This window comes from [Clostridium] citroniae WAL-17108, assembly GCF_000233455.1.
GTDB classification, from domain to species: Bacteria; Bacillota; Clostridia; order Lachnospirales; family Lachnospiraceae; genus Enterocloster; species Enterocloster citroniae.
Window position 1 is genome coordinate 58,329 of sequence record NZ_JH376422.1, and the last position, 115,343, is coordinate 173,671.

Annotated in this window: 102 protein-coding genes and 2 pseudogenes (2 of these 104 cut by a window edge); 17 read left to right on the forward strand and 87 right to left on the reverse strand. The window is 51.2% G+C overall.

Annotation, left to right across the window (positions count from 1 at the left end):
- The 9 genes from guaA to ftsH all read right to left on the reverse strand — a co-directional run.
- Window positions 1-974 carry the 5' portion of a glutamine-hydrolyzing GMP synthase gene (guaA, locus tag HMPREF9469_RS13425; RefSeq protein ID WP_007862771.1) on the reverse strand. 568 nt of this gene lie to the left of the window's left edge, so 974 of the gene's 1,542 nt are visible here — the first part of the coding sequence; the start codon lies at window positions 972-974; its stop codon lies beyond the left edge, outside the window.
- A gap of 219 nt (window positions 975-1,193) precedes the next feature.
- Window positions 1,194-4,043: an excinuclease ABC subunit UvrA gene (gene uvrA, locus HMPREF9469_RS13430; protein WP_007862772.1), complete on the reverse strand. Its 2,850-nt coding sequence runs from the start codon at window positions 4,041-4,043 to the stop codon at window positions 1,194-1,196.
- A gap of 113 nt (window positions 4,044-4,156) precedes the next feature.
- Window positions 4,157-5,935, reverse strand: a complete 1,779-nt coding sequence (locus HMPREF9469_RS13435; protein ID WP_265583657.1) for a M20/M25/M40 family metallo-hydrolase — start codon at window positions 5,933-5,935, stop codon at window positions 4,157-4,159.
- A 271-nt stretch (window positions 5,936-6,206) separates the two neighbouring features.
- Window positions 6,207-7,187: an ABC transporter permease gene (locus HMPREF9469_RS13440; protein WP_007862775.1), complete on the reverse strand. Its 981-nt coding sequence runs from the start codon at window positions 7,185-7,187 to the stop codon at window positions 6,207-6,209.
- A gap of 16 nt (window positions 7,188-7,203) precedes the next feature.
- Complete coding sequence (locus tag HMPREF9469_RS13445) at window positions 7,204-8,322, reverse strand: ABC transporter permease (RefSeq protein ID WP_007862777.1); 1,119 nt, start codon at window positions 8,320-8,322, stop codon at window positions 7,204-7,206.
- Window positions 8,315-9,847 (reverse strand): ABC transporter ATP-binding protein, encoded by a 1,533-nt coding sequence (locus HMPREF9469_RS13450; RefSeq protein ID WP_007862782.1) that lies wholly within the window; start codon window positions 9,845-9,847, stop codon window positions 8,315-8,317. The genes HMPREF9469_RS13445 and HMPREF9469_RS13450 overlap by 8 nt, the downstream gene beginning before the upstream one ends.
- A 192-nt stretch (window positions 9,848-10,039) precedes the next feature.
- Window positions 10,040-11,320: a BMP family ABC transporter substrate-binding protein gene (locus tag HMPREF9469_RS13455; protein WP_007862784.1), complete on the reverse strand. Its 1,281-nt coding sequence runs from the start codon at window positions 11,318-11,320 to the stop codon at window positions 10,040-10,042.
- A 471-nt stretch (window positions 11,321-11,791) separates the two neighbouring features.
- Window positions 11,792-12,076 carry a DUF6809 family protein gene (locus HMPREF9469_RS13460; RefSeq protein WP_007862786.1) on the reverse strand — a complete coding sequence of 95 codons (285 nt, stop codon included), beginning with the start codon at window positions 12,074-12,076 and terminating at the stop codon, window positions 11,792-11,794.
- 313 nt (window positions 12,077-12,389) lie between these two features.
- Entirely contained in the window at window positions 12,390-14,258 is a 1,869-nt protein-coding gene (gene ftsH, locus HMPREF9469_RS13465; protein ID WP_007862788.1) for an ATP-dependent zinc metalloprotease FtsH, read from the reverse strand.
- A 211-nt stretch (window positions 14,259-14,469) separates the two neighbouring features.
- Here ftsH and HMPREF9469_RS13470 point away from each other — a divergent pair, with 211 nt between their 5' ends.
- Window positions 14,470-14,970, forward strand: coding sequence for a MarR family transcriptional regulator (locus tag HMPREF9469_RS13470; RefSeq protein WP_007862790.1), 501 nt, complete (start codon window positions 14,470-14,472; stop codon window positions 14,968-14,970).
- A 109-nt stretch (window positions 14,971-15,079) separates the two neighbouring features.
- On the opposite strand, the gene HMPREF9469_RS13475 is transcribed toward HMPREF9469_RS13470, so the two are convergent.
- The 10 genes and pseudogenes from HMPREF9469_RS13475 to HMPREF9469_RS13525 form a co-directional block, all read right to left on the reverse strand.
- Complete coding sequence (locus tag HMPREF9469_RS13475) at window positions 15,080-15,829, reverse strand: amino acid ABC transporter ATP-binding protein (protein WP_007862791.1); 750 nt, start codon at window positions 15,827-15,829, stop codon at window positions 15,080-15,082.
- The gene (locus tag HMPREF9469_RS13480; protein ID WP_007862792.1) at window positions 15,819-16,511 is read right to left on the reverse strand and encodes an amino acid ABC transporter permease; all 693 of its coding nucleotides are present in this window, start codon (window positions 16,509-16,511) and stop codon (window positions 15,819-15,821) included. The genes HMPREF9469_RS13475 and HMPREF9469_RS13480 overlap by 11 nt, the downstream gene beginning before the upstream one ends.
- A gap of 133 nt (window positions 16,512-16,644) precedes the next feature.
- A complete protein-coding gene (locus tag HMPREF9469_RS13485; RefSeq protein ID WP_007862793.1) occupies window positions 16,645-17,499 on the reverse strand; it encodes a basic amino acid ABC transporter substrate-binding protein in 855 nt (284 codons plus the stop codon).
- A gap of 126 nt (window positions 17,500-17,625) precedes the next feature.
- The gene (locus tag HMPREF9469_RS13490; protein ID WP_007862794.1) at window positions 17,626-18,477 is read right to left on the reverse strand and encodes a bifunctional 5,10-methylenetetrahydrofolate dehydrogenase/5,10-methenyltetrahydrofolate cyclohydrolase; all 852 of its coding nucleotides are present in this window, start codon (window positions 18,475-18,477) and stop codon (window positions 17,626-17,628) included.
- A gap of 60 nt (window positions 18,478-18,537) precedes the next feature.
- On the reverse strand, window positions 18,538-19,164 hold the full coding sequence (locus HMPREF9469_RS13495) for a cyclodeaminase/cyclohydrolase family protein (protein ID WP_007862795.1): 627 nt from the start codon (window positions 19,162-19,164) through the stop codon (window positions 18,538-18,540).
- A gap of 72 nt (window positions 19,165-19,236) precedes the next feature.
- A complete protein-coding gene (locus HMPREF9469_RS13500) occupies window positions 19,237-19,839 on the reverse strand; it encodes a pentapeptide repeat-containing protein (RefSeq protein WP_007862796.1) in 603 nt (200 codons plus the stop codon).
- Between the two features lie 16 nt (window positions 19,840-19,855).
- Complete coding sequence (locus tag HMPREF9469_RS13505; RefSeq protein ID WP_040416444.1) at window positions 19,856-20,320, reverse strand: pyridoxamine 5'-phosphate oxidase family protein; 465 nt, start codon at window positions 20,318-20,320, stop codon at window positions 19,856-19,858.
- A gap of 8 nt (window positions 20,321-20,328) precedes the next feature.
- Window positions 20,329-20,562: a hypothetical protein gene (locus HMPREF9469_RS32965; protein ID WP_040416325.1), complete on the reverse strand. Its 234-nt coding sequence runs from the start codon at window positions 20,560-20,562 to the stop codon at window positions 20,329-20,331.
- A pseudogene (locus HMPREF9469_RS13520) lies at window positions 20,534-23,465 on the reverse strand (AAA family ATPase). The gene HMPREF9469_RS32965 and the pseudogene HMPREF9469_RS13520 overlap by 29 nt, the downstream one beginning before the upstream one ends.
- The gene (locus HMPREF9469_RS13525) at window positions 23,462-24,604 is read right to left on the reverse strand and encodes an exonuclease SbcCD subunit D (protein ID WP_040416445.1); all 1,143 of its coding nucleotides are present in this window, start codon (window positions 24,602-24,604) and stop codon (window positions 23,462-23,464) included. Before HMPREF9469_RS13525 ends, HMPREF9469_RS13520 begins: the two are co-directional and overlap by 4 nt.
- A 153-nt stretch (window positions 24,605-24,757) precedes the next feature.
- Here HMPREF9469_RS13525 and HMPREF9469_RS13530 point away from each other — a divergent pair, with 153 nt between their 5' ends.
- The gene (locus tag HMPREF9469_RS13530) at window positions 24,758-24,994 is read left to right on the forward strand and encodes a hypothetical protein (protein WP_007862807.1); all 237 of its coding nucleotides are present in this window, start codon (window positions 24,758-24,760) and stop codon (window positions 24,992-24,994) included.
- 33 nt (window positions 24,995-25,027) lie between these two features.
- Here the strand turns inward: HMPREF9469_RS13530 and HMPREF9469_RS13535 are convergent, their stop codons facing one another.
- The 28 genes from HMPREF9469_RS13535 to HMPREF9469_RS13670 form a co-directional block, all read right to left on the reverse strand.
- Window positions 25,028-25,285, reverse strand: a complete 258-nt coding sequence (locus HMPREF9469_RS13535; RefSeq protein WP_007862809.1) for an HPr family phosphocarrier protein — start codon at window positions 25,283-25,285, stop codon at window positions 25,028-25,030.
- A complete protein-coding gene (locus HMPREF9469_RS13540; protein WP_007862810.1) occupies window positions 25,272-27,206 on the reverse strand; it encodes a BglG family transcription antiterminator in 1,935 nt (644 codons plus the stop codon). Before HMPREF9469_RS13540 ends, HMPREF9469_RS13535 begins: the two co-directional genes overlap by 14 nt.
- Before the next feature lie 16 nt (window positions 27,207-27,222).
- Entirely contained in the window at window positions 27,223-28,095 is an 873-nt protein-coding gene (locus tag HMPREF9469_RS13545) for a DMT family transporter (protein ID WP_007862812.1), read from the reverse strand.
- A 73-nt stretch (window positions 28,096-28,168) separates the two neighbouring features.
- On the reverse strand, window positions 28,169-29,605 hold the full coding sequence (locus tag HMPREF9469_RS13550) for a glycoside hydrolase family 1 protein (protein WP_007862813.1): 1,437 nt from the start codon (window positions 29,603-29,605) through the stop codon (window positions 28,169-28,171).
- 3 nt (window positions 29,606-29,608) lie between these two features.
- Complete coding sequence (locus HMPREF9469_RS13555; protein ID WP_007862815.1) at window positions 29,609-29,986, reverse strand: PTS lactose/cellobiose transporter subunit IIA; 378 nt, start codon at window positions 29,984-29,986, stop codon at window positions 29,609-29,611.
- A 15-nt stretch (window positions 29,987-30,001) separates the two neighbouring features.
- Window positions 30,002-31,231 carry a PTS sugar transporter subunit IIC gene (locus tag HMPREF9469_RS13560; RefSeq protein WP_007862817.1) on the reverse strand — a complete coding sequence of 410 codons (1,230 nt, stop codon included), beginning with the start codon at window positions 31,229-31,231 and terminating at the stop codon, window positions 30,002-30,004.
- Between the two features lie 14 nt (window positions 31,232-31,245).
- Window positions 31,246-31,551 carry a PTS sugar transporter subunit IIB gene (locus tag HMPREF9469_RS13565; RefSeq protein ID WP_007862819.1) on the reverse strand — a complete coding sequence of 102 codons (306 nt, stop codon included), beginning with the start codon at window positions 31,549-31,551 and terminating at the stop codon, window positions 31,246-31,248.
- 375 nt (window positions 31,552-31,926) lie between these two features.
- A complete protein-coding gene (locus HMPREF9469_RS13570; protein ID WP_007862820.1) occupies window positions 31,927-33,165 on the reverse strand; it encodes an MFS transporter in 1,239 nt (412 codons plus the stop codon).
- A gap of 1 nt (window position 33,166) precedes the next feature.
- The gene (locus HMPREF9469_RS13575) at window positions 33,167-34,024 is read right to left on the reverse strand and encodes a PRD domain-containing protein (RefSeq protein ID WP_007862821.1); all 858 of its coding nucleotides are present in this window, start codon (window positions 34,022-34,024) and stop codon (window positions 33,167-33,169) included.
- A gap of 22 nt (window positions 34,025-34,046) precedes the next feature.
- Complete coding sequence (locus HMPREF9469_RS13580) at window positions 34,047-35,462, reverse strand: glycoside hydrolase family 1 protein (protein ID WP_007862822.1); 1,416 nt, start codon at window positions 35,460-35,462, stop codon at window positions 34,047-34,049.
- 19 nt (window positions 35,463-35,481) lie between these two features.
- On the reverse strand, window positions 35,482-37,446 hold the full coding sequence (locus HMPREF9469_RS13585; protein ID WP_040416326.1) for a beta-glucoside-specific PTS transporter subunit IIABC: 1,965 nt from the start codon (window positions 37,444-37,446) through the stop codon (window positions 35,482-35,484).
- 424 nt (window positions 37,447-37,870) lie between these two features.
- The gene (locus HMPREF9469_RS13590; protein WP_007862824.1) at window positions 37,871-38,293 is read right to left on the reverse strand and encodes a DUF1893 domain-containing protein; all 423 of its coding nucleotides are present in this window, start codon (window positions 38,291-38,293) and stop codon (window positions 37,871-37,873) included.
- A gap of 19 nt (window positions 38,294-38,312) precedes the next feature.
- A complete protein-coding gene (locus HMPREF9469_RS31310; RefSeq protein WP_007862825.1) occupies window positions 38,313-39,494 on the reverse strand; it encodes a MalY/PatB family protein in 1,182 nt (393 codons plus the stop codon).
- Window positions 39,495-39,541: 47 nt separating this feature from the next.
- A complete protein-coding gene (dcuC, locus tag HMPREF9469_RS13600; protein WP_007862830.1) occupies window positions 39,542-40,903 on the reverse strand; it encodes a C4-dicarboxylate transporter DcuC in 1,362 nt (453 codons plus the stop codon).
- A gap of 455 nt (window positions 40,904-41,358) precedes the next feature.
- Window positions 41,359-41,862 (reverse strand): MarR family winged helix-turn-helix transcriptional regulator, encoded by a 504-nt coding sequence (locus HMPREF9469_RS13605; protein ID WP_007862832.1) that lies wholly within the window; start codon window positions 41,860-41,862, stop codon window positions 41,359-41,361.
- Between the two features lie 118 nt (window positions 41,863-41,980).
- A complete protein-coding gene (locus HMPREF9469_RS13610) occupies window positions 41,981-43,192 on the reverse strand; it encodes a phosphopentomutase (protein WP_007862834.1) in 1,212 nt (403 codons plus the stop codon).
- Entirely contained in the window at window positions 43,189-44,355 is a 1,167-nt protein-coding gene (locus HMPREF9469_RS13615) for a YhfX family PLP-dependent enzyme (protein ID WP_007862838.1), read from the reverse strand. The genes HMPREF9469_RS13610 and HMPREF9469_RS13615 overlap by 4 nt, the downstream gene beginning before the upstream one ends.
- Window positions 44,356-45,450 (reverse strand): aminotransferase class V-fold PLP-dependent enzyme, encoded by a 1,095-nt coding sequence (locus HMPREF9469_RS13620; RefSeq protein WP_007862839.1) that lies wholly within the window; start codon window positions 45,448-45,450, stop codon window positions 44,356-44,358.
- Window positions 45,451-45,476: 26 nt separating this feature from the next.
- Entirely contained in the window at window positions 45,477-46,388 is a 912-nt protein-coding gene (locus tag HMPREF9469_RS13625; RefSeq protein WP_007862841.1) for a phosphotriesterase family protein, read from the reverse strand.
- 71 nt (window positions 46,389-46,459) lie between these two features.
- Window positions 46,460-48,766, reverse strand: coding sequence for a YhfT family protein (locus tag HMPREF9469_RS32045; protein ID WP_007862842.1), 2,307 nt, complete (start codon window positions 48,764-48,766; stop codon window positions 46,460-46,462).
- On the reverse strand, window positions 48,763-49,143 hold the full coding sequence (locus tag HMPREF9469_RS13635) for a DUF2620 domain-containing protein (protein ID WP_242827920.1): 381 nt from the start codon (window positions 49,141-49,143) through the stop codon (window positions 48,763-48,765). Before HMPREF9469_RS13635 ends, HMPREF9469_RS32045 begins: the two co-directional genes overlap by 4 nt.
- 45 nt (window positions 49,144-49,188) lie before the next feature.
- On the reverse strand, window positions 49,189-49,551 hold the full coding sequence (locus tag HMPREF9469_RS13640) for a PRD domain-containing protein (RefSeq protein ID WP_007862846.1): 363 nt from the start codon (window positions 49,549-49,551) through the stop codon (window positions 49,189-49,191).
- Window positions 49,552-49,654: 103 nt separating this feature from the next.
- A complete protein-coding gene (gene yhfZ, locus HMPREF9469_RS13645; RefSeq protein WP_007862848.1) occupies window positions 49,655-50,587 on the reverse strand; it encodes a GntR family transcriptional regulator YhfZ in 933 nt (310 codons plus the stop codon).
- Window positions 50,588-50,807: 220 nt separating this feature from the next.
- A complete protein-coding gene (locus tag HMPREF9469_RS13650) occupies window positions 50,808-51,524 on the reverse strand; it encodes a PHP domain-containing protein (protein WP_007862850.1) in 717 nt (238 codons plus the stop codon).
- A complete protein-coding gene (locus HMPREF9469_RS13655) occupies window positions 51,521-51,856 on the reverse strand; it encodes a hypothetical protein (protein WP_007862852.1) in 336 nt (111 codons plus the stop codon). Before HMPREF9469_RS13655 ends, HMPREF9469_RS13650 begins: the two co-directional genes overlap by 4 nt.
- A complete protein-coding gene (locus tag HMPREF9469_RS13660) occupies window positions 51,853-53,253 on the reverse strand; it encodes a [Fe-Fe] hydrogenase large subunit C-terminal domain-containing protein (protein WP_007862856.1) in 1,401 nt (466 codons plus the stop codon). Before HMPREF9469_RS13660 ends, HMPREF9469_RS13655 begins: the two co-directional genes overlap by 4 nt.
- A 42-nt stretch (window positions 53,254-53,295) precedes the next feature.
- A complete protein-coding gene (locus HMPREF9469_RS13665) occupies window positions 53,296-53,718 on the reverse strand; it encodes an ATP-binding protein (RefSeq protein WP_007862858.1) in 423 nt (140 codons plus the stop codon).
- A gap of 26 nt (window positions 53,719-53,744) precedes the next feature.
- Window positions 53,745-54,092 (reverse strand): DRTGG domain-containing protein, encoded by a 348-nt coding sequence (locus HMPREF9469_RS13670; RefSeq protein WP_007862860.1) that lies wholly within the window; start codon window positions 54,090-54,092, stop codon window positions 53,745-53,747.
- 319 nt (window positions 54,093-54,411) lie between these two features.
- Here HMPREF9469_RS13670 and HMPREF9469_RS13675 point away from each other — a divergent pair, with 319 nt between their 5' ends.
- The 5 genes from HMPREF9469_RS13675 to HMPREF9469_RS13695 are packed head-to-tail and all read left to right on the forward strand — an operon-like array spanning window position 54,412 to window position 59,517.
- Window positions 54,412-54,906: an NADH-quinone oxidoreductase subunit NuoE family protein gene (locus HMPREF9469_RS13675; protein WP_007862861.1), complete on the forward strand. Its 495-nt coding sequence runs from the start codon at window positions 54,412-54,414 to the stop codon at window positions 54,904-54,906.
- A 4-nt stretch (window positions 54,907-54,910) separates the two neighbouring features.
- A complete protein-coding gene (locus tag HMPREF9469_RS13680) occupies window positions 54,911-55,468 on the forward strand; it encodes an ATP-binding protein (protein ID WP_007862864.1) in 558 nt (185 codons plus the stop codon).
- A gap of 54 nt (window positions 55,469-55,522) precedes the next feature.
- Entirely contained in the window at window positions 55,523-55,900 is a 378-nt protein-coding gene (locus HMPREF9469_RS13685) for a (2Fe-2S) ferredoxin domain-containing protein (RefSeq protein ID WP_007862865.1), read from the forward strand.
- A gap of 17 nt (window positions 55,901-55,917) precedes the next feature.
- The gene (gene nuoF / locus HMPREF9469_RS13690; RefSeq protein ID WP_007862867.1) at window positions 55,918-57,708 is read left to right on the forward strand and encodes an NADH-quinone oxidoreductase subunit NuoF; all 1,791 of its coding nucleotides are present in this window, start codon (window positions 55,918-55,920) and stop codon (window positions 57,706-57,708) included.
- Between the two features lie 18 nt (window positions 57,709-57,726).
- A complete protein-coding gene (locus HMPREF9469_RS13695; protein WP_007862869.1) occupies window positions 57,727-59,517 on the forward strand; it encodes an NADH-dependent [FeFe] hydrogenase, group A6 in 1,791 nt (596 codons plus the stop codon).
- 107 nt (window positions 59,518-59,624) lie between these two features.
- On the opposite strand, the gene HMPREF9469_RS13700 is transcribed toward HMPREF9469_RS13695, so the two are convergent.
- From HMPREF9469_RS13700 to HMPREF9469_RS13710, 3 genes are read right to left on the reverse strand one after another with little or no spacing between them, the layout of a single operon-like run.
- Complete coding sequence (locus tag HMPREF9469_RS13700) at window positions 59,625-61,421, reverse strand: NADH-dependent [FeFe] hydrogenase, group A6 (protein WP_007862872.1); 1,797 nt, start codon at window positions 61,419-61,421, stop codon at window positions 59,625-59,627.
- A 40-nt stretch (window positions 61,422-61,461) separates the two neighbouring features.
- Window positions 61,462-64,557 carry an NADH-ubiquinone oxidoreductase-F iron-sulfur binding region domain-containing protein gene (locus HMPREF9469_RS13705; protein WP_007862873.1) on the reverse strand — a complete coding sequence of 1,032 codons (3,096 nt, stop codon included), beginning with the start codon at window positions 64,555-64,557 and terminating at the stop codon, window positions 61,462-61,464.
- Window positions 64,557-65,072: an NADH-quinone oxidoreductase subunit NuoE family protein gene (locus HMPREF9469_RS13710; RefSeq protein WP_007862874.1), complete on the reverse strand. Its 516-nt coding sequence runs from the start codon at window positions 65,070-65,072 to the stop codon at window positions 64,557-64,559. The genes HMPREF9469_RS13705 and HMPREF9469_RS13710 overlap by 1 nt, the downstream gene beginning before the upstream one ends.
- A 743-nt stretch (window positions 65,073-65,815) precedes the next feature.
- Between HMPREF9469_RS13710 and HMPREF9469_RS13715 the strand changes: the two genes are divergently transcribed.
- A complete protein-coding gene (locus tag HMPREF9469_RS13715; RefSeq protein WP_007862875.1) occupies window positions 65,816-67,393 on the forward strand; it encodes an SPFH domain-containing protein in 1,578 nt (525 codons plus the stop codon).
- Window positions 67,394-67,507: 114 nt separating this feature from the next.
- Here HMPREF9469_RS13715 and HMPREF9469_RS13720 read toward each other — a convergent pair whose 3' ends face one another.
- Together HMPREF9469_RS13720 and HMPREF9469_RS13725 are read right to left on the reverse strand one after the other, a co-directional pair.
- Window positions 67,508-70,282: a sensor histidine kinase gene (locus tag HMPREF9469_RS13720; RefSeq protein ID WP_007862876.1), complete on the reverse strand. Its 2,775-nt coding sequence runs from the start codon at window positions 70,280-70,282 to the stop codon at window positions 67,508-67,510.
- Window positions 70,254-70,964: a response regulator transcription factor gene (locus HMPREF9469_RS13725; RefSeq protein ID WP_007862877.1), complete on the reverse strand. Its 711-nt coding sequence runs from the start codon at window positions 70,962-70,964 to the stop codon at window positions 70,254-70,256. The genes HMPREF9469_RS13720 and HMPREF9469_RS13725 overlap by 29 nt, the downstream gene beginning before the upstream one ends.
- Window positions 70,965-71,278: 314 nt before the next feature.
- Between HMPREF9469_RS13725 and HMPREF9469_RS13730 the strand changes: the two genes are divergently transcribed.
- Both HMPREF9469_RS13730 and HMPREF9469_RS13735 read left to right on the forward strand, forming a co-directional pair.
- Window positions 71,279-72,052 (forward strand): SDR family oxidoreductase, encoded by a 774-nt coding sequence (locus HMPREF9469_RS13730; RefSeq protein ID WP_007862878.1) that lies wholly within the window; start codon window positions 71,279-71,281, stop codon window positions 72,050-72,052.
- Window positions 72,053-72,075: 23 nt separating this feature from the next.
- Window positions 72,076-72,414 (forward strand): nuclear transport factor 2-like protein, encoded by a 339-nt coding sequence (locus HMPREF9469_RS13735; RefSeq protein ID WP_007862880.1) that lies wholly within the window; start codon window positions 72,076-72,078, stop codon window positions 72,412-72,414.
- Window positions 72,415-72,453: 39 nt separating this feature from the next.
- Here the strand turns inward: HMPREF9469_RS13735 and HMPREF9469_RS13740 are convergent, their stop codons facing one another.
- From HMPREF9469_RS13740 to HMPREF9469_RS13820, 17 genes are all read right to left on the reverse strand, one after another.
- Complete coding sequence (locus HMPREF9469_RS13740; protein ID WP_007862881.1) at window positions 72,454-72,945, reverse strand: chemotaxis protein CheW; 492 nt, start codon at window positions 72,943-72,945, stop codon at window positions 72,454-72,456.
- The gene (locus HMPREF9469_RS13745; protein ID WP_007862882.1) at window positions 72,935-75,097 is read right to left on the reverse strand and encodes an ATP-binding protein; all 2,163 of its coding nucleotides are present in this window, start codon (window positions 75,095-75,097) and stop codon (window positions 72,935-72,937) included. The genes HMPREF9469_RS13740 and HMPREF9469_RS13745 overlap by 11 nt, the downstream gene beginning before the upstream one ends.
- 15 nt (window positions 75,098-75,112) lie before the next feature.
- Window positions 75,113-76,057: a GGDEF domain-containing response regulator gene (locus tag HMPREF9469_RS13750; RefSeq protein WP_007862883.1), complete on the reverse strand. Its 945-nt coding sequence runs from the start codon at window positions 76,055-76,057 to the stop codon at window positions 75,113-75,115.
- A gap of 17 nt (window positions 76,058-76,074) precedes the next feature.
- Window positions 76,075-76,551, reverse strand: coding sequence for a chemotaxis protein CheD (locus tag HMPREF9469_RS13755; RefSeq protein ID WP_007862884.1), 477 nt, complete (start codon window positions 76,549-76,551; stop codon window positions 76,075-76,077).
- Between the two features lie 4 nt (window positions 76,552-76,555).
- Window positions 76,556-77,167: a chemotaxis protein CheC gene (locus tag HMPREF9469_RS13760; protein ID WP_007862885.1), complete on the reverse strand. Its 612-nt coding sequence runs from the start codon at window positions 77,165-77,167 to the stop codon at window positions 76,556-76,558.
- 23 nt (window positions 77,168-77,190) lie between these two features.
- Window positions 77,191-78,867: a methyl-accepting chemotaxis protein gene (locus HMPREF9469_RS13765; protein WP_040416329.1), complete on the reverse strand. Its 1,677-nt coding sequence runs from the start codon at window positions 78,865-78,867 to the stop codon at window positions 77,191-77,193.
- A 20-nt stretch (window positions 78,868-78,887) separates the two neighbouring features.
- Entirely contained in the window at window positions 78,888-79,253 is a 366-nt protein-coding gene (locus HMPREF9469_RS13770) for a response regulator (protein WP_007862887.1), read from the reverse strand.
- A 52-nt stretch (window positions 79,254-79,305) separates the two neighbouring features.
- Complete coding sequence (locus HMPREF9469_RS13775) at window positions 79,306-80,121, reverse strand: CheR family methyltransferase (protein WP_007862888.1); 816 nt, start codon at window positions 80,119-80,121, stop codon at window positions 79,306-79,308.
- The gene (locus HMPREF9469_RS13780) at window positions 80,118-80,432 is read right to left on the reverse strand and encodes a chemotaxis protein CheW (RefSeq protein WP_007862889.1); all 315 of its coding nucleotides are present in this window, start codon (window positions 80,430-80,432) and stop codon (window positions 80,118-80,120) included. The genes HMPREF9469_RS13775 and HMPREF9469_RS13780 overlap by 4 nt, the downstream gene beginning before the upstream one ends.
- Before the next feature lie 16 nt (window positions 80,433-80,448).
- Window positions 80,449-80,835 (reverse strand): hypothetical protein, encoded by a 387-nt coding sequence (locus HMPREF9469_RS13785; protein ID WP_007862891.1) that lies wholly within the window; start codon window positions 80,833-80,835, stop codon window positions 80,449-80,451.
- A 147-nt stretch (window positions 80,836-80,982) separates the two neighbouring features.
- Window positions 80,983-81,894 carry a polysaccharide deacetylase family protein gene (locus HMPREF9469_RS31315; RefSeq protein WP_007862893.1) on the reverse strand — a complete coding sequence of 304 codons (912 nt, stop codon included), beginning with the start codon at window positions 81,892-81,894 and terminating at the stop codon, window positions 80,983-80,985.
- Window positions 81,895-82,022: 128 nt separating this feature from the next.
- The gene (locus HMPREF9469_RS13795) at window positions 82,023-82,841 is read right to left on the reverse strand and encodes a hypothetical protein (RefSeq protein WP_007862895.1); all 819 of its coding nucleotides are present in this window, start codon (window positions 82,839-82,841) and stop codon (window positions 82,023-82,025) included.
- On the reverse strand, window positions 82,838-84,253 hold the full coding sequence (locus tag HMPREF9469_RS13800) for a sensor histidine kinase (RefSeq protein WP_007862897.1): 1,416 nt from the start codon (window positions 84,251-84,253) through the stop codon (window positions 82,838-82,840). Before HMPREF9469_RS13800 ends, HMPREF9469_RS13795 begins: the two co-directional genes overlap by 4 nt.
- Window positions 84,250-84,909, reverse strand: coding sequence for a response regulator transcription factor (locus HMPREF9469_RS13805; RefSeq protein WP_007862899.1), 660 nt, complete (start codon window positions 84,907-84,909; stop codon window positions 84,250-84,252). The genes HMPREF9469_RS13800 and HMPREF9469_RS13805 overlap by 4 nt, the downstream gene beginning before the upstream one ends.
- Window positions 84,906-85,739, reverse strand: a complete 834-nt coding sequence (locus tag HMPREF9469_RS13810) for a hypothetical protein (protein ID WP_007862900.1) — start codon at window positions 85,737-85,739, stop codon at window positions 84,906-84,908. Before HMPREF9469_RS13810 ends, HMPREF9469_RS13805 begins: the two co-directional genes overlap by 4 nt.
- Window positions 85,708-86,037, reverse strand: a complete 330-nt coding sequence (locus HMPREF9469_RS13815; RefSeq protein ID WP_157140296.1) for a hypothetical protein — start codon at window positions 86,035-86,037, stop codon at window positions 85,708-85,710. Before HMPREF9469_RS13815 ends, HMPREF9469_RS13810 begins: the two co-directional genes overlap by 32 nt.
- A 122-nt stretch (window positions 86,038-86,159) precedes the next feature.
- Window positions 86,160-86,711 (reverse strand): helix-turn-helix domain-containing protein, encoded by a 552-nt coding sequence (locus HMPREF9469_RS13820; protein WP_007862904.1) that lies wholly within the window; start codon window positions 86,709-86,711, stop codon window positions 86,160-86,162.
- Between the two features lie 138 nt (window positions 86,712-86,849).
- Between HMPREF9469_RS13820 and HMPREF9469_RS13825 the strand changes: the two are divergent.
- Window positions 86,850-87,515, forward strand: a pseudogene (locus HMPREF9469_RS13825) (SLC5/6 family protein); the annotation flags it as partial.
- A gap of 64 nt (window positions 87,516-87,579) precedes the next feature.
- Window positions 87,580-88,161, forward strand: a complete 582-nt coding sequence (locus HMPREF9469_RS13830; protein WP_007862914.1) for a LysE family transporter — start codon at window positions 87,580-87,582, stop codon at window positions 88,159-88,161.
- Window positions 88,162-88,168: 7 nt separating this feature from the next.
- On the opposite strand, the gene HMPREF9469_RS13835 is transcribed toward HMPREF9469_RS13830, so the two are convergent.
- A complete protein-coding gene (locus tag HMPREF9469_RS13835; protein WP_007862916.1) occupies window positions 88,169-89,482 on the reverse strand; it encodes an MATE family efflux transporter in 1,314 nt (437 codons plus the stop codon).
- Between the two features lie 173 nt (window positions 89,483-89,655).
- Between HMPREF9469_RS13835 and HMPREF9469_RS13840 the strand changes: the two genes are divergently transcribed.
- Window positions 89,656-90,462 carry a MerR family transcriptional regulator gene (locus HMPREF9469_RS13840; protein WP_040416460.1) on the forward strand — a complete coding sequence of 269 codons (807 nt, stop codon included), beginning with the start codon at window positions 89,656-89,658 and terminating at the stop codon, window positions 90,460-90,462.
- Window positions 90,463-90,477: 15 nt separating this feature from the next.
- On the opposite strand, the gene HMPREF9469_RS13845 is transcribed toward HMPREF9469_RS13840, so the two are convergent.
- Genes HMPREF9469_RS13845 through HMPREF9469_RS13855 form a run of 3 tightly spaced genes read right to left on the reverse strand, consistent with a single transcriptional unit; the run spans window position 90,478 to window position 94,486 of the window.
- Complete coding sequence (locus HMPREF9469_RS13845) at window positions 90,478-92,448, reverse strand: ABC transporter ATP-binding protein (RefSeq protein ID WP_007862919.1); 1,971 nt, start codon at window positions 92,446-92,448, stop codon at window positions 90,478-90,480.
- Window positions 92,448-94,238, reverse strand: coding sequence for an ABC transporter ATP-binding protein (locus HMPREF9469_RS13850; RefSeq protein WP_007862922.1), 1,791 nt, complete (start codon window positions 94,236-94,238; stop codon window positions 92,448-92,450). Before HMPREF9469_RS13850 ends, HMPREF9469_RS13845 begins: the two co-directional genes overlap by 1 nt.
- A gap of 17 nt (window positions 94,239-94,255) precedes the next feature.
- A complete protein-coding gene (locus tag HMPREF9469_RS13855) occupies window positions 94,256-94,486 on the reverse strand; it encodes a MarR family transcriptional regulator (protein ID WP_007862924.1) in 231 nt (76 codons plus the stop codon).
- A 179-nt stretch (window positions 94,487-94,665) separates the two neighbouring features.
- On the opposite strand from HMPREF9469_RS13855, the gene HMPREF9469_RS13860 reads away from it, so the two are divergent.
- A complete protein-coding gene (locus HMPREF9469_RS13860) occupies window positions 94,666-95,544 on the forward strand; it encodes a LysR family transcriptional regulator (protein WP_007862926.1) in 879 nt (292 codons plus the stop codon).
- On the opposite strand, the gene HMPREF9469_RS13865 is transcribed toward HMPREF9469_RS13860, so the two are convergent.
- From HMPREF9469_RS13865 to HMPREF9469_RS13875, 3 genes are all read right to left on the reverse strand, one after another.
- Window positions 95,531-95,983: a hypothetical protein gene (locus HMPREF9469_RS13865; RefSeq protein WP_007862928.1), complete on the reverse strand. Its 453-nt coding sequence runs from the start codon at window positions 95,981-95,983 to the stop codon at window positions 95,531-95,533. The genes HMPREF9469_RS13860 and HMPREF9469_RS13865 overlap by 14 nt on opposite strands.
- A gap of 139 nt (window positions 95,984-96,122) precedes the next feature.
- Window positions 96,123-96,821, reverse strand: coding sequence for a metallophosphoesterase (locus HMPREF9469_RS13870; protein WP_007862929.1), 699 nt, complete (start codon window positions 96,819-96,821; stop codon window positions 96,123-96,125).
- 25 nt (window positions 96,822-96,846) lie between these two features.
- Window positions 96,847-97,731, reverse strand: a complete 885-nt coding sequence (locus HMPREF9469_RS13875; protein WP_007862930.1) for a PhzF family phenazine biosynthesis protein — start codon at window positions 97,729-97,731, stop codon at window positions 96,847-96,849.
- Window positions 97,732-98,003: 272 nt separating this feature from the next.
- On the opposite strand from HMPREF9469_RS13875, the gene HMPREF9469_RS13880 reads away from it, so the two are divergent.
- Window positions 98,004-99,125, forward strand: a complete 1,122-nt coding sequence (locus tag HMPREF9469_RS13880) for a cell wall hydrolase (RefSeq protein ID WP_007862931.1) — start codon at window positions 98,004-98,006, stop codon at window positions 99,123-99,125.
- A gap of 45 nt (window positions 99,126-99,170) precedes the next feature.
- On the opposite strand, the gene HMPREF9469_RS13885 is transcribed toward HMPREF9469_RS13880, so the two are convergent.
- The 4 genes from HMPREF9469_RS13885 to HMPREF9469_RS13900 are packed head-to-tail and all read right to left on the reverse strand — an operon-like array spanning window position 99,171 to window position 104,418.
- Complete coding sequence (locus HMPREF9469_RS13885; RefSeq protein ID WP_007862932.1) at window positions 99,171-101,360, reverse strand: alpha-galactosidase; 2,190 nt, start codon at window positions 101,358-101,360, stop codon at window positions 99,171-99,173.
- Window positions 101,361-101,390: 30 nt separating this feature from the next.
- The gene (locus HMPREF9469_RS13890; RefSeq protein WP_007862933.1) at window positions 101,391-102,212 is read right to left on the reverse strand and encodes a carbohydrate ABC transporter permease; all 822 of its coding nucleotides are present in this window, start codon (window positions 102,210-102,212) and stop codon (window positions 101,391-101,393) included.
- Complete coding sequence (locus HMPREF9469_RS13895) at window positions 102,212-103,084, reverse strand: carbohydrate ABC transporter permease (protein ID WP_007862934.1); 873 nt, start codon at window positions 103,082-103,084, stop codon at window positions 102,212-102,214. Before HMPREF9469_RS13895 ends, HMPREF9469_RS13890 begins: the two co-directional genes overlap by 1 nt.
- 2 nt (window positions 103,085-103,086) lie before the next feature.
- Entirely contained in the window at window positions 103,087-104,418 is a 1,332-nt protein-coding gene (locus HMPREF9469_RS13900; protein WP_007862935.1) for an ABC transporter substrate-binding protein, read from the reverse strand.
- A gap of 198 nt (window positions 104,419-104,616) precedes the next feature.
- On the opposite strand from HMPREF9469_RS13900, the gene HMPREF9469_RS13905 reads away from it, so the two are divergent.
- Together HMPREF9469_RS13905 and HMPREF9469_RS13910 are read left to right on the forward strand one after the other, a co-directional pair.
- Entirely contained in the window at window positions 104,617-106,401 is a 1,785-nt protein-coding gene (locus HMPREF9469_RS13905) for a sensor histidine kinase (protein WP_007862944.1), read from the forward strand.
- On the forward strand, window positions 106,382-107,794 hold the full coding sequence (locus tag HMPREF9469_RS13910; protein ID WP_007862952.1) for a response regulator: 1,413 nt from the start codon (window positions 106,382-106,384) through the stop codon (window positions 107,792-107,794). Before HMPREF9469_RS13905 ends, HMPREF9469_RS13910 begins: the two co-directional genes overlap by 20 nt.
- A 76-nt stretch (window positions 107,795-107,870) precedes the next feature.
- On the opposite strand, the gene HMPREF9469_RS13915 is transcribed toward HMPREF9469_RS13910, so the two are convergent.
- The 7 genes from HMPREF9469_RS13915 to HMPREF9469_RS13945 form a co-directional block, all read right to left on the reverse strand.
- A complete protein-coding gene (locus HMPREF9469_RS13915) occupies window positions 107,871-108,716 on the reverse strand; it encodes a sugar phosphate isomerase/epimerase family protein (protein WP_007862964.1) in 846 nt (281 codons plus the stop codon).
- Window positions 108,717-108,773: 57 nt separating this feature from the next.
- Window positions 108,774-109,796: a Gfo/Idh/MocA family protein gene (locus tag HMPREF9469_RS13920; RefSeq protein ID WP_007862966.1), complete on the reverse strand. Its 1,023-nt coding sequence runs from the start codon at window positions 109,794-109,796 to the stop codon at window positions 108,774-108,776.
- An 11-nt stretch (window positions 109,797-109,807) separates the two neighbouring features.
- Window positions 109,808-110,752, reverse strand: coding sequence for an ABC transporter permease (locus tag HMPREF9469_RS13925; RefSeq protein WP_007862968.1), 945 nt, complete (start codon window positions 110,750-110,752; stop codon window positions 109,808-109,810).
- Entirely contained in the window at window positions 110,742-112,265 is a 1,524-nt protein-coding gene (locus tag HMPREF9469_RS13930; protein ID WP_007862969.1) for a sugar ABC transporter ATP-binding protein, read from the reverse strand. Before HMPREF9469_RS13930 ends, HMPREF9469_RS13925 begins: the two co-directional genes overlap by 11 nt.
- A 108-nt stretch (window positions 112,266-112,373) precedes the next feature.
- Window positions 112,374-113,477 (reverse strand): sugar ABC transporter substrate-binding protein, encoded by a 1,104-nt coding sequence (locus HMPREF9469_RS13935; RefSeq protein WP_007862970.1) that lies wholly within the window; start codon window positions 113,475-113,477, stop codon window positions 112,374-112,376.
- A gap of 92 nt (window positions 113,478-113,569) precedes the next feature.
- Complete coding sequence (locus HMPREF9469_RS13940) at window positions 113,570-114,382, reverse strand: sugar phosphate isomerase/epimerase family protein (RefSeq protein WP_007862971.1); 813 nt, start codon at window positions 114,380-114,382, stop codon at window positions 113,570-113,572.
- A 12-nt stretch (window positions 114,383-114,394) separates the two neighbouring features.
- Window positions 114,395-115,343, reverse strand: the 3' portion of a protein-coding gene (locus HMPREF9469_RS13945) for an ROK family transcriptional regulator (protein ID WP_007862972.1). It continues 245 nt past the right edge of the window; only the last 949 of its 1,194 coding nucleotides appear in the window; the start codon falls outside the window, past its right edge; its stop codon occupies window positions 114,395-114,397.

The following is a 115,343-nucleotide window of genomic DNA, read 5'->3' on the forward strand; positions in this document are numbered from 1 at the left end:
CCCTGCACCAGGTAATCCACTGCGCCGATCTTTCTGGCCTCCTCCTCAAATACACGGATGAATTCTTCGCCAATGATCTTTCTCTTTGCCTCAGGTTCTTCCACGCCCTTCAGCCTTGCGTAGAAACGCTCCTGGGCATTGACACGGATAAAGTTAAGATCATACTGGCCCTTGGGACCGAATACGGCTTCCACCTCATCCCCTTCGTTCTTGCGCAGCAGGCCATGGTCCACGAATACACAGGTCAGCTGCTTGCCGATGGCCTTGGACAGCATAACCGCTGCAACAGAAGAATCCACACCGCCGGAAAGGGCACACAGCACCTTGCCGTCACCGATCTTCTCCCTCAGCGCTTTGATGGTAGTATCCACAAAAGAATCCATCTTCCAGTCTCCGGAGCAGCCGCAGACATTGTATACAAAGTTGGACAGCATTTTTGTCCCCTCTTTGGTATGAACCACCTCAGGATGGAACTGAACCGCGTAGAAATCCTTTCCCGCGCACTCCATACCTGCAACCGGGCATGACTCTGTGTGGGCAGTGATCCTGAACCCGGCAGGTACTTCTGCAATATATACTCCATGGCTCATCCAGCACACGGTCCTGGGTGAAACACCCTCAAACAGCTTGGAAGACGTGTCCACATCCACCTCTGTATGTCCATACTCGCTGACAACCGCCTTTTTCACAACGCCGTCCAGCAGATAACTCATAAGCTGCGCTCCATAACAGATTCCCAGAACCGGAATACCCAGTTCAAATATCTCCTTGGAACAGCGCGGCGCACCGTCCTCAAACACCACGTCCGGGCCGCCTGTGAAAATGATCCCCTTGGGATTCATCTCCTTTATCTTGTCCAGGCTCATATTGTACGGATGTACTTCGCAGTACACATTGCACTCACGGACACGGCGTGCAATCAGCTGGTTATACTGACCGCCGAAGTCCAAAACGATAATCATCTCTCTATCCATGAGATCTATTCCTCCATATTTTTCTGGATATCCCCGCCAAAACGGTTAAACCGAAATGTCCTCTCCCTATACCATGACCCAATTTACCAGAAAATATTTATCTCCGTATAAATTGAAAGAGATTGTACAAAATAGTACAATCTCTTCTTTATCTTTCGTATATGTCTATTATATGCCACCTAACTACAAATAGCAAGCAATTTCGACAAATTTTTTAATTTATTTTATTCCCTTTTTATTTCCCGCCTCAAGATATTTCTTAATGTACATGCCGGTGTAGGAAACCGGGTTCTCAGCCACTTCCTCAGGCGTTCCCCTGGCAATGACCGTTCCGCCCTTATCCCCGCCTTCCGGTCCGATATCAATAATATAGTCGGCAGTCTTGATCACATCCAGGTTATGCTCGATCACCACAACGGTATTGCCTCCGTCCGACAGCCTGCGCAGAATGTCGATCAGCTTGTGCACATCTGCAAAATGCAGCCCTGTTGTGGGCTCATCCAGAATATAGATGGTTTTTCCCGTCCCGCGCTTGGACAGCTCGGTAGCCAGCTTGATACGCTGTGCCTCACCGCCCGACAGCTCAGTGGACGGCTGTCCCAGCCGGATATATCCCAGGCCCACATCGTACAGGGTCTGTATCTTCCTGGTGACTGAGGGCACATTTTCAAAGAACTTCAGCGCGTCCTCCACTGTCATATCCAGGACATCGTATATACTCTTTCCCTTATACTTTACATCCAGGGTCTCGCGGTTGTACCGCTTTCCGCCGCAGACTTCGCAGGGAACATAGACATCGGGAAGGAAATGCATCTCTATCTTGATAATGCCGTCACCGCTGCATGATTCACACCGTCCGCCCTTCACATTAAAACTAAAGCGGCCTTTTGTATAGCCCTTGGCCTTTGCATCCACGGTAGAGGCAAACAGATCACGGATCAGGTCAAACACGCCTGTATACGTGGCCGGGTTTGACCGTGGAGTACGCCCGATCGGCGACTGGTCAATGGCAATGATCTTATCCAGCTGCTCTGTCCCGTCAATTCCCTTATGCTTACCGGGAATGGTCCTGGCACGGTTCAATTTTTTGGCCAGGGCTTTGTAAAGTATTTCATTGACAAGGGAACTCTTGCCGGAGCCGGACACTCCTGTGACGCAAGTCATGACACCCAGCGGGAAGTCCACGTTCAGGTTCTTCAGGTTGTTCTCAGCAGCGCCCCGAACCGTGATCCATCCGCTTGGTTTCCTGCGCTCAGACGGCACGGGAATGGCCATCCTTCCACTGAGATATGCGCCTGTGATGGAATCCTTATTGGCCATGATCTGTTTGGCGGTTCCCATAGCGATCACCTGTCCGCCGTGTTCGCCTGCACCTGGTCCGATATCCACGATACAGTCCGCTGCCAGCATGGTATCCTCATCATGTTCCACCACCAGCACGCTGTTCCCCAGGTCACGCAGATGGATCAGGGTCTTTAACAGCTTGTCATTGTCCCGCTGGTGAAGTCCAATACTTGGCTCATCCAGGATATATGCAACCCCCACCAGACCGGAGCCGATCTGTGTTGCCAGACGGATCCTCTGCGCCTCCCCGCCTGACAGGGTGCCTGTGGCCCGTGAAAGGGACAAATAATCCAATCCCACGTCAATGAGGAAGCAGATCCTTGCCCTGATCTCCTTTAAGATGGACGCGCCAATGGTCTGCTGCATGGAAGTCAGCTTCAGGCCGTCCATAAAGTCCTTGAATTTTACAATGGACATATTGGTTGCCTGATAGATATTCATATCCCCCACCGTAACTGCCAGAGACTCCTTTTTAAGCCTCTGCCCTTTACACACAGGACATGGCGTGATCCGCATATAGGACTCATATTCCGCCTTGGAGGCCTCGGAAAATGTCTCCTTATAGCGCCTGTTCACATTCTCAATCAATCCCTCAAAGGCCACATCATATACGCCCTCGCCCCTTTGGCTCTTATAGCGTACCTTGACTTCCTTGCCTCCCGTACCGTGCAGGATCACATCCTGTATTTCCTTGGGGTAATCCTGAAAAGGAGTGGAAAGGCTGAATTTATACTCCTTGGCCAGAGCGTCCAGTATGGCCCTGGTAAAGCTTCCCTTGTCCGTGCAGGACTGCCAGCCCAACACCACAATGGCGCCATCGTCAATGGATATGGATTTGTCCGGAATCATCAGGTCCTCATCAAACTCCATCTTATACCCAAGTCCGAAACACTCGGGACATGCGCCGAAGGGGTTGTTAAAGGAAAAGCTTCTGGGCTCCACCTCATCGATGCTGATGCCGCAGTCCGGGCAGGAAAAGCTCTGGCTGAAATTCACCGGCTCCCCCTCCGTCACATCCACGGTCATAAGGCCGCCGCTCAGCGCCATCACCGTCTCGATGGAATCCGTAAGGCGCTTCTCGATCCCTTCCTTTACGATCAGACGGTCCACCACGATCTCAATATTATGCTTTATATTCTTGTCCAGCTTAATATCCTCGGAAAGCTCATAAAGATTCCCGTCAATGCGCACACGCACATAGCCGCTCTTGCGCGCCTGGTCCAGCACCTTTGCATGCTCTCCCTTCCTGCCCCGCACCACAGGTGCCAGAAGCTGGATCTTAGTCCGCTCAGGCATGGCCATGATATGGTCCACCATCTGGTCAATGGATTGTTTGTGGATCTCTTTGCCGCACTTGGGACAGTGGGGAATGCCCACCCTGGCATAGAGAAGCCTCATATAATCATAGATCTCCGTCACCGTCCCCACAGTGGAACGCGGGTTCCGGTTGGTCGACTTCTGATCTATGGAAATAGCCGGTGACAGCCCTTCAATGCTTTCCACATCCGGCTTCTCCATCTGCCCCAAAAACTGGCGTGCGTAAGAAGACAGAGACTCCATATAGCGCCTCTGCCCTTCTGCATAGATAGTATCAAAAGCCAGTGAAGATTTGCCGGACCCGGACAGTCCTGTAAGTACCACCAGCTCGTTCCTCGGTATATCCACGGATATATTCTTCAGATTATGTTCATTGGCCCCGCGGATTTTAATGTACTGCTTTGCCATCTAAAAATGCTCCTTGTCTCTTGCATAGAACGCCAGGCACCTGTCCTTTTGGCGCCCGGGTATGAATCGTATCAATGTTACAATATCCAGTTACAATATCTTGCGTAAGTATATCACATTTGCGTTCCATTTGCAAACACTTGTTCGATAAAATATTGTAAAATTCCTGGAACTTCTTCCAGCAGGCTCCTGGCATTGACGCGCTCCGACATCTGGTGGGCATCCTTGCCAACTGGGCCAAAAAGAAGGGCCGGAACCTGGAATCCCGCCATGGCATCCAGGTCCATATGATACATACCTCCCCACAGCGGCGTATTAGCCGCATAGGACTGAAGTTCCGCCCGGTCCGGACCTGCGCAGTAGCTTAAATCCGATATCCCGCAGCAGTAATTGCGCCTGCCCAGCGGTATGCCGCACACTGTCTCTGCCGATGCTGCCAGTATCTCATACAGCGCGCTTCCTCTTCCAGTGCTTCCTCCCCCTGTACTTTCTCCTCCCGCACCTTCTCTCCCAATGCTTACTCCCCCTGTACTTTCTCCTCCCCCTGTACTTTCTCCTCCCCCTGTTCTTACTCCCCCTGCACTGCCCTCCGCGCTATCCCTACCCGCGCCATCCGGAATGCGGTCGCTGTGATAAGCCGGGTAATAAGGCGGTGCAAAGGAGATCACCATCAAAGGGGCTGTAATCTCCGAGTAGGTCAGTACCGCGTCCATGATCTCCAGCGTGGCCTTGGGATAATTCCATTCCCCTGACCGGATACGGGCTTGTGCTGTCTCATAGAGGTCACGGAACCACTTTCCCGCTTCCTCCCCGTGGCGCTTGTGGCAGACATCCACCAGCTGGCCATACTCCATCACGCACCGGTCCATATCCACCTGCGGAAGGATATCCCCGGATTTCACACATGCCTCCTGGGCCTCCATGCGTTTCAGGTATGAGGAAAATGATTCCCTCCCGATTTCCTTCAGCCTGGCCGTAACCGAATCCGCTGTCTTGTTGAATCCCAGCATACTCATGTATCCCGCTGCTCTCAGGGGAACGGAGACATCATATCCCTCCTTGCGGTCCCTCAGATTAAACCAGGTGGGCGGAGGGCATGGTTCCCCCTCATACTGTTCAGAGAACTCAGGCGCCAGCTCGGTGCGCATAAACATCTCAGCCAGTACGCCCACTGCGTTTAGTCCATGGAAACAGTTCACCACATGGGCTTTGGCCCCCTGTACCAGCACCGCGGGCATGGTCTTTCCCACGGAACCGATATACACCTGCTGCTTCCCCTCCTCATTAAAGCTGGGCTCCAGATCCAGCAGGCATGCATATTCCAGTCCATACTCTTGCAAAAGACCTGTAAACAGTGGAATGGAGCCCCGCATCCCGGCGGAATATGCCTCCTCATCCGCCACCGCTGCAAAAAGCAGGCACCCGGGCAGCTGCGGATGCTCCAGCATCAGCCGGCCATACCAATCCATAAGTGCCATGGCAATGGCCAGTCCCCCCTTCATATCGTTCACGCCTCTTCCAAACAGCCATTCACCGGACTCCAGATCCTCCCTGGCTTCCCTGGGAAGCATTGCCGCCAATGCTTCCAACTGGCTTTTGCCGGCGCGTTTCCACGCCTCCACATCATAGGCAAAAGATTCAAAACTGCCGTACTCCCGGGTATCTACTACATCATAGTGGCCTGTGAGTATAATGGTCCTCCCCGTGCTCCCCTTGATCAGCCCATAGGGTGTGGTCCGTTTCAGGTGATCCCCCTTAAGCGCATAGCTTCCCGCCATCTGGGGATGGGCTGCAAAATAGGGCTGGGCATTCAGTTCCGCCTCTATGTAATCCGCTGCCGCCCCCTCATATTCCGTATCAGACACGCTGGGAATCGCCACCAGTTCTTTCATATACCGGTAAATTCTGTCCTTTATTTCCACCACATCCGCCTCCATGTCACCTAAACCAAAACAACTGTTTTACACCGGATCTTCACATCCGGTCATCCTCTTTCCAATAAACGCTCCTCTAATCATAGCAGTTTACTGGGTATTGTCAAGATGTAAGAGGGGGATTAAAAGAGCGGATAGAGATTCATTGCCGCCAAAAAAGGAAGAGACTGGAACCGCTGCCCAAAATACAGTCCCTGCCTCTTCTCTGTTTTTATCTCTCTTTCCTGTTTTATCTCTCTTCTCTGAAATACGCCAGTCCCAGGCTCTGGGGCGGCTGGTACTCCCTCTTCTTTCTAAGGCTGGTGATCACCAGCACCACAATGGTGACAACGTAGGGAAGGGCTTTAAAAATTTCCTGCGCCCCTCTGTCCAGTCCCGGAATATACAGGTACAGGATGTACAGGCCTCCAAACAGGATGGAACCCCAGATGGCATTCACCGGCTTCCACAGTGCAAATATAACAAGGGCAATGGCCAGCCATCCCCTGTCGCCGAATCCGTTGTTGGTCCAGGTTCCCCCTGAATACTCCATTACAAAATACAATCCGCCCAGACCGCTGATCCCGCCCCCGATGCAGGTTGCCAGATACTTGTAGGCAGTGACATTGATACCGGCCGCATCAGCTGTTGCCGGGCTTTCGCCCACGGCCCTGAGGTTAAGTCCCTTCCTTGTCTTGCTAAGGAAAAATGCAAGTGCAATGGCCAGAAGGATTGCCAGATATGTGAGAAATCCGTAGGAGAACAGCACCTGCCCCACCACTCCCAGTTTGGAAAGCCCGGGAATGGGCGTCTTGTAGGCCGCGCCAGTGACAGCCACGGAAATCTGTCCCACGCCTCCTGCCAGCTTTGCCAGGGAACCGCCGAAAAAGTTGCCGAATCCCACGCCAAATGTGGTCAGGGCCAGGCCGGTTACGTTCTGGTTTGCCCGCAGCGTGATGGTCAGTACGCTGTACACCAGGCCTCCCAGGGCCGCGCAGGCAAATGCGCAGAAAAAGGAGATCAAAAGCCCCACAAACCCATTGGGCGTCTCCACTGAATTTTCATATAAAAATGCGCCGATCAGGCCGGCAATACCGCCCATGTACATCATTCCCGGAATACCCAGATTCAGGTTTCCCGATTTTTCCGTCATGATCTCCCCCAGGGCGCCGTACAGGATCCCGATCCCCTGCCCAATGGCCTTTTGTATAAATATAACTAAAAATCCCATATTCTCATCCTCCCTTCTAAACCGTCCGGTCTTTATGCCTGCCGCGCACAGCTACCCTGTAATTGATAAAGAACTCACAGCCCAGAATAAAGAACAGGATGATACCTGTTATGACATCAGAAGCATTTTCATTCAGATTAAACTGGGAAGCGATCTGCCCCGCTCCCTTTTGCATGAACACCAGGAAAAATGAAACCAGGATCATGGCAAACGCATTAAACTTGCTGAGCCAGGAAACAATGATGGCCGTAAAGCCCCGTCCCCCCGCCGTGCTGGTGGAAATGGTGTGGCTTGCGCCGCTGACAATGATAAATCCGGCAATTCCGCAGATGGCGCCGGATAAGGCCATGGTCCGCAGGATCACCTTTTTTACATTGATCCCCGCGTACCGGGCCGTATTCTCGCTCTCGCCCACAACAGCGATCTCATACCCCTGCTTGCTGTATTTCAGGTAAATGAACATGGCCAGGGTCAATGCCAGCACAATGACCAGGTTCCAGCCGTAATCCAGCCCGAACAGCTTTGGAAGCCAGCCGCCCTGGGTGGAGGAATTGATGGTACCCACTGAATTGGAGCCCTTGGGGTTCTCCCAGAAAATGATACAGTAGGTGATCACCTGCATGGCCACGTAGTTCATCATCAGGGTAAATAATGTCTCATTGGTATTCCAGTAAGCCTTAAAAAATGCCGGGATCGCTGCCCACACCATGGCGGACAGGGCGCTGCCCAAAAGCATCAGCGGAAACAGCACAATGGCGGGAAGGGAGTTTCCCAAGTAGATCATCATGGCAGCGGATGTAACGCCCCCGATCAGTACCTGCCCCTCGGCGCCAATGTTCCAGAACCGCATCTTAAATGCGGGCGTGATACCGATCGCAATGCACAAAAGCACCAGGGTATCCCTGATGGTCATCCAGATACGCCTTTTGGTGCCCACTGCACCGTCAAAAATCCCTTTATATACCTCAATGGGATTCAGCCCGGTAAGAGCAAATATGACACCGGCACAGACCACCAGCGCCAGAATAACGGCAGCCAGCCTGATCAGCCATGCCTTCCATGGCTCAATCCCATCGCGCTTGGATATATGCATCAGAGGTTCCCTTGTGGATACTGCGGTTATCTCCTTACTCATCTAAGCCACCTCCTACCTTTGTCATCATCAGGCCCACTTCTTCCTTAGTTGCCGTCCGGCCGTCCACAATGCCGCTGATCCGGCCGCCGCACAGCACCAGGATCCTGTCGCACAGCTCCAGCAGAACGTCCAGGTCCTCGCCCACACAGATCACAGCAGCCCCCTGCTGCTTCTGCTCATTGAGAAGATGGTAGATTGTATAGGAAGAATTGATATCCAGTCCCCGGACCGGATATGCCACCATCAGCACCTTGGGGTTGGAGGAAATCTCACGCCCCACCAAAACCTTCTGCACATTGCCTCCTGACAGCTTGCGCACAGGCGTGGAAACCCCCGGCGTCACCACCTCCAGTTCCTCTATAATATGTTCAGCCAGGGTCTTGGGCGTTTTCCTGTCGGCAAAAAACAAACGCCCCTTCCTGTATCCCCTGAGCATCATGTTGTCCGTCATGTCCATGGAGCCCACCAGCCCCATGCCCAGCCGGTCCTCAGGCACAAAGGAAAGCTTTACTCCCAGCTTGCTGATAGCCGCAGCGCTCATGCCTGCCAGGTTCTTTTCCCCTCCCTCGGGAGGGTAGTAGGTGATGGCGCCCGATTCCATGTGCATAAGCCCTGCAATGGACTCCAGCAGTTCCTTTTGCCCGCTTCCCGCGATCCCCGCTACTCCCAGTATTTCCCCGCTGTATGCAGTAAAAGAAGCCTGGTCCAGGGTCTTAATCCCTTCCTTGTCCACGCAGGTGACACCCGATACCTCCAGACGTTTCTGCGGGTTCACCGGCATTGGCCGGTCAATGTTAAGGCTTACCTTTTTCCCAACCATCATCTCGGTAAGGGATTCCTCCGTAGCTTCACTGGTCTGTACGGTCCCTATGTACTGTCCCTTGCGCAGGACGGAAACACGGTCGGACAGCGCCAGCACCTCGTGAAGCTTATGGGTGATGATGATAATGGAATGGCCTGCCTGGCGCATATTTCGCAAAACCGCAAAGAGCTTGTCCGTTTCCTGGGGCGTCAGCACAGCGGTGGGCTCGTCCAGGATCAGGATATCCACTCCCCGGTACAGAAGCTTGACGATTTCCACGGTCTGTTTCTGGGACACGGACATGGTATAGATCTTCTGGCCGGGATCCAGGTCAAAGCCGTATCTGGCTGTGAGCTCATTGATCCTGGCAGTCACGCCTTTCATATCCAGGACCTCTTTGCCTGCCAGACCAAGGATGATGTTCTCCGCCGCTGTCAGGACATCCACCAGTTTGAAATGCTGATGGATCATGCCGATCCCCAGTGTAAAGGAATCCTTGGGGGAACGGATGGTCACCTCGTTTCCATTTACAAATATCTGTCCCTCATCCGGATAATAGATCCCTGAGATCATGTTCATGAGAGTGGTCTTCCCACTTCCGTTCTCGCCCAGAATGGACAGTATCTCTCCCCGCTTAACGGAAAGACATACCTTGTGGTTTGCAGTAACCTTGCCGAATCGTTTTGTGATGTTTTTCAGTTCAATTGCATATGTTTCGCTCACCCGGCAGACCTCCATTTTCTTCTATTTTCTTGCGTATCCTCTTCCATCTGAAATAAAACCAAAAGAAACTTTCTTACTATACAGGAGAAAATCTCTTTTCACTTTATTTTCCATGGTTCATTGCTTCGTGGAAAAAAGCGGAGCCAGTGGCGTGGCTCCGCTTTTACAGCCCAATTGATCCCCAGCGGGAATTTAGTTGTCAATTGTCTTGATTCCATCGATCAGGATATCGAAGGCAGGAGCAGACGCAAACTCTGACTCATGGAAATATCCATCGGAAATGTATTCGATATCACTGCCATCCTTCTTGTAGGTATCCAGTGTCTTGCCATCCTGGGTCCAGGTTGAGGTATCAAATACGTGAAGCTCGCCGGATGCCAGCTTAAGTTCCACTTCCTCTACCTTTTCCTTGGTTCCCGGGGCAACAGCAGCTTCATTCAGTTCAGTGATAAGAACAGCGCCGTCAGAGAAGCCCTTGCACCAGTCTACCGGGATCTCGGTTCCATCCAGGACATGCTTTACAGCCTCGGTCACATATGCGCCCCAGTTGTTGGAAGCGGATGTGAGAGCCTGCTTGGGAGCGGTTGCGATCATGGAAATGTTGTAGCCTACACAGGGAACGCCGGCTGCCTCACAGGCAGTAGGTGCGCCGGTGGTATCCGCATGCTGGCTGATCAGCACACATCCATCGGAAATCAAAGCATCTGCGGCCTCTTTCTCCAGATCAAAGCTGGCCCAGCTGTTGGTATACTTAACTTCCATGGTGGCATCCGGGCATACGGAACGCACGCCCAGGAAGAAGGATGTATATCCGCTGATAACCTCAGCATATGGATAAGCGCCCACATATCCGATCTTGCAGGCATCCTTGGCCACTGTGCCGTCCTCGATCATCTGGTTCAGTTTAAGGCCTGCAACCACGCCTGACACGTAACGAGCTTCATAAATAGATGTAAAATAGTTATGCATATTGCTCAGACCGCTGGAAGCCGCCTGGAAACCGGTAGCATGGCAGAACTGAACCTCAGGATACTCCTTGGCTGCCTCGATCACATAGGACTCATGTCCAAAACTGTTGGCAAATACGATCTGGCATCCCTGGTCTGCCAGGTCCATGGCTGCATCCTTGGCTGTCTCATCCTCTGGAATGTTCCACTTAACAATGATCTGATCGTCAGACAGGCCCAGTGCCTCCTTCATCTCCATGGCGCCGGCATAGTGGGCAGCTGTATATCCCTCATTCTCATCGCCTATGTAGACAAAACCAACCTTCAGATCTTCCTTGGCCACACCGCCCGCAGGCGCTGGTTCCGTGGCCTCTGTCTCAGCCCCGCCTGCTGCCGCAGATGACTCCACTGCTGCTGTGGTGTCCGGTGCCGCTGTGGTCTCCGCTGTCTTGGATCCGCCGCAGGCTGCTAATGACAGTGTCATCACACCGGCCAGGGCCACGCTGACAAACTTACGTAATTTCATAGTACTCTCCTCCATGAAGTGTCGCGTACGATCGGAGGTTCCGAAAGTACACTGTAATTTTAGGGTCAGACCCTGTTTGAACATCCATCTCCGCCGTCTGTCCATCCTGCTTTGCGGTATATTCAGCCAAAATTCAGGCTGCATCCCTTGCTATGCGTCCTTTATTTGGTTCAAATCTCCCACAAACAGAAAACATATCTGACGGAAAACAATGATCAAACACGCTCCGGGACCGAAAATACGTCAGGTTCTGACAGTGCCGCAATACTATACAAAGCCGTACCATCTTCTTCCTGACGCTCCATCGCTGTCCTACCCTGTTAAAAGTAACACAAATACGTAGTTAAGTATATCACTTTTTCCATCATTGTCAATATTAACCAGTAATTTCAACCTATTTTTACACAATAAAGTACATCCACTTTGATTTATCAGCAATCCCCACTCATATTCTTAAGCTACACTTATATTTCAGGCTTGGTCCCGCCCGTTTTCGCAAAATACCTCGCACATAATTCCGGCTCCCAAACGGAACCCATGGCTGAATGTATGGGATTTCTCCATGAAAGTCAGCTCCAGGTAATGCTCCATCAGAGTGTCAAACTCAGCCCTCATATCCTCATCCAGCCGTTCCGTGAAACGTTCCATCTCCTTCAATGATTCCCTGCACATTTCATCATATTCCTCACAGCCCTGTATCACACTGTCCGCGGGGTGCAGCTCTCCTGCATAAAGCATGTCCAAAATTTTACCCATTCCTTATTCCTGCCTTTCATCTGTCAGTATACGGCAGGGCCTGGCCCATCCTGTACTTGATCCCGTCTCTCTGCTGCCTCTCTCCTCATCCAAAATCCATCTTATCCATCATCTATTCCTACCCTCAATGGACAAAGGTAAATATATCCCCTGCCTGCTGAGGGTACCATCTGCTTATCTCAAGGCACAGATACGGAGCACATTCCAAACGCCCCCACCCTGTCTATGATTTAAGAATAACACAGCCCCGGGGCAAATGCAAATTTAAATTGCATCTGTCCCGGGGCTGCAATACAAGAATCCGTATTCAGGATCACGCTTCCTGCACCCTGTTAAAGATCTCCATAAATTCCTCGCCGGTAATAGTCTCCTTCTCCAGCAGATGGGCAGCTATCTCATGGAGCCTGGTTTTATTGTTCCGAAGGATATCCAAAGCCTTGGCATGCTGTTCTTTCACGATCTTAACAACCTGTTCATCTATGAGCCTGGCAGTCTCCGGCGCACAGGCCAGGGAGGTGTCACCGCCCAGATACTGGTTGTTTACAGTCTCCATGGCAACCATATCAAATTCATCCGTCATGCCGTACCGGGTGACCATGGAGCGGGCAATCCTTGTGGCCTGTTCAATATCATTGGATGCGCCTGTGGTGATGGAATGGAAAATGAGTTCTTCAGCCGCCCGTCCCCCTGTAAAGGTGGCGATCTTGTTCAGCGCCTCCTCCTTGCTCATGAGATACCGCTCTCCCTGTTCCACCTGCATGGTATATCCCAATGCACCGGATGTCCTTGGTATGATGGTGATCTTCTGCACCGGTGCGGAGTGTGTCTGGCAGGCCGCCACCAGGGCATGGCCAACCTCATGGTATGCCACGATCTTGCGCTCCTCCTGGGAGATCACGGCGTTCTTTTTCTGGTATCCCGCAATGACGGTCTCTACGCTTTCCTCCAGGTCCGCCTGCACCACGGCTCCCCTGCCCATTCTCACCGCTCTCAGGGCTGCCTCGTTAATGATATTGGCCAGCTCCGCTCCGCTGGCTCCTGCCGTTGCCCTGGCAATGGCATTGTAATCCACATCATCAGACATCTTCACATTTTGTCCGTGTACCTTTAAGATGGCTTCCCTCCCTTTCAGGTCAGGCAGCTCCACGGGCACTCTCCGGTCAAACCGGCCCGGACGCAGAAGGGCCTTGTCCAGGGATTCCGGACGGTTGGTGGCAGCCAGGATCACAACCCCCTTCTTGCCGTCAAATCCGTCCATCTCGGTCAGAAGCTGGTTCAGGGTCTGCTCCCTCTCATCATTTCCGCCCATCCCGCCGCCGTCACGTTTCTTTCCAATGGTATCGATCTCATCAATGAATACAATACAGGGCGCCTTGTCATTGGCCTGCTTAAACAGGTCCCTGACCTTGGCCGCGCCCATGCCCACAAACATTTCCACAAATTCAGAACCTGATATGGAGAAAAAGGGCACATGGGCTTCACCTGCAACAGCCCTTGCCAGCAGCGTCTTACCTGTTCCGGGAGGTCCCACCAGAAGGGCGCCCTTGGGAAGGTTTGCGCCAATGTCCGCATACTTCTGGGGATTGTGCAGGAAATCCACGATCTCCTTCAGCGCATCCTTGGCCTCCTCCTCGCCCGCCACATCTGCAAATGTGATCCCTGTTTCATTTTCAGCATAAATCTTTGCATTGGACTTTCCAAAAGTCATGGCATTGTTGCCGCCCATGCGCTTGCTCATCATGCGTCCCATGATCTGTCCGATGATCACAAACATCAGGATGGGCGCCACCCATGACATCAGGAAACTCAGCAGCGGGGAAGCCTTTGTGGGAATCTCCCTTGTATAGTTTTCCACCTTTCCTTCCGACTTAGCTGTGTCCAGACGCTGGGCCAGATTATCACCCGGCACAGGGCCTGTCTTGTAAGTCACATTCCACTGCTGGTCCTTGGTGGAAAACTGGACCTGTGTCTCATCGCTGCTCATGTACACGTCTTTCACATTACCGGAATCCAGCTGTGTGATAAATTCACTGTAGGGAACCTCAATTGAGCGCTCCATCATGGGAAATACCAAGGCATTTAACACCATGACGATCAATATGACTAAAAAATAATAGTAGATAAACGGCTTTTTATTACCTGGGCCGCCGGCTGTTCTCTTGCCGTCTTCACTTGTACCCATATATGTTCTCCTTTTCTCTTCTCATACTCTGTGATGCGTCTTCCTACGCATCCCCGTATTTTTTGTTTCCGTTCACATGTAAGATAATACGAAATGCAAATTTTGTCAATGATTTATAGTAAATTTTTATTTACTTTTAATATTTATTGACATTTCTCCCGTTATGTGATAAAACGTGAAAAGAGGACTCACAGAGGAGGTAGTTACATTAATGACTGATCATACACCTGATTCCAGAACTGTGGGGGAACATTTCCTGGAATTTATCATCTCATTTTTTAACCTGGCAAAGGGCAGGTACCAGCAGCAGAACCAGATCAAGGCCAACTCCGTGGCCTTTCATGCCCTGGTGGTATTAAACCAGCCGGGCCGTCCGGCTCCCACCATGTCGGAGCTGGCCTCGGAACTGGAGATCACCAAACAGCAGCTGACCAAACTGGTCAATGACCTGGAGGAAAAGCAGCTGGTGGAAAGACAGCATGACCACAGGAACCGGCGCCAGGTCTATCTGACCATCACTCCCACCGGCGTCAGGATCGTGCAGCAGTTAAAGGAAGCCATGCTCAGCTGCACCATGGCTGGGCTTTCCGGCTTTACCAGGGAGGAGCTGTCTGAGATGGATGACTGCCTGGTAAGGCTTTCCGCCCTTTTAGACAAGTTCGACCCCCAGAAGCCCCAGGATATGGACTGCGGGGATTTCCCTCAGATATAGGATTTGCGAAATCTGACACAATATACAAAAAGGCCGCTGCCCTTGACCGGAAACATTTCTGCTTCCGGCCAAGGGCAGCGGCCCTGCTATATATGAAGTACCTGTTATGTTACAGCACCTTGCTGAGGAATGATTTCAGTCTCTCATTCTTAGGATTGCCGAAAAACTCTTCCGGCGCAGCTTCCTCCATGAAATACCCTTCATCCATAAACATTACGCGGTTGGCCACCTCCCTGGCAAATCCCATCTCGTGGGTAACCACCACCATGGTCATCTTTTCCTTGGCCAGATCACGCATAACGCTTAATACCTCGCCTACCATTTCCGGATCCAGGGCGGACGTGGGCTCGTCAAACAGCATCACATCCGGTTTCATGCACAATGCCCTGACAATGGCAATACGCTGCTTCTGACCGCCGGACAGCTGGCTTGGATACGCATGAGCCCTGTCGGCCAGGCCCACACGCTCCAAAAGCGTCATGGCCTCCGCCTCCGCCTCCTGGGCGCTTTTTCCCTGGAGCTTCATGGGAGCAATGGTCAGGTTCTTCATGATATCCATATGGGGGAACAGGTTAAATTGCTGAAACACCATGCCCATCTTCTGGCGGTGCTTGTCAATGTCTGTCTTGGGATCCGTTATATCGGTCCCCTCAAAATAGATCTGGCCCTGTGTGGGTTCCTCCAGAAGGTTCAGACATCTCAGGAACGTACTTTTGCCCGAACCGGAAGGGCCTACCACAAACACCACATCACCTTTGTATATATTTACATTGATTCCCTTTAATACATGGATGTCGCCAAAGCTTTTACCCAGATTCTGTACCTGGATCAATGGCTCTCTGTTCAAATTACCGCTCATTCTGCCTTAACCTCCCTTCCAGGATCTGGATCAGTTTTGTAAATATCATGACAATGACCAGATACACAAGGGCTACCGCGATCAAAGGCATGAAAGCGCTGTATGTCCTGCTTCGGATAATATCGCCGCCCTTTGTCAGATCCTGGATGGCAATATAACCGGATACGGAGGTTTCCTTTAACAGGGAAATGAACTCGTTGCACAGGGTCGGGAGCACGGTCTTAAATGCCTGGGGCATGATGATGTACCACATGGTCTGTACATAGTTAAAGCCCAGACTGCGTCCTGCCTCCATCTGTCCCGCGTCAATGGACATGATACCGCTTCGGAATATCTCAGCCACATAAGCGCCTGAGTTGATGCCAAATGCCATAATGGCCACCAGCACCTTGTCGATCCTGGCACTGCCAAACACCACAAAGTAGATGATCAGCAGCTGTACCACCACGGGCGTGCCGCGGATTACGGTCAGATACACTTTGCAGATGGCATTTAACAGTTTCAGTTTGTGGGTCTTTTCATAGGTGGAGCGGATCATGCCCACAATGAAGCCCAGCACAATGCCCATAAGACAGGCAAACAGTGTGATAATCAATGTTGTCTTCAAACCGTCCGTGAGATATTTCCACCGGTTCTCAGAAACAAAGTTCAGGTAAAATGCATCTGTAAACGTATTCCACATGCTAATCGTCCTCTGCTCTTTCTTCTATAATAAATCGTAAAAACTGCCGCAGACTGCCGAAGACAGTACTGCGGCAGTCCGATACCGGCCAATCATGCCACTGCCGGCACCCTCATGTCGTTATATCAGTCAATTATTCTGCCTTGATATACTTAGCAACGATCTCATCCAGAGTACCGTTTTCCTTCAGGGTCTTTAATGCGCCGTTGATCTTGTCTAACAGCTCTGTATTGCCCTTCTTTACAGCAATCGCATATTCCTCATCTGTAAAGGACTCCTCAAGGATCTTTAAGCCTTCGGTCTGTGCAACAAACGTCTTGGCAGGCTCGCCATCGATCACAACCGCATCGATTTTGCCCTGGCTTAATGCCTGAACAGCCTCAAAGCCCTTGTTGTAACGCTCTACCGTGGTGCCGTCTGCTTCCAGGTCAGATACATAGATGTCGCCGGTGGTTCCAAGCTGAACGCCTACAATCTTGCCTGCCAGGTCATCCGGGGAAGCAATCTCGCTGTCCTCTTTTACAATTACCTTCTGGGACGCCTTTGCATAGGTATCGGAGAAGTCTACGGACTGCTTGCGGTCCTCTGTAACAGTCATGCCTGCCAGGCCCATATCAGCCTTGCCGGAAGTGATCTCAGGAATAATGGAATCAAATGCAATATCTTCAATCTCCAGTTCCATGCCCAGTTCGCCTGCAATTGCCTTTGCGATCTCCGCATCAATACCAACGATCTCGCCGCCGTCATGGTACTCATATGGCGGGAACTCTGCATTAGTAGCCATAACCAGAACACCGCCGGCTGCCTCTGTATCTGCTGCCTCAGCTGATGTCTCTGCGTTTTCAGCTGCCGTTGTATCTGCTGTATCTGCTGCCGTTGTGTCTGCTGCTGTAGTTGCTGCAGTGGTTTCTTTTGCACCGCCGCCGCATGCGGTCAGGGAAGCTGCCATAAGCGCTGCCATGGTCAGAGCTATCATTTTCTTCTTCATAATTACTCTCCTCTTTTCTTTTATGCATGAAAATGCATAACTATAAAAATATTTAACATTTTATATTATAATGCATTTTTTAAGTTTAGCAAGAGGAAAATGCGGGAATTAGCAAAGAATTTCCTTTCAGCCTTCCAGGCCGGCTCTGCGAAGAGCTGCACAGAGCAGATGCTTGGCCAGCACCGCGGTAGTCACCGCACCCACGCCGCCAGGTACGGGTGTAGCCATGGAAGCCGTCTCTGAAATGGAATCAAAATCCACATCCCCGCACAGCTTACCGTTCTCATCCACATTGATCCCCACATCGATCACAACCGCGTCACGGCCCACATACCGGCTGTCCAGCATTTTGGCACGGCCTGCGGCGGCTACAAGGATCTCTCCGTCACGGCAGGTTGCTTCCAGTTCCCTTGTCCTGGTGTGGCAAATGGTAACGGTTGCATTTTCTTTCAGCATCAGCATGGACAAGGGGCGGCCAACCACCATACTGCGGCCCACGATCGTCACACGCTTTCCTGTAATAGGGATATTGTTTGCTTTCAGCACCTCAATAACCGCCTCCGCGGTACAGGGGGCAAATCCCGTGCTGTCTCCTGCAAACACCTTTGCGATGTTGGACGGGGAGATGCCGTCCAGGTCTTTTGAAGGATCGATCATCTTCTCAATGTCGGCTTCCACAATCTGTTTTGGCAGGGGGCGCAGCAGCAGGATCCCTGTCACATCCTCATCACGGTTGATCTTATGAAATTCCTGTTTAAACTCCTGGTCCGACACATCTTCCGGGAACACATAGGACTGTACCCTGAGTCCGAAGCTCTCCATCTTTTTTGTGGCGCCCCGCTCATATGACATGTCGTCCGGCCGCTCTCCCACCCTGACAATTGCAAGTTTCGGCACATGCTCTCCCAGCCGGGAAAGCATCTGTGCACCCTGCTCCCTAATCTTGGCAGAAACCTCCGCCCCCTTTAGTATCTCCATTGTTGTCTCCTTCCTGTTGCCAACTGTTCACTCCAAAACGTGTCTGCATTTTACCGTTTCTCACTTCAGCTGTTCCAAAACCCCGGCATAGATCCGGTCCGCCCTGGCTGTTCCCTCTTCGATCAACCGCTCTGCCCTGGCATTCAGGTCCTCTGCCTTATCCCTGTTCTTCATGGACTTCGTATTGATATACACATTCATCACGGCTCCCAGGACCGCGGTGCGGATAAACTGCACACCCACTCCCACGTCACTGATTGCCAGCCGGCTTCCCTTTTCCCCCAGGACTTCCAGGATATCCAGCATTTCCACTGCCCGTTCCATGATCTCCAGCGGAACACAGCTTGCGTCCAGCAGGCGTTCTTCCATCACCTTTTCCTTATAAGCCTTTTCCTCCGGCGTGGCGGAAGGAAGGCTGTAGCACTGGGCCAGTGGGGCAAACACCTCTGCATCCCTGTCTGCCAGGGCCACAAACTGGGCCTGCATCTTTTCCATCCTGGATAGAAGCCCCTGTATCTCTTCCTCCACATCCGCATACTTTTTCTTTCCAATGGTCAGGTTTCCCACCATCCGGCCAAGGGCATTGCCCAGGGCCCCTGCCAGGGCCGATGCCCCGCCGCCGCCCGGCACAGGCTGTTTAGAGGACAGTACCTCCAGAAATGCTTCTATTGTCTTTTGTTCTACCATACTGACGACCTCCTGCGTTTTATCAATGTTATTCCGTACTGCTCCATGCACTACTTCCCGGGGCGTGCCGCCCTATACGATTTTGACCCCCATCAGCTTTGCCAGCTCCGCTGCCTGAAAAAGGTTCACCTTGACACCTGAAAGTTCCGTGTACTGGTCTGATACCATTATATTGTCAATGGTGCAGTCTGACAAGTCCATTCCTTTTAAGGGTGTTCTGAAAAAATCCGTCTGAGTCAGATCTGTTTTGGAACACGTTGTTTTCTTGAATTTTACCTCGGACAAAAAGGACTCCCTAAGGCAGCAGCAGGTGATCTCACAGAATTCCCAGTATGCCGTGGAAAAATTGGCATAGCGGAACTGGCATTCCTGAAACGTCACCCACTTGAAGCTGGAATTGGTAAACCGGCTTCCGTCCCCTTTACAGCCCTTTGCCTTTGTGTTTTTCCAATAGCTGTCCCCAAAGGTACAGTTGGAAAAATCGCAATTGTCAAATAAGACATTGCAGAAGGATGCCCCTGTAAAATCACAGTCCGTGAACCGGCATCTTACAAAGGTGACCGTGTCAAATTCCACCCGCTGTCCCTTTGCCTCCTCTGCAACCTCATCCGTGTATTTCTGATTCTCCACAGGACATTCCTCAAGGACTGCCTGCACAATGTCATTTAAAAGCATATGTTTCCTTTCATTATTATTCATTCGCCTTGGCGCACAGCTTCTCCACATCCAGGCGTATGACCGCAGTGCGCCGAAGCATTGCGTCAGGATATTCCCAGGTTCCGGTTCCGGACATATGCTTCATGATACAGTCCAGTCCGTGCCGTTTCTCCTCCGGATCCTCCACCACAGCGATCCTTCCCTCCCCCACAATACTCCGGTAGCGGAATGAGAAACCGCAGGCCGCATCCGCCCTCACCAGTTCATGTGCCGTGTCCATCTCAAAACCGGCACATCCGTTTTTGCGGATCAAGTCCATTTTCCTTCCCTCCGCCGCGCCATGAAAGTATAATACATTGCCGGCACTGTCATATCCAAAATTTACAGGCACGATATATGGGCACCTTCCGTCAGCCAGCGCGATCCTGCAGCATTGACACTCCCGTATGATCTTAAGGATGCTGTCCCTGTCCGCTATCTCCCGTTCTTTTCTTCTCATTTCCATCTTTATTCCTCCAATATTTCCTCAAAGGTATTCTGCATCAGGGAAAGAAAGCTTTCTCCGTGGGACTGCTCGTGAAGGGACCTGCCCCCGTATCGTTCATAATACAGTTCACTGTCCCAGTCAATCCGTATGCCTTTAATAAACCGGTCCGTATGATCCATATCAAACTGCTCCTTATTCCGGCGCCCTTCAGCACGCATCCGGCCTTCAAACCTGGACCCATGCCTTGCTGCCACCGCTCTTTTCCTTAACCACCACGATCTGGCGCTCGATCCGTTCCTTTAACTCGGACACATGGGAAATGATCCCCACCAGGCGCCTTCCCTCCGCCAGATCCCCCAGGGCTTTCATGGCAAGGTTCAGGGTATCCTCATCCAGGGATCCAAAACCTTCATCCACAAACATGGTATCCAGACGGATCCCCCCTGCCGCTGACTGGATCTCGTCTGAGAGCCCCAGGGCAAGAGACAGGGATGCCTGGAAGGATTCCCCGCCGGACAAGGTCTTGACGCTCCGCTCCGTGCCATTGTAATGGTCTATTACATTCAGCCCCAGGCCGCTCTTTCCCCGGTTGTCCTCCTCAACACAGCGTTTCAGCTCATATTGGCCGCCGCTCATGACCATGAACCTGGTGTTGGCCCTGGCTATGATCCTCTCAAAATATGCCATCTGGACATAGGTTTCAAAGGTGATCTTTTCTTTGCCTCCCACTTCCCCTGAAGCGGTATCGGACAGGGATTTCACCCAGTTCCATTGCTGCTGTATCTCCTCCATGGCATCCTTCTGCCTCATGATCCGGCTGAATGCCATGCGGTTGGTCTCCAGGCGGTGGTGGACCCGGCTTCGTTTTTGTTCCAATGCCTCCAGCTCTGACTTGGCGGCGTTCTGAGCCTGGGATAACCGGGCCATCCGGTTCTGCAGATCCGTGACCGCATCTCCTGCCGATTCCGCGCCCTCCGGTTGTTTTGTCTCCCCCGGCTGTTTTATATCCTTGCCCGCGTCTGCTCCCCCGGTGTTTTATATCTTCCAGCTGTGCCCGCAGGGCCTCTGTCTTGGCCTGGGCATCCATGGCTGTGCGGCTTCGTTCATTGTACTGCATTTCCGCCTCTTTGTATGCCTGCTCCATCTGCGCCAGGACGCCGCGCTTGTGGGCCAGCTCTGCCTGCGCCTGGTCCCTGTCCCCAAATGGGAGAGTTTCCGCCAGTTCCTTCAGCTGGCGGTCCAGGCCCTTTTGGAATTCCTGGGCTTCTATGAGAAGCTTTTGGGCATTCTGCCTTTTCTCCCCGGCATCCTCCATGGATTTTCTGCGTCCTGCCTTGCCCTGTTCCAGTTCTTCCTTTCTGCGGACCCGGACTTTGGTGTCAGCCACCCGCCTTCGGCCGGCATCCTCCTGCCGTATTAGCTGTCCTTTCAGCTCACCTAACATTTCCTCCCATGTTCTCAGAAAATGCTGCCCCAGTCCTCCCTGCCGCTCCCCTGACTCCGCCTGTGACAGACGTTCCCTCCACGAATCCTTCCATGAACTCACTTCAAGGTCTATCTGCTGACGCATCCTGGTATAGCGGGTCTGAAGGCCTCCTGCCAATTTCCCTGCTTCCAGGCTCATGGCCGATGCGGTCCTGTTCTTTTCCTCAGACTCTTTTGCAGCCTGGTCCACCCGTTCCTTTGTCACATCTTCCCCCACCCCCGCAAACGGGGCCGGAGACGGATGGGACACGGAACCGCACACCGGGCAGGGGCTTCCATCCGTCAGTTCCCTGGCCAGGATCCCCGCCTGGTTGTCCAGAAATTTCTGGTAAATGCTTCTGTAAGCAGCATCCGCCTTCCGCCGCTCCTCATCTGCCCTTTTGTATCTTTCCTGGGCCTGCTCCAGACACTGTTTTTCCCTGTGATACTCTTTGAGCTCCGTGTCCAGTGTCTCCACGCGAGCCCTGTAATCCGCCAGCTTATCCATGGCAGCCTGGGCGGCCTGATATTCCTCGCCTGCGTGTTTTAATGCCTCCAGCTCCGCCTCATCCTGGGCCAGGCGCCTGCGCCATTGATCTTCCTCCTTACAGGCGGTAAGCACAGCTTCCTCAAGCTTCACAATACGGCTGTTCCATGACCGGATGCTGCCTGTCAGTTCATCATACTGGACATAGGATTTCATGGCCTCCTCCATTTTGGAGATGGATCCGATCAGACTGTCCCGCTCCTTTTGGCGCCCTTTCTCCCTTTCATACAGCTCTCCGGCGGCTTTCAAAAGAGGTGCATTTTCCTCCGCAGTCTTTCTGGCTGAATCTAAATCCAGAAGAATACGGACCGCTGACTGGGCCCTGCCCAGCAAAAGGCCCAGGGTGGCCATTTCCTCCCGCACTTCCTTCATCCGGTCATCCGCACCGGCCTCCTCCCGGCTGTCCGCATCGATCATCTGCTCCAGAATCCCCAGCATCCCCTCCAGGCTTCCCTGCTGCGCCTCCTTCCAGCGGATCGACAGGTCCTCACGTTCTTCATGAGGCATCACTCCGCCGGTATACTGTTCAATGCTTTTCCTGCTGTCCAGATACTGGCCGTACAGGCCTTTTGCCTGCTCCTTCAGCTTTTCCTGGAACTGCTGGTAAGGGCGTGTCCCAAAAATTTCCCGGAATATCAGTCCCCGGTCCTCAGTCTTGCCTGAGAGGAGACGTGAAAAACTGCCCTGGGCCAGCATGGCGATCTGTGAAAACTGCTCCCTGCTAAGGCCCAGAAGCCACTCCGTCTCCTGGGTCACTGCCTTATCCCCGGTAATGACCCGGCCGTCCGGCATATACAGAACTGCATCCGGCTTTTCCCTTGTCTCGCCCTCGCCCCTCTGCTTTGCACGCATGTATTCGGGATTCCGCCGCACCAAATACTCCAAACCGTTATATAAAAATGCCATTTCCACAAATGTCCGTCCATCCATGGGTGCATATTTGCTTCTCAGCATCCTGGGCCTGCGGCTCTCACCGCTGGCATTTCCATAGAGTGCAAAGGTGATGGCATCAAAGATTGTAGTCTTTCCGGCGCCTGTATCCCCTGTAATAAGATACAGCCCCCGGTCCCCAAGGGCCTCCATATCCAGTTGTATCTCTCCCGCATATGGCCCGAATGCGGATATGGTCAGTTTTGTCGGTCTCAATTTATGTCCTCCCAGATCCCTTCCATCAGCTTCCTGGAATATTCTTCCTGTTTTCCGCTCATGGGCTGGTTATTCTGAAGCTCATAAAGCTCCCCAAACAGTTCCATGGGAGACTTGTGTATCTCCCCCGCAGTGTCCACGGTCTGCCCGGCCCTGGTACGCCGGTTGTCGTAATCCAGTTTCATTACATTGGGATAAATGGACCGCAGCTTTCCAATGGCATCCAGTATATCCTCCTCATCCGTCAATGTAATGTGCAGGTAATCATCCGTGGCGGTCCCTGCATAGAATCCCCGGTCCGTAACCTGGCTGTAGCTGCCTTTGATCTCCCTCATGTCGTGAAGTGGATGAAGGGGCCTGACGGAAACGGAAACATTCCCCTTTTCAAACAGTTCCACCACGGTCACTGATTTCTTATGTCCTGCCTCTGAAAAAGAATACTTAAGAGGCGTACCGCAATAGCGCATGGTCTCCCGCCCGATCTTCTGGGGGCCGTGTATGTGCCCCAGGGCCACATAGTCAAAATCCCGGAACAGGTCTGCACTGACCTGTTCCAGTCCTCCTATGGACAGTTCCTCAGAATCACAGGCCGAAGCACCCATCACAAACTGGTGAGCCATCAGTATGTTCCGTTCGTCTGCAAAAAAACCTTCTCCGGTTATGTTTTCCAGCACACACCTTACCGCATGGTCAAAGGTCTCTGCCTCCCGGCCGGGATAGCACCGCCTCACAACCGCAGGCTTTACAAAGGGAAGCATGTACACGGATACGCTTCCATATTGGTCATTCATCCGCACCGGCTCCACATGCCCGTCAAACACAGGCGACATGTACACGCCCCGTCCGGCCATAAGCTGCGCCCCGAAGGCCAGACGCTCGGGACTGTCGTGGTTTCCGCTGATCACAAACACAGGCAGATTCCGGTCCGCCAGACTGGTAAGAAATGCGTCAAAAACCTGCACTGCCTCGGCAGGCGGCACCGGTTTATCATACACATCCCCGGCAATCAGCACGCCATCCGGCTTTTCCTGGTCTATTATGGACAGGATTTCCTTTAATATATATTTTTGATCCTCCAGCATAGGGAATTCATTGACCCGCTTTCCAATGTGCAGGTCTGAGAGGTGGATAAACTTCATTTGGATCATTTCCTTTCCGGATTCATTTCTTCCGTTGCCATTCACAGGTGCCCTGGGAACAGCTACTTCTTCCATCATCATATCATAAAATCCTGGATTCCGGGTAGAAATTTCCTCACCCCTGTGTTACACTTGTGGCGAGGTGAATATAAGATGAATCCAATGCTATTATTACAGCTGAAACCAGCCTGGGAACAATTTAAGACCAATCATCCCAAGCTTATGAACTTTGTAAAAGCCGCTTCCAAAGACGGCTTTATGGACGAAGGTACCCTGATCGAGATCAGCATTACCAACAGTTCAGGCAAGACCATTGCCTCCAATGTGCGCGTGAAACAGGAGGATCTCACATTCCTCACCACGTTCAAAAGCGTGCTGGAGGACGAGTAAAGGCGGGGATATCCCCGCCTTACAATTCAGATGCTATAAATACTCCCCGCAAAATACGGCTATCTGCCCCAATATCTCCTCCTCATCGCTGCCATCCACCAAAAATTCCAGTTCATCTCCCTGATTGGCATACAGGTTCATGACGGAAAACACTTCCTTTCCGTTTGCCCTGCGTTCTTTGTTCCTGACCTCTACGGTACTCTCCGCATCACGGCATATCTTTGCCAGATATACGGCGATCCTGGCGTGGAGCCCGTCCCTGCTTATGATCAAATGTTTATATGTTTCCATAAAACCTTCTTTCCAGTATCGCCTCAATAAACTCCTCATACGTGTTGCTCTGCAGGACCTTATCCAGGTTCTGATACTCCAGCAGAAGGACGATCAGATTGTCGAATATTTCATGGAACAGCTCCCGGTCCTCCCTGTTAATGGCAAACAAAAGCACCACATTTACCATATGCTCGGCCCACGCAATAGGTTTATCGCTGAGCAGGATATACATCCCAGTCCTGTTGGCATCCATTTTCAGGGAATGGGGAACCGCCAGTCTTCCAAATGCAGTGGAGGAATGGGCCTCCCGATCCTCCACCTCGTGGATGAACTCCCCATCCACATATCCCTGTTCCTCCAATGCCCTGATCATGTAGGCCAGGGCCTGCTTCTGATTCCCGATTTCTCCGTTTTTGCAGAACAACTCAGGGGAGGTGATCTGCATAAGCATTTTTCTCAGGCGCTCCAGCTTCTTCGCCTGTTTAACCTCGGAAATTTTCCTGCGTATGGATGACAAGTCCCGCTCAGGTAAAAATGGATTGACCTGAACCACATGGTCCCACTGCGCCGGGTCCACTGCAATGGTAGAGATGATCATATCCTCGCGTTTTGCCATGGACAGTTCAGACGGCTTTGTCACCACTGTCTTGATCACCAGATCCTCCGAGAAGCTGCCTGCAATCTTCTCCATCATAATATCCGCCATATCGTAATACTGGGGAGACAAAAGGATACACCCCAGCTTGTCCTTCTGGTTTTCATAGGTTTCCAGGTTTCCGCCAATGTGAAGGGCAATATAGGCGATCTCATCCTCGTCCACCTTATATCCGGTCAGCTGGCTGAGGCAATTGGCCACACCCACCGCACATTCAAATATAAGAGGACAGGAATTTTTAATATGCTCTGTCAAAGGATTCTTAGTCGTATATTGATTTTCCATCCTACGAAGCAGGTTGTGGATATGTATGGTGAACTTGACGACAAACTCATCATTTTCCGTATCAATAAAATAATTTTCATTCAGGTACACTAGGACCCGGTCCACTATGTCCAGGCATTCCGGTTCAATAAATTCCCTGATATTCTCATGGTTCAGCATATCATAATCCACCTTCATCAGATGGCTGATGAGCAGAGAGGTAAGCTCCTCGATCTCCTGCTCCGTAAACCGGATGGAAAACGCCTGCTCAATCCGGTCTGCAATCTGTTCCGAAAGCTCCATCTCCCGTATGCCGTACCGGCGCCGTTCAGCCATATGGGTACGGAAAGTGCAGTTTTTTCTGATGCGGTCCATGCTGATTACCACATCCAGTATCAGATTGACCATGGCGTAATCATTGATAAAATAATGGTATTTTTTACACTCTGTCAGGATGATGTCTCTAAGCTCTTCCAGATCATAATCGGGAAATGCGTTCTGAACCACATCCAGGCTCAATATATTTTTATTGAATTCCTCATACAAAATGGAACTTAAAAGCCTTCGCTTATCCAGTTCCCGTCCTTCCATGGATACCTTCTGAGTCACCACATTGGCATATAGTCCATATTCCTTGAGCTTTTTCCTCACTTTGACCATGTCTTTTTTCAGGGTCTCGTAGCTTACAAATATCTTTTCGCTGATATCATAGAGGTCAATGCCCTGCCCCCCTTCACTGTCCCTGGTGAGAAGTTCTGTAATGATATAGTTAACCCGTTCTCCGGGAGTCTCGGGCACACTTCTTACCTGATGGGCCAGCAGTGCCTTTCCCCTCTCCCTCTGTATCATATATCCTTTCCTGGATCCTTCGATCAGATTATTCTCAAAATAATTGATTTCTCCTATATAGTTCTTTACACTGCGCTCCGATATATGAAGCTGAAGGGAAAGCTGCTTTGCAGTCTGCCATTCCTCCTGATTCACAAGGATCTTAATAAGTGCCAGATGTTTCTCCCTCATGTTTCTTTACCCCCGACTATCTGTTCAGCACCACAATTGCTCCCAGTATACAGATAACCCCTGATGCCCCGTAGAAATCCATGGATTCCCCCAGCACAGCCACTCCAAGAAAGGAGGCAACCGCTGGTTCTATGGATGCAATCACGGAAACTCTTCCGGCCTCCATATACTTAAGGGCCGTGTTGTAGGACAGGTATGAAAAAATATTACACACACAGGCTGATACCACAAGTACCACTCCCAGCTGCGGGTACTGACTTATACTATATACCATATGTTTCATATCTGCAAGAAAACATCCCGCTGCTGCGGCAGTTAAAAAGGCATAAAACAGGACTGTCAGAGGATGATACCGTTTCAGCAGCACCCCTGCCACAATACTGTACATGGCATATCCCAGTGCGGCACCCATGCCCCACAAAAAGGCGTCTGCCGGAAATGTCACCTTTCCCGACATGATCCCGGACACAAACGCACAGCCGGTAATTGCAAGTAAGACAGCCACCAGCTTTCTCGAGGAAAGTTTTTCTTTTAATACAGGCACTGCTATCAGGGTTACAAAAACCGGTGATGTATATAACAGTACTGCTGCTGCCGACATGGATGATCTCTCTATGGCAATTCCATAACTCACATTAAAAAACAGCAAACACAGGATTCCCGCCACCCCCAACCATATAAGGTCCCCCGCCCTAACCCTGAACAGGTTCCTGCCCCTGATCAAAAAACAGATTCCCAGGATCGCCGCTGCGATCACCATCCTGGATACGGTCAGTTCCAGAGAACGGATACCATAGCCTGAAACCACATTTACAAACAGGCCGATGGTGCCCCACATACACCCCGCCGCTGCCGCATACATAGCGGCTTTCTTTCTATTTCCACTCATGAAACTCCCTCTGAATTTCTCCCGAAGATGCGCGCTGAGGCACCGTCTCCTGTTGAGATGGTGCCTTCTGGCACTATAATTCTTCTCCGTTGCTCTCAATCACCTTCTGGTACCAGTAAAAGCTGTCCTTCCTGTAGCGTTGTCCGCTTCCATTTCCCTCATCATCCTGATCCACATAGATGAGACCATATCGTTTTTTCATCTCCGCCGATGAACAGCTTACAATATCCATAGGCGTCCACATCATATACCCTTTTAACGGTACACCGTCCGCAATCGCTTCCTTCATCTGGATCACATGCTGTCTCAAATAATCAATCCTATACGGATCGTGGACCGCACCATCCTTCTCCAGCCTGTCCACTGCACCGTAACCATTTTCCGTTATGTAAATGGGGACTCCCGGATATCTGTCGCTGTAATGGTTCAGGTTGACCCTGAGACCAATGGGGTCGATCTCCCAGCCCCACTCTGTTTTTTCCAGATAGGGATTGGTGCTCTTGTCCATGGGGGCATAGGTGTTTTTCAATGAATCATTGATCTTTGTATAATAATAGCTGGTGGACAGGAAATCCATGGGATTTTCCCTCATCAGCCTTTCGTCCTCCGGGTCAATATGAATATTTATATGGTTTTCCTCAAAAAAGCGGAAGGCATAGGCCGGATAAGATCCCCTGAGCTGCACATCAGGAAAAAAATACTGCATCTGGTTCTTTCTCATATTAAAGAGCATATCTTCCGGTCTGCATGTGGCAGGGTAAGCCAGCTTATCGCTGAGCATGGTGCCCACCCGGATTTGACCCTTATATTTTCCGGCCAGTTCCTTTGCCCTTGCACAGGCCAGGAACTGGTGATGGACTCCCTGGTATTCTGCTTCCATAAAGTTTTTGGCCCGGTTTCCCAATATCCCCAGGGAATTAAATGTGGTCAGATTGATCTGGTTAAACACGATCCAGTATTTTATCTGGCCGTGATACCGCTCAAACAGGGTATTACAGTATGCTGCAAAAAAGTCCACCAGGCTACGGTTCAGCCATCCCCCGTACTTTTTTACCAGATGCACGGGCATCTCATAATGGGAAATGGTCATAAACGGCTCCATTCCATGGGAACGTATGGAGGTGATCAGCCTGTCATAATACCTCAGCCCTGCCTCATTGGGTTCCTCCTCATCTCCCTTGGGATAGATACGGCTCCAGTCAAAGGAGGTACGGAATGCTTTAAATCCCATCTCCTCCATCAGACCCAGATCCTCCTCGAACCTGTGATAAAAATCCACGCCGTGCTGCTTGGGATAATAGAGGCCCGGTTCGATCACAAGGAAATTTTCATCATTGCGTATGGTACTGTCCTCCTTGCGGTCATCCCTGTTCTTTATATTCCTGTAGGGATGGAAATCTGCAATGGACATGCCCTTTTGATCCTCCCTGAACCCTCCGTCCGCCTGGCTGGCGGCAATGGCGCCGCCCCACAGAAATCCTTGCGGAAACTTATGCTGCATTTTCAACATACCTTACACCTCTGCTTTTTCTTCCAGTTTAGATATCCTGTCATCCAGTTTTCTATACATAGAGATTATTTTTTTTGCCAGGTTCATCTCCGTACAAATGGTCATCACTGTGTCCTGGGCATGGGTAAACAAAAGGGAATATTCGTATTTTTTCCCGCCTGCCTCGGACTGCACCACCTCGGTCTGGAAAATATGGGCCTGGCGCAGTTCTTCCCTGGCCTCCTTAAGCTTATCCTCCGCCTGATCATAAAGCCCCTCCGCCGCATGGTCCAGGGCCTCCATAATCAGGTTTCTGGCATCCCCTGCATGAATCACGATCTGCATGGCAATGGATGCCATTTTCTCTCTCTCTTCTTCATAGCTGCTCATTGTTTCGCACATAATTCGCTCCTCTTATTAATCGTTTTCTTCCATCTCCAGCTTTAACTGTTGTCTGTCATAAATTTTAAAGAAGGGGAAGAAGATGGCAGTTGCAGCAGCCAGGTTGATGGCAGTAAGCACCAGTCCGGAAAGACTGTGGTTCACAAGCCAGGAACTGATGAATACCGGGCAGTACCACATATTAAACACTTCCACAGGGATTGCCACAAGCCCTGTTGCCTGGGCAAGGTAAGTGATAATAGGAAGTACGATTGCCGTGATCCACATAGGGATCATCAGCAATGGATTCCAGGCCACACAGCCAAATACCACCGGCTCATTGATATTGAGAATACTCGGCACAATAGAAGCCTTGCCCAATGCCTTTAACTGCCTGGAGGCTGCAAAAAGCAGCATAATGGACAGGGGAAGGGTTGCCCCGCGCCCGCCCAGGCTGAGCCATGCGTATACCGCCTCGTTGGTAAAGGGCTGTGAAGCGCTCATACCGGCTGCCAGTGCATCTGCATTGGCAGTGATGGCCACCAGTGCGATCGGGTTGATGATCGGCTGGAACACCCAGCCGCTGATACCCATGGAATACAGGATGGTAGGGATCAGATACAGCAAAATCATACCGGGAAGAGACTGGGCAATGTTGTTTAACGGTGCAAAGAAGTTCACAATAAACGCATACAGATCAAAATGCATCTGGATCACCACCAGCCAACCGATCAGCACAACGGAGGCAATGGGAAGCATGGAGTCAAACCACTCCTTCACAAAATCCGGTATCACGGAATCCTGTTTAAAAAAGGTGAATTTTCCATACAGGTTCATGATAAACGCGGTAAACAGTCCGGCTACGATCGCCACAAACATGCCGCCTGCACCAAATGCTGAAAACTGGTACACATAACCGGCATCTGTAATCTCCGGATTCACGAGGATCATGAACAGGGCCACGCCGGTAAATCCGGCAATCAGTTTCATCTTGTGGTTCTTCTTAAGTTCCAGCACATAATAGGGGATCAGAAATACCATAAAAATAGATATGAGCCCAAATGTATAGTCCCTTAGACTGGTCAGCACAGGAAGTGCCGGAATAAAATTCTTAATAACATTGTATATGGTGATAAGGGAACCCACAAGTACCATGGGAAGTGTTTTGATAATGGCCTTCTGCATGGCAGAGAGCCAGGCGTTACCTGTTAATTCTTCCATTTTCGGGGCAACCACATCACCCATCCAGTTCATAAACCGTTCCATACCTTAACCTCCCTCTAGTCCATTAGTTCCAATGCCTGCTTTAATACGGACTCTCCGTCCAGGGTCGCGTAATATTTCCGTTCAATGATCATTGCCTTCACACCCAGATCCCTTACCTCTTCCTCAATCTCGGCAAATTTATGCTTTAGATGCGGGCCGATGAGCAAAACTCCCACCCCATCAATGTTTTCCATAATCTCCGTATCGCTGACAGCCCGGATACTGATATCCAGCCCTTGTTTCTGTGCCGCCTTTCTCATTTTCTGGGCTATGAACCCGCTGGAAGCCCCTGCTCCGCAGGCAAGTAAAATGTTCTTCATGTATTTCTCCTCTCTGATGTCTCTGTCCCATCAGCAGTTATTTGATATCCTAAGTATAACGGAAGATCCCGCCCGGCACAAATCTTCGATTTCACGGAAAGGATGCAAAAAAATACCCGCTTCCACACAAAAAAAACACCGGAGCAGCAATGGCGGCGCCGGCATATCCGCGGCATGGCCATTGTTCTCCCGTGCTCTTTTAGTTCAGTTTTATCAATGTGAAACATCACCATCTTCTGAGTGCAGCTGTGTATCTTCCGTTGTCTTAAAATAAAGAGCCCTGACTCAATTGTCAAGACTCTCCATCCAACCTTAATAATTCCTTCACTGAAGTGTAAAAATGCCCTTTCTTACCGGAAATTTCATATTCCGCATTTAACTTTTATGTATAATTTCCAAAAATTTCCCATTTTCTACCATGTAATACAGGGCAGCTGCCCCGCTTCCGGCCACTGCAATGACAGCTAGAACCAGATATCCCTGCCCCATCCCGGCACCTGCAGCTATCTTTCCGGTAACTATGGGAAATGTGGTCATTCCCACCGCATACACGGCCTGAAAGAATCCCATAGCCGTAGACCTCTGCTCCCCGGGCACCCCCTGCATTGCCTCCGAGGTGGCGTAGGAAAACAGGATTCCCGTGGCCATGCCGGGCAGCACCTGAAGTGCCAGAAGAAAGGGAATGCTCCCGGCCACCGGCACCATAAGGCAATAAAAGGCCACTGCCAGCAATACGGCCGGGATCCAGAACCTGGGCCCTTTTTTTGTACAGAAATCAGATGAGGCCATGGCTGCAAACACTACTGCCGACAGCATATACAAAATGGATGAAACTCCTACGATCCCATTGGATGCGCCGATGTTCTTAAGGATCTGGTTGGTAAAGGACATGGTGGTGGTCAGCTGGATCCCCTGCTGGATCAGGGCGATCATGGAAAACATGATGATACGTTTTCCCCTGCACACCTTAAGGAGCTGCGCAGGTGAAAGATTTCCCCTCCCGGGCCTAAGCTCTCCTCCCGGTTCCTTTAAAAACAAGGCCAGCACAAATGCCAGCGTTCCCGCACCCACGCTGAGCGCGCAGATCTTCCCCATGCCGATCCTGGAATAGCACAGCGTGCTGGCCACAAATCCCAGAAGCATCCCCAGGTTATTAAAGAGCACGATCCTGCTGGTAGCCTTTTGCTGGTCCTGGGGATATTTCCCGGTGTAAAATACCATAAAAGAGATCCACATGGCGGAAGCCAGCCCTGACAGCAGGTTGGCTGCCAGAAATCCCCTCTCATTACACAGGCATACCCGAAACAGGGATGCGCTGCCTGAGGCCAGTGCTCCGGCCATGATAAAGGGCTTATGCCGCCCCAGCCGGTCTGCGCACACCCCAACCGGAAGGCGCAGGATGAGCTGGGAAATGCCGTAGGCCCCCACCACGGTACCCACCACGCTGCTGGCAGCGCCGATTCCCGTCAGGTATGTGGTCTGATATGGTATGTATACGTACTGGGCAAACCAGAACAGTGCCACGATTGCCAGAAAAATGACCTCCTGCTGACGTGCACCGCGGGCATCCGCTGTGGTCTGCCCTGTCTTCCCCTCCATCATTCTTTGTTCCATGTCACACCTGGCCTTTCTGCTGAATGGTATCCATCACCCGGTGGATGTGAAGGGTCAGGTAAAGTTCTTCCTGATCCGTAATGGAGACCTTAAACCGTTCCCGTACATAGACCCCTATCTTTTCCACACACTCCCGTTCCCTTGCGCAGGTTTCCATGATCTGCCGGTACAGGAATGTGTTCCTCTCATCCGGCATCATCTCGCCCTTCATCAGCCTTTGTGCAAAGAGACGCAGATGGGTCACACAGCGGGTGTATGAGGTGTCTTCCTTATCATATACAATATGGAAACTGTATTTGATAATACTCAGGATATCCTCCACCACGCTGTTGATCACCTGGTTCTGGCTGTTATAGGGATTGTCCTGCTGGGCATTGATAAAATGCAGGGCAATATTGCCCGCCTCGTCATCGGGAAGACGGACTCCCAGCTTTTCCTCCACCAGATCAAGCGCAAAATTTCCCACTTCAAATTCATGGGGATTAAACTTCCTCATCTCCAGGGTGTAGAAATTCTGGAAAATGATCCCATCCTTCACCCTCTGCACCGCATAGGAAAGGTGGTCTGTCAGGGACAGGTAGAGATGGTCCATCAGTTCCATCCCGAACCGCTCCCTTCCATGATCGATCACTGTTTTTGCCAGTTCAAAAAACACCCCGTCCGTGTCAGCTGCCAGGCGGATAATATTTCTGGAAATATTCCGGTCCTTCAGTACAAATACTTTTTCCACTTCCTCTTTCTTCAGCGTACTCCCCGTTGCCTTGTGAAAGCCGATGCCCTTACCCATCAGAATGGCCTCCTGTCCCTCCTCATCCAGAGCCAGGACCAGTGAATTATTCAACACTTTAACAACCCGCACCTTAACATCCCCATCCTTCTGTTTACAGCTCTTCGCCGTTTGTCCGTATCACGTTCTGGTACCAGTAAAAACTGTCCTTTTTGATCCGGGCCAGATCCTTAAGATCCATATCCTCCCGGTTTACATACACAAACCCGTATCTCTTTTTAAAGCCCTGGTGCGAACTTAAAAGATCCATAAAGGACCATGGCGAATATCCCATCAGGTCCACTCCATCCTGGATCGCCAGGGAGCACGCCTTAAGATGTCCTTTTATATAATCGATCCTGTATGGATCATGGACCTGATTGTCCGCAGTAAGTTCGTCTCCCATACCCAGCCCATTTTCCGTTATGATCAGGGGCACATGGTATCTGCTGTAGTAATCATTCAGAACAATGCGCAATCCCATGGGATCGATCTGTGCGCCGTACTCGCTGGCTGCCAGGTTCTCATTCTTCTCATCCCTGCAATAGCCGTACTGGTCAAAATCCACCTCGTTCCCGCGGTATACCCTCATGCCCACAGGGTGGGATCCGTCTGCGGGAAGGTAGCTGGCACACAGGGTCCTGTAGTAATTCAGGGCAATGTAGTCCATCCTTCCATGCTTCAGGATCTCCTCATCCCCTTCCATCATGACCGGGACGATCCCCCGCTCGTTCAGATACCTCATGTAATATCCGGGATACCTTCCATAATAATGCATATCCAGGCAGTAGACCGTCTTCATGCAGTCATTCATCCTGGCGGCCCACACATCCTCCGGCTTATTGGTCAGGGGATACGTACAGGTGGAGGACACTGCAGGTCCCACCTTTCCGTCCTTTACCAGCTCGTGGCAGGCCTTAGATGCCAGGGCATGGGCCAGGAACATGTGGTAATCCATCTGGGCACGGATCCGGTCAGCCTTGAGCGGATCCGCTTCATTGATATTCATGCGCTCGTCCACGCGGATCATCAGGTTCTGCTCATTGATGACCTGCCAGTATTTTACCCGGTCCCCATACTGCCCAAAGCAGATCTTTGCATACCGCTCAAAGGCGTACACACACCGCCGGTCCTCCCATCCATTGTACTTTTCCACCAGGGCATAGGGAAGATCAAAATGATAGAGGGTCACAAAGGGCTGGATTCCATGTTCCAGAAGGCAGTTGATCACATCATTGTAAAAAGCAATGCCCTGTTGGTTCACCTCACCGTCCCCGTCCGGGATGATGCGCGCCCAGGAAAGGGAGAACCGGTAAATCTTCATGCCAAGTTCCTTCATCAGTGCAATATCTTCCTTCCAGTGATGGTAAAAATCACTGGCCACCTTACTGTCAGCCTGCTTGTGGGAACGCTTAAAGGAATTATGATCCGCCACTGTCATTCCCTTTCCGCCTTCATCCCATCCTCCCTCGATCTGAAACGCCGAGGAGGAGGCTCCCCACAAAAAGTCCTTTGGAAATCTGTCTGCCATATATGTTCTCCTTTTCCTGTTATCTGATGATTCGGACCACCGGTGTATCACAATCCGCGTGTTCCCGCTCCAATCCTTTTACCTCTGCAAAGTTGGCTGTATTCCCCACTATAACAGGTACAACCGTATCATATCCTGCTTCTTTTATTTTATCAATATCAAAGGAAACTATTTTTGTCCCTTTTTTGATATGGGCGCCTTCCTCCACATGCTTTTGGAAATATCTTCCTTCCAGCTTCACGGTATCCATACCCACATGAATCAGCAGTTCCACCCCGTTGTCCATTGTCAGTCCCATGGCGTGAAGGGTGGGATAGATCAATGTCACCGTACAGTCAGCCGGCGCTGTCACTTCCCCTTTTTCCGGTATCACTGCAATCCCTTTGCCCAGGGCTTCGGACGAAAACACCTCATCCTTTACCGATGTCATGGGAACCGCCTTTCCCTGGATAGGGGAGCCCAGGAGGATCTCATTCTCCCCGGCGTTTTCGCAAACTGCCCTGCTCTCGTCTCCTGCCCTGTTCTCGTCTCCTGTCCTGTTCTTGTCTCCTGCCCTGTTCACGGCAGCAGCCCCATCCCCTTTGTCGGGGATATCGTCAAATCCCACAAAATAGGTGAGCACCGCCGCCCCAAAGAATGACACTGCGATTCCGACCAGGTAGAAAATAAACGGGGTCATCCCAAATGCCGCATAGGTAAAGATCGTCAGCACGCCATTGTTAGCAAAGGCATCTCCGTACACGCCTCCCAGCCCCATGATGCCGCCTCCCAAGGCGCCGCAGATAATAGCGCAGATCATGGGCTTTTTCAGACGCAGGTTGCATCCGTAAATGGCCGGCTCCGTGATCCCTACCAGCACAGCTGAGATGGTTGCTGAGGCAGCCACTCCCTTTAACTCCCTGTTCCTTGATTTAAGCATAACGCCAAGGGCTGCGCCGCCCTGTGAAAAGTTGGCGGCTCCCGCAAATGCCAGCAGGTTTTGTTTTCCGCTCACAGCCACATCATTAAGACCCACGGGCAGCAGCGCCCTGTGTGCCCCGAAAATGACGAACACGCCCCAGAGACCGCCCACCACAGCGCCTCCCAAAACAGCATTAAACTGCATCAGGGCATAGTATACGGTCTGGATTCCGTTGCCCACCCATATGCCGACCGGGCCTAACAGGCACAGTGTCAAGGGCACCATAAGGATCATGGAAATTCCCGGCACAAGAATGATCTGAAGGATCTGGGGAATGATCTTCTCCAGGGCCCGTTCCAGGTACATAAGTACAAACACTGCCAGCAGGATGGGAATCACGGACTCGGTGTAGCTGAACACCCTGGTGGATTCCCCAATGGTCCATGCACCTTTGATCACAGGGATCCCGAATATCCTGGTCACAGCGGACACATCCTGGATAATAGCATCCAATTGCGGATAACACAGAAAACCTCCAATGGTCATGGCAATGATCTCATTACACTTTAACGCCTTTGCAGCCGTGTATCCCAGGAATACAGGCATAAAATAGAAAATAATCTGGCTGGCTGCAAACAGCAGGATGTAGGTGTCATTGGACGCAATATCCACTCCCCGGCCGGCCGCCACCAGTTTTGCGGCTGTCAAAAGTCCTTTGATCAGACCGGAGGCGGCAATGGCCGGAATCAGGGGTGTGAACATCTTGGAAATAACCTGGAGCACATGATTTAACACATTTCCCTTTTCTGCCTGCCCGCCTTCACCGCCGCCGGATTCCAGATCCACCATGGGAAGCATTGCATCATACACCTTGGTAACCTTGGAGCCCAGCACCACCTGGAACTGTCCGCCGGATATGACCACCTGGATCACTCCCTCCAGATGTTCAACCACCTCTTTGTCCGCCTTGGACATGTCCTTTAACACAAAACGCAGACGGGTAAAGCAGTGGCTCAGGTCACTTACATTTTCTTTTCCGCCCACATGCTTTAATATGTCTTTTGCTACTCTGTTGATATCCATAACATTCTCCTCTTTGATTATTCCAATTGGTTGCTCACCGGCCAGTGAATGTCCCTTGATAAGCCCAGTTACCAGACGCACGCACATCCGTCTTAAGAGCAGACACAAAAAAAGACCCAAGTATATCAGAATAAAGTATACCCACTTTATCCTTCTATCCTTCGATCTTGCCTGCATTACCAGTAACATGTCGATTACTGCCTTATCAAATTGATTGGATTATAGCATATAAAAACCCCGTCTGTCAACATTAAAATGCAGTCTCCTGGTAAAACGTCTCCTGGTAAAAGTACGCCGGGCAAAGCATCAACCAGGGCACGGGTGGCGCGGTACTGGGCGGCGCCACAGCAGGTAAAGCACAGGGCGGCGTGCACAGCAGGTGCAAAACAGAGGATGTGCACTGCACACCCTCTGTCCCGGACTTTCAGTTCTTCTTAAAACGCTCCTCAAGAAACTCCCACTGCTCTCCCTGGTCCCTGTGGTCATAGAGAAATTGTTCAATGGGGCAGACCTTTGTATCATCCTTTGAGGATTTCACAAGGGGGATGAGCTCTGCATATGTGACAGCCACCCCCATTTCCCTGAACATCTTCAGTCCGCCTTCCGACATTCTCACCCCATGGCATTCCCGGATGGGGATCCGGCCCGCCATGATCCCCATGGCAATACCTGCCTGGTTCGCGTACAGGACCATGGCTTTTACTCCGGAAAATTGATGTTCAAAATATTGGCCATACATGGCTGCCACCGGGCTTTTATCTGATTCCCATATGACATTTCCCAAAGAATCTGTCAGGATTGCCAGCGCTTCCTTTTCCGCGACTTTCTTTAATAAATCCTCTCTCATACGGACACCTGCCTTTGCGTTACAGCCTGTCGGCCGCTTCCTTGATCCGCTTTAACCCTTCCATGACAACTGCCCTGGGAGCCGCAAAATTAAATCTCATAAATCCCTTCCCTTCCTTTTCCCCAAAGGTGGTTCCGTCATTTAATAACACTTTGGCATCCCTGAACATAAAATCCTTTAACTCTTTTTGTGACTGGAATCCAAGTCCCCTGCAGTCCATCCAGATCATAAAGGTAGCCTCCGGTTCAATTGCCTTGATCTTGGGGATGTTTTCATTGATGTATGCCACCGCCTGGTTCTTGGTCTCATTTAAGTACGCAACACACTGGTCTGCGTAGTCATCCCCGTGATTATAGCATGCCATCAATGCTGCGTTTCCGAATATATTTCTTCCCATTCCCTTTTTGTATGTCTGCTGGTTCATCATCCTGCGGTAGATCTCTTTGTTGTGCGTAAACCATGCGGCGGTGCGGAAGCCGGCCACATTAAAGGTCTTGGCAGGATTGATAAATGTCACGGAATGATCGGCAAACTCCTCCGAGATACCGCAGAAAGGAATAAACGTATGTCCGTCAAAAATGATATCCCCATGGATCTCATCCACCCCGATCATCACGTGGTTGCGGATGCACATTTCCCCCATCCTCACCAGTTCTTCCCTGGTAAAGCACCTGCCTGTGGGGTTCTGTGGATTACAGATAAACAGGATCTTCACTTTGGGGTCTGACAGCTTTTTCTCCAAGTCTTCAAAATTGACCTCATAACGGCCGTTGACCAGATCCATCTCGTTGTAAACCAGCTGACGGCCATTATTTTTCACCAGATCATGAAAGGGAGGGTAAACAGGTGTCTGAAGGAGGATCTTATCCCCAACACTTGAAAATTCTTCTGCAAACCATATCATGGCAGGGATGACGCAGGGTGAAAAATCTATGTACTCCGGATTCAGGACCGTGTTGTGCCTTACTTTATACCACCTGGCAATGCTCTCCTCAAATGCCGGATCAATATACGGATAACCGTAATGATTCATCTCCACGCGCTCCCTTAAGGCTTCGGTCACCTCCACCGGGCTTGGGAAATCCGTGTCCGCGATCCAGAATGGAAGCACATCGCCTGGGCACAGGGACGGGTCATATTTTTTTGCATCTGTTCCTCTTCTCTCAACGCCTTTATCAAAATCATATATTATCTTGCTCATCACGAATTCTCCTTTATCTTTTTTCATCATAACACATTTTCATTTAATTAAACAATTACATATGAGACGATCATATTACAGGCAAACATCACGATCGCCGGAACAGAGCACCGTTTTACAATGTCCATGATCTCCAGTTCAGCCATGCCTGAAATGGCAATTACAACACCGGCCACCGGAGACATACACCGGCCGATGCCGGAGGAAAGCTGCATGGGAAGGGCGATGGTGGCTGTGGAAACTCCCATTTGGGCCGTCACATCCGGAACCAGGGGGCCGAAGGCATACCATGATGCATTGCCCGATCCCAGAAGCATACCTGCAAAAAATGTGATCATTGACATCAATGCCATGGTAATGATCGGCGCACTCTTAACAGAGGCCAGGACATTGGATATGATCGTAATACCGCCCAACAGTTTGATGGCTTCCGCAAACACTGCCGCACCGATCAGGATACTTACAACATTGGCAAAGGAATTGCCCATTGCCTTCATTACAACATTAAAGTCATTGGTCACCTCTTTTCTGTCCCTTCTTCTCACCAGTTCCAGGATAAATACAAAGAACAGTCCAAGAAGGTTTGCCGTGACCACATCCATTTTAATGGATGGTATAAAGCTGAAGACGGTGATCAAAACCAAAGGTACAATGGGAAGCACCGCGTAACATGCCGGGCAGCTGGAATCCCTCGGCATCTCCGTCTTTGCCGCAACGCTTCCTGTGGATGCGTCTTTCTTGTCCATGTGCCTCAGATATATGGGAAGAAAGACAGCACAGATAAGAATAAGGATCGCTGCGGCTTTTCCCTGATAGGTGAGGAAATAGTTCATCATGGGCATTCCAACCACATTCTCCGCCGCAAAGATCGCACTTGAATCATTGGGACCCCAGTCCACAAAGCCGCACATGATCATAACAGTGGCGGCGCTCAGCTTGCTGATCCCCAGGGAGGTGAGGATAGGAAACGCAATGGCCATCAAAAGCATGGCCAGGCCCGCATGGCTTGTGATCACTAGTTTCAGCAGGGTCCCAATGATAAAGAGCATGCTTAAAACTATGTAGGGGTTTTTAATTTTTGATAAAGGCTTGGTTGCCAGATATGCCAATTTTGTGGATGCCCCTATATGAGACATGTAAACAGCGTACCCTGTTACCATCATTAAGGTCAGTCCCACACCGGATGCATTGGATTTGAATGCATTGGCGGCATATGCAAATACATCTATGACCGCATTTCCCGTGGTTTTATCCCCCATGATCGATCCGCCGCCGAAGATTGCCGATAGCAGCAGGATCATCATGCCTGATACCAGGAACACAAATACTGAATTATACTTTTTAATTACCAGTGTTGCAACTATGACGATATACAGCAGCGTTACTATCACAGCTAGTGTATGATTCATGATACTTCTCCTGTCTTTTTGGAATTAGTTTTTGCTCCACCAGCCTGCAGTACCGGTTTTTGCAGTCAAGCAGGTATACTGTCCAAACCCTATATTGTTTAGAATCTTAACCTTTGGTTTAGTATGTATACCTCTTGTTTAGATTCTAAACCTTTTACCTGATAATGTCAATATCAATTATATAGTTTGTCAATATGCATGAATATGATACGTGTATTTTGTGCAATATATCCAATTTTATTCACAAAAAACATTGACAAGCGGGTTGCCTTTGTTTTTCATCTTCCTGGATCAAGACTTCCCGCACAGTTCTGAACATATATGATTTTCATGGCTTCACCATGAGGTTCATCAGACCGGCGGCTTTGCCGCCAATCTGAAAGGAGCTGCAGCAAATGCTGCAGCTCCTTCCTGACCGTAACCGGACATGGGCCTGTATACGTTAATCTATTTCCTTATCTCTTCCTGCTCTTTTTCTTTTCATTCCGTCTTTCCTGAACCCCCCGCCTTATATCCAGCCAGGCCTCAAGCACACAAAAGGCAGTGTTGACTTCATCCTCTGAAAACCGTTCCCTGACAATATCCATGGATTCCCCAAACCCAACCTCATCATATCTGCGGTGGGCTTCGTCCAGTTCCTTTCCTTTTTCAGTTAAAAACAGGTGGTATCTGTTATCATTCTCGGGATCCACTTCCCTGTAGATCAGCCCCTTGCTCTCCACTTTTTTCAGGATTTGGGAAACTGCTCCTTTTGTCTTTCCATAATCCCTTGCAAGCTCCGTTACCGTGATCCCATGATGGTCGGCAATATGTTTTAGGGTATGTACTTCCACCGATGTATAGGCCTCACCTGTTCCGTAATCATGAGGCACCTTTGTAGATATATATAAGTTAGAAACCTGGTGCAGTATATCCACAGCCTCTACATCGCTATATGATTTCCTTGCCTTCTCATCCATAATGTACTCCTAACTTTACTATATACCGTATTAGCCTTTTCCCAAACTGTTAAAGCATTGTTAAAAGTATACTATAATTAAATATCAATGGCAAGGATTTCTTCCGGTCAATGCGTTTCTAGTCTTTTAGGCACCCCATAAAGGAGATGCCGTTCCGGGGTGCTTTTACCCCGAAATAATCGCACACGCTTGCGCCCACATCGGAAAGGGATTTCCTGATACCCAGCCTTTTTCCGGCAACTCCCTTCCTGTACACCAAAAGGGGAACACACTCCCGCGTATGTTTGCTGTGCCCGATGTCCGGGTCATTTCCATGGTCAGCCATAACCAGAAGCACATCCTCCTCGGTGAGAAGGGGAAGCAGTTCTCCGATGCCGCGGTCTGCTGTTTCCAGGATCTGTCTATAGACAGATGAAGACTGGGAATGGCCGGCCAGGTCGGTCTCCTGCACATTGGTACAGATGAACCCTGTCTCCATGTGTCTGAAGGCATGGATGGTGTGCTCCATACACGCTTCGGTGGGCACACAGGAAATGCTTGTTCCTTTGTCATTTGCAACAATATCCGCCACTTTCCCAATGAGCGTGACAGGAATCCCGGCATCTGTCAGAATGGTAGGGGCCTGTACATTTTTATCAACCCCGTATCCCAAGTGCAGGCACTGGTATCCCTGCTCATAGGATCTGGATTTAGCTGATGCGATCCCGATAAAGGCATGGTCCTTTGTCTCCTCCGCATTCCAAAGATCCTCCATGGAGTTTCCGGTCCCGCCAAACACGATCACACGGCCAACGGTCACCACCTCGCGGACCAGGCGGCCGATCTCATATTCCTTTTCAAAGGGTATATAGTCCAGGGGAGCCGTCACATTGTAGCACATTCCAAGGTCCGCCTCCAGATTGTCGGCCACTGTCACAAAATCATCACAGAGCACATACCGCAGCCCTTCCCTTTCAATAATCTCCACTTTATGCCCCTGTTCCCTGAGATGGCCGGCCACTGCATCCACTTTTTCCTGAAAGGGATGGACATCCGGTTTTCGCGGAAATGTACCCATGATCTCCTGGTGTCCCATAAACGTATCAGCTCCAAAATGCATCAGCTCCGACTTTCCAAAGTTTGCATCTTCCCACATCTTCATACGGCTGCTCTCCGCCCCGTAAGCATTCATCAGCCCCAGACGTTCCAGGTTTGGAAGCTTCATATCAGGATGGTCCCTCAAAATACTTCTCAGTGTATTTGCCTTCTCGTCCCCGGGACGCGCTGTCACAGCATCGTCCATTGCTCCTATTCCAAATCCGTCCAACACGATCACAACAAATCTCTTCAAAATTCTTCCTTCTTTCTTCCCTGGCTGTCATAAATACCTATGATCTCGGGACATCCTTTCCTGATTCCCTTTACCAGCGCCACATCGCTTCTTGTAACAAAAATCTGGAAACGGAATGCCATGACCGCCGTATCTCCTACCGTGCATTCCTCTGATATTCCAAAATGATAATCAATGCTTTCATCCGTGGGCGGTATCACCGTAAGGTCCCTGCTGTCTTTTAAACTTTTTCCCACCAGCACATGTTTCACATGGGACCGCCTGTAATGGCCGCCGCCAAAGCAGTAGGCATTTCCCATAAAATTATGGGAAACTTCACTGACATACACTACGGCCGGTATTTCCTCCAGATCATGTTCCGCATGCATGGGCGTGGTTCCGCTAAGTCCGTGTCCCGGCTCCCCGCAGTTGCCCCCAAACTCCACCATTTTGTCAATGGTATGGCAGCAGGTGGCGGAAGGGGTGTTCACCAGCGTCACGTCTACCCCGCAGGTCTTCAGGATTTCTACCGCGCATTTTACAGTCTCAAGATTCCTGGTGGGCAGCACATCCCCTGCCGTCTCATCATAGAGGTAACAGGGAAATGATGTCACGCCCTTGATCTCCAGCTGGGGGCACTCTGTCTTGATCCAGATCGCGGTTTCCTTCAGCTCATCCAGATGGAAGCCCGCTGTCTGCCCGGAATAGATCATGTCAAAATCACCGTATACCCGAAGCATCAAAGCCTGCCTGCGTCCAAGTTCAGCAGCCGCAGCCTGGATCTCCATGATTTTTTCCCTTGAATAAACCGTCATCACCTCCGGCCCGTATGCCACCATATTCTTGATCAATGCTCCGGGTACCTGCACCAGGTGTCCCACATTGCCTATAGGGATATTGTGCCGCATCATCACAAGCCCTTCCCTGTAATCCACCACCACGGCGCCGCTGTATCCCAGTTCCACCAATGCCTTTGCCAGATAAGGATTCCTTCCGATCTGCTTTAGCATAAAGTACAGCTTGATATGGTTCTCCTCTGCCTTGTGCAGCAGTCTGCGGGCATTTTCCAGAAATGCGTCCACGTCCACCACATAGGAATCCGGCAATATCCGCCCTTCCTGATGAAGCATGAATGCGGTTTCCGCCAGTTCCCGGTTCCGCCTGATTGTCTGGTTCAGAAACATCTACTTCACCCTTTCTATCGATTCCTTTATGATCCTCAAAATGGTATCCGCCCCTGCACGCATGGGATTGATCCGGATCATGCGGTGCTCCAGGGTGGGATCCGCTTTCCGGAAGGTTCCGGACACCCTGTAGAACATGGGGATCATCTCGTATTTGGATTCCGCTCCCACCGGGTTAGGCGCTGCTCCCAGCTTCTCCGCTTCCTCCAGCACCTTTTCCGCAATATTTTCATAAAATTCAACCAGAAGCACCTTGGACTGGGCATTGGCCAGAAATGCATCCCTTACCTGGGGGATCTCCCCTGCCTTAAGCCTGTTTACACACTCCTCATTGACCTGAGCCTGGATCGCCAGTGCCACAGGTGCATAGATCAGGCCATGGAGCACATCCAGCGCCTCATGTCCCTGGGTCTGCATTCCTCCGGAATAGCTCTCCGATATGAGTCGGTCTATATATTGCTTCTTTCCTGCGATCACGCCGATACCCTCCGGCCCCAGGAGCTTAAAGGCTGAAAAGCAGGACAGGTCAGCGCCGCACTGTACCCCGATGTCCTTTACCTTCATCACCGCGTAATTGTCATCGGTCAGGACCGGAATATCCCTTACCGCTTTGATGGTTTTTACCACCTCATGCATATCATAGCAATCATCCAGCTTCTGCCTGGTATACTGCACCAGAGCGCCCTTAATATCCGGATCAGCACGAAGCACTGCCTCAACATCCGGCAGATCATTAAAGTCAGCTTCCACAGGCACCAGACCCAGCATGTCAAAGGACGTGCCGGTGGTATTGTAAACCGGCGCCTTATGGACCAGTATCTTATCCCCGCATGTCAGCATGGCGTGGAGACCGAACCGGATGGCTCCGCTTCCGGCTCCCCTGACCAGCACGCAGGCCTCTGTATCAAAAATACGGGCGATCACCTGTTCTACCTTGCTGGTGGTCACCGGTTTGTTGAGCCCCATCACCACGCCAAGATCACCCCTGTTTAAAAACTCGTGTCCTTCAAATTCTCTTGTGATACAGTCCGTCACCTTAAACTGAAGCTTCATTGCCTCCTCAAGGGACAGGCTGTATAACGGATATGTCTGCATATCTGAAACCTCCTCGTTATGAGCACTTAGCATCCGGCTCCCAAAAGGATCCTCCTCGGATTCTCCCTTAAGAGCATATCGATCTGTGCCTGTGTAAAGCCGCTTTCTGACAGCAGGGGAAGGAATGACTGGAACATGTACGCATATCCGATCCCTCCCCTGTACTTTAGATGGGACTTTCTTGTGATATCCATGGAAAGCACCACCTGGGAAAGCATTCCCTCCTCATGAATCCGCTTCAGCGCCTCTGCCCGGAAGGTATCCGGACAGTAATTCAGTTTCCCCACCGTGTCAAATCCCACATTGACTCCCCTTCTCAAAACCGAGAGTATGGTTTCTATGTTCTGTGACAGATCCATATGTCCGATGATGATCTTCTCGGGCTTTACTCCGCGTTCCATCAGATAATCCGCCTGCTCTGCCCCCATGGTCCCCAGGGTGGTATGGGTGGTTACCGGCACGCCTGTCTTGACCGCTGCCGCTGCCATGGCGTCAAATACTTTTTTCTCCATATCCGTCATCTGCTGTTTACTGGTTCCAAACTCCCCGATTACGGACGCGCACATACCGGTATCACCGGGCACAGGCTCCCATGACCTATCAATCCCCTGGGTCAGTTCCCGTTCCATCAGCTGAGCCAGTTCCTCCGCCGGCTTGCCGTACACACAGTCCGGCAGGAACGGCTCCTTATAAAACCCGGTGGATACAATAATGTTGATCCCCGTCTGCTCAGATACCCTTTTGATATACTCCACATTCCTGCCCATTCCCAGGTTTGTCACTTCCAGAATATTTCTAACTCCATATCCGTACAGGCTTTTAAACTCTTTTACCGTCTCCTCAAAGCAGTCCAGCCTGCAGTCCTCATCCTTTTTTACACCTGACAAATCAATTGTCACATGCTCATGCATCAGCGTATAACCATCTATCAGCTTCATTTTTCTCCAATCTCCCCAGGAGCATTGATCCCGTGTCCATAACACATTTCAATTTTTCTTAACATATATATCTAAAAATACATATCCAGGTTCAGGAAATACCTGTCCACCAGTTCACTTCTCTCACAGCAGTGATTCTCTGCCGCCCTTAACATTGCGCCGATGTCCTGGGGATGGCTCTCACAGATCAGGAGGGTCGTCATCCCCAGTCTTCGCCCGGGCACGGCCACCGCGCTTTTCCCGCACATATTGACGATCCGCATCAGGCCTTTTCCTGCCAGACGCTGCCGCTCCCCTGTCATCTCATCAAAATGTCCGAAAACAGAATCCCCCATCCCCTGTACATCCACCGGTCCCTCTTCTGAAACCAGCATTTTACCCCTTACAACATGTTCCCGAAGATAGGATATGAGTTTTTCCCGGGAACCGTAGATGTCCTCATTACATGGAACTGTCTCTGTTACCAGTTCCATGTTTCTTCTGTTATATTCAATGCCGGCCCTGCTGCCCCTTAACTCACATTTCAAATCCAAAACCGTATCCACTGCTCCTATGAGCACACTCCACTCCCTTGCGATCAAGCCCACAGAGGGCGAGAACGGAATCCGGTCAGTGGACAGCCTTTTATACTGCTTCATATGTTCCTCTTCTATGAGCGGGGAAATGAATCCGTACAGATTCAGTGCAGCTGCAGGCGCCAGCACGGAGCCGCCCCCGTCTGTGCCCACTCCCAGGTCATTGATCCCATAGAACACGTTAAGCGCCGTTCCGCTGCTGGAACCGGTCATCCACCGGCCGGTCAGGGGATTTACAAGCCTTAAGTCCACAGCCCTTCCTCCCAGGGACATAAGATCCCGGGTATGCTTTAAGAAACCGCCTTCCTCCAGCCTTTTTATCAGGCTGTCCGGGATTATGGGCGTATCTTTGATCCCCATATAATACGCGTCCCCATGTTCTGCCTGGGCCGCTGCCACCCGGTCGATAACACAGGGGTAGACAGCGGTTACGGACCCATACGGGTTTTTCAGCCCCAGGAAAGACTTCTTAGCGTATGTCTCAATCCTTTTATCCATTTTCATCCTAACCTTTATCAGCCCGATCACAAGGAGAAGGTTCAGCAGGACACCAAAAATAATACATGCCACAGGTCCTACAGCCAGATCTACAATGGGTTTCTTGGCTTTCTTATTCAGCAGGAAGGCGCCGATCACAAACAGCGCTCCGATCCCCGTGTACCCGGATGCGGATGCGGACATCTTCTCAGCCGCCACAATACCGCCTGATAACAGGGCGACCTCCAGCACCTTGTTCATTGATGTACGCACATACTCACCCATGTCCTTAACTCCCGGAAATCGGTCCATTCCCTTTGCAAACAAGTCGATCAGGGCAATCTCAACCACCATGATCACAACGCCCGCCACAAATGCAAAGAGTGGGTTTCCGTGAAGAAAAAGACCTGCCACAAACACAAAGGTACAGCCGGCCGCACCGTAAACACCGGTTACAATGGCTGTTGTAAATACCAAGGGAATGAAACCGATCGCCCTTGCCAGTGCTGTCAGCGCCGCATTGGTATACTCTCCCTCTGCCAAAAGGGCCAGGGAAGCCGGGTCGCCTGCAATCATGGACATACTTGTTCCGGCTGCGATCAGACCACCCATCACCGCAAGGATAAGCCAGTTCTTGCGGATACGTGAAACATTTCCCTCAAACCCCAGGGTGAGTGCTTCATTATTCTTCTCTGTTCCTTTTTTCTGCGCCGCGTAGAAGATCATCAGCAGCATACCTGCCAGCATTGCCATACCTTCTGCATTCAGCGCCACCGATTTGCTGCTGATGGTAAACACGCCAAACTTTTTAATCAGATAATAGATCAGTACGGTTGCCAGTCCCGTGATCATGCCTTTTTTGAAACCATGCTGATATGCAACTCCCACTGCCGGGAACACTGCAAATCCGACCGTCACATAACCTGAAACACTGCCCAGATCATTGGTAAAGTTGTAGGGCATCATGGAAAACAGGTTTACGATAAACTCAAGTCCTGCAAGGATCGCAAGCCCGTACACCGCGCCAATGGCTGCTGACAGGACCATACCGGTCTTTGTATCGGGACAGAACGATCCGATCATATCCGTTGTCAGCAGGAGACAGTGGATCAATATGATGCTGGCTGCAATGGATGTGGGGATACCAAATCCGATCACCAGCCCGAAGCTGATGGCAAAGCTCATGGCCGCCAGTTCTTTTCTTGAGATTTCCTTATTAAAATACTGGCCCACGATGGGTCTGAATCCATCGTTAAATACGGCAATACCCTGATTTGATAAAACGGATGCAAGCGCTCCGATCAAAGCAATCACTATATATTTCATAATGTCCCCTCTTCTTTCTTAACCATTGCGTTTAACAGTACCGGCACAACAGCATCCTTGTGCTGTGCAGTGAAGCCAAAGGCAACCTTCCCGTCCCTTACCTCAGCTTCGATCTCCTCATCGCTTCTGATCTGGCCTGGCATGGATACGGTGGCACACTTGGCCTTCCCAAGAATGGCCAGCGCCATGGCAAGGGCACCGCCGCCCCCGGTATTACATGCTCCCACATAATAATCATACTGTCCTGTCTTCATACCCATGGTTGCATCCAGATCACCTTTTACAGTTACCACAGCCTTTTCACCCAGCTGTTTTTCGATCAGGGAAGCAATCTCTTCCTTATCGATCTGTCCTCCTACAACAATCTTCATCATCATTTACCCTCCTATTCTTGTGTCTCACTCATTTCCTTCACCTCTGCATCACCGGCTTAAGAGATTGCATAAATGAACGGAAAGAAAGTCTCTTTCTGTTTCCGGGAATTGAATATCGGTATATAAAAGCATCTCATCCCTCAGCTTCACCGCGTCCTCAAACACCGGTTCCAGCTTTACTGCCTCAAATATAGCCGCGTCCATGGGATTTTCCTCTGTTCCCTCCTCTGCCCGTTTACCTGCCATGGCCAGGTGTGTAAAAAACATCTCCGCCCTGTCCTGGAGAACATCCGGTTTCTGTTCCAGGACCATATCGATCATCTGCCTTGTATATGCTGCAACTTTCTGGCTGATCACCTGGTTGTCTTCCAGAATTGACACCCTGAAGTACAGTGTTTCTTTTAAATCCATCTTTCTTCCACCCTCCAATATACATTTTTTTGTACTTTACGTCATATATGAAAGAGCGTCAGCGGCGCTCTTTTATATTCACCAAAACACTCGCAGTGAAATGCTAGAAATAGGGCTGCCTGATACCTTCCCTTACCTCTCCCAGAATCTTTAAAGTCATCTCCACACTGATATTCTTTCTCAGCAGTTCGGCCAGGTAATCATTCCCTTTTCTGATCACCATCACCGCGGTGGAGAACAGGTTATTATATTCATTCTCTGCCAGGAATACGATCTTCAGATCATCCAGGCGGTGATTCTCGATCATATCATCATAGTTCCACACGCCTGCGTCAATGGTCCCGTCCAAAAGCGCGGAGATCGTCTGCTGGGTTCTCAGATTCACCAGCCGGACCTTCTTATTCTTAGTCAGGTTCTGTGTGATCTTGCTCTGGTCCAGGGAATCCTCGTCATAGGCCACCTTCATGCCGTCCATGATCCCCTCGGCAGACTTGTCCCTGAGCAAAAGAATGTGCTTTGACAGGAAACTGCCCGCCCCAAAGTTCATCAGGCACTCGATCTCCCTTCCACAGGAGATGGCATGTTCCGCTGCATACTGGGATACCACTGCAAACTGGTATGTGCCTGATTCCACCATCTGGATCCTGCCTACCGCCCCTCTTGCATACGCCATGTTAAACTTAAGGCGCTTAAACTGTTCATAGATGGCTGTGGCAAACCCTTCATAGGTCTGGGAATAGGGAAGGGGCATAATGCCCATGATCTCCCTCTGCAGACAGCTTTCCTGAAGCTTTATGTAGTCAAGGGCCTCAATGTACGTTCCCTGATGTCCGTGATGGGCCAGAGTGACAGCGCCCATGTCCTTCAGGTAGTTAAAGGCATTCTGCATGGTTCCCCTGGACACCTGAAATTCCTCCTGGTAATAGGAAATAGGGGCAATGCGGTCTCCCACATCCTTGGACAGCAGATCCATAGCCAGCTTGCTGATGGTAACACCCTTTTTCTGATATAAAACCTGATTGGCATCCTGCTTCATAAACCTTCCACCCCTTTGGCACAAACCAATGTTCAAAATTTTGTACCTTGTATGGATTTATCATAACATTCCTGCTTTGTGTTGTCAAGTATAAACTTACCCTAAGAGACCAAGTGCACACACGCACCCTGTACGCTGAGGATATGGATCCGCAAAAAACTCCCCGCCCCATATTTTTATGGAATATAGACAAGGAGTTGGTATTTTTGTCCAAATAATCTTAGGTGTTTAAAAGAAGGGCATCGATAATCCCCTGCGGGGTCTTTTCCTTTACCTGCAATGTCAGTTCCGGTTCATTAATATGCTCCAGATAATGCGCATCCGAATTACTGATAATACGGCAGTGGTCCAGATACGGATGGTCCTGTTTCAGCTGGTGCAGCTTTTTCAGGTCCTTTACCTCAGCTGTGGTAAACTTGCTGTCCGGAGGAATAAAACCCAGGTTTGCGATCAGACTGTTGGCCGTCTTATCCACATGCGCCGGGAACATCACGCCGCCATAGGACCGGACCAGTTCCCACAGGCCGTCAAAGGAGATCTCCGTTGCATTGATCAGCAGGTTGGGTTCAGTGCCCCATACGTGGTCCTGGTCATCATAGATCTGCTGTTTTCCAAAAATAGTTTCATTATTGGGGAACTTGATCAGCTTTGCGTACACATAGGCATCAAAATCCAGGGCTGACTCCAGCGAAGGAAACAGGCACACTGCGTGGACCTCCTCCGAGGTGTTGATCTCCATCCCCGGCACTGCAAGGATCCCGTACTCAGCCGCGGCAGCCAGAAAAGCAGGGCAGTTGCGGCAGGTATTATGGTCGGTGAGGGCAATGGCCTCCAGTCCCTTAAGGGCCGCCATACCCGCAATATTGGCAGGGGTCATATCATCATCCCCGCAGGGTGACAGACAGGAATGGATATGGAGGTCATAGGCCAGGTTCATCCCTGCAGCAGCCCATGTATCTTAAGGGCTGCCTCAAATATGGGCATCTCTGTGGACAGAACCGTGATTTCCTGGTCCACCGCCTTCTTTTTGGCCACCTCATCCAGGACCGCACCCTCTGCCAGGATCACACAGGCCGCATCGGTCAGCGCAGCCACGGCCAGCGTATTCATGTTGCCCATCACCGTCACCCAGGCGCAGCCGGAAGGCGCCCGGCCCATGGCAATGCTTAAAAGATCGCAGCAGAACGGGGTGGTGATCTCCCGGTCCAGCCCATCCCCTTTGTTTACCACATCAAATAATCCCTTATCAATCAGTCCCTGTACTGTCACAGTTCCTCCTCCTCTTCATCCTTCTTATCCAGCAGCGACATCTCATCGGAAATCCTCTGTATATACTCCTTGAGAATACGCAGAGTCTCCTGCCCGCCTTTGTCTCCATTGTGCAGGTCATCTGCCAATACCGACACCTCCTCAGACAGCTTGTGAAGGTTTTCACGCAAGTAGTAAACGCAGTCGGTCTCATTTGCATTTCCCCTTACAATGTCCTCAGCCAGCGCCTTGCAGGTGGGTGCCCCGCAGGAACCGCAGTCCAGTCCCGGGAACTTCTTCATCAGACGCTCCACCTGGTTCAGCCTGGAAAAACTCTCCATCATGTTGTTGCCCAGGTTAAAGACAGGCTCGTACTCCACACCTGTGGTCCATTTGATCAGGCGCTCCTCGCTGTCATGCATATGGCTTCTGGCCACGGGCATATATTTGCGCAGGCGTTTCAGCTTTACCTCAGCCACATAGGGATTCTCAACCGTCAGTACCCCGCCCACGCAGCCGCCGTTACAGGCGTTCAGCTCCACAAACCGCAGGTTGGTGAACTTCTGGTCCTCCATGTCCTCCAGCACCCGTATCACATTCTCTATTCCGTCCGCTGCCAGGTAATTCTCAGTAAACAGGCCGCTGGCCTCTCCCCCGCTGTGTCCCCAGCTGATACCGATCTTGCCCGAGGTGCCGATAACAGGGTAATCCTCCGCCACCACGGCCTTCATGCAGGCCAGCAGCTTGGGATACACATCCTTGATGGCCAGCACATGGTCCACCTGGCTTTTCTCCGTTCCAAGGGGCGCCTTCACATAGGTCACCTTGGAGGGACACGGGGAAATGAACATGATTCCAATCTTCTCCCTTGGAAGCCCTGTATCCTTCATGGCCTTTTCCGCAGCCAGAATAGCAGCCACCTCCACCGGAGGGTTCAGGGGCAGCAGGTGGGGGATCAGGTTTGGAAACCGTACCCGGATGAGACGAACCACAGAAGGACAAGCCGTGCTGATAAAAGGCAGCTGCTCCTCATGGTCCGATATGTACTGCCTGGTGGCCTCGCTTACCAGCTCCGCTGCGGCGCTGACCTCAAACACATCGTCAAAGCCCATGCGCACCAGGGCGTTGAGCACAATATTCACATCATCCAGATTATTAAACTGGCTGTACAGGGACGGAGCCGGAAGGGCCACCGTGTATTCGTACTGCTTCATCACATCCATCTTATCATAGGTAGCATGCTTGGCGTGATGGGGACAGACCCTGATGCACTCACCGCAGTCAATACAGAACTTGTTATTGATGCTGGCCTTACCGCCCCGCACGCGTATGGCCTCTGTGGGGCAGCGCTTGATGCAGTTGATGCATCCCTTGCACAGGGACTCATCCAGCCTCACAGAATGATAAAATTTATCCATATCAAAACGCTCCCTTGCTTCTATCTTTGCTTCTATCTTTCCTTATATCTTCACCGTCATGGTGATGGTGGTTCCCTCTCCCAGTTTGGTGTTGATCTCCATGTTATCTGAATATTTCTTCATGTTGGGAAGGCCCATGCCCGCACCAAAGCCCAGGGACCGGATCTCATCCGGAGCAGTGGAATAACCGGCCTGCATGGCCAGCTCCACATCCGGGATGCCGGGCCCCACGTCCGCCAGTATCATCTTGATCTGCTGCGGTGTGATCTCCACCGTGATCAGCCCCCCGCTGGCATGGATCACCATGTTGATCTCACCCTCATACATAGCAATGGCCACCTTTCGGATAGCCTCAGGGTCAACACCCATCTGCTTTAATTTCCGTTTCACATCACTGCTTGCCTCACCTGCCCTGGTAAAGTCATCAGCTGATATGTCATATGTTAAAACAATTGCGTCCTCCATAATCGGTTCCCTTCGTTCATTTTAATTTAGATTGCACCGCTGTGCAGACCGGCCTCATAGAGCATTCCGCAGGCTGAAAACATACGGTGCCCCGTGGCCATGACGATCAGATCACGCTCCCTTGCCATCTCAAGCATTGACTCATCCGGCTTCTTGCCTCTCACAAATATCAAACATACAATGTCTAACATCTCCGCTGTCCTGATCACCTGGGGATTACATAATCCTGTGAGCAGGATGGAATGGTCCTTGGAAAATGCCAGCACATCGCTCATCATATCCGAACCGCAGGCTGACTTCACTTCCCTGTCCAGAAATTCTTCCCCCACCAGTACCCTGGCGCCTAAAATGTCCCTTGCATCCCTTACCGTCATACCCTGTCTCTCCTCATTAAAAATTTAATGTTCCACGCCCGGAGTGCGTTTGATCCCCACTCACATGGGCTGATGGTTACGTTTTCGGTTTTTTCATTGAGAAAGTACTTACATATTTGATTTTATTAGCCAAAAGCAATTGTACACAATTTAATACAATATAGCATACCATCCATTTTGTTGATTTTCAATACATTTCCGGTTTTTCACATGTTTTTCATCGTTAGAATTTTCACATTAAAGGTAGATTTTTTCAGGGTTTCATGATAAAATATTGATACATTGCACAATGTACAACTAGTGAGGAGGTAATAAAAAGATGGCTTGCAAAAAACAAACCGTTCCCTTTGCGGGGACACCTGAGCAGGAGGCTGAACTGAAAGCAGTGATAGCCGAGCTTAAGGACCAGCCTGGCGCGCTGATGCCGGTAATGCAGAAGGCCCAGGACATTTATGGTTATCTTCCTATCGAAGTGCAGACCATGATATCTGACGAAATGGGTATTCCGCTGGAAAAAGTCTACGGAGTATCCACATTTTATGCCCAGTTTGCGTTACAACCAAAGGGCAAGTACAAGGTATCTGTCTGTCTCGGTACGGCATGTTACGTTAAAGGTTCCGGTGACATCTTCAACAAACTGGAAGAATTGCTGGGCATCACCAATGGTGAATGTACAGCAGATGGCAAATTCTCCCTGGATTCCTGTCGATGTGTCGGTGCCTGCGGACTTGCTCCCGTCATGATGATCAATGGCGAGGTATACGGAAGACTTACGGTTGACGATATACCCGGCATCTTAGCGAAGTACAATTAAGCCTATGATGACAGAGATTTCCCTGAATGTACTGGATGTATCGGAGAATTCCACACGGGCAGGCGCCTCTCTGGTTTCCATTTCCGTGACAGCTGACACGGTCCATGACAAGCTGACCATTGTCATAGCGGATGACGGCTGCGGGATGACGGCTGAACAGGTTGCCCATGTAACGGATCCTTTCTTTACCACCAGGACCACAAGAAAAGTAGGACTTGGGATTCCATTTTTCAAATATGCCGCGGAAAGTACTGGCGGCAGCTTCCATATTGAATCGGAACCAGGTAAGGGAACCACCGTGACAGCAGTCTTCGGACTGTCCCACATTGACAGGATGCCCCTTGGCGACATGAACGCCACTATACACAATCTGATCGTGTATCATCCTGACACGGACTTCGTCTATACATACGCGTATAATGATGCATCATTCACACTGGATACCCGGGAAATGCGGGAGATTCTTGGCGGGATCCCCTTAAACAGCCCGGAGATATCTGCTTACATAATGGAATTTCTGAGGGAGAATCAACAGGAAACGGACGGAGGCGCCCAGCTTTAAGCCGGACACCCGTTCATAACAAGGTAAGTGCTCAAAATCAAGGAGGATAATCGCATGAAAACTCTTGCTGAATTACAGGCAATCAGAGAGAAAATGCAGAGCCAGGTTAACCTGCGTGCTGAGGATCACAGCCATACACGTGTGGTAGTAGGCATGGCTACCTGCGGTATCGCAGCAGGCGCAAGACCGGTTCTGAATACACTGGCACAGGAAGTTCAGTCCAGAGGACTGACTAATAAGATTTCCGTCACACAGACAGGCTGTATCGGCTTATGCCAGTATGAGCCCATCGTGGAAGTGATGGAGCCAGGCAAAGAAAAAGTTACATATGTTAAAATGAACCCTGACAAGGCCCTTGAGGTGATGGAGCGCCACTTAATCGGTGGACATCCGGTTGAGAAGTACACCATGGGCGCTGCAGGTCTTAAATAATAAAGGAGGAAAGTACCATGTATCGTTCACACGTGTTAGTCTGCGGTGGTACCGGCTGTACTTCCTCTGGAAGTCCAAAGATCATGGAAGCCCTGCAGAATGAAATTAAAAAACAGGGACTGGAGGAAGAAGTGGCAGTGGTTGAAACTGGTTGCCACGGTCTTTGCGCCTTAGGTCCCATTATGATCGTATATCCGGATGCCACCTTCTATTCCATGGTCCAGCCGGAAGACATTCCCGAGATCGTTGCCGAGCACCTGTTAAAGGGCCGTGTGGTAACACGCCTCCTTTACCAGGAGACCATCAGCCCAAGCGGCGGCATCAAGGCTTTAAGCGACACTGATTTCTATAAGAAACAGCACCGCATTGCCCTGCGCAACTGTGGTGTTATCAACCCTGAGAATATCGAGGAGTACATCGGCACCGGCGGATACCAGGCCCTTGGCAAGGTTTTAACAGAGATGACCCCGGATGATGTGATCCAGACCCTGCTTGACGCAGGTCTTCGCGGCCGCGGCGGCGCAGGCTTCCCCACAGGATTAAAGTGGAAACTGTGTAAGCAGAATGATGCGGACCAGAAGTATGTCTGTTGTAACGCGGACGAGGGCGATCCAGGCGCATTCATGGACCGTTCCGTTCTGGAAGGCGATCCCCATGCACTGCTTGAGGCCATGGCCATTGCAGGCTATGCCATCGGATCCAACCAGGGTTATGTCTATGTGCGTGCCGAGTACCCCATCGCCGTGGAGCGTTTGAAGATTGCCATCAACCAGGCCCGTGAGATGGAACTCCTTGGCAAGAACATTTTCGGAACCGGATTTGATTTTGATGTGGACATCCGTCTGGGCGCAGGAGCATTTGTCTGCGGCGAGGAAACCGCTCTTATGACCTCCATCGAGGGCAAGCGCGGCGAACCAAGGCCAAGACCTCCCTTCCCTGCACAGAAGGGTCTGTTCGGCAAGCCAAGTATCTTAAACAACGTTGAGACTTACGCAAACATTCCTCAGATCATCCTCAATGGACCTGAGTGGTTTGCTTCCATGGGCACCGAGAAATCAAAAGGCACCAAAGTATTTGCCCTGGGCGGCAAGATCAACAACACCGGTCTTGTGGAAGTTCCCATGGGAACCACACTGCGCACCGTTATTGACGAGATCGGCGGCGGCATTCCAAACGGCAAGAAGTTCAAGGCAGCACAGACCGGCGGACCTTCCGGCGGATGTATCCCTGCTGAGCACTTCGATATCCCTATTGACTATGATAACCTGCTCTCCATCGGCTCCATGATGGGTTCCGGCGGACTCATTGTCATGGATGAGGATGACTGTATGGTGGATATCGCCAAGTTCTTCCTGGAATTTACCGTGGAAGAATCCTGCGGCAAGTGTACTGCCTGCCGTATCGGCACCAAGCGTATGCTGGAGATTCTGGAAAAGATCACCAAGGGAACAGCCGAGATGGCCGACCTGGACAAACTGGAAGAACTCTGCCACTACGTAAAAGCCAACTCCCTGTGTGGTCTGGGCCAGACCGCTCCCAACCCTGTACTGTCCACCCTTCATTTCTTCCGTGACGAGTACGAGGCACATATCAAGGAAAAACGCTGTCCGGCCGGAGTATGTAAGGCTCTTCTGTCTTATGTCATTGACCGCGACAAGTGCCGTGGATGTACCCTGTGCGCACGTACCTGTCCTGCAGGTGCAATTGTCGGAAGCGTTAAGAATCCGCACGTCATTGACCTTAACAAGTGTATCAAGTGCGGCGCTTGTATGGAGAAATGTAAGTTCGGCGCAATCTACAAGAAATAATAAGGGAGGGAATAGACGATGGAGACAATTAATCTTAAAATCAACGGCATTGCAGTCACCGCTCCCAAGGGTACCACTATCCTGGAGGCAGCAAGACTGGCACATATCGAGATCCCTACTCTGTGTTTCTTAAAAGAGATCAACGAAATCGGTGCCTGCCGTATCTGTATTGTAGAATTAAAGAATGGAAAACTGGTAACTTCCTGTGTGTATCCAATTGAGGAAGGCATGGAAGTATTCACCAATACACCAAAGGTTCTGGATTCCAGAAAGAAGACACTTCAGCTTCTGTTATCCAACCACAACCGCTCCTGTTTATCCTGTGTCCGCAGCGGACACTGCGAGCTTCAGGAACTGGCTCATGAGCTGGGCGTTGAGGACGAGGCTTATTATGACGGGGAAAAGACGCCGTCTGAGATCGACTACTCCGCTGCCCACATGATCCGCGACAACAGCAAATGTATCCTGTGCCGCCGCTGTGTGGCTGTATGTGACAACATACAGGGTATTGGCGTGATCGGCGCTAACCATCGCGGGTTTGCAACTGATATCGGCTCCGCCTTTGAGATGGGTCTGGGAGAAACCTCCTGTGTATCCTGCGGACAGTGTATTGCCGTATGTCCTACCGGAGCTCTGACTGAGAAAGATTACACCGGTGACGTATTTGCAGCCATTGCAGATCCCGCCAAACATGTCATTGTGCAGACAGCTCCTGCCGTGCGTGCGGGACTGGGCGAGGAATTCGGACTGCCCATCGGCACGGACGTGGAGGGCAAGATGGCAGCTGCACTGCGCCGTCTTGGCTTTGACAAGGTATTTGACACCAACTTCTCCGCTGACCTGACCATTATGGAAGAGGCCCATGAATTCCTGGACCGCGTACAGAACGGCGGCGTGCTTCCTCTTATTACCTCCTGTTCACCGGGCTGGGTTAAATACTGTGAGCACTACTTCCCGGATATGACCGAGAACCTTTCTTCCTGCAAGTCTCCTCAGCAGATGTTTGGCGCCATTGCCAAATCCTACTATGCTGAGAAGGCAGGCATTGACCCCAAAAATATCGTAAGTGTCAGTGTAATGCCATGTACTGCCAAGAAGTTTGAGATCGGCCGTGACGACCAGGATGCCAACGGCGTACCGGATGTGGACATTTCCATTACCACCAGGGAGCTGGCGCGCATGATCAAGAAGTCCGGCATCAGGTTCTTAGACCTTCCGGACGAGAAGTTTGACGACCCATTGGGCCTTGGCACCGGCGCTGCCGTTATCTTTGGCGCAACCGGCGGCGTTATGGAGGCGGCACTGAGAACCGCTGTGGAAACACTGACCGGCGAAGAACTGCCCAAACTGGATTTCGAGGAAGTCCGCGGTACAAAGGGAATCAAGGAAGCTACCTACAACGTAGCCGGTATGGATGTAAAGGTTGCCGTGGCCTCCGGCCTTGGCAATGCAAAAGAACTGCTTGAAAAGGTGAAATCCGGCGAAGCCGATTATCACTTTATTGAGATCATGGGATGCCCCGGCGGCTGTGTCAACGGCGGCGGACAGCCCCAGCAGCCGGGATATGTGCGCAACACCACTGATATCCGCGGCCTGCGCGCAAAGGTTCTCTACAATATTGATTCCGCTAACCCAATCCGTAAGTCCCATGAGAATCCTGCCATTAAGGAACTCTACTCAACTTACCTGGGCGAGCCTGGAAGCGAGAGGGCCCATCACCTGCTCCACACCACTTATGTAAAGAGGACCATCAATAAAAAGATCGTCAATGAAAAGCCCAATATTGCCATTGAGGTTGGGGATTACTAAGGTTTTTTGCAAGCATTTTTATATACAAAACAGCGGACTGCAGGCTTGCCCCTGCATCCGCTGTTTTGCTTTGTCTTCTATTTTATCCTGTATTCTATGTCCCCTGTTTATTTGACCAGCTGGTTATATTTCCCTCGCCTCACATAGTGGGTGTGGAGCAGATGGTGGGACAAATGCCCGTTGGGCTCTCCCAGGTACTCGTTATAGAGCTTCATCAGGTCCGGGTTCTCATGGGATTTGCGCAGCACCTTGCGTTCATCCTCGCTGTAAAGGGCCTTTGAACGCTTTTCACGGTAATTTTCCTCCGTACAACGCGGCTGTCCTCCGCCGTTGATACATCCTCCCGGGCATCCCATGACTTCGATAAAGTGATAGGGCGAAGTACCTGCCGCCACTTCCTCCATAAGCTTGGAAGCTCCCTCCAGACCGCTGGTCACAGCCACATTTACCGTTACCCCGTTCAGGTGCCCATAGACGGGAAGAGGTTCTTCTATGGTAATGGATGCTGTTTTTACCTGGTCCAGACCTACAATAGGTGTCACATGCAGCTTTTCAAAGGGCAGTTCCCTGCCTGTCACCACTTCATATACGGTGCGCAGCGCTGCCTCCATAACGCCGCCGGTCACACCGAAAATGTCGGCGGCTCCTGTTCCCAGCCCCAGTGGGGAATCAAACTCACCTTCCGGCAGATTCACAAAATCCAATCCCGCCTTTTTGATCATCCTGGCCAGTTCCCTGGTGGTCAGGACCGCATCCACATCACGGCGTCCGTCCACTTCCATCTCCGGGCGCTGGATCTCATATTTCTTTGCCGTACAGGGCATCACGGATACAACGAACATGTCCTTGGGATCCGTGCCGGTGCGCTCTGCATAAAATGACTTTACAACCGCTCCCAGCATGGTGTGGGGACTCTTACAGGTGGACAGGTGGTCCAGCTCCTCCGGGAACTGATGTTCAATGTGTTTGATCCAGCCCGGGGAACAGCTGGTGATCATGGGAAGGGCAGTTGGCCCCTCCTTGTTGTCATCCCCCTTCAGCACTGCGTTAAGGCGTCCCAGCAGCTCCGTTCCCTCCTCCAGGATGGTCAGGTCAGCTGAAAACAAAGTGTCGAACACGTCATCAAATCCGATCTCATGGAGAGCCGTGGCCATTTTACCGGTGACAGGTGTTCCCACAGGAAGGCCGAACTCCTCTCCCAGGGCAGCACGCACAGCCGGGGCCACCTGGACCACCACGCGCTTGCCGGGATCAGCAAGCGCCCGCCATACCGGGGTAAGGCCGTCCGTTTCCTTCAGCGCTCCCGTGGGACAGACCACCGTACACTGGCCGCACATGGCACAGGCCGTGGAATTGAGAGGAAGGCCCATAGCCGGGCTGACCACTGTGTCAAATCCCCTGTTCTGCGCCTGGATCGCTCCCACCTTCTGGATCTCCTTACAGACAGTCACACAGCGGCGGCACAGGATACATTTGCTGGTATCCCTTGTGATGGACGGGGAAATGTCCACCAGGGGTTTTGTCATTGCTCCCTCAAAACGGCTCTCTGTCACTCCCAGCTCATATCCCAGGTCCTGAAGTTCACAGTTGGTATTGCGCCCGCAGTTTAGGCAGTCCTTGGGATGGTTGGAGAGAAGCAGTTCATAGAGCACCTTTCTGGCCTCCAGCACTTTAGGCGAATGGGTCCTGATAACCATCCCCTCCCGCACCTTTGCCATACAGGATGCCTGCAGGTTCCTCATGCCTTCCACTTCCACCACGCAGATACGGCAGGAACCGTACTGGTGAACGTTCTTCATATGGCAGAGACTGGGAACCTTGATACCCACGGACTCTGCTGCTTCCATAATGGTAGAGCCCTCCGCTGCCTCCACCGGTTTTCCGTTGATTGTTATATGTATCATACGATTATCTCCTCCTTGTTACGATCAGTTGGCATCCCGTCTATCTGCGGTCACAGTGCAGACATCTCAGCGCCTCGCCCATGGCATCCAGTTTATGGAACCCGCAGTTTACTTCCATGAAGTTGTCTTTTCTCTCCTCCGGAGACAGGCATCTGGTCTGGAACCGGTTATGAGGTTCATTTACTTCTATATCAATCTCGGGAATGGTAAACTGCTCACCCTGATTCAGTTCGCCCTGTCCGCCCAGGTACTGGTCGATCTTCACAGCCGCCTTTTTACCGTCCGCAATGGCTTGGATCACCACATTGGCTCCCCAGGGGCTCACATCGCCTCCTGCAAATACGCCTTCCTCGCCGGTCGCTCCGGTGAAACGGTCAATGGCCAGCTTTCCGTTCTTCTTCACTTCCACATTGGTGGTCCTGTATGCCTGATGGTCCACATCCTGGTTAATGGCCGTCACCACGCCATCGCACTCCAGGAAGAAATCAGAATCCGGGATATGCGCCGTGCGTCTGCGTCCGTCACTGCCGTAATCCGTCTCCTTTCTGCGTACCAGGTGAATACCGGTCACCTTTTTGTCCGCTCCCAGGAATTCCACAGGAGATGCCATGGTGATGATCTTCACACCCTCTTCCCTGGCCTCCACGATCTCCTCCCCGCCTGCGGGCATTTCCTTCTCAGATCTGCGGTAGATAACGGTTACCTCTGATGCACCCAGACGGACCGCGGTCCTGGCCACATCCATGGCCGTGCTTCCGCCGCCGATCACCACCAGCTTATTAGGAACGCTCATATCCTGTTTCAGTCCGATCCGCTTAAGGAATCCAAGGCCGCTTTCCACGCCCTTTAAGTCCTCTCCCGGCACATCCAGCAGCCTGGAAACCTGGGTTCCTGCCGCGATATAGATTGCATCGGACTGCTTTTTCATATCTTCAAAGGAGATATCCGTACCAACCTTTGTGTTCAGGTGGATTTTCACACCGCTCATCTCAATGGCGCGGATCTCTTTCTGGAGCACTGCCTTGGGAAGTCGGTATTCAGGGATTCCCCAGTAGAGCACGCCTCCTGCCACGGATTCCGCCTCATATACATGGACCTCATGCCCCATATTAGCCAGAAAATATGCACAGGAGAGACCGGAAGGGCCTGCTCCGATAATGGATATGCGTAATCCGGTGGCGGGCCTTGGCTCAATCATAGGAATGGCATACTCATCCCGCAGGGCATAATCCCCGATAAACCGTTTCACGGAACAGATGGACAGCGCCTCATCTACCTGGGAACGGCGGCAGTGGTCCTCACATGGATGGGTACATACACGTCCGCACACTGCGGGGAAGGGGTTATCCTGGCGGATCAGGCGGTAAGCATCCTCGATCCTTCCGGCTGCCAGCATGGACATATAGCCGGGTATAAATACATTGGCAGGGCAGGCGTTGCGGCAGGGCGATGACTGAAGTTCCGCGCATACACCAGCGGTACAGTGTTTTTCGTAAATATGGGACTCATATTCACTTCGGAAATATTTAAGGGTGGAGAGCACCGGGTTGGGGGCGGTCTGGCCCAGGCCGCACATGGCCGTCTGCTTGATGGTTTCTGCCAGTTCCTCCAAAAGCTCCAGGTCTCCCGGTTCTCCCTTGCCCTCTGTAATGCGCTCCAGGATCTCCAGCATCCGCCTGGTGCCATTACGGCAGGGGAGGCATTTTCCGCAGGACTCGTCACAGATAAAGTCCATAAAATACCTGGCCGTATCCACCATACAGGTGTCCTCATTCATGACGATCAGTCCGCCGGATCCCATGATGGCCCCCAATTTGGACAGGGATTCATAGTCCACTGAGGTATTCAGGTGTTCTTTGGTCAGGCATCCTCCGGAAGGCCCGCCGGACTGGATGGCCTTAAACTTCTTGCCGCCAATGATCCCGCCGCCGATCTTATAAATAATGTCACCCAGCACGGTTCCCATGGGAACCTCGATAATACCCGCATTGACAATATCTCCTGCCAGGGCAAACACCTTTGTACCAGCGCTTTTCTCAGTGCCGATCCCATGGTACCACCCGGAACCGTTGAGGATAATGGGGGCCACATTGGCCAGCGTCTCCACGTTATTGATGATGGTGGGACTTTCAAACAGACCCTTTTCAAAGGGGAAGGGCGGTTTCTGCCTGGGCTCGCCTCTCCTGCCCTCGATGGATGCCAGGAGAGAAGTCTCCTCGCCGCAGACAAACGCTCCTGCACCGATACGGATCTCCAGGTCAAAGGAGAAATCGCTGCCAAATATATGCTCACCCAGAATTCCGGCTTTCCTGGCCTGGTCAATGGCATTGCCAAGGCGTTCCACCGCGATCGGGTACTCGGCACGGACATATACATATCCTTTGGAGGCCCCGATGGCGTATCCGCCCAGCATCATGCCTTCAATAATGCTGTGGGGATCTCCTTCCAGAATACTTCTGTCCATAAATGCTCCGGGATCGCCCTCGTCCGCATTACAGACCATGAATTTCCGGCCGTCCTCAGAAACAGCCTTAAGCCCTGCTTCCCACTTTACACCGGTTGGGAAACCAGCTCCGCCTCTGCCCCGAAGCCCCGAGGCCTTCATCTCATCCACCACTTCCTGGGGTGTCATGCCGGACAGCGCCTTGGCCATTGCAGCATATCCATCTCTGGATATGTATGCTTCCAGGGAAGCATATTCCATATGACCGCAGTTTCTCAGGGCGATGCGCACCTGGCCCTGGAAAAACTCTATATCCTCCATCTTTGGAACGTAGTTCCCCGATTCCTCGTCAAAATATGTAAATTCCTCGCAGATCTCATCCTTCAGAAGATGCCTAGCAACCACCTGCTCTGCTTTTTCCGGATTCATCTTTGTATAGAAAATGCCTTCCGGTTCCACCAGGATCACAGGTCCCATGGCGCAAGTGCCCATACATCCGGTCACTGTCACCTTCACTTCATGGGACAGGTGATATGCATCCACCGCCTTGACCAGTGCATCCCTTACTTCCCCGCAGTTGGAGGAAATGCAGCCCGCGCCTCCGCATACCAGCACCTGGCGTCTGTAAGACAGCTGCTGCCTGAGATATTCTTCTTTTATTCTTAACAGATCTTCCTGCTCTCTCACTTCCATCACTGCTCTCCCTCCTCTTCATAGTAACGTTCCAGGATCTGCTCCAGTTTGTCGGGGTTTACCTGCTTGTAAACCTGGTCGTCAATGGACATGGCCGGTGCCAGACCACAGGCTCCGATACAGCGCGCCACCTCAAAGGTGAACTTCCTGTCGGCCGTTGTCTCTCCGATCTCCACATCCAGCAGATCCTTTATCCGTTCCACGATTTTTTTGCCGCCCCGCACGTAACAGGCGGTTCCCAGACAGACACGTATGGTGTGCTCTCCTCTGGGCTGTGTGGAGAAGAAAGAGTAGAATGTCACTACTCCCGATACCTCTGCCAGCGGAACGTCCAGCGCGTCCGCAATCACCTTCTGTACTTCCAAAGGCAGATACCCATAAATTCCCTGCGCCATATGAAGGACCTGGATCAGGCTTCCTTCCTTGCCCTTGTACTCTGCCGCCAGTTCACCAATCCGTTTTAACAGCGCTTCCTCACTGTGGTCACAGCAGCATGTATGCGTGTTTTCACCCATAACTTTACCTCCTCACTTTTCCACGATCCATTTGACCGTGGACCTTCCTTAGCCCGCTTTTGTTTTCCATTTGTTTAAGCGTTGCGTTGCTGGCCTGGCAAACGGCTGCAGTCCGTTTGACGGCTCCCTCATCGCAGGTTCTCCCGATCATTGGGAGAGTGTATTGTGAAAAATTATACAAAGTTAAGGCGGGAGCAACCTTATGGGTTGCTCCCGCCAAAATGTCCCTGTATAATCATTTCTGACTTTTTAAAAATCTCTCGCTTGCGGTGTAGCAAACGAACATTGCCAATTACAACTCTCATATCGCACCTCAATCCAATGAACTAATATGTAAACAATTCAATCTCCCTTAAAAACTGGTGTCCGCGCCCGTCATGCCCCGTGGCATCTTATGCCGGAAAGTTCCGCCGGAACGCCCTGCACATCCGGGAGACGTATGAACGTTGGTATGTCCTATCATCCTGTCCTTTGTATTGTGCCTAAAAATTTTTGGTATATCAAAATAATTTTGTATATATTTTATGGTAACATATAAAATTGTACTTGTCAATATACAATCTTTTTTATAACAATCTTTTTCACCGTTCCAATTCTCCATTTTTACCCGATTTTTTTCAGTCTATTCTAAATTTTTCCTGTCGATTTCTGTCGAATTTCTGAATAATATTTGCACCATTTCCAACATATGGTACAATAGCTTTAACAAAATCTTTATACTTTTTTATCAGAAAGGAGTCCTTATGTTTGATTTAGATTTTATCATCACTGCTTTGGGCTTTATTGTCCCCATCATTCTTGTTATCCTCATTATTACCCAGGGGTACGTAAAAGCTCCGCCGGACCACGCCTATATCATATCCGGCCTTCGCAAACAGCCCCGCGTGCTCATCGGCCGGGCAGGTATCAAGATACCTTTTTTTGAGCAGATGGATAAACTGTATCTGGGGCAGATCACCGTGGATATCAAAACGGATGAGTATATCCCTACTAACGACTTCATCAATGTTATGGTGGATGCGGTTGCCAAAGTAAGGGTTGCGGATGATGGTGAACGTATGAAGCTGGCCATGAGGAACTTCCTCAACAAGGAGCCTGCCAAGATCGCATCGGACCTTCAGGACTCCCTTCAGGGCAATATGCGTGAGATCATCGGCACACTTACCCTGCGGGCCATTAACACGGACCGTGATTCCTTCTCAGACCAGGTAATGATCAAGGCCTCCAAGGACATGGAAAAGCTGGGAATTGATATCCTCTCCTGTAACATCCAGAATGTAACGGATGAGCACGGACTGATCCAGGACCTTGGTATGGACAACACTTCCAAGATCCGTAAGGACGCATCCATTGCAAAAGCCGAAGCGGAAAGGGATATTGCCATTGCCCAGGCTGCGGCCGACAATGCAGCCAATGATGCCAGGGTGATCGCCGAGACGGAGATCGCCCAGAAGAACAATGAACTGGCCATCAAGAAAGCCGAACTTCAGAAAGCATCCGACACCAAGAAAGCGGAGGCGGACGCTGCTTACGAGATCCAGAAACAGGAACAGCAAAAAACGATCCAGACCGCCACGGTCAATGCACAGATTGCCAGGGCTGAGCGTGAGGCCGAACTGCGCAAGCAGGAGGTATTAGTCCAGCAGCAGGCGCTGGAGGCCGAGATCAACAAAAAGGCGGACGCTGACAGATATGCCATTGAGCAGGCTGCCGCGGCCGGACTGACCAAACGCCAGCGTGAGGCGGAGGCCAAGAAATACGAGCAGGAGCAGGAAGCACTGGCCAAAAAAGCCCAGGCCGATGCGGAACAGTATGAGCGCGAAAAGGATGCGGAAGCGCAAAAAGCCATTGCGGAAGCACAGAAGTATGCCATGGTCCAAGAGGCGGAAGGTATCCGGGCCAAGGGCGAAGCCGAGGCTACGGCCATCCGGGCCAAGGCATTGGCTGAGGCAGAAGGTATGGAGAAAAAGGCCGAGGCTTACCAGAAGTACAACAAGGCAGCCATGGCCGAGATGATGATCCAGGTGCTTCCTGAAATTGCAGGAAGAATTGCTGAACCCCTTTCACAGATCGACAAGATCACGATCATCGGAGGAGGCGGCAGCGACTCTGAAAGCGGTGTTGGCTCCATCGCCGGTAATGTCCCCGTTGTTATGGCAAAGCTGTTTGAGTCCATGAAAGAGACCACGGGCGTGGATCTGGCTGAGATCATGAAAGCCGATACATATGATGCCAAAGTGACACGCAATGTAAATCTTACCGGCGCCCCTGACATAGTGATCGGCGCAAATGGGGAGGCAAGTCCCAATCAGTCTGTTTAATTCCTATTTTGTCTACATATTGAGATGGTGCAGCCAGATTTCCGGCTGCACCATCTTCTTAATATCATCTTCATAATATCATTTTTTTAATACTATTTTTATTTTTACATATCCTTATCTGGCATCTCGGGATTCCTCATCCTGGACCACGGTCCATTCTCCGGATATCACTTCAATGTCATCAGATGCCTCCCTGTCCGTAATTCTTCCATCTTCCCCGGACACAGGTGCTCCGCCTCCTCTGTTATCCAGATTCGGATACTGATCCGGATTTTGTTCCATTCCTCCTTCCGGTCCTTGTTCCGGTCCTCTTTCCGGTCCTCTTTCCGGTTCTCCTTCCGAATCCTTCTCCTGTCCTTTATCCGGTTCCTTATCTCGCTGCACCATTGCTTCCTTCCAGCGTATGATCACCCTGAACAGGTCATCCTCCACCTCGATCTTCATGGTGCCGCCCTGGACCTCCACAAAACTTCTGGCAATGGCAAGCCCCAGGCCGGAGCCCTCTGTGTTGCGGGATGAGTCGCCCCGCACAAACCGCTCGGTCAGCTCCTCCGGCGATACATTCAGCTCCTTGGCCGATATATTGCGCATGGAGATATTAACATACCCATCCGGTTCCCGGGCGACCAGAATGTATGCCCTGGTTCCCGGCAGTCCGTACTTCGCAATGTTGACCAAAAGGTTTTCAAATATACGGTATGTCTTCTGGCTGTCCAGGTACAGAACCACACGTTCCTCGGGCAGGTTAAACCTGAACTCAATCCCGCTGGCCTCCATCTTATCCGACAGTTCAAAGCGGACCTGCTTCAAAAGACTGATAATATCCACATTTTCCGGGTGCAGGGTTACGGTGCCGCTGCTGGCCTTGCTCACTTCAAACAGGTCTTCGATCAGCACCTTCAGACGCATGGACTTCTGGTCCAACACCTGGATATAGGACCTGCGCTCCTCCTCAGTGACATTTTCCTGTTTTAAAAGGTTTACATAAGTGATAATGGCAGTGAGGGGCGTCTTTAAGTCGTGAGATACATTGGTGATCAGCTCGGATTTGGTCCGCTCGCTTTTTACCTCCTGTGCAACTGCCTTTTTTAAGCCCTCCTGGATTCTGCAAAGCTGTTCCTTAAAGGGATTAAATATACCCAGGTCTTCCTTGATCTCCACATCCAGGTTGCCCTCTGCGATCTCATTGATCCCATTTAGCAGCGTCCTGTATTTCACCTGCATCTCTCCCCAGTATTTCCTCAAAAGGATAAACAGCACAATGGAATAGATTACCAGAGCACCGATCCCCCAGAACCACAGACAAGAGATCAGGGTCAAAATCACGAAGTTTCCGATCACCGCCTTGCCGATGATCTTAGTGGACCGGCTCTCCCAGTCCGTCTCATTGAACACATTCAGGGCATTGCAGGCCCAGCGCTTGATAAAGCGCAGGAATCTTCCAAGCCAGGTGCGCTCCTTAAAGTAGCGCCACAACCCCAGGGAAAAGACCGCCCTGTAGCATGTGATCCCCCAATAGAACAGGCCATAAGCGATTCCCCAGAATACAAGGTTGATCACCACCACCATCACATCCGCGGACCATGGCAGGAATTCGGCTCTCAAAAGCTCCTGCTTCAAGGTTCCGGTCACGGTTGCGGACATAAGAGTACCGGGAATGCTTCCCTCTCCCATGATGCAGAGCCATCCCATCCCGATCAGGCTGAGAGGTTCAAAGCTCAGGCGGCACAGCGCGCTTTTGCCGATCTCCAGCTTCTTAACAGCCGGAAGGGCCAGGGCCATTACGGCCAGGATAAACATCATGCTGCCCACGACCGTATAGTATCCGCCTCCGTCAATGTATGATCTGCCATCAGTCTCCCAGTCATCTGCCAGACGCATGGCATTGTTAAATGTGTCAGGCACGCACCTGAACTGGATCTTAATATTCTTTGGACCGGAAAACCGCACATCGCTGTAGCGGTAGTCATCAGACAACCTTTGGGTCAGTGGATCGTAGAATTCAAAACGGTTCATTGCCTGAAGCAGTCTGGAGGCATCCTCATCCCCCCCTGCAAAGTCCACCACCTTAAGGCTTCCTGTTCCGGAAAACTCCACAGTGAATTTGAATTCCCTTGCCTGCTCGTTTAAAGGTGAGTCAAAGAACTGTTCCGGGCTGTTCACATTGCTCCTCTGGTACCGGTTGTTTTCATCCAGCACTGCGTAGAAAAGGGCTGAATTGTATTTCTGGAAATAGCGCTCCCAATCCCTGCCCACAGTGTCCATAAGTGTCTGGAGGCTTTGATAGTAGTCCAGATCATACTGGGAATCGTAATAATTGTAATCCGATACGATCCGGAGCTCTGTGTTATCCATGGAATCATCAAACACATCGGAGCTGAGATGTTCTGCCGTCACACCGTACTCACCGGCAGATACGTTACCGGCAGATACGTTACCTGTAGATACGTCACCGGCGCCGTCTTCACTGCCATCTGCTCCTGACGCGCCCGGGCCTGCCCCATCCACTTCATCGGAAGTGCCGGTACTGCTCCCGGCCTGGCTGTACGTAACGCCGCGGTCATCTGTAAAACCATACTCCTCAGCCCTGGCCCTGCGGATCTTTTCCTCCAGGCCGGGAAGGAATGCCTGGGAATAGGTGAGCACCCGGCCCTCCTCTTCCTGCTTTTGCTGATGCCATATCTCGTAGCTGAAATTCATGACCTGGGTAGCCAGGCCGCTGTAATCATAATTCTGTTCCATCAGACGTGTCATTCTGTCTGAACTGTATTCCCCGGCCTTTGCCTTCATGTACGGGTAAAGGCCTATGGTTGCGGCCGATGCCGCCGCCACCGCCAGTATAATAAGCCACACGCCTAACTTATGGCTGTTTTTCAATTTTGTATCCAACTCCCCACACCACCTTTACATATTTGGGCTCCCTGGGGTTTACCTCGATTTTTTCCCTCAGGTTACGGATGTGTACCATGACCGTATCCGTATTGATGGCCCTTTCATTCCAGACCCGCTCATATATCTCCTCAGCGGGAAATACACGGCCCGGGTTCTGTATTAACAGCAACAGGATCTTAAACTCAATGGGCGTCACCTTCACACAGCTTCCGTCCACCATAACCTCCACGGTCTCCTCATTGACCTCCAGTCCGCCCAGTCTGTGAATCTTAGGATTCTCAGCCTGTTTGGAATTCAGCCGGTCCATAAAACGGTGGTATCGCCTGAGCTGGGAATTTACCCTGGCCAGAAGTTCCATGGGAGTAAAGGGCTTTGTGATATAATCATCGGCGCCCATATTCAGTCCCAGTATCTTGTCAACTTCCTCTGATTTGGCAGACAGGAAAATAACCGGAAAATCATGTTTTTCCCTGAGCTTTGCGGTCATTGTGATCCCATCCATCCTGGGCATCATCACATCCACGATAGCCAGGTCGATCTCATTGTCCTCCAGCACCTTCAGCCCTTCTATTCCGTCTGCAGCCTGGAACACCACGTATCCCTGGCTTTTTAAAAATATCTCAACGCCTTCCCTTATCTCTTTGTCATCCTCTACCAGTAAAATCCGGTCCCCGCTCATGTCCATATCCTCCTTACGTATATTATCCTAGCAGTCAATTCAAAATATATCCGTCATAAAATTAAAAAGAATTTCTAAAGTCTTATTGTAGCATTCCTAAGGATATTCTTCAACCTCCCCCAGATCGGGCCGTACATCAGCAGGCATTTGGTTCATGGTCACAGGCTCTCTGTAAACACAATGGGATTTGTATGACATTGTTATTTTTTTAATTAAATTGACAAATACTTATGCGAATGATATGGTTTTATATATTAAATAATAATGATTACTGTTATTTATTTAGCAAAGAGTTTGTAAAGGAGGACATTTCATTGAGTACATATGTTATCACAGGCGGTACCACCGGTATCGGTGCAGCAACCCGCAAACTACTTCTGTCACAGGGTCATGAGGTATTCAACATTGATTTTAAGGGCGGCGATCATTTGGCTGACCTATCTTCCCCGGAAGGCCGCCAGAGCGCCGTTGACGAGGTATTTCGCCGTTATCCGGACGGGATCGATGTGCTGATCTGTAATGCAGGCGTAGGGCCTACGGCACCGCCCCAGACCATTTTTGCCCTGAACTTTTTTGCCAGCGTACGCATCGCAGAGGCCCTGAGGCCCCTGTTAAAGAAAAAACATGGAAACTGCGTGATCACTTCCTCCAACTCCATCACCAACATGACCGTGCGTATGGATTGGGTGGATATGCTTTCCAATGTCATGGATGAGGAACGGATTCTGGAGTTTGTGAAGGATATCCCCCGGACCCAGGCAGCTTCCTGCTACAGTTCATCCAAGCACGCCCTGGCCCGCTGGGTGCGCCGTGTATCCCCCTCATGGGCCGTGGACGGACTGCGCATCAACTCCGTTGCCCCCGGCAACACCACCACCCCCATGACCCAGAATATGACGGACGCCCAGATGGACGCCGCCCTACTCATCCCCATACCCACCCGATACGGCAGGAAGGAATTCCTGGATGCCGAGGAGATCGCCAACGGGATCGTTTTCCTGGCTTCCCCCATGGCCAGCGGGATCAACGGCGTGATTCTGTTTGTGGACGGCGGAATCGATGCCCTGCTGCGCTCGGAACGTTTTTAACATAAATCTAGGAGGATAATGATATGACGATATTAGAGCAATACATTGACTGCATGCAGAAGGGGGATGAGGCTGCCCTGGCCGATCTGTTTAACGAATACGGAGTACTTCACGACTCTTCCGTGATCAAGGCCGGTATGGACACCATCCACCTGGAGGGAAAGATGGCCGTGGAAATGATGTTCCACCACAAATTCGGATTTAACGGTGGACCCTTCCCCATTCACAGTGTAAAATATGCGGATGCCAATACCGTGTGGTATTTCATCACCTATCATGAGCACGTGGTGCCGGTGACCGCATTTCTCTCGGAAGTGGATGATGAGGGCAAGATCAAACGGCTCAACATCTACCCCTTGTAATAAGATCAGGGCGGCCCCGTCAGGGAGCCGCCCTTTACCTTATCTGCACACAATGAGATTTTCCAACGTCTTTTCCACATCCAAAAGAAAATACAGTTCATTTCCACACATATAATACGCCTTTTCAGCCAGCAATGCGGCTTCCTGCTTTTCCGGCCCCCGAATCCGGTCCTCAGCCTTCAGCTGGGCCATATAGGGATCTCCGTGCAAAAGGATTCCCGCATAATACTTCTTCCAATGGATGATCATGACAAGCTGACGGTCCACAAAGGTCTCCCCGCTGTCCACAGGGAATCCAGGACTGTCCGGTTCTATGCAGCCCTCTATGCAGTTCTCAATACAGCCCTCCAGACGGACCACGGGAACAATGGTCCCCTTATGGTTGCAGACACCTGCATAATATCCCGGAAGGCAGGGCATGGCAGATAAGACCACATCCTTGCATATCTCTTCCACATAAGAAAATTCAACCGCATATTTCCGGCCGTTTCCCGGGATACAGAGCACTTCCCTGACTGGTTCATCTGTCATAACGCTCCTCCTTTTTGTACCTTCCAATGAGGATCTCAGTGTCCAGAGCAGCGCATATATGGCCGCTGCCCATGATACTGCAGCCGCAGATGCCGGTTCTGCTCCTAAAGCCGCTGCCCAGAAGGGCAGGAAGGGATTTTATCACAATGCGTTTCTGCCCATAGATGTGATCCATGAGGAAGAATCCCTCGTGCTCCGCACCTCTTACATACACAAGGACGGCCCGTTCCGGTATCTCCCCGCCCAGTGAGTAAAAGCCGTGCAGATCAATGATCGGAACCATCCTGTCCTCGTACAAAAGATATTCCCGCCCATTCATGCAGCGCATCATATCCTTAACCGCGCCATATTCCAGGAAACGGTACACATGGCGGGCAGGTATGGAAAAACGGTACGGTCCTATTTTGAACCGGACACATTCCATGGATGCCAGGTTCAGGGGAACCGTGATGGCAAAGGAACTGCCCTCCCCTTCCTTGCTGCGTATGGAAAGGCTGCCCCCCACCTCCTCCATGATGTTCTTAACCACGTCCAGTCCCACGCCTCTTCCGGAGTATTCCGTCACTGTCTCATTGGTGGAAAACCCCGGGGAAAGCAGGACTTCCTTGATCTGCTGGATATCCTCCCCCGGACCGGTCATCAGACTTCTTTCCATGGCTTTTTCCCTGACCTTTTCCATATCGATCCCTCTGCCGTCATCGCTAATGATCAGGCGCAGTTCCCCGCCTGCGTTCTCTGCTGAAAAAACAACCTTCCCTCTCCTGTCTTTTCCCGCCTCCTGGCGCTGATCCGGTGCTTCTATGCCATGGTCCATGGCATTGCGCACCATGTGCAGCAGGGCCTCAGACACGTAATCCACCACGCTTTTATCCGCTTCCACATCCGCACATTGGACCACCAGCTCAGCTTCCTTTTTTTGATCCCTGCACATGTCCCTTAAAGCCCGTTTCAGTTTTGGGACCACCTTTGCCACAGGCACAAGGCGCATCTCCATGACCGAGCGCTCGATCTGGCTCACCAGCAGGCTGATCTGATGGCCTGTTCCGTTTTCCACATCCTCCAGCCCGCTTTTGCTCAGTTCGTTCTCCAATATCTGCATCTGGAGCAGAAGCTGCGCCGCCTGGTTCTGAAGCTGGTCCAGACGCTCAATACGCACCTCCATAAAATCATCGCTGACCATCTCGGGCCGGTCCTTTTCACCGCCGGCCTTCCTGTTCCCGGAGGCCGGACCCAAACCGGATCCGCTGCCCCCGTGCAGGCTGTCCTCAGGCTCACTGTCAGCCACCACTTTGCACCCTGCCACAAACAGTCCATTTCTCAGGGTCTTCAGGACCGCCTCCTTATCACCGCTCTCAAACCGGATAAAGACGCCATTTTTCCCTATATATTCAGCGCTCTCTCCTGCCTTGTCCAGATCTTTGGGATATGTCTCCACCAGTGTGCAGATACCTGTTATGGACCGCACCAGCATGAATGCCCGGATATTCTCCATACGGCAGCCTTCCTCCAGGGTCACATTGACAACCGTGCCCCCCTGGGCCACAAAGGCTTCGGGTATCTCCGCCGCCGTCTCTCCCTCTTTGGCTCCTGCCCTTAATGTTCCGTCCGGTTCCAGCCCTTGCTCCTGATCCGGTTCCAGCCCCACTCCGGATTTGTTAAGTCCCCGGGGCTGCCCTGTCCCGGCCTTGTTAAGTCCCTGGGCCTGCGCTGTTTCCAGCACTTTGCCCTGTACTTTCCCCTGCTTCATTCCCGCCAGGCAGGCCTGGGCGCGGTTCTCAATACCGGATGTATCTCCGGGCTTGTAACCCTCCCTTTTCATCTGCTCCAGCTCCTGTTCAACAAAATCGGATGCTTCAAACAGCAGATCAAACAGTCCCGGCTCCGGCGATTCCAGATTTTCGGGATGCTCCCTGTAAAATGAAAACAAGTCCTCCAGCTTATGGGCCATGGAGGACAGGCCTCCCAGGCCCATCATGGCTGATGAGCTTTTTATGGTGTGCATGACCCTGAAAATGCTGTGAATACTGTCCTCCTCAAACCTGCTCTTTCTCTCTGCCTCCAGCAGTATATCTGCCAGCTGATTGTTAAGCTGCCTTGTCTCCAGCAGGTATACCTCCAGCATTTCCAGGGCATCTGATTCAAAATATCCCATAATCCGCTCCGTCCATTATAAACTTTCATACCACACACTTTGGTTTTTTCCATTCCTTTTGCCGTGATAAAGCGCCTTGTCCGCACAGCTTATCCCCTCCTCCAGAGCTTCCTGGGGTTTGAATACATGGAGCCCCAGCGTCATGGTACAGGAAAATCCTTCCGCTCCGTAGGGAATCACAAACTGTTCCACCTGTCTGCGCACCTTCTCGCTGATCTCATATGCCTCCTCAAGAGTGACACGGAACAGAATCATAAGGAATTCCTCTCCGCCCCACCGGACCACCCTGTGGTTACGGCAGTTGTCCTCCAGGATGTTGGCAATGCATACAAGGGCCATATCCCCGGCATCATGGCCGTACGTATCATTAACCAGCTTAAAATCATCAATATCAGCCATCACAAAGACTGTCTCCACATCCCCTGCCGTGCAGCAGCGCACATCCTCCAGCAGATCGCCCACAACATAACGCCGGTTGTACAGCCCCGTAAGCCCATCCCTGTACGCCATATAATTCAGCTTTTCCATACTGTCCCGCAGTTCCCTGTTCTGGCGGTCCAGTTCGTCCCTCTGCTTTTTCTGGGCCAGGTGGGCGTGGATCCTGGACTGGAGTTCCTTTTTGACAAAAGGCTTCTTGATATAATCGCAGGCACCCATGGAAAATCCCCTGACCACATCTTCGTCACTGGATTTGGAGGTCAGGAAAATGATGACCGAATCCTTTGGACTGCCATCCTTTAAATGATTGTAAAGCTCATAGCCGTCCGTGTCCGGAAGCACCACGTCCAGGAGGATCAGATCGGGACGGCACCGCTTTAACTGCTCCACAGCCTCCTGGCCGCTGTGGGCTTCCCAGAGGCTGATATCTTCCTCCTTTAAAGCTGCTTTAATCTGTTCGCAGATCAAAAGACTGTCATCCACGATCAACACTGTCTGCCTGTTTTCCTCTTTCATGTGCATTGTTCTTCCTCCTGGTTTTACAGCACAACAAGTGCATGTCTCACCGAATTTATTTCTAATTTTCCGTTTTCCCCATAAAAGAAAATGGTCCTGCCGTAATTCTTTCCCGTATCCTGGGCCATGAGAGGTATGCCCTTCCTGGCCAGGCTGAGTTTCACGGCCTCCGTATTTTTTTCTCCAATATCCATATGGATGTTGGATGATGAGAACATCCTGGCTCCACCTGCGATCTTGGCTACCAGCATATTTTTCCTGGCTCCCCGGCCCACCATTTCCTTTACCAGTTCATAGACGCCTTCATCCGCAAATTTATATGCATTTTCTTTGTTGGCCGCATACTCCCTTCCGGGGAGTATGATATGGGCCATACCTGCAATCCTTTTTTGGGGATCATAAAGGCAGATACCAATACAGGAGCCCAGGGCATAGGAGACCAGCACCTGGTTTCCTGATACGACTTTTCCATCTGCAATCCCAACTACAATCTTATCCATGGCGCTACTCCCTGAGTCTGTGAAGCATGATCCCCAAATCCTCCTGCTCCGGAAGGAACAGTATGTGGCCCCTGTAGGCCTTGCCCGACATTTGGAACCGGTTCTCTATGAGCAGGATATCATCACTTACGATCACCCAGTGGGACAGTGGATAGCTCAGGATCGCCCCTGCCATGTCGATACACAGTTCAGGCACTGACACATCCATCTCTATATTCATAAATTGAGACAGGGCGCGGATATAGGAACCGCACATGATATTGCCCAGCTCGCAGACCAGGGATGTCTCCATCTCATCCATCTCCATGATCCTTTGCGCTCTCCTGCCCAATATGGCCTCTATTACGGCATTTGTAAAGGTTTCGCTGAGCATAAACAGGAAGATCCCCTTCATCTGTCCCGTCACCTCCACCAGAATCCCTGTCTGCAGTTCCTCCGGCTGTCCCAGAACACGGCAGACCTCCTGATAGGACAGGACCTTAAGTGCCGGTATCTCCAGTTCAATGGGCTGGTCCATCATCTGCGACAGGGAGGTGACTGCATTTCCAGCTCCTATATTTCCAATTTCCATTAATATATCCTTTGATATCTCATCCAACTCCCTGTAAGTCTCCATCCCCTTGCCTCTCCTTTATATCCCTATAATTCAAAGCGTTCCACCAGCTCCTTGAGTATCTGGGCCTGTGCGGAAAGCTCCTCGCTGGCTGCCGCGCTTTCCTCCGATGTGGCTGAATTGCCCTGGACGATCTCCGAAATAAGTTCCACACTTTTCCGGATCTGGCTGATAGCCTCAGCCTGCTGTATGGACAGCCCTGAGATCTTATCCATCTCCCTGTTAACGGTCCTGGCCCCTTCCACGGAATCCTTTAATGTCCGGGCCGTTGCATTGACCGCGTCCATACCATCCCTTGCGGCCTCCGAATTCTTTTCCACCAGTTCCGCGGTAAGCTTGGACGCCCCCGCAGTCTTGGAAGCAAGACGTCTGACCTCTTCCGCCACAACGGAAAAGCCCCGGCCGGCCTCCCCGGCCCTGGCAGCTTCAACCGAAGCATTCAGGGCCAAAATATTGGTCTGGAACGCTATATCCTCAATCTGCCTGACGATCCCTGTGATCTCCCCGGAATTTTTCTTAACCTGCCCCATGGATTCCATCAGGGAAGCCATCTGCTCCTCGCACTCTCCCAGCCTGTGACCCACGGATGCGGCCAGACGGCTGGAGGCAACTGCGCTGTCCGCATTATTCCTTACGCTCTCTGCGATCTCATTAATGCTCACTGCCAACTCTTCCACGGAGCCTGCCTGCTCCGATGCGCCTTGTGCCAGGGCCTGGGCATTGTTGGACACCTGCTCCGCTCCCAGGGATACCTGCTCCGCGCTACTGTTGATCTGATAAATGGAATTACGCAAAAGACGGCTGATCTCACTGAGCCCATTGCCCACCGCAATAAAATCCCCTTTAAACACAACCTCCGGCTGGTAGTTCAGATGACCGCCGCCCAGAGCCGCAAGCCCTCTGCGGATCTCCTCCACATAGTTCTTCAGAGCCTCTGATGTGCTGCGTATGTCATCGGCCAGCTGTCCCAGTTCGTCCCTGGACTTATATGAAAGTCCGATATCCAGACCGCCATTGGCAATGGTATTGGCCGCATCCTTTACCTCCCTGATGGGCCTTACAATACTTTTCGTTATGGTAACGCAGATCAGGACGGTAAATGCGATACATACCAGTGAAAGGAGGAGCAGCATAAACATAATCCTGTGGTTTGCCTCATGCGCCGCAGACATACTGTGCTCCGCGTCCGCCACAGATAAATCCACCACATCGTTGAGAACCGTCCGCACCGTATTGGCCTGGGGGAGATAACTGTCCACATACTCCTTTAAGACTTCCCTGTTTTCCCCCTCTTCCAGAAGAGACATGATCCTGGTCCTTGATACGGCCAGCTTCTGGAACTCTTCCTGCAGTTCCTTTACCTTTTCCGGTGCAGTGATATAACCGGTGGAAAGCTGGGTCAGAGCAGCCTCCTCCGATTGGATCAGCTCTTTTGTATTCTCAAGATATCTATCTTCATCCACCAGCTCATCGGTGGCTGCCATCAGGACTATATTCCGGTCCACCGCACGCAGGTTTGCAATCATGCGCAGGGAGGACTGTACATTGGCAAACGGCTCATTGTAGAGCCGGTCCATTCTGGAGGACACGGACTCTATGTTAAAAAGCGCCGTCACAACCGTGATAATATAGAGAATGATAATGGATATGAAAGCCACTGCCATTTTCTTGCCTGTCTTATAATTCTTGAACCGTTCCCTCATCATTTTTATCCCCGCAATCTTTATGAATTCAGATGGCAATCCACAACCCGCATAAATTCATCCGCCTTAAAAGGCTTGACGATAAAATCCACCGCACCTGCAACCAATGCCCTTTGGATCATCATCTCCTGCCCCACTGCCGAGCACATCACGATCCTGGTCCCCGGTTCTTTTGCCAGCATCTCCTCCAGGACCTCCAGGCCGGACTTGCCGGGCATGGTGATGTCAAGAAGGACCAGATCGGGCTTTACCTGCCTGAACACAGCCATGGCCTCTTCTCCGTCCTGTGCCTCAGACACATCCTGATACCCGCCTTCGTTCAGTATTTTGCGGATTATCTTTCTCATAAACATTGCATCATCTACAATTAATATCCGTTTATCCATATGGTCCCCTTTTATCCCTTCCTATTTTACAGGTTTTTATTGAACAGGCTCTCTATTTTACAGGCTTTTTATAAACAGCCGGATATACCGCCTCCAGCCTGGTCTCCTCCCTTGATAAAAGCTCCGCATGTCCCACCAGCAGATAGCCCCCCGGATTCAGGCAGGCCTCCAGCTGACGGACCAGCCATTCCCTTGAGCGGCGGTCAAAATATATCATTACGTTCCGGCATAATACCAGATCGAATTTTTCCGTTCCCGGCGCTGTCTCCATAAGATTATGGCGTCTGAACCGTATATTATACCTGAGCCGTTCTTCCACCTCAAAGGTGTTCTCCTCCCGGACCCGGCAATATTTTCTCTGCCATGACTCCGGCAGGCACTCCATCTCCTTAATGGGATAGATCCCCTGCTCCGCCTTTCTCAAGGCTTCGCCTGAAATGTCCGTGGCCAGCATACGGATACCGGGCATGCGTCCGCCCTTTTCCTTAAGTTCCTGGATCAGCATGGAAACCGAATACACCTCCTCGCCGGTAGAACATCCTGCACTCCAGATGTTACAGACGCCGCAGCTCCGGTTCTCAAACAGTTCCGGCAGTATTTTCTGCCCCAATACAGTAAAATGGGCCGGCTCCCTCATAAAGTATGTATAATTGGTGGTAAGCCGGTTCACCATCTCACCGGCCATAATACCGGTCCTGTCGTTCTTCATCAGCTCCATATATCTGGCAAAGGAAGTAATTCCCCGCCGCTCCAGTTCCCTGGCCAGCCTGCATTCGATCAGGACCTGCTTTTTTTCCAGGTTAATACCGTAGTGTTCCCTGATATATGTTACAATTTCATCAAATTCCTTTGCATTCAGTCTGATCACTCTGATTTCTCCCATACTCCCGTGAGTACCCGGACCAATTCCTCCTGATCCCCGTTTTCCTCTCCAACCGGTTCCCCGCAGACAGCACAGAGGGCGTCATCCTGTCCGCCCAGTATAAAAGCACAGGAAATCTCATTTCCATTGCCAAGGCAATAAAAAGTCAGAGGTTTTCCCTCATAAATCAGGACTCCTCCGACATTCCCCGGGGCCCCGGGTACTTTATGTAACTGGGGATGAATGACGATCTCCCGGATGCGGCCTGTTTCTACGTACAGTACCCTGTCTCCATCCCTGACAGCCACCAAATCCATGTGTATGACCTCCCATTTATTCCAATCCCATGGCCAGGGGATCAAGTACAAAAGCCGGATCATATCCGCCGTCCTCCCCTTCCAGAAGGGCCATTGCCTTCAGATAACGGTTATGGCTGCTCATTACCCCTTCCGGTATCCCATGGATCCGTTCCTCTCCGATCTCTGCCAGTCCGGCCACTGATTCAGCACCTATTCCAAACCTGAGGTCCCGGCATCTGACAATAATCAGGTAAGGCTGCCCTGTCTCAACCGGGGGAAACTCCATGCCCCCGCCAACCGCCAGGGGAAGCTCAGGATCGCGCTCACTCATGGCAGATACCCGCTCCACCCACTGCAGTGGAAGAAGGAAGCTGAAGCCGGCAAGATAAAAGAGAAGATATGAATCCCTTAACCTATCCATCCCCTTCTCCTTTCCGCCTGTACGGGCCGCCTTAAATCTTAACACATTATTTATATTCTATCATATATGGGAGAGATTTACTATTGTAAAATTCAAAACAAAAACAGGCGCCCGCTGTGAGGTCCCTGTTTTGTCCCTGATCCGCAATTATCTGAACTGAATGGGCTTTGTGTCCCATGTAAGGGGTTCCATTTGGTAATCCTGCAGATGGTCAATGAGATCATCCAGACAGGATGCCGTGCTGTGTACAATGTCATGGGCCAGAAGCACCACCCGGTGTCTGCCCTGGATCGTCCTTTTTGCATTAGCTATGAGTTCCTCAGGGGAGGCGGGCTTGACCGCGTCCTCAAGGCTGGCATTCCAGTCAAAATAGGTAAACCCCCTGGCACTCATCCGGTCTATTATCTCCTGCCGGACAGCCCGGTTATAGGAATTAATGCTGCCGCCGGGAAATCGGTACAGTTTTATCTCAGCCCCCGTCACCTCCAGGACCGTCCTGTATGCTTCCTGGAAATCTTCCATAAAACAATCCGTGCTCCTGTAGATTTCCTCATAGTCATGGCGGTTGCAGTGGATGCCGATGGTATGGCCCTCTGCGGCGATGCGCCGGGCCACCTGGGGATGCCTGCGCACATTCTCTCCCACCAGGAAAAAGGTGGCCTTTATGTTCCTCGCTTTCAGGACATCCAAAACCGCGTTGGTATTTTCTTCTGACGGCCCATCATCAAAGGTGAGATATATGGTTTTAGGCTGCTCGCTTTTTTCCTTTTTCCGTTCCCGTATTCCGGCCACGATCATGTCTGCAGCCATTTCCCCCTGGGTTATCACGGTGCCCGGATCCAAAGGGAATGCCGCCGGCTGTCCTCCTGCCCTGTCCATGCCCGCTGTTCTGTACATACCCGCTGTTCTGTACATGCCCGATGTCCTTTCCCTTCCCATGGAACTCACAGCCGGCACCGTGAAGATACACACCGACACAACCGTGGATAAGGCCAGCAAGGCCAGCCGTCCGGCAGACCTTTTCCAGCCCTTTGAATATGAATTTCTTCTGTACACCATATATGCCCCTCTGAATGTAAAAAGCCCCTGTGCTCCCAGGAACCTGAATGCATCTGAATCTTGCTTTCTGGTTCCCAGCTTACACAGGAGCGGCATCAAAATACCATCATTTTTGCATCAAAGTTGCATCATCTGGAAATTTTTAAAAATAACTCGTTGATTCCCTCATAAAAGCCAATGGTCACTATGGTCTTCTGATCCCCCACCCCGCTGCAGACATACTTGCTGAAATAGGGCGTGGCCTCCATCAGTGGATTATCTGTTTCGTATGGCGTTGGGGCTTCCAATCCCATATACTCCGCCCAGTCCCCGGCGATCCGGTCCGGATCCATATTCTCCCAGGTCAGGGGCGTCCTGGCATAGAACTCGTATATTTTCCCGTTATCAGCGTCAATATACGCCTCCATGAGCCTGTTTTCCCTGTCCGTGTTCTTCTGTATACTGGCCAGCTCCAGTTTCCAGACCGCCACATTATTCCTGGGTTCCAGCACATCGATGGCAGAGTACAGGGTGGCGTCATACGCACCGCTGTCCACATTTCTCACTGTATCCGGCAATATTCCCAGTTCCTTCAGGGCAGCCAGCCCCTGGTTGCAGGTCTCATAAATCTGATAATCCGTGATCTCCTTTCCGGAAGGACCTTTGTGGTTCAGCACAAAAGCATAGGTTCCATCCAGATCACCGTATCCGCTGTCCCTGGTAAGGGCGTATTGTTCACTTTCGGGAAACATCTGTCTTCCCAGGCTTTCGGACAGGATATAGAGTTTTTCGCCCGGACTCAGGGTATACCGGTACCCTTCCCCGTCCGATTCCATGGCCCTGGTGTAAATCTGCCCTAATATGGCCTTATCCCGGTATCTGGCAAAAAGCTCAGGCCCCGCAATGGACAGCAGCATGATCAGAACGGTAAATAAAAGAAGGAACAGGCTGAATATCATCTTCCTCATACGTTCTCCTCCTCTGCCCGGACAGGCAGGACAAAGCTCATGCAGGTCCCTTTTCCAGGTTCACTCTCTATCTCCAGACGGCTTCCGTGCAGCAGCAGGATCTCTGCGCACAAAGCCAGCCCCAGCCCTGCGCCGTTCCGGCTCCTGGACCTGGATTTGTCCACCATGTAAAACGCCTTGGTGATCTTTTTCTGCTCCTCCCTGGGGATCCCCACCCCATGGTCCTTTACCTGGAATCGGTATCCCTCATCCAGCTGCTTGCCGTACACCTCGATCAGCCCCTCCGGCTCCGATGCCTTGCAGGCATTATCCAACAAGTTCATGAGCACGGATTTGATCAGGTTTCCCTCCGCCCAAACAGTTCCCTCGTCATAGTTAAAATATATCTTCATGCTCTTGTTCAGCACGTACATATCATAGAGGTACAAAAACAGGGATTCCACGGAAACCGCTCCAAACTCCGCCCCTCCGTGTCTGGTGACCATGATGTCCAGCAGACGGAAGGACATGGCCTCCAAACGCTTTCCTTCCGTATAGATATAGTTGGCCGACACAAAACTCTTTTCCTCGTCCAGCTTTCTTGAACGGAGCATGTCGGCATATCCGATAATGGATGTGAGGGGCGTCTTCAGTTCATGGGCAAATGCAGCCACAAAGTCTTCCCGCGACTGGATCTCATCCTCCAGCTTGTTGATGTTGTCCTCCAGGGCATTGGCCATCTGGTTAAAATCAATGGTGAGCTGTCCCAGCTCATCGCTGCTGACCTTCCTGGCCCGGTAATGGTAATCCCCGGAAGCCATGCACTTGGTGGCCCGGGTCAGCAGACGGATGGGCCTGGTAAGCAATGAGGCAATCAGATGCATGATCACGGTGCCGCACACCAGCATCGCAATGGTCACCTGGCGGTAAACGGAGAATCCCAGAGCGCGCTCATGGAACACCTCCGACACATCCCTCATGGTTTCCAGGTACAGGACACGGTCCAGGGCGTTCACCGTGGTCCCGGTCTGTATATAATAGCTGCCGCTGCGGCTGACCACCCGGTATGACTTGGTGTCAGGACCGGTCTGGTCTAAAAGACGGTTATCGATGTCAAAACCGCTGCTGGCATACAACACGTTCCTCTGTTCATCGGAAAGGCGCAGCATACGCCTTGCATTGTGTCCCCCGCTTTCCAGGTTTGAGGCTATCTGTCCCACTGTGGTATCCTGCAGCACATCATATTTGGCAGGCACATTAAGGGCAGCTGTCTCAAAGGCAAAACGCAGGATACTGCTGTCGTCCAGCGTCTGACTCACTTCCCGCTCCAAAGCGGTTTGGAAAACATAGTTTACAAAATAAAAACCGCTGAAACCAAATCCCAGGGCCATGACGATCATGGTCCACACAAGGAGTTTAAAGGAAAATTTCATTGAGGCACCTCAAGGCGGTATCCCACTTTGTACACCGCCACCAGACTGTTTTCCCATCCCAGTTTTCTTCTCAGCCTCTGCACATGGAGGTCCAGGGTACGGCTGTCCCCTGAGTATTCCCCTTCCCATACCTTTTCGTACAGTGTCTCCCTGAACAGGGCTACATTTTTATTCCGGATAAACAGGAGCAGGAGCCCAAACTCCTTGTTGGTCAGTACCACCGGCCTTCCGGCCCTGGTTACCATCCTGGCCTCCACATCCACGGTCACATCCCCCGCCCTCAGAAGGCGTTCCGTCTTGTTGTACCTGCGCAGCACCGCCTCCACCCTGGCAGTCAGTTCCACCATGTCAAAGGGCTTTACCAGATAATCATCCGCTCCCAGCCGCAGGCCCTTGACCCTGTCCCTCACCTCGTGCTTTGCTGTTATAAAGATCACAGGGACCTCCAGGGGGCGTATGTACTCCATGATATCGTAACCATCCACCCCAGGCAGCATCACGTCCAGAAGAATCAGGTCAAAAGATTCACCCTCGATCATCTTCAGTGCCGACACACCGTCCTGGACCGCCCTGCAGTGATAGCCCGCAGCTGTCAGATTCATATCGATCAAATCACAGATTGGTTTTTCATCATCCACTATCAGTACTTTTATCATTGCTCTGATCTCCACCCCCAATATGCCCGCAGCCGTTCCACCAGTTCATACATGGTGTCGCTGTCATTGCACTGAACCGTATGTTTTATGTCCGTATCCTCGTAAAAGCCGCTGGTCCTCTGGTAGTAGACAGAGTAGTCCGTCTCCACCACGATCTCCCCGTCCTTTCCCTCATAGCTGTAGCTGGCCAGCACCACAATATCCTTCAGCCCATCGCCGTCAATGTCACGGCAGTTGATTCCCCTCAGGCCATACAGGTTTTCATAATCCCCCATGGGCTGGAAACTCCAGACAATATAACCCTGTTCATTGACCAGGTACAGCATGAACACGGTATACTCCGCCATGCGGTAAGTCCCTGGCACCAGCCAAAGCCGTCCCAGTTTTTCAAACATGACCGGATAATAGTGGGCAGGCACGATCTGAAACCCGGAATCCACCAGTTCTTGCTGCGTGTTTGACGTGTATAAAAATTCCGTGGAATATCCGTCCCGGACAAAGGAGGTGAGGAAACTGATGCTTTTGTTCATGCCAAACCGGTTGATCTTATCTGAGATCCTGTAATCCCTGTAAAATGATCCGTCCTTTTGGAACAGCACATCCCCCACCTTGTAGGATTTACCCGCATTGATCTGTGAATCATAAAAGCAGGACGAAATAAGCACAATGTCCGTCAACCCATCCCCGTTCATATCCCGGAACGAGGCGGCGGGAAGGCGTTCGTTGGGCTGCTCCAGGCTTCCCCTGCGCTGGTTGTTGGTCTCCAGCTGGTCGGTCTTATATACGATACGCCCGTCCTCATCTGAAATAAAAACAAGCCAGGCGGTCATACTCCGTGTCAAAGGTCAGGGTGACAAAGACTTGTCCGATCCCCTCCATTTCCATGTCAAAGACCTTGGGCCCGATCATCTCAAACCCATTATCATCAATGCCGGCCGTTGTCTCAATGGCTTCAAAACGCCGGCGGTATTCCCTGTAATGGCCGGACAGCCCGCTGTCCGAAGATTCCTGAAAAGATAGGGGATTTCCATATGCTTTAATTGAAAATGGATCAGAAAATCCCGATGCCAGAAGGCACAGGACCAAAAGAGGAAAGGCTATCAAATATCGGTAAGTATCATGGTTCACAGGCATGCACCAACTTTTCTCATGATTTCCATGGTTTAAAAATATAGTAACTCAAAAAAGCAAACATTTCAACCCGAGTTTCATTGAGAACAGGGAATCCTGGCCGTATCCTCCAGTCCCTGTCAGGGGTTAAAAAGGATCATGTGTAATATTGCGGATTCATTTCCAGCATTCTTGTATGAATGATTGGTATCGGCTCTAAAGCGTATGCTTTCACCTTCTTCAACCATAAATCTTTGACCGCCGGCATAGATCTCGATTTTGCCCTTAAAGATTGTAATAAATTCAGTGGTTCCCTTTAAGTGTGGTTCGGATTCCCAATAACTTCCCTGGTCTAATTCCAGATAATAGACTGCAAATCTGCGGTTCTCATTATCCGGGAAAAGAGAAAAGTTTTTTACTTTTCCACCATCCTCAAGCAAAGGCTGTATTTCAGTCTTTTTAACGATCTCATAGGGACTCTTTGGGCGAACGGTTAAAGCGTCAAACGGCACCTTCATTCCATTTGAAATTTTCCATAATGTGGATATTGTTGGATTTCCGTCACCCCGTTCAATTTGCGCAAGCATACTCTTACTTACACCGCTCAACTTTACAAGTTCATCCATACTTAACTTTTTTTCTTCTCGCAGCCGCTTAATATTTTTAGCGACTATTATATTCATGGAATCCAAAAAAATCGCTCTCCTCTCTTGACATTATAATGCACAAGTTGTATCATTATATCGTACTAGTGCAATATAATAACCTTTTTATATCATTATACAATTTCAATTTAGGTTTGTAAAGAGGAAAAGAGGTAGGTCTAAACTATGAAGAGAGAACATTTTTCATCACGGCTGGGATTTATTTTAATTACCGCCGCCTGCTCCATCGGCTTGGGAAACATTTGGAGGTTCCCATATGTAACAGGAAAGTACGGCGGCGCGTCCTTTGTTATTTTTTACCTGTTTTTTTTAGTAATACTGGGCCTGCCGATTGTGGTGATGGAATTTGCGGTGGGCCGGGCAAGCCAACGCAGTACCGCATTGTCATTTAATATACTGGAACCAAAAGGAACCAAGTGGCACTGGTTTAAGTACATTACAATCATTGGGAATTATCTGCTGATGATGTTTTACACGGTAATCAGCGGATGGCTTCTTTACTACTTTGGAGAAATGGTAAAAGGCCGGTTTCAAGGTCTTACTTCCAGCGAAGTTGCCAATGTATTCTCTGGTTTGCTTGGAAATCCTACTGCTATGATCGTGTGCTCTTTTGTTATAATTTTTGTTTCATTTGGTATTTGCACAATCGGTTTACAAAAGGGTGTGGAACGTGTAACAAAAATTATGATGTCATTATTATTTTGCCTTTTAATTGTTTTGGCCGTCAGGTCTGTCCTGCTCCCCAATGCAGAAATTGGATTACGTTACTATCTCTATCCCGACTTTGGAACCATTCAGAAAATCGGAGTGCCTGAATGTATTTTTGCGGCCTGTTATTGTACTTATAATTTTCATAAGTGGTTATTTCTCATTGCTGAAATAGAAAGGGGTCACTATGTTCCATTTATATGATTTTCTGATTTATTGCTTTATCACGGCTTATACGCCGGGAGCGAATAATCTGCTTTCCATGAGCAATGCCGTACGGCTGGGCTTCCGGCGGAGCGTTTCCTTTAATTTCGGCATCCTGGCTGGTTTTACAATCGTTATGTCTGTTTGCACCGCCTTTAGTGCAACGCTCTATTCATTTCTTCCCAGAATCAAGATTGCCATGCAAATATTAGGGGCCGCTTATATGCTGTACCTTGCATGGAAGGTCTGGAAAAGTTCTTCTGAATTAAGTGCAGACAGCGGAAAAGAGGCCAGTTTTCTCTCAGGCATGGTATTACAATTTGCCAATCCAAAAATTTATATTTACGCAATCACAGCAATGTCCCTTTATATTTTGCCAGTTTTTCATTCTGGCGCAGCACTAATAGGATTTACTGTTATACTGTCTTTCATTGGCGCTTCCGGTTCTTTTGTATGGGCGCTGTTTGGAGCGGCATTTTGCAAGTTCTTCTCGAAACACACCATGCTGGTAAATATCATCATGGCTCTTTTACTGGTTTACTGCGCTGCATCTCTATTTTTTTGATTGTTAATCAGTATTTCTCCAAGCGGTACATCAGCACACCCGTAACCGCCAGGCACATCAGCTCGGACACGGTTGGCGCCCACCATATGCCCGCGCCGCCCATAAGGGCAATACATGCCCCAAGAGCGGATACCATGGTCACCACTCCGCGCCCCAGGGAGATCATCAGGGATTCACCGGGCTTTTCTATGGCTGTGAAGAAACCGCCGGCCACCACGTTGAATCCCATGAACAGGAAGGATATGCTGAAGATGCGGAATACAAACGCGGAGTAATCCCTCAGTTCCTGCAATGACGGGGAAATGAACACGCCCACCAGCATATCCGCTCCTGCCATGGCTGCCAGGAATGCGGCCGCGGCCATTCCCACCGATGCCCTCACCGAGTACCGGAGCAGCTTACTGCAGCTGGCTTCATCCCCTTTTCCGTAGTAAAAGCTGATCAGAGGCTGGGTTCCCTGGGCAATCCCCGCCATGGACATTACCACAATGGTGTTTACATAGGCGATAATGGTATAGCTTATGATCCCCTGCTCCCCTATGAATCTAAGAATGGCATGGTTGAACATAAAAACCGTAAACCCTGCGGACAGCTCCGTCAGACCTGAGGAAAGTCCGATCTTTATCACACGCCAAAACTGTGCTCCGCTCCACCGGGGCTTCTCAAACCGTATGGTGGCCCTGGGATTCAGGAAATGTTTCAGATACAAAAATACCGTCACCATCTGGGATATACCCGTAGCTGCCCCGGCTCCGGCCACTTCCCACTTAAACACCATGACAAAGAGATAGTCCAGGACACAGTTGAGCAGGGCGCCTGCTGTTACGGCCATGGTGGCAAACCTGGGATAACCGTCTGTCTTTACCAGTATTTCAAAGGAATAAGAAATGATAAAACACCAGGCAAAGGGCAGAATGGACAGGATATAATGTTTTACATACTCCATGGTAGCTGCCGTGGCTCCCAAAAAAGCAGCGATCCGGTCCAGGCTCAGCCACACCGCCGCCATGATCACCAGTGAGATTCCCCCCAGCACCACCAGGTTCTGGGTATAGGCGCGGTTCGCCTCCCTGTGGTTTTCCTGCCCCAGGAAAATAGCCACAATGGTGGAGGTTCCCACTGCAAATAGAATGGACACGGAGAACAGGAAATTCACAAAGGGGGATGCAATGTTCACTGCCGACAAAGCCACCTCAGACACTCCCCGTGCCACAAACATACCGTCCACCATGGTGTACAGAGCAAAGATCCACTGGGCCACCACCGAAGGCCATATGAATCTCCAGAAACTTTTTTTCAGCGACATTCCCTCAAATTTCATGATTTAACTCCTTTTGATCGTTCCGGTACCAGTTCCATGCGGTACCTGCCATCTGTGCTCTTGTAATTCCAGTATAAACCTTGGTATAATACCAAGGTAAAGAGGTGTTTTGCATGATCCTGGATTATTTTTTGATATTGCTCAATTCTGATCTGCACAGGAAAGGGGTGTCTATGTCAACTTATTATAAAATTGGGGAAATTGCCGCATTATACGGCATCAGCACGGATGTGCTCCGCTATTACGAGGAGCTGGGGATCCTGGTCCCGCGCAGGGCTACCAACGGATACCGTGTCTACCGCACCGAAGACCTGTGGTGCCTGAATATTATACGCGACCTGCGCGGTCTTGGATTTTCCATGGACCAGATACGGGATTATATTATGAACAGGAGCGTCCGCTCCACCTTGGAATTATTTGAACAGGAAATGGATTTGATCGACCGGCAGATTGACCGCCTGAATGCCCTGAGGGATAATATTACCGCCCGCAGACAGACCATTGCCAGGGCCGGCGAGCTTCCCAGGGGAGAAATCACCCTGAAGGAAATGCCTGCCCGTCCCTGCCACAGGATCATGCAGAGTTATAAGACAAACGAAGAAATGGATATCCTCATCAAGCAGCTGGTCTCCATCGGACCGGGGCGCCAGTATATCATCGGCAATAACCAGATGGGATCCTTTGTAAACCCGGAGGCCGCCATGGAGGGACGCTGCCAGCAATATGACGCGGTCTTTATCCTGCACCCGGACGGTGAACATCAGATCGAACCGGGCGCCTATCTTTCGGTCTGCTACAACGGAGACTGCCGCCAAAACCAGATCTATGTGCCGCAGCTGATCCAACATGCCAGGGACCACTCCATGACAATTCTGGGGCCCATGCTGGAACTGCTGTGGATCGATGTACATGCCACCATGTATGAGCAGGAGCAGGTCACGGAACTGCAGCTGAAGGTTGGGGAAACATCCCCAACCTGACAATCCTTATACGCTTTAGCCCGCTTCCTCAAAATTGCCCGTGTAGAGCTGGTAATATTTTCCTTTTCTATGGATCAGCTCATCATGCGACCCGCGCTCGATAATCCTGCCCTGTTCCATAACCATGATACAGTCTGAATTGCGGATGGTGGAAAGCCTGTGGGCAATGACAAAGGTGGTCCTGCCCTTCATAAGGGCGTCCATTCCCGCCTGGACCAGGGATTCAGTTCTGGTGTCAATGGATGAGGTGGCCTCATCCAGGATCAGCACAGGCGGGTCGGCTACAGCCGCCCTGGCTATGGCAAGAAGCTGCCTCTGCCCCTGGCTCAGGCTTCCTCCGTCCCCTGTAAGCACGGTCTCATAACCATCGGGAAGGCGGCGGATAAAGCTGTCCGCATTGGCCAGTTTGGCCGCGTTCATACACTCTGCGTCCGTTGCATCCAGCCGTCCGTACCGTATGTTGTCCATAACAGTACCGGTAAACAGATGGGTATCCTGCAGGACGATTCCCAGCGACCGGCGCAGAGCCGGCTTTTTTATTTTATTGATATTGATCCCGTCATAGCGGATCTTTCCGTCCTGGATGTCATAGAAACGGTTGATCAGGTTGGTTATGGTGGTCTTTCCGGCTCCCGTGGAGCCTACGAAGGCGATCTTCTGTCCTGGCTCTGCGAACATTTTAATATCATGGAGTACCATCTTGGAGTCATCATAACCGAAATCCACCCCGTCAAACACAACGCCGCCCTCCATCTTTTTGTAAGTGACCGTCCCCTCCTGTTTATGGGGATGCTTCCAGGCCCAGACTCCGGTGCGCTGGTCCGTCTCCTCCAGTGTTCCGTCCGCATGCTCCTTTACATTGACAAACTCCACATATCCCTGGTCCTCCTCCGGCATTTCATCCAGCAGTTCAAATACCCGTTCTGCACCTGCCGCGGCCATAACAACCGAATTCATCTGCTGGCTGATCTGGGTAATGGGCTGGGTAAAGTTCTTGTTAAGGCCCACAAATGCCATGATGGTTCCAATGGTGATCCCCCCAATGCCGTTCAGGGCCAGCAGGGCACCCGCCACCGCACACAGCACGTAACTTAGGTTTCCGATATTGGAGTTTACAGGCATCAGCAGGTTGGCGTACCGGTTGGCCTTATCCGCGCTGTCCCTCAGCCGTTCATTTAGGTCCTCAAACTCCTTCATGGCCTGGTTTTCGTGGCAGAAAACCTTAACCACCTTTTGGCCGTCCATCATTTCCTCTATATAACCGTCCACAATTCCAAGGGCTTTTTGCTGCTCTCCAAAATGGACAGCGGACCGGCCGGAAAGGCATCTGGTGACAGCCAGCATCACACAGGCCATGGCAAAGGTGAGAAGGGTGAGCGGCACGTTGAGAAGCAGCATGGAGACAGCGGTCGCCGCCAGGGTAACTGCCGAGTTGATCACCTGGGGGACACTCTGGCTCATAAGCTGGCGCAGGGTATCCACGTCATTGGTGTACACTGACATGATATCACCGTGGGCGTGGGTATCAAAATACTTAATGGGCAGGGATTCCATGCGCTCAAACAACTGGATTCTCAGGCGCTTCATGGTCCCCTGGCTCACGGTAACCATGACTCTGTTATAAGCATAGGATGCCAGGATACTGACCAGGTAGAGAGCTGCCAGTCCGCACAGCGCCGTGAACAGCGGAGTGAAATCCAGGGCAGCCTGCGCTGCGGCCGCCTGTCCTCCCACAGCTCCCTGTCCTCCCACAGCTCCCTGTCCTCCCGCGGCCTGCATCCCCGCTGCCTGGGCCAGCAGGGGCTGGATGTAATCGTCCACCAGTGACTGGATAAACAGCATTCCCCTTGCAGTGGCTGCCGCGGAAAGTATGATGCACGCCAGGACTGCCAGAAAGGCCAGTTTGTAGTTTGTAACCATGTATTTGATGACCCGCATTAAAATCCCCAGGGATTCATTGGCCTTGCTCTTTCTATTATTTTCCATCAGGCAACACACTCCTTTCCTGTCCGTGCCGGCTCAGTCTCACCGCCTCCGCTCTGGATCTGGTCAAAATCTCCTCCGCCCTTGTTCTGGGACTCGTAAATCTCCCGGTAGATCTCATTGGATGCAGCCAGCTCCTCATGTGTGCCAAAGCCATTGATCCTTCCGTCATCCATCACCAGGATATGGTCCGCATGCTGTACGCTTGAAATACGCTGGGAAATAATGATCTTTGTGGTGCCGGGTATGGCTGCTGCAAAGGCTGACCTGATCCTGGCATCCGTTGCCGTGTCCACCGCGCTGGTGGAGTCATCCAGGATCAGTACTTTGGGGTTCTTTAACAATGCCCTGGCAATACAAAGTCTCTGTTTCTGTCCGCCTGACACATTGGTGCCTCCCCGCTCGATCAGTGTGTGATATTTTTCAGGTAGCTGCTGGATGAACTCATCCGCACAGGCGGCCCTGCAGGCATCCATACACTCCTGGTCCGTGGCCGCCTCATTTCCCCAGCGCAGGTTCTCCAGAATGGTACCGGAAAACAGGACATTTTTCTGAAGGACCACTGACACGGCATCCCTCAGGACCTCCAAATCATAGTCCCGGACATCTCTGCCCCCTACGCACACAGAGCCGGTGTCCACGTCATAAAGACGGCTGATCAGGCTTACAAGACTGGTCTTGCCGCTGCCCGTGCCTCCGATTATCCCCAGGGTCTCGCCGGCCCGGATGTGAAGGTCAATGCCGGTAAGTGCCTGCTTTCCACTGCCCTTTCTGTAGGAAAATCCCACCTTGTTAAAATCAATGCTGCCGTCCGCCACCTCTGTCACAGGCTGCTCAGGGTTCCTGATATCCGGCTCCTCCATAAACACCTCCTCAATCCTTCGGATGCTGGAGGAACTCATGGTTATCATCACAAATACCATGGAGAGCATCATTAGGGACATCATGATGGACATGACATAGCTGAACAGGGAGGTCAGTTCCCCGGTGGTCATGGTCCCGCCGACAATAAACCGGGCGCCAAACCAGGATACCGACAGGATGCAGCTGTAAACCACCAGCATCATCACCGGGTTGTTAAGGGCCAGGATGCTCTCCGCCTTCACAAACAAACGGCACAGATTGTCTGCCGCCCCGGCAAACTTGGTGTTTTCATACTCCTCCCTCACATATGCCTTGACCACGCGGATGCCCGAGACATTTTCCTGGACACTTGCGTTCAGATCGTCATACCGTTTAAATACCACGTCAAATGTCTTTCTCGCCATCATCATAAAACATCCCAGCACACAGGCCAGGAACACAATGGCTGCCAGGAATATCATGCTCAGCCTGGGGCTGATCATAAATGACATCACCATGCTGCACACCAGCATCAGCGGGGAACGCACCGCTATCCTGATGCACATCTGGTAGGCGTTCTGGATATTGGTCACATCCGTGGTCATACGGGTCACCAGGCCGGCTGTACTGAATTTGTCAATGTTTGAAAAGGAAAATGTCTGTATTTTGTCGTAGATCCCCTTTCTCAGGTTACAGGCCAGGCCCGAGGATGCGCTGGCCGCATATTTCCCTGCCAGCGCCCCTGCCATCAGGCTGACCAATGCCATGACCACCATGATGCCACCATAGGTGTACACCTTTCCCATATTTCCTTCCTGTATGCCCTCGTCAATGATCAATGCAGTGACAAAGGGCAGCATGACTTCCATGATTACCTCCAGCGCGGTAAACAGCGGGGTCAGGATGGAATCTTTTTTATACTGTTTGATCTGTCCTAAAATAGTCCTCATATTCTGCTGTTCTCTCCTTATTCTTTATTTTCAGTCGCAGTCCGGGCCAAGCTTGGCCTGGCAACCCCAAATGCCTTGTGGATCTCAGTGGAACAAATGGTGTTGCCCGGATGTTCCAGAATAAAAAGCAGGACCAGTCCCCGGGAGGCTGTAAGCCCCATATCTGCCAGAAGCCGGTTCAGCAGACATTCTATCCCCATTCCCAGCTTCTTGATATTCCAAAGTACCCGTTCCTCTGATTCCCACATGTTCCTTCCTCCGTTTCCGCAAATGATTCCGCATAATAGTTAACTAGCTAACAATTATGTTACTTATATTTTATAACTCATTTTCGCTTGAATGTAAAATTCAAAAATGTTATAATCTATAAAAATCTTTTATAGTTAATGATTCAATTTATTTTTAGGAAAACATAGGAGGGGGAGAAATGAATACGGTTCAGTTAGAATGTTTCCTTGCCGTGGCAGAATACCTGAATTTTTCCAGGGCCGCAGAATCCCTGAAAATCACACAGCCTGCGGTAAGCCATCAGATCACATCCCTGGAGGATGAGCTGGGCGCCAGGCTTTTTATACGCACCAGCAAAAATGTAACCCTGACCGAAGCTGGTTTTATGTTTATGGAGGATGCTTCCAGCATAATAAAAATCGCCTCCAGCGCGAAAAACAGGCTGGGGGCGGGTTTTAATGATTCCCTGTTTCTTACCATTGGCTGCCATAATCAGTCTGAACTGAACATACTGCCTCCGGTCATAGAAAAGCTGGTAAAGCAGTTTCCCACCCTCCACCCTTCCATAAAGCTGATACCCTTTAAGTCCATGGCCAATCTGCTGGAAGAAGAACGCATCCACGTGATGTTCGGCTTCCACCAGGAGGAGATGAAGGGAATGCCCGGGCTGTTCCATGAACTGGGAAAGCTGCCCGTGTCCTGCGTGTGCAGCCCTGACCATCCCTATGCCGGACGCGGTTCCCTCAGCGTCCGGGAACTGCAGGGTCCCATGATTCTGTGCGAGCCCCATCGTCTCCCCCACTCCATTGAGCAGCTCCAGATGGGTATTTCCACAGCCCGGCATCCTTCCCAGCTTTACTTTGTGGATGGATATGAGAGCATATTGGCCCTGGTAAGGTCCGGGCTGGGCTTTTCCCTGCTTCCGTCTTACCCCGGCTGTGAAGGGAACGGACTGCGTTATGTACCGGTGACAGGGATCGACCCTGTTGTCTTCGGCCTGTTCCACAAGGGACTGAAGGGTAACCCGGTGCTGAAGGAATTTGTGCGGATCATGGACCACGAAATCACCACAAACTGATATCGTCATTTCCAATGGTTGGGGACGCAATCCCCCGTTTTCTGTTCACCTCGTAGATATTAAGTGTGTGGAATACCTGGGGTTTCTCTTCATATCCCACTGATATTTTTATTTCCCCGGCAGTGACATAATCCACCTTAAACAGCAGTTCTTCCTCCTCATCCTGGTAAAGGCCCAGTTCCTTCAGCCTGTTCTCCAGGAGATAGCAGGCTGCTTGCGGATCGATCTGGGGTTTCGGCTCCCAGGCACCGGTCCGGGAATCCAGGCAGTACCATGTTCCATCGATCATGTTCCAGCCCGTCAGCCGCTCCTGCCCGTCTTCGTAATACCACTGTCCATCCTGCTCCTGGACCCATCCGGCCGCCCATGCCGCCTGTGTGCTGCATACCAAAGACAGTGCAGTTGCCAGAAAAAATACTCTGATCTTATATATGCCCATGTTTTAATCCTCCCCTGCCCCGTGTTGCCGGCCTGACTTTAAAGATACCCTGTAAGCATATCATTAAAAGATAAACTTCATATAAATTCAGACAGGACAGAATATAAAATCATAAAATATTCACATTTCATATCCTATTCTATTCCAGGATCAGTCCGGGTTTGAATTTCAGGTAGTCCGAGGATACCAGACTGTATTCAATCCCATTTACCTCACCCTGAAAGCTGTCCTGATACCTGGCAGCTCCATGGCAGTGGGAGTAGACCACCTGACTGGCTCCATATTCCTCAGCGGTCCGCGTAAACACGCTTTCCATCTCCCCGATACTGGTGGGGGGATAATGCAGGAACATGATAAACTTCCTGAAACCTCCGGCAACCGCCAGCTCAAATGAGATGCGCAGCCGTTCCAGCTCCCGTTTTACCAGCTTCTCATACTGCTCCGGCGTATCCCTTCCCTCATAACAATATCCCTTTGTTCCAACCAGGGCGTACTCCCCATACATGTAATAATTATTCTGGAGAAATGACAGACTGCCCTGGTACAGATCATTCAGCTGACAGGTCTTTTTAGCGTCCCAGAACATATCATGGTTCCCCCTAAGCAGGATCTTCTGCCCGGGCAGTGAGGCGATGAAATCCAGGTCAGCCCTGCATTCATCCATGTTCCGGCCCCAGGAATGGTCACCGGTCAGGACCACTGTGTCCTGTTCACGGATTCGCTTTTTCCAGTTCTTCTCTATCTTTGCCACATGGTTTTCCCATTCCCTTCCATAGATACTCATGGGCTTATCCACCGTAAAGGACAGGTGCAGATCACCGATTGCATATAGACTCATCTTCTCATCTCCGTTATCGTTCTGGTCAGTCTCCTATGGTCCAGGGGCACTCCCCGGCGTAGAGACTGCACTCCATACACAATTTCCCGCTGCCGCCCACCCGGATCTTCTCCCCTGTGATTCTGGTATAAATCCGCGATTCCTTTCCCATCGTTTCTCCCTGGACAAAGGTATTGACAGCCCCGTCTTCTATAATCCCATTCCGTCTCAGATAATAAGTCAGAGCGCCGTTGGATGTGCCTGTGGCTGATTCCTCCGGTATTCCAACCAACGGAGCAAAGTTCCTGCAATAGGCCGTGCCCCCATCTGATCCGCCCAGACAGAACATATGGATCCCCACGGCCCGGTACTGCTTTGACAGTGCTGCAACTCTTTCCTGGTCCATGACAGCTTTGTAAAGGCTCTCCCTGTCTTTTACCGGGAGGAGTATATCGCACAGCCCGGTGCTCACAATACCAGGCACCAGATTCCCGGGTGCGGATGACAGGTCAAGGCCATATGCATCGTACAGCTGTCCCCTCTCTCTGGCGCTGAACTCATATCGGTATTCAGGCTCTGCCATATCCATCCATACCATACGGCGTTCCAGGGAAACAGCCAGTTCGCCCGCCAGGGTCCCTGCCCGATATTCCCCTATATGAATCCTCCCCGTATCCCGCATGGCTGCAAAGGAAGCGATGGTGGCATGTCCGCACAGCTCCACCTCCGCTTCAGGAGTAAAATACCGGATGTCAAACATATCTTCCCCTGTCTGTTTCACAAAGGCGGTTTCCGAATGCTTAAGCTCCGCTGCCAGGCTTTTCATAAATGACTCCGGCGGGAACGCCTCCTCCTTATCAAGCAGTACGACACCTGCCTGGTTCCCTTTAAATAGTTCTTCCGCAAATGCATCTACCACATATATCTTCATCTTTCCCTCCGGCCGAAACGCCCATTGCTCCAGGTATGCGATCATCCGGCGCTGAAACGAGGCCTCTGGAGATTGCTCAACAGAGGCCCGGTATTTATCTTCGATTTATTTATCATAACAAATCCCAGCTGTAAAATCAATGATGACAATCTTCGGCTTTCATCGGCCAAACTTGACAATCACGGAAAAGATTGTTATAGTATTTTCGTAACACTTTTGTAACAATTGTAATGGACTGTAAATACGGATACATTAAGAAAACCGAGGTTTTTATGAAACAGAATTGGAACCGTTCCAGCAGAAGAACTACCATACTTACCTTGACGGCAGCGGCCCTTCTGGGTCTGAGCGTATTTCCCTCTGTCTGTCCGCCAAGGTCAGCTGCTTTTCGTCCACACCAGATCGCTGCGGCCCCAGGTACGGAGCCTGCCAAACCTCAGGCCTCCATTGAACCCATGCAGGTTCCCCTCTCTCTTGCACCGGCCCCTTCTGAGTATGATAATAAAGCCGTGGCCAATGTCACGGATGTGTTAAATTTAAGGGCTGAACCCTCCACCGAAGGAAAGATCCTGGGAAAGTGCTACCGCGGCAGCGGCGGTGTGATCCTGGAGCAAAAGGATGGCTGGACCAAAATCCGCTCCGGGAAACTGGAGGGATGGCTTAAGAACGATTACCTGGTATTCGGGCAGGACATCAAGCCCCTGGCCAAGGAACTGGGACTTTTTACAGCCAAGGTTACCACACAAACGCTGAATGTGCGTGAGGAACCTTCCACAGAGTCCGCCATCGTGGGCCTTGCTGCCGGGGATGACTATTATCCTGTTTTGGAGGAAAAAGACGGATGGGCCAAGATCCAGCTGGCCTCTGACAGCAGCGGTTATGTATCCACCCAGTATACAAAGATCAGCGTGACTCCCGGCAAGGCAGTCAGCATAGAAGCGGAACAGGCTGCGCTGAAAGCAGCCGAACAGAAACAGGAAAAAAAGCAGGAAAAGAAAAAAGAAGAGGAAAAGCCAAAATATGTGATCAAAGCTTCCGATGATGAGGTTTACCTGATGGCAGCCTGCGTCATGATGGAATCCGGCGGCTATTCCTATGACGGACAGCTGGCCGTGGCCAATGTGATCGTCAACCGTGTCAAATCAGGGCGCTGGGGCGGTTCCATAACAGATGTGATCTATGCCCAGGGCCAGTTCCCCGGCGCCTCATCAGGTCTGTTGGACAAGTATCTCACCAAGGGACCCTCAAAAAGCGTGCTGAAAGCGGTCAAAGCCGCTCTGTCCGGCACCAATAATATAGGGGATTACCTTTTCTTCCAATCTACCAAAGCTGCTGATTACGGCAGCTACTCCTCCTACACGGTGGTGGGAGGCAATTGCTTTTATAAAAAATAGCGGGCAGGTCCCCACTTTTGTGAAAGACTTGCCCACCTGGAAAACTTATCCTGCGCAAAGGGTAAACACCCGGGCCTCATTGTCCGCCTTGATCACCGGCATGGGAAGCCCGGCATACATAAGTGCGGCCCCTGAACATCTCAATCCCAGCTCCGGTATCTCATACAGGCTCTGTTCCTCAAGGCCCTTAAGCTTTATGTAGATAATGCCCTTATTGGCCCCGGAAACGCGCTGTACATAGGCCACCACCGCGGCCTTCTTATCAGCTGACACGGACATAAACGCCGTGTACTCCCTCTCCTTTTCAGGATCGGTCAGACGATAGTGATCCCCATGGGCACAGACCAGCCCGTGATCCTTATAATACCGTACCTGCTTTCTCACGGCCTCCTGTTCCTCCTCTGACAGCAGGTTCAGGTCAAGTTCATACCCAAAGGTGCCAAAGTAGGCCAGAGCAGCCCTTGTATCAATGGAAACCGTTCTCCCGGTCTGCTGGTTGGGGCATTCCGAGACATGGGCGCCCATGACAAACGGCGGATAGATCATGGAGGTGCCGTACTGGATCAGGATCCGCTCCATTGCATCCGTATCATCAGAACACCATATCTGAGGCATGTAATAGAGGACTCCCATATCAAATCTTCCGCCGCCTCCGCTGCACCCCTCAAACCGTACGCCGGGGAACGCCCTGGTCAGCTTGTCCATGAGCCGGTAAAGGCCCAGCACATACCTGTGGCAGAGTTCCCCCTGCCTGCGGGCCGGGAGAGCTGCTGAGAATCGGTCCGTCATGCTCCGGTTCATGTCCCATTTGATATAATCGATCCCGGCATCCTTAAATTCTTCGTAGAGCTGTTCAAAGACCTGGTCCACCACTTCATCCCTGCTGAAATCCAGAATCAGCTGATACCTCTGCCTGGTGGGTTTCCTGCCCGGGATCCGGATGCACCAGTCCGGATGTTCCTCATAAAGCCGCGAGTCCTCATTTACCATCTCAGGCTCGATCCAGATGCCGAACTTCAGCCCCTTTTCGTGGATCCTCCGGGCAAACCCGGGGATGCCGCTGGGCAGTTTATCCAGATTGCACTGCCAGTCTCCAAGCCCCCTGTACTCATCCGTCCTTCTTCCAAACCAGCCGTCATCCATCACAAACATTTCAACGCCCAGTTCCTTTGCCTTGCCGGCTATGTCCACCAGCATCTCCTCGTCAAAGTCGATCATGGTGGCTTCCCAGTTGTTGATCAGGACCGGACATCTCTGGTCAATGAACTGCTTGGGGATCAGGTGATATTTGACGGCGCGGTGGAAATTATGGCTCATTCCCGTAAGTCCCAGGGCGCTGTATGTCATCACGGCCTCCGGCGTCTCAAACACACCGCCTGTCTCAAGCTCCCAGTACAGGGTCTCCGGATTCACCCCTGCCACCAGCCTGGTCTGCTTAAAGTCATTGACCTCCACTGTGATCGCAAAGTTCCCGCTGTAAACCAGAGCGATTCCCCAGCAGTCCCCCGAATCCTCCGTGGCACCGGGGGCACAGAGCACTGTGGACGGATTCTGATAGTGGCTGGATATTCCCCGCACACTGTCCACAGTGATCTTACCGTGCCTTACAGGCGTTCTCTCCGGGCAGCGCTCATGTCCCCAGCTTCCGTAAAAGCTGATCATGTCCATCTGGTCCGTGGGGAAGGAAATGCAGGCGGAGTGGGCTGCATTTACATATACGGTCCCCTTTCCCATGTTCCTGATCCTGGCACACCGGGTGATGATGTCATGTTCTTCCAGCACGCCGTAGACAAGGGTCACCTCCATATCCGTATAGGGGTCCCGCAGCAGCACCTCCAGCGTCTTCCAGGAACCGTCCTGTTCTCTCAGGGAAGGCATTCCATTCAGGCTGTATTTCCCTTCCATGATCCTGTGTGATACGTATCTTAAATCAATGCAGTTGGAGCCGTCCCCGTTGATCACGCTCACTGCAGCCACCTTAAAATCCGACACTCCGAATCCGGGGTACTCCTGCTCGATCAAATCCAGGCTTATGGTCCTGTCCTTTTCAGCTTCATGGGGATTGGCTTCAAATCCGTGGCGGATCCTGACCGGAAGGTACTCCGCTGTGTCCGGGATCCGTCTGCCGTAATAGAGATGTTCCAGAAAACCAAACTCCGCCACGCGAAACTGGTAGGTGGTATTCCGGGTGTCCAGCCGGAATACCTGTTTTTCTTTATCATATATGATGCTCATGTGTTACCTCCGATCGTCTGCTGAGAGCTCCTACTTAATGGCGCTGTCCACCATACCCTGTATGAAGTATTTCTGAAGGAACAGGAACACCACGATCACAGGAAGGATTCCCAGGAATGCCGCTGCCGCCGCCCCGTTCACATTTGCCGAATCAGCTGAGAAAAAGCCTGCAATGGCCAGTGTGATGGTCTTGATCTTAGGCGACTGGAGCAGATATAAAGCAAATTGATAGTTGTTCCAGCAGTTCACCCCGGTGATAATGACCACAGAAGCAGTCACCGGCTTCAGCTGGGGCATGATGATCCTGAAAAATGTCTGGAACGGGCCGCAGCCGTCAATGGCCGCAGCCTCCTCAAGGGCAATGGGGATGCTGCTTATAAAACTGGAAAACAGAAAAATGCTGGTGGGCAGCTGGAAGGTAAGCAATGTTACGATCATGCCCCAGTAGGAGTTGATCCCCTGCACCTTTGCCATAAAGGAGTAAAGAGGAACCAGGATACTTAAAGGCGGGATCATCATCACACCCATAATAAATCCTTTTACCAGATTGTTCATCCTGTTTCTGTTCCTGGCAATGGGATAAGCTGCCATGGCGCCCACCACCACGATCAGGAGAATGGAAATGCCGCTGATGATAACCGTATTCTTGAGGGCCAGCAGCATTCCGCCCCGTTCCAGGGCTGTGTATATGTTCTTCAGGTACACATAACCCGGGAACGCCCATCTTGAGGAGTGGTCGTAAGGAGATTTGAATGCAATGGCAAGCACCATGTAAATGGGCACAAAATGAATGACAATGATAACAAATGCCAGGATATATTTCCAGGTATTGGACCGCTTGGAGCTTTCCATTACACATCCACCTCCTTCCTGTCAAAGTATCCCATTACCACATTGCTGATGATCATGATCAGCAGGAATGAGAAGATCCCGACGGCAGACGCATAGCCTGCGGACTGGGCTGAAAAGTACTGGTTGGTGACCAATGTGGACAATGAGTGGGTACTGAACCCTGGTCCCCCGCTTGTAAGGGCCATGACAAGGTCAAAAAGCTTCAGTCCTCCGATCAGGTTCAATATGGTGGAGGATGAGATGGCCGGCATCAGAAGGGGAAGCGTCACATGGCGAAACCGCTCCCAGAAGGTAGCCCCGTCCAGCATGGCTGCTTCATAGTACATGGACGGCACGTTCTGCAGGCCGGCCAGATAGATGACCATGGCAACGCCCACAAACTGCAGGGAATTGACCAGGACAATGATCACAATGGCGTAATTGCTGTTCACCAGCAGGTCCACGGGCTGCATGCCCAGAGCGATCAGTATATCATTGACCGCCCCTCCGTCATACTGGAAAAAGAAGTACATGATGTAGCCCATGATCAGCGGGGCGATCATGACAGGCATGTAGATAATGGTGCGCACCAGGGAACGGCCCTTGAATTTTGTGTTTAAGAACATGGCATAACCAAGCCCTAATATATTTTGGATGACCGTGCTCATGATGCCGTAAATCAATGTGTTGACAAGGGCTGTTTTTACATTTGCATCCTGGAACAGCCGGATGTAATTCTTAATCCCCACATATTTCATGCTCTGTGAGTATCCGTTCCAGTTGGTAAAAGAAAGACGGATACCCTGGATAAAGGGATAGATCACAAAAACCAGAAACAGCAGGATTGCCGGCAGGTAAAACAGATTGATGACTGAATTTTTCCGAACCTTCATATTTACTCCTGTGCTTTCTTTTCCTCATAGCTGGACTTCATCTGGTCTACAGATATGGTCAGGGCATCGGACTGGCCTGAAAGGAGGGTGGCTCCTGTCACGCAGAGATCGTTCCACATGCCGCTTGGCAGGTACTTTCTGTCAAAATAAGGGATGTTCAGGATGGAACTGTCCGTTGAATACTTGTCATAATATGGCGCCAGTCTTCCTGTGTCGCTTTCCACATTGTCAAGTCCGGAGGGCATACCGCATTTGGTTGCCAGGTAGGAGCAGATATCTTCACGTGCAAGGAAATCCATAAACTGCTTCACTTCCTCGGGATGTTCTGTGGTCTTTGACATGCCCACTGCAAAATGCTCGCCTGTCATCAGCGCCTGCTTAAGGCCCTCTTCCCTGGCTGGAAGCGGCATAAAGCCCATCTCCGTGTCCGGATTCTGTACATAAGTCTCGGTGATGCCGCTGGCTGCCGTGAACATAAATGCTGCCTTCTCAGCTGCCAGTGCCTTGATCCCTGTCATATAATCAGCGGTCACGGCATCTGTGTTAAAATATCCCTTCTGTCTCCAGGAATCGATCATTTCCACTACGGTGTTCCATTTGCTCCAGTCAAAGCTTCCGTCTAAAAGCGCCTGCTGGTTGGCCTCGTCCTGGTTGGTGATCAGGGTCGGGGCTACGAAATCCATCATGTTTCCAATGGTGTAATTATCTTTTCCGCCCAGCTGGATGGGTGTTTTTCCCGCTTCCTTGATCTGCTCGCAGGCTGTCTCAAAATCAGCCCATGTCTTGATATCATCCACATTCACTCCAGCTTCCTTCAGCACATTCACGTTATAGATGATCCCTGTCAGGTCCATGTCAATGGGAAGGGTAAACAGGTTTCCATCCTGGTCCGTGATCTGCTCCTGAATACTGGGTGAGATGTGGGAGGCAAAGGAAAAATCATTTAAGGGCGCCAGGTATTCCGCATATCTGGCCACTGCCCAGCCATGGGTCGTCCATGCATCGGGGAGCTGGTTGGATGCCATCCTGGTTTTCATAATATCAGAAAAGTTGCTGCCTGGCATCACTGCCTCCACGCCGATCCCTGTTTCCTGGGTAAACTGCTTGCATACCTCCTGTACGGCGTCACTGACCGCCTCGCCGTTTAAGTTGTACAAAAATTCAATGGTCACGCCTGTGGATGCCGCCGCCTCCCCCTGGCTATCTTCCTTCTCTCCCGCCTTCTCAGCTGACGTCTGCTCTGCGGTCTGCACCGGCTCCTCGGGAGCTTTGGAGCATCCTATCATATTGACTGCCATCAGGCCCGCAAGGGCCGCTAACGCTAATTTCTTCATAAATTTCCTTCTCCTTTTTACACTGTGTTTTTCAGCCGGCTTTCTTTGTAGCTTAAGTCTATCACACCGGGTCCATTTTCATAAGGTACCCAAATCTACACTTTGAAGCTCATTTCTATCCTGGGGCTGAAAAGAATTGCTAAACAGGTCTGATCTGTGTAGAATAAACATGTAAGACATACCCTGGGAGGATTGGTTGTGATACGCCTGAAAAAAAGACAAAGTTTCCAGAGCCGCCTGCTGGCCCTGTTCCTTATAAGCATTGTGCTGCCCATTGTCATCTTATCCGCTGTGCTGGCCTGCTATTTCCAGAACCGGATCTATGAAGACAATGACAAATACTTTTCCACCTCGCTCTATTCCGTCTCCACCCATTTAAGCACCTATGCCTATGACTTAAAGCGACTGACCCTGACCCCTTATATCTATGATGATATACTGAATTTTTACACGGCCGTTGACAATGGGAACTATACCCGGGACGGGTCACGGGATTACACCATTGAGCGCTACCGGCAGAACTACATCACCGCCCTGCAGCGCATCCTGATCACCGCCAGGGAGGATATTCTTGCCGTGTCCTTTGTGCCCGCAAACCCGGACAACCACATCATGGTCACCACCACAAAAAACAGCGACTTTATAGACAATACCGAGTATGCCTATGAGTCGGAGGCCTGGTACCAGAATAATCTGGACCACGACCAGCCCTATGACTTTATTGTATCGGATTCCCCTGTTTACCTTGGCTCGGACAGGGCTGTTATCTCTGCCGTGCACACGGTGAGGAATGTGTACACCAAGCGGAAGCTGGGAGTGATACGGATCGATGCCTCGGACAAGATCATAAAGGATATCTTTAAGAATGTAACGCTCAGTGAGAACTCGGGATTTGTCATTGTGAACCAGGATGGAAACCTGGTCTACCAGGTGGGAAAGGTGGAGGAGGATGTGATCCGCGAACTCCCCCTGGCCGGTCAGACGATCCGGACCGGAAGCGATACCTATGACCTGTATAAAAGTGAGATCTCAGGAATGCCGTGGCAGCTGGTGTTTGTCTCCTCCCGCAGGGATACAGCCAGAGAGGTGTCCATTATATGGAGCCTGGCCGCGGCCTTAAGCCTGGCATCCATCATCACCGCGTACTTTATTTTCCGCTCCAACTCCCGCCGGACATCCCTGGCCCTTAACTCCATCCTGGAGGTGATGCAGGAGGTTGCAAAGGGAGACTTAAACACATCCGTGCCCGACACGGTGCTCCTTAAGAATGATTCCTTTAACACAGAGGAATTTTCCCTGATCGCTGAAAACTTAAACGAAATGATACAAAAGCTGCAGCTCTACATTGACCGCTCCTACAAGTATGAGATCAGCCGTCAGGAAGCGGAATACCGGGCGCTGCAAAGCCAGATCAATCCCCATTTCCTTTATAATACGTTAAACTGCTTTATTTCCATGAACCGTCTGGGAATGAAAAAGGAACTGGAGGACAGCATCATACAGCTGACCAGGATATTCCGCTACACCTGCAACAACGCCAAGCTGACCACGGTAAAGGAGGAGTTCGCATTCTGCACCCAGTACTGCCAGCTTTTGAAAATGCGCTATGACGAGCGCCTGACCTTCCACTGCCAGGTGGAGGAGGAGGCTGCCGGGATCTCCATTCCCCGGCTTCTCATCCAGCCTCTGGTGGAAAACGCCATCAAGCACGGCATGGATACGGAGGGGATCTCCATTATCATCTGGATCACGGCCTCTGTCCGCGACCGCGCATTGATCCTGGAGGAACGCAACAACGGCGTCCCCATTCAGGTAGACGCCGTTTATGCAGAGGGAAAAGTAGGGATCCGCAATGTGGAAAACCGGATCAGGATGATCCATCCCCAAGCGGTATTTGAGATCGGTCTGGAGGATGGGATCACATCCGTCATTATTAAAATACCTTTGGAGGAGGATATGGAACATGAAGATCATATTGGCTGATGACGAACGTCTCACCCGGCTGGGACTTAAAAATATGATAGAGGAGCTTTATCCTGACGCCCATCAGTTTCTGGAGGCATCGGACGGTGAAAAACTGCTGGAAATGCTGGAACAGGAAACCCCTGACCTGATCTTCCTGGACATCCACATGCCCAGGCTCACCGGGCTGCAGGCATTTTCAAAGTTCAGCGCCAGAAGGATACCGGTTGTCATGCTCACCGGATACGCTGAATTTGCCTATGCCAAGGAGGCGTTAAAGCTGGGCGCCCTGGATTATCTGCTAAAGCCGGCCAGCCTGGACGAGGTGCAGGCCACCATGGAAAAGGCACTGGCCATCTGCCGGGAGCGGGAGGCGCTGCTGAAAAAGGACTATGAACTGGAGTTTGAAAAAATCCTTGACCTTTACACCACCATCGGCTTTTTGCAGGCCCCCAGGTTTGTCCTGCCTCCCTACACTGTGCTGCTCTTTTATTTTGACCACTATGAACAGGAGACCTTCCGAAGGGACCTGGATGCTCTGAGCACTGTTCTATCCCGCATCTGTAAACGCCGCAGGGCGCTGTCCACCATCTCGTTTTTGTCTACCGGTGAGCTGTGCTTCCTTGCCAGCGCCTCCATTACAGCGGACGAGTTTATACCGGATCTGAAATACTTTAACGAGACCTGCGGGTGTATTGCAACCGGGTTCTATGCGTCCGCTGACGGGCTTTCCTCACTGTTCGGACAGATCGAGTCCATCCAAAAGGAGGAAAGCCTGCGATACTGCGTCTGCCTGGGGTCTCTGATCTCTGATAGGGAGCGCGCCGCCCACAAGGAGCTGCTGCCCTTTTCCGGCCTTTTGGAAAAGCTTCTGCTGGCCCACCGGGCAGGGGACAGCATGGAATTTCAGAAACTGATCCCGCAGCTGGACCAGTTTTCCCATCAGGACAGGATCCTGTCCCTGTGTGATCCTTCCCTGAACCGCATCCTATCCCTTGAATCCGGCGAAGATGTCCATATCCGCTCCTACAGCCAGCTCACAGAGCTTTTAAAGCAGATGATCTCCGGCCGTCAGACCGTGGACCTGGTGGACAGGATCAATGCCTATGTGGATGAACACTATATGGACCAGATCGGCATTAACACCATTGCGGACATGATCGATATCTCCCCCAATTATCTCAGCCGCATCTACAAGCTGAAAACAGGGGAAAATTTCATTGACCATCTCACCGGTGTCAGGATGAAAAAAGCCCGGGAACTTATGTCCGGCGGGCAGACATCCAGTGTCCGGGAAACGGCTGAGCGGGTGGGGTATTTCAGCACCCGGTACTTTACCAAGGTATTCCTCAAAAATACCGGGATGCTGCCATCGGAATATATGAAACGTTTTGTTTTGAGCCTGGAAAACTAACAGCCGGACCCTTCATCTTTCCTTGCCCCTTCATCCTTCCTTGCCCCTTCATTCTTCCTTGCCCCTTCATCCTTCCTCACCCCATCATCCCGCATATCCGGTCCACCGCCACCTTATTGGAGACAATGGAGACCTCAGGAAACTGCTTGTAGTTAGGGAGCATTTCCAGGGTCAGGTAATCATTGTAGCCCACTGCCCTCAGAGCCTCTGTCACCTTTACAAAGTCCACGTCCCCTGCAAAGAGGTCGGTAAAGGCTCCCAAGCCTGCCTGGCCGGTGCGGTAATCGGATAAATGGATCTTCCTGATCAGGCTTCCCAGGATCCCGATCCAGTCCTCGGGGTAGCCCACATACATGATATTGCCCACGTCAAAGTAGACTCCCATGGCGGGAGAACCCACATCCTGCACCAGTCTCTTCATCTCCAGGGGGGAGAGGAGGAAACGGTTCCACACATTCTCGATCCCAATGGATACCCCGGCGCGTTCAGCCAGGGGAGCCAGGGACCTAAAGGCTTTGACGCAGCGCTCATAGGCCACGTCATAGCGGATCCGCTCCGGTTTGGAGGCAAAGTCGCAGCCCACATAACCGGGTACCACAAGGATGGTATCCGCTCCCATGAGGGCAGCGCATTCAATCTGTTTTTTTATAATATCCTCTGCCTTTTGCCGGATGGACGGGTCGTTGGACACAAGGTTGTTCTCCCACAGGGACCATACCCCCACGCTGGGTATCTCCAGCCCTGTGTCCTGTGCCATTTTTTTTATCTCCAGTATTTCCCGCTCCGATGTGTTCTGGTTTAAATATCCATTCTCGCTGAGGACAGGTTCCACTCCATCATATCCCGCCTGTTTGACCAGTGGAAACAGATGCCTTAGATCCGCATCCTCTGTAAAAGAAAACATACTGACTCCGGTTTTCATTCTTCCCTCCTATTATATGAAATGCACTCTCGGAATATAGTCCGGGAAATTCCCCGACTACACCGAAGCCTGCCTGTCATAATCCACCTCTGCCTTTTCCCCTGTTTCCAGGGAGGTCTTGATGGCTTCCATGGTGCACAGCACCTCCCGCACCTGTTCCACTGTGATGATGCCTGATTCGCACCTGCGGTCAATGCAGTCCACAAAGTGTTCCAGCTCAATCTCATAGGCGTCCCTGAGGTTGACGGGAAGGGTAGTTATGGCGCCGTTTTCGTAAATCCGCGTCTCCCGTTTGGAGGATGCCACATCCTCCAGGTTATGCCCTGCCTTCATGGCGTACTCATAGGTCTTTTGGCTTCCCACCAGCCGCAGCTCCATAGTGAAGGGATATCCCTTTTCCATCTCGATCACTCCCTGGACGGAGGCGGAGATGCCTGATTCAAATGTCAGCATGCTGCTCACATAGTTCCAGCATCCGTCTTTGTTCTGCTTTCCGGACGCGTACACACTCTTGACCCTTCCAAGAAGCCAGCACAGGTAGTCCACATCATGGAGATGAAGGTCCAAAAGCCCGCCTCCGCTGTTCTGGGGTTTCCTGTACCACTGGCTCCAGGCGGGGTGCTCCGACATGCGGGCTGCAAACACATAGTTCAGTTCACCCAAACTTCCTTTCTCATACATTTCCTTGGCATTCACATATTCCGGCCAGAACCGCAGCACCTGGCCAACCATCATCAGGACCCCGGCCTCCTTTACCGCCTTCATCATACGCTCCAGGGAGCTGACCTCAAGGGCCACCGGCTTTTCACAGAATATGTGCTTCCTGTGCCTGGCGCCCATAAGCACATACTCCTCGTGAAGAAATGTGGGCAGGCATATATCCGCCACATCAAACTGACATTCCTCTAACATCTGGTGAAAACTGCTGTAGTACCTGCAGTGATACTTTTCCGCAAACGCTCTTCCCAATGTCTCGTTCTGATCACACACAGCCGCTATCTCAGCATTACTGATATTCTGGTAGGCGGTTCCATGGGTTCCTCCCATAAAACCGGCTCCTAAGATTGCTATTCTTACCACTGCCCTACCTCCTATTTCTTCTTAATATTATTTATATTGCTCAGCACCACCGCGCAGACAATGATGGCTCCGGTGATAATGGTCTGGATATAGGTCTCCACCTGGAGAATGTTCATGGCATTGCTGATAACGCCCATGAGCACGCAGCCCAGAAACGCTCCTGAGACAGTCCCCTTGCCTCCGTCAAATGTAACTCCGCCAATGATGGCCGCGGTCAATGCGCTGGTTTCATATCCGGTTCCAGCATTGGCGGTGATGGAGTCGATCCTGGCTGAAAAGATCACCGCTGCTATGGCGCAGAAAAAGCCGGCAATGGCATAGATAATGATCTTATACCTGGTAACATTGATACCAGACAAAAAGGCATTTTTCTCATTGCCGCCAATGGCCACGATGCGTCTTCCAAACTTGGTCTTGTTCATGAGGAAATATGACAGCATGACCATTGCGGCCAGCACAAACAGCATTACCGGAAATACATCAAACAGCTTTGTCTTTCCAATGGCATTAAATGCACCCCCAAAGCTCATGATCCTGCCTCCCGATATGGTCAGCGCCAGCCCGTAAAACACCTGGCTGGTCCCCAGGGTAATGATCAGGGGGATGCACTTGCTTTTCGCGATCACAAACCCGTTGAGCACTCCGCAGGCGACCGCTGCCCCGATCCCGGCCGCAACAGCCAGAGGGATATTCCTGCTTGTGTTGATGATCTGTGCCATGACAACCCCTGACAAAACCATGATATTCCCCACCGACAGGTCAATGCCTCCGCTGATCAGCAGCATACTCATAGCCATTGTCAGGATACCGATCACGGAAATCTGCTGAAAAATGGTTATGAGGTTTTTGACTGCGATGAATTTCGGATTGATCATGGACACCACCGCAATGATGGCCACAATTACAAATGCCAACAGAATTCTTTGGTCTTTTAACAGTTTTTTCCTATTGTTCATCTTTTTTCACCCCTAACGCTCGTTTAATAATCTCCTGCTCCGTGATCTGTTTTCCGGTAAGCTCACTGTCCACTGCACCGTTTCGGATCACAAGCACCCTGTCGCTCATGGAGATCAGCTCCGGCATATCCGAGCTGATCATGATAATGCATTTTCCCTGTTTGGTCAGCTCAGACATCTGCTTATAAAATTCCGCCTTGGCATTCACATCGATCCCCCTTGTGGGTTCATCGAATATATAGATCTCCTGCTGCGCAAACAGCCATTTTGCCAAAACCACCTTTTGCTGGTTTCCGCCTGACAGGTAAACCGCCTCTGTCCACACACTGGGGGTTTTTATCCTCAGTTTCTGTACCAGGGGTTCAATGAGGCGCGGATGCTTTTTTATATCCACCAAAAAGCCCTTGATCTGTTTCCCCAGTCCCACAATGGTGGCATTTTCCAGCACACTGATATGGAGCATCAGGCCCAATCCCTGCCGGTCCTCGGTAATGTGGGCAAACCCATGTTCAATGCTTTCCCTGGGATTGCGGATCACTACTTTTTTGCCGTTGATCAAAACATCTCCCCCGTATTTGGGGTCCGCACCGGTGAGAGCCCTTACGATCTCTGTCCTTCCTGCTCCCACCATGCCGGCAAATCCAAGGATCTCCCCTTTTCTCACCGCAAAGCTGACCTTAGGCCCCTCCTTTTTCAGCTGCAGGTCCCTGACCTCCAGCATCACTTCCCCGATCTCATGCCTTTCTTTCTGGTAAAAGGTGTCCACGGGACGGCCCACCATGTCCCGGGTAATGACGGAGAGCTCAATGTCCCTGTTTGTATTTTCATATGTATTTACAACAGCCCCATCGCGGATAACCGTGATACGGTCCGCGATCTGCCGAATTTCTTCAAGATAATGAGAAATATATATAATTCCGATCCCCTTGGCCGCTATGGTCTGTGCCAGCTGCAGGACCTTGGCCGCGTCTTCCACATTAAACATGGACGTGGGTTCATCCATGATCAGTACCCTTGGCTCAATGGAAAGAGCCTTTAATATCTTCACAAACTGCTGGTCGGACACGGACAGGTCCTCGATCTTTGTCAACGGGTCGATGTGGATCTTCAGGTCCTCCATCTGACGCCTTGTCTCCTCCAGCATGGCCTTAAAATTCACCAGGCCGAACCGGTCCGCCACTTCATTTCCCACATAAATGTTTTCCACCACATTCATACTGGGAACCAGATCATTTTCCTGATATACAATATTGATCCCCAGCTCCTTGGACAGGGTGGGTGTCAGGGTCCTGTAATCCTTTCCGTCAATACAGATCTTTCCGCCGCTGGGAGTGTAGGCGCCGCTGAGCACCTTCATCAATGTGGACTTTCCGGCCCCGTTCTCCCCCACCAGGCAGTGGATCTCTGATCGGTACAGATCAAAAGTGATACCGGACAGCGCATATACGCCTGAAAACTCCTTGACAATATCCTGCATTTCAAGGATCGGCTTCTCCCTATAATCAACATTCATTCGTATCACCTCCTGTAACTCTCAATAAAGCTGCCTGAAGGTGCAATGATTTCTCAAACACGCCATGAGGCAGCTTCATAAATTTCTTACTTGGTCCTGATCGATCCTTTACTTGCCGTATACATAGTCGTAAGCAGCTGCATAGTCATCCCATGCAATGAACTCGTCCAGCTTGTCCGCAGATACAGGCACGATGGGAAGGGAAACAAATTTCTCAGGTGTCTTGCCCTCTACCACGGCATCATACAGGTTCTTAAAGGTCTGAACGCCCTGGATGGATACGGGGGCTGTCATATTAGCAGCCTCCACGCCGTCTTGAAGCATCTTATAGTCGTCCGGTGAACCGCCTGTGGAGACAATGGGGATGTCCGCCATATCCGCATCCTTTAATGCCTGATAGCAGCCCTGGGCCATCATGCCGTTGTTTGCGAAAATGTAATCAAACTCCTGTCCTGTGGAAATAAAGTCCGTGGTTACATTGTACGCCTTGTCTGTCAGCCAGTCGCCGTGAAGGGTTGCAACCACTTCCACCTGGTCGCCCAGATCCGCCAGCGCGCGGTCCACGCCTTCCTGGTACTTCTCATATACGCCCGCGCCTTCCTGGCCCGCGCAGAAAAATACCTTTGCCCCTGGTTTTGTCTCAGCAATATACTTCATGGCCGCATAACCGATCTGGTCATATTCGCAGGCCACGGAAGCTATGTAATCCCCGGGATCATCAATATCCATTGCAAAGTTTTCAATGGTAACCGGGATATTGGCCTCGTTGGCCATCTTTACAAGCTGTGCTCCCTGCTCTGTGGAGATAGGGAATATGGAAATGCCGTCCACCTCCTGCTGGATCAGGGATTCCATGGCTGTGATGGATTCCTCCAGACTGTTCTTGGAATCCAGGACAATGGTTTTTACCTCCACATCCGCCTGTGAAGCAGCGTACTCAAATGCTTTGGAAGAATACTCGTTCCAGATATCCGTATTGTCGTAAGCAATGTAGCCGAATGTGTAGCTGTCCTTGGCTGCTTTTGCCTCCCCTGTGGTCTCCTCCGGGGCGGTATCCCCGGACTTGGCTGCCTCAGTGGTCTCCTCCTTGCTCTCCTGGCTCTGTGCGGCTGTTGTGGCTGCCGCCGGCTCCTGCTTTGCCCCGCATGCGGCCATGGATGCCACCATGGCACCGGCCATCAGAAGCGCTGTTACTTTTTTCATCTTTCTCATGAATGATCCTCCTTCATATTCTATCTGATACACCTGACAGGCTCCATGATCCCATCGGCCCCTGGAAACGTCAGGATGTAACGATCTCCCTGTTACAGTTCAAATCCCTGACATTTTAAGTAGGCGGCTGATTCCATGACAGCCTGGTTTACCGCTTCCAGACTTCCCGCGCCCTCAGGCGTAAATTCAATCTCAATGCTGAAGGGGCAGCCGTTCCCCGCCAGGGAAAGCTTTTGGAAGATCTGTGAAAAGTCCACATTTCCTTTTCCCAGAGCGGGAAAATTCCATTCCTTTATCTCCCCGGCTTTATCCTTTAAATGGATGAATTTCACATCTGCCATGCAGGTGTCAATATCCTCCTCGGGCTTCACCTCTCCATAATAGATCACATTGGCCGTGTCATAGTTGATCCCCACCAGTGGCGAACCGATGCGGTCCGTTATCTCCTTTAATATGGTCCCTGTGGCATGTTCCCCATGGGTCTCTAAAACCAGGGTAAGGCCGCATTCCTCCAGGTATGGGAGCAGCATCCTGATATGCTTTGCCACCAGCTCAAGGGTTGCCTTTTCCCTGTCCTCCAGGTGTGCCTCCCCCACGGAGGAGACAATATAGTCACAGCCGAAAAATGCAGCCAGCCTGATATTCCTTATAAAATCCTCCAGGCGTTCCCGGTCCATCAGGTTGCAGTGTCCACTCATGGCAAAGGGCACCAGCTTAAGTTCCTTCATCTTTTCCCTGATACCGTCCAGATACTCAAATGTCTGGCTTGGGAACACATGCTCGGTCCACCCCTTGGTGGCGGTCAGCTCCACGTAATGAAATCCTGCCGCAGCAATGCCTTCCAGGGCATCCTCCACGCTGTAACCGTGGTAGCAGTTGGAATTAACTCCTATGGTCCGCTTCATACCATATCCTCCTTAATACAAAAATAATTTTCCCTTCATATCTTCCATAAAATCATAGTGGGTGTCCATAAAATACTTGGCCGCCCCCCGGAATACCGCATCCTCCCTCAGTGTGGTAAAACGGATATCAACGTCCTCTACAAACTGACGGAACCCCACGGTCTTCACCCGTTCCAAAACCCGTTCCAGATACAGATCCCCAAGCTTGCGCCCCATTCCTCCGATGATAATGGTATCCGGGTGGAACATGGTGATGAGATTGCCCAGGCCAAAGCTCAGATCATCCGCCAGCGCGCGGATCAGGCGAAGCGCCCCCGGTTTTCCCTGCTGTGCCAGCTGCCCCACATGGCGGAACAGGATCTGCTCCGTTCCCTCAAATTCCTCCAGGGCATTGCATTCCAAGGCACGTTTTGCCAGCACGATCTCTCCGATCCGGTTCTCCAGACATCCCCGGTTGCCGCAGCTGCATGGCTCGCCGTCCCGGTCAATGGAAAAATGTCCGAACTGGGTCCCCATACCGGTGGCCCCTCTCAGGATATTCCCATTCTGGATCAAACTGGCACCCACGCCTTCATTGATGTTCAGGTACACATAGTTCTTAATATCCACATTGCCAAAGGCGTTCTCCGCATAGGCCAGGCAGGCCGTATCGTTGAATATGGCCAGGGGAAGATCCTTTACCTGTTCCCTTAGACCGGTCACCACCTGGTCGTCCACGCCCAGGGACAGGACCATGGAAATAATCCGTTTTTTTTCACTGTCAATAATACCCGGGATCACGAGACAAATCCCCAGCACATGCCGTTCCCCGCAGTGCCTGTCCATAAAATCCTTGGTAATGGACCAAATCCGGACCGCCGGGTCCTCCCCCTCTGCCGGAGCCGTCTCCTCCAGTATCTCAACCTCGAATCCGGCGGAAACCAACGAAACCTGGATGGTGCGCTTTCTCCAGTTGAGAACA

Coding starts and splice junctions, on each gene's coding strand:
- uvrA (WP_007862772.1), bottom strand. CDS start 4,043: ATGGCAAAGCAGTACATTAAAATCCGCGGGGCCAATGAACATAATCTG.
- HMPREF9469_RS13435 (WP_265583657.1), bottom strand. CDS start 5,935: ATGAAAGAACTGGTGGCGATTCCCAGCGTGTCTGATACGGAATATGAG.
- HMPREF9469_RS13440 (WP_007862775.1), bottom strand. CDS start 7,187: ATGGGATTTTTAGTTATATTTATACAAAAGGCCATTGGGCAGGGGATC.
- HMPREF9469_RS13445 (WP_007862777.1), bottom strand. CDS start 8,322: ATGAGTAAGGAGATAACCGCAGTATCCACAAGGGAACCTCTGATGCAT.
- HMPREF9469_RS13455 (WP_007862784.1), bottom strand. CDS start 11,320: ATGAAATTACGTAAGTTTGTCAGCGTGGCCCTGGCCGGTGTGATGACA.
- HMPREF9469_RS13460 (WP_007862786.1), bottom strand. CDS start 12,076: ATGGGTAAAATTTTGGACATGCTTTATGCAGGAGAGCTGCACCCCGCG.
- ftsH (WP_007862788.1), bottom strand. CDS start 14,258: ATGGGTACAAGTGAAGACGGCAAGAGAACAGCCGGCGGCCCAGGTAAT.
- HMPREF9469_RS13470 (WP_007862790.1), top strand. CDS start 14,470: ATGACTGATCATACACCTGATTCCAGAACTGTGGGGGAACATTTCCTG.
- HMPREF9469_RS13475 (WP_007862791.1), bottom strand. CDS start 15,829: ATGAGCGGTAATTTGAACAGAGAGCCATTGATCCAGGTACAGAATCTG.
- HMPREF9469_RS13480 (WP_007862792.1), bottom strand. CDS start 16,511: ATGTGGAATACGTTTACAGATGCATTTTACCTGAACTTTGTTTCTGAG.
- HMPREF9469_RS13485 (WP_007862793.1), bottom strand. CDS start 17,499: ATGAAGAAGAAAATGATAGCTCTGACCATGGCAGCGCTTATGGCAGCT.
- HMPREF9469_RS13490 (WP_007862794.1), bottom strand. CDS start 18,477: ATGGAGATACTAAAGGGGGCGGAGGTTTCTGCCAAGATTAGGGAGCAG.
- HMPREF9469_RS13495 (WP_007862795.1), bottom strand. CDS start 19,164: ATGGTAGAACAAAAGACAATAGAAGCATTTCTGGAGGTACTGTCCTCT.
- HMPREF9469_RS13500 (WP_007862796.1), bottom strand. CDS start 19,839: ATGCTTTTAAATGACATTGTGCAGGCAGTCCTTGAGGAATGTCCTGTG.
- HMPREF9469_RS13505 (WP_040416444.1), bottom strand. CDS start 20,320: ATGAGAAGAAAAGAACGGGAGATAGCGGACAGGGACAGCATCCTTAAG.
- HMPREF9469_RS13525 (WP_040416445.1), bottom strand. CDS start 24,604: ATGAAGTTTATCCACCTCTCAGACCTGCACATTGGAAAGCGGGTCAAT.
- HMPREF9469_RS13530 (WP_007862807.1), top strand. CDS start 24,758: ATGAATCCAATGCTATTATTACAGCTGAAACCAGCCTGGGAACAATTT.
- HMPREF9469_RS13535 (WP_007862809.1), bottom strand. CDS start 25,285: ATGGAAACATATAAACATTTGATCATAAGCAGGGACGGGCTCCACGCC.
- HMPREF9469_RS13540 (WP_007862810.1), bottom strand. CDS start 27,206: ATGAGGGAGAAACATCTGGCACTTATTAAGATCCTTGTGAATCAGGAG.
- HMPREF9469_RS13545 (WP_007862812.1), bottom strand. CDS start 28,095: ATGAGTGGAAATAGAAAGAAAGCCGCTATGTATGCGGCAGCGGCGGGG.
- HMPREF9469_RS13550 (WP_007862813.1), bottom strand. CDS start 29,605: ATGTTGAAAATGCAGCATAAGTTTCCGCAAGGATTTCTGTGGGGCGGC.
- HMPREF9469_RS13555 (WP_007862815.1), bottom strand. CDS start 29,986: ATGTGCGAAACAATGAGCAGCTATGAAGAAGAGAGAGAGAAAATGGCA.
- HMPREF9469_RS13560 (WP_007862817.1), bottom strand. CDS start 31,231: ATGGAACGGTTTATGAACTGGATGGGTGATGTGGTTGCCCCGAAAATG.
- HMPREF9469_RS13565 (WP_007862819.1), bottom strand. CDS start 31,551: ATGAAGAACATTTTACTTGCCTGCGGAGCAGGGGCTTCCAGCGGGTTC.
- HMPREF9469_RS13570 (WP_007862820.1), bottom strand. CDS start 33,165: ATGGAACAAAGAATGATGGAGGGGAAGACAGGGCAGACCACAGCGGAT.
- HMPREF9469_RS13580 (WP_007862822.1), bottom strand. CDS start 35,462: ATGGCAGACAGATTTCCAAAGGACTTTTTGTGGGGAGCCTCCTCCTCG.
- HMPREF9469_RS13585 (WP_040416326.1), bottom strand. CDS start 37,446: ATGGATATCAACAGAGTAGCAAAAGACATATTAAAGCATGTGGGCGGA.
- HMPREF9469_RS13590 (WP_007862824.1), bottom strand. CDS start 38,293: ATGAGAGAGGATTTATTAAAGAAAGTCGCGGAAAAGGAAGCGCTGGCA.
- HMPREF9469_RS31310 (WP_007862825.1), bottom strand. CDS start 39,494: ATGAGCAAGATAATATATGATTTTGATAAAGGCGTTGAGAGAAGAGGA.
- dcuC (WP_007862830.1), bottom strand. CDS start 40,903: ATGAATCATACACTAGCTGTGATAGTAACGCTGCTGTATATCGTCATA.
- HMPREF9469_RS13605 (WP_007862832.1), bottom strand. CDS start 41,862: ATGGATGAGAAGGCAAGGAAATCATATAGCGATGTAGAGGCTGTGGAT.
- HMPREF9469_RS13615 (WP_007862838.1), bottom strand. CDS start 44,355: ATGTTTCTGAACCAGACAATCAGGCGGAACCGGGAACTGGCGGAAACC.
- HMPREF9469_RS13620 (WP_007862839.1), bottom strand. CDS start 45,450: ATGCAGACATATCCGTTATACAGCCTGTCCCTTGAGGAGGCAATGAAG.
- HMPREF9469_RS13625 (WP_007862841.1), bottom strand. CDS start 46,388: ATGAAGCTGATAGATGGTTATACGCTGATGCATGAGCATGTGACAATT.
- HMPREF9469_RS32045 (WP_007862842.1), bottom strand. CDS start 48,766: ATGAAATATATAGTGATTGCTTTGATCGGAGCGCTTGCATCCGTTTTA.
- HMPREF9469_RS13635 (WP_242827920.1), bottom strand. CDS start 49,143: ATGATGATGAAGATTGTTGTAGGAGGACAGATCGATAAGGAAGAGATT.
- HMPREF9469_RS13640 (WP_007862846.1), bottom strand. CDS start 49,551: ATGGATTTAAAAGAAACACTGTACTTCAGGGTGTCAATTCTGGAAGAC.
- yhfZ (WP_007862848.1), bottom strand. CDS start 50,587: ATGAAGCAGGATGCCAATCAGGTTTTATATCAGAAAAAGGGTGTTACC.
- HMPREF9469_RS13650 (WP_007862850.1), bottom strand. CDS start 51,524: ATGAACCTGGCCTATGACCTCCATATCCATTCCTGTCTGTCACCCTGC.
- HMPREF9469_RS13660 (WP_007862856.1), bottom strand. CDS start 53,253: ATGGATAAATTTTATCATTCTGTGAGGCTGGATGAGTCCCTGTGCAAG.
- HMPREF9469_RS13665 (WP_007862858.1), bottom strand. CDS start 53,718: ATGGAGGACGCAATTGTTTTAACATATGACATATCAGCTGATGACTTT.
- HMPREF9469_RS13670 (WP_007862860.1), bottom strand. CDS start 54,092: ATGACGGTAAGGGATGCAAGGGACATTTTAGGCGCCAGGGTACTGGTG.
- HMPREF9469_RS13675 (WP_007862861.1), top strand. CDS start 54,412: ATGGCTTGCAAAAAACAAACCGTTCCCTTTGCGGGGACACCTGAGCAG.
- HMPREF9469_RS13680 (WP_007862864.1), top strand. CDS start 54,911: ATGATGACAGAGATTTCCCTGAATGTACTGGATGTATCGGAGAATTCC.
- HMPREF9469_RS13685 (WP_007862865.1), top strand. CDS start 55,523: ATGAAAACTCTTGCTGAATTACAGGCAATCAGAGAGAAAATGCAGAGC.
- nuoF (WP_007862867.1), top strand. CDS start 55,918: ATGTATCGTTCACACGTGTTAGTCTGCGGTGGTACCGGCTGTACTTCC.
- HMPREF9469_RS13695 (WP_007862869.1), top strand. CDS start 57,727: ATGGAGACAATTAATCTTAAAATCAACGGCATTGCAGTCACCGCTCCC.
- HMPREF9469_RS13700 (WP_007862872.1), bottom strand. CDS start 61,421: ATGATACATATAACAATCAACGGAAAACCGGTGGAGGCAGCGGAGGGC.
- HMPREF9469_RS13705 (WP_007862873.1), bottom strand. CDS start 64,557: ATGGAAGTGAGAGAGCAGGAAGATCTGTTAAGAATAAAAGAAGAATAT.
- HMPREF9469_RS13710 (WP_007862874.1), bottom strand. CDS start 65,072: ATGGGTGAAAACACGCATACATGCTGCTGTGACCACAGTGAGGAAGCG.
- HMPREF9469_RS13715 (WP_007862875.1), top strand. CDS start 65,816: ATGTTTGATTTAGATTTTATCATCACTGCTTTGGGCTTTATTGTCCCC.
- HMPREF9469_RS13725 (WP_007862877.1), bottom strand. CDS start 70,964: ATGAGCGGGGACCGGATTTTACTGGTAGAGGATGACAAAGAGATAAGG.
- HMPREF9469_RS13735 (WP_007862880.1), top strand. CDS start 72,076: ATGACGATATTAGAGCAATACATTGACTGCATGCAGAAGGGGGATGAG.
- HMPREF9469_RS13740 (WP_007862881.1), bottom strand. CDS start 72,945: ATGACAGATGAACCAGTCAGGGAAGTGCTCTGTATCCCGGGAAACGGC.
- HMPREF9469_RS13745 (WP_007862882.1), bottom strand. CDS start 75,097: ATGGGATATTTTGAATCAGATGCCCTGGAAATGCTGGAGGTATACCTG.
- HMPREF9469_RS13750 (WP_007862883.1), bottom strand. CDS start 76,057: ATGCACATGAAAGAGGAAAACAGGCAGACAGTGTTGATCGTGGATGAC.
- HMPREF9469_RS13755 (WP_007862884.1), bottom strand. CDS start 76,551: ATGGATAAGATTGTAGTTGGGATTGCAGATGGAAAAGTCGTATCAGGA.
- HMPREF9469_RS13760 (WP_007862885.1), bottom strand. CDS start 77,167: ATGGAGACTTACAGGGAGTTGGATGAGATATCAAAGGATATATTAATG.
- HMPREF9469_RS13765 (WP_040416329.1), bottom strand. CDS start 78,867: ATGAGGGAACGGTTCAAGAATTATAAGACAGGCAAGAAAATGGCAGTG.
- HMPREF9469_RS13770 (WP_007862887.1), bottom strand. CDS start 79,253: ATGGATAAACGGATATTAATTGTAGATGATGCAATGTTTATGAGAAAG.
- HMPREF9469_RS13780 (WP_007862889.1), bottom strand. CDS start 80,432: ATGGATTTGGTGGCTGTCAGGGATGGAGACAGGGTACTGTACGTAGAA.
- HMPREF9469_RS13785 (WP_007862891.1), bottom strand. CDS start 80,835: ATGGATAGGTTAAGGGATTCATATCTTCTCTTTTATCTTGCCGGCTTC.
- HMPREF9469_RS31315 (WP_007862893.1), bottom strand. CDS start 81,894: ATGGTGTACAGAAGAAATTCATATTCAAAGGGCTGGAAAAGGTCTGCC.
- HMPREF9469_RS13795 (WP_007862895.1), bottom strand. CDS start 82,841: ATGAGGAAGATGATATTCAGCCTGTTCCTTCTTTTATTTACCGTTCTG.
- HMPREF9469_RS13800 (WP_007862897.1), bottom strand. CDS start 84,253: ATGAAATTTTCCTTTAAACTCCTTGTGTGGACCATGATCGTCATGGCC.
- HMPREF9469_RS13805 (WP_007862899.1), bottom strand. CDS start 84,909: ATGATAAAAGTACTGATAGTGGATGATGAAAAACCAATCTGTGATTTG.
- HMPREF9469_RS13810 (WP_007862900.1), bottom strand. CDS start 85,739: ATGACCGCCTGGCTTGTTTTTATTTCAGATGAGGACGGGCGTATCGTA.
- HMPREF9469_RS13830 (WP_007862914.1), top strand. CDS start 87,580: ATGTTCCATTTATATGATTTTCTGATTTATTGCTTTATCACGGCTTAT.
- HMPREF9469_RS13835 (WP_007862916.1), bottom strand. CDS start 89,482: ATGAAATTTGAGGGAATGTCGCTGAAAAAAAGTTTCTGGAGATTCATA.
- HMPREF9469_RS13840 (WP_040416460.1), top strand. CDS start 89,656: ATGTCAACTTATTATAAAATTGGGGAAATTGCCGCATTATACGGCATC.
- HMPREF9469_RS13845 (WP_007862919.1), bottom strand. CDS start 92,448: ATGGAAAATAATAGAAAGAGCAAGGCCAATGAATCCCTGGGGATTTTA.
- HMPREF9469_RS13850 (WP_007862922.1), bottom strand. CDS start 94,238: ATGAGGACTATTTTAGGACAGATCAAACAGTATAAAAAAGATTCCATC.
- HMPREF9469_RS13855 (WP_007862924.1), bottom strand. CDS start 94,486: ATGTGGGAATCAGAGGAACGGGTACTTTGGAATATCAAGAAGCTGGGA.
- HMPREF9469_RS13860 (WP_007862926.1), top strand. CDS start 94,666: ATGAATACGGTTCAGTTAGAATGTTTCCTTGCCGTGGCAGAATACCTG.
- HMPREF9469_RS13865 (WP_007862928.1), bottom strand. CDS start 95,983: ATGGGCATATATAAGATCAGAGTATTTTTTCTGGCAACTGCACTGTCT.
- HMPREF9469_RS13870 (WP_007862929.1), bottom strand. CDS start 96,821: ATGAGTCTATATGCAATCGGTGATCTGCACCTGTCCTTTACGGTGGAT.
- HMPREF9469_RS13875 (WP_007862930.1), bottom strand. CDS start 97,731: ATGAAGATATATGTGGTAGATGCATTTGCGGAAGAACTATTTAAAGGG.
- HMPREF9469_RS13880 (WP_007862931.1), top strand. CDS start 98,004: ATGAAACAGAATTGGAACCGTTCCAGCAGAAGAACTACCATACTTACC.
- HMPREF9469_RS13885 (WP_007862932.1), bottom strand. CDS start 101,360: ATGAGCATCATATATGATAAAGAAAAACAGGTATTCCGGCTGGACACC.
- HMPREF9469_RS13890 (WP_007862933.1), bottom strand. CDS start 102,212: ATGGAAAGCTCCAAGCGGTCCAATACCTGGAAATATATCCTGGCATTT.
- HMPREF9469_RS13895 (WP_007862934.1), bottom strand. CDS start 103,084: ATGAAGGTTCGGAAAAATTCAGTCATCAATCTGTTTTACCTGCCGGCA.
- HMPREF9469_RS13900 (WP_007862935.1), bottom strand. CDS start 104,418: ATGAAGAAATTAGCGTTAGCGGCCCTTGCGGGCCTGATGGCAGTCAAT.
- HMPREF9469_RS13910 (WP_007862952.1), top strand. CDS start 106,382: ATGAAGATCATATTGGCTGATGACGAACGTCTCACCCGGCTGGGACTT.
- HMPREF9469_RS13915 (WP_007862964.1), bottom strand. CDS start 108,716: ATGAAAACCGGAGTCAGTATGTTTTCTTTTACAGAGGATGCGGATCTA.
- HMPREF9469_RS13925 (WP_007862968.1), bottom strand. CDS start 110,752: ATGAACAATAGGAAAAAACTGTTAAAAGACCAAAGAATTCTGTTGGCA.
- HMPREF9469_RS13930 (WP_007862969.1), bottom strand. CDS start 112,265: ATGAATGTTGATTATAGGGAGAAGCCGATCCTTGAAATGCAGGATATT.
- HMPREF9469_RS13935 (WP_007862970.1), bottom strand. CDS start 113,477: ATGAGAAAGATGAAAAAAGTAACAGCGCTTCTGATGGCCGGTGCCATG.
- HMPREF9469_RS13940 (WP_007862971.1), bottom strand. CDS start 114,382: ATGAAGCGGACCATAGGAGTTAATTCCAACTGCTACCACGGTTACAGC.